This window comes from Oceanospirillum maris DSM 6286 (genome assembly GCF_000422865.1).
GTDB classification, from domain to species: Bacteria; Pseudomonadota; Gammaproteobacteria; order Pseudomonadales; family Halomonadaceae; genus Oceanospirillum; species Oceanospirillum maris.
On record NZ_KE383936.1, the window covers coordinates 1 to 115343 of the forward strand.

Below are 115343 nucleotides of genomic sequence, written 5' to 3' on the forward strand. Positions count from 1 at the left end.
GAATCTGGCCGTTTACTTCAAGTACCCAGAGCAGGTGCGCAAAGCGATTTACACGACCAATGCGGTTGAGGCAGTACACCGCCAGTTCCGCAAACTGACCAAGACCAAGGGAGGCTTCGCCAATGAAAACGCGTTGCTCAAACTGCTGTACGCCGGTATGTTAAAAGCATCAGAAAAGTGGACGCATCCGGTGCAAAACTGGAATCTGACGCTATCGCAGCTGAGCATCCACTTCGAAGGACGGATCGACGGTTACGTAGATCTGTAAGCAATGGGTGACACAGAACTATGAACACCCTCCCTATTTATCGAGAGTCGCGAAGGTACGCAGTTGAGATTTCTGACTGCCGAGAAATCTGAACACGACGCAGTCATGTCCATGAGTTCTGGTCAGGTGTCCGCTCTCAGCCTTGCCTTCTTTCTTTCACTCAACAAGGTCTATGCTAAGGTTCCTCTCATTTTGATCGATGATCCATCGCAATCTCTGGATGAAATCAACGTTGCTTCCTTGACCGACTTACTCCGTTGCGAACTTAAGCATTGTCAGCTGGTTGTCTCCTCCCACGAGGATGATATCTCTGCTTATATGCGCTATCGGTTCGACAGAGCAGGTTTGAAGACAAGTTCGCTCAACATGCAGCTCTTGGCAAAAGATGCTTCTTAAAAGATGCTCGTGGTCATGAGAAGTGTCTGTCACTAGATAGGCTTATCCGATATCTAGAACGTAAATGAGTAGAGTCCTTGTATTAACTGTGAATCTACAATTGCCCAAAAGGACGTCCCCTGCTGTGAATCGCCATACCTTCCTCGTACTCCATCGCTGGCTTGGCTTGTTGCTGATTTTCCCTGTTCTATTGTTGTCGGTTACAGGCGGTGTGCTGGTTTTTAAAGATGAGCTGGATACTTGGTTAAATCCTGACTTGATGCAGATTAAGCAGCACGATCTTTACGATGTACCTCTGTCGGTGCCTCTGCTGGAAGAGCGTATTCTGGCGGTTTATCCGCAGGCCAGAATCAGTTGGTTTGATCTGAGTTTTTATAAGGAGGCAGGTTACCAACAGCCGATGGCTGAGGTGTTGCAAACTGCAGCAGTATTCTGGTTGGCGGGTACGAATGATCCTCAGGGGAATTATCAGCCACCACCTCATAATCAGGTTTTTGTGAATCCCTACACTGGTGAGGTGTTGGGTGGTCGTCAATGGGGTGAGTTTTCCTTTGAGCAGCCGCTACAGAACCTGATGCCTTTGCTTTATAAGCTACATTATTCATTGTTGGCGGGGCAGAATGGCCGGAAAATTCTGGGCTGGCTGACATTAGCTTGGCTGTTGTTGACTCCGATCGGTGTTTATCTGAGTTGGCCGCATCATGCGAAGTCATCTTCTGGCGGCACTGGAAGCGTTAAAAGGCCTGCCTTCCGGCATGATCTGGTGCATTGGTTGAGCTTTTGGCGCTACCGGAAGGGAAAAAATCCTTTTCAGAAGGATTTCTTTAATCATCGCTGGTTGGGACTGGTGTTTGCGCCGGTGATGGTTGTTTTCCTGCTGTCCGGCATTAGCTTTAATCTGAAGCCGCTTTATTACTCGGTATTTGACCCTTTGGCTTTAAGACAACAGGCGCATGAGCAGATACCCACATCGTCGAGAGGGCAGGCGCAGCCAATGAGCCTTGAGCAGGCAGTGGCCACCGGGCAGCGTTTGACAGAGAAGTGGGCTCAGGAAGCGGGTTTTGATGTTTTTTACCCTATAGGTCTGTCGCACTCTGCCTATAAAGGCAGTTATCTTTACCGCAGTTATTCCTCGCTGGATTATTCCGTGAATAGTGCTAAGACCAGTGTCTGGTTTTATGCGAAAAACGGTGAGCTATTAGCGCGTTTTCAGTCAACGGGTAAAAATGCAGTGGATAGTTTTACGTTAGGGCTTGCGGCTCTGCATAAGGCTGAGCTCGGATGGTGGAGTAAAATACTGGGCTTGCTGACATTCACTGCAGTTATCTGGCTTGGGCTAACAGGTGTTCGGCTTTGGTGGTTTAAAAAGAGGCGTTATCGGTAAAGAGATGATGCTAAAAAGCAGAAGCCTAGGCTTCTGCTTTTTTTATTGATTTAACTTCTGGGGATTTATACTTGATCCTTTTTATCCACAGCTGTTGAGTTGGTTTTAGCCATTTCAGTTTCCGCTTCCGCTTTTACAGCGGGTGCTGTCGTTTTAGAGACAGCGGGTTCTGTCACTTTGGCTTGTGTGGTTTTTGTCGCCGGTTCTACTGCAGCTGAGTTAGTGGTTTCAGTCACCGCTTTAGCTGGCGCGGTTGTTTTTGCCGCTGCCTTGGGAGCAGAGGCTGCTGTTTTTCGTACGGCGGGCTTTCTGGTCGATGCCGTTTTAGCTGGAGCCGCAGCTGCTTTTGTGGTGGTCTTGCGAGTTGAGGCTGTAGTTTTAGCTTTAGCCACTGCGGTTTTAGCTTTAGCCACTGCGGTTTTAACTTTAGTCGCTGGGGCTTTCTTACCTTGATAAGCTGGAGGCTCATCGGCTAGGAAATCAGTAACAGCGTCTAAAAACTCATCCAGTAGTTTATGGCTAACGACAAAAATATGACCGATATTTTTTTCGATGGTGCGGTTCAGGCCGCTGCGAACCATGCGATGGTTGTTATCTCGACGTCCCCAGCGTTCACTGGTTTTGCAAGAGCCGACAGGAGCGATAGGGTCGCGCTGGCCACAGTAATCAAACAGTGCGATATCGGCGCTGTTGAGCACGTCCATATTCACAGGTTTGCCGTCCAACTCTGGCAGGTCTGATGATAAGCAATATTCACCTTCCCAGATTTGGTTGCCGATAAAGACGTTATTGATCCACTCCTTGTGTGAACGAGCAGGGAATCGAGTACCGCTGTGTAGCCATTTTAGAAAAGGTGCTGCATCTTGAACGGCGTCAGGGAAATTGGCGCGGGCGTAAAATCCTTCTAGCACACTTTGATCAACACCGGGTTGAATAGCGTGCATACCCAGCTCTAGGGTCTGTGGTGCAACATTACACTGACCGAAAAATAGGGTCATAAGGTCGGCATCGTAATCTTGGCGAATCACATCCCGCATTGGTTTATGACCGCTTTCGTCATCATCAAAAAGTATGGGCGATGTCATCAACACAACCTGACGAATACGCACATCTTTTCCTGTAATCTGAGCTTCTTCGATGCGCCGTGCCAAATAAGGCATAAACAGTGTTCCGCCCATGCAGTAAGCCATCACTTCGATATTCTGCTCTGGATGGCGCTCTAGAATAAGATCCAGATAGGTGTCGTGAATAGTTTTGCCATAGAAATCGAGGCTTAACTCGCACTGATCTGCTTCAGGGTTGCCGTAATCTACCAAATAAAGGTCGTAGCCCAGTTTAAGCATGCCTTCGATAACAGACTTTCCAGGCGCTAAATCAAATAGCTCACACCGGTTGATCATCGGGCTAGCTAAATAAAGGGTTTTTCCATTGGCTTTAACACCCTCTGGACGAGGGTAGTGGCGTAGTTTTACCGAATACAGTTCTGAGCCGGGAACCGTTTGCCATTGACTTGCGCCTAATACTGCATGGGGTGATGACAGGGCAAAACGGCGTACATCAAAAGCATCGTGTTCGAGCAACGCTAGCAGACGGTCTGCACAGGCTTGAAGGTATTCCGCATCACTATCCCGCCATTGACCATCAGGTTGAGTCTTGCGATAAGGTTGATCTTCAGGGTTGCTAAAAACCTCTGAGGTAATGACCTGAAATAGAGAGCTTAGCAGATCTTTTAGTGCGGCTAGATGGGTTTTACCTTGGCTGTGGTATTGCCATTCCAGTTGACGGAACTGTTGAAGCTGGGAAAGCAGCCAGCTCTGGCCCTGTGGCGTTTCGCAGGCCCAACGGCAGGTTTCAGGGTTAAACGCCAGTGCTGTATTTTGATCTGCTTTTTCTTGGCCTGCTTCATCTTGGCCGCTTTTGCCTAAAACGGGTTGGGTAAATTGCCGTACCAGTGCTTTCAGTTCAGCGGCATAGGTGCTGTCGATCCGCTCATCATCACGGGCAATAAGGTCTGGGTTCTGGCCTTCGGCAACGGCTTTTCGGGTTGCTTCTACTAGCGGGTGTACCCAGCCTGTGAACAAGCTACTAGGAATTCCGAAAGGGCGGAGCAATGTACTTTGGGTGTGAGACACTTTCAGCATTTGCTTCAGCCAAAAGCCATTCAGGTCGCTTTGCCAGTGACGCGCCCCTTTTAGGTGAGACGGGTTATCAGCACCGCTGACCATTAACGCTAACTTTAGTGCGTCGGCGCTAAGTGGGCTAGGGCTAAGCACTTTGGCATTAAGTGTCTCGTCGCGTTTACTTTTAGCGTTTATAAATAGTTTTGCATATTTGGTATAGGGTAATCCGTTAAATGTGGTAAACATCGTGACCTTTTCCTTGAGGTGTTATTTATAGTCGTTAAATGATTTGGCAGCATTTTCAAGTTGGTCGGCGTGGTGCTTACGAGCAACTTTGTCGGTGAGCATCTGTTGATGGAGTGTTTGTAAATATTGTTTTTTCTTTTTGTTGCCATCGGCCAAGGCGTTGATTTGGTCGTTAATGGCCCAAACCCGAATTTTTTTAATCAGGTAGATATGAAAAACGATACCGCTGATTGATACGATAAAAATAATCAGCAATTGTAACCACAGAGGCATGCTGGGATCTCCGATAATGTCGAATTGATGGTTGAGCATCAGCAAGCCGAGTGTACGGCTCATTCTTTACAGCTTCTATTCTATCCTGTCAGGGTTTTATTCCAATCCCTGCATGTAAGTTGAGTGCCTTTCCTGTTTTCTAAAGAGTGATCTGTTCAGGTGGTGGGCTGCCATAAGTTCACTTACATTTCTTTACTGTTTTTGGCCACTACCTGCCTTTCTTGACATATTTCTGACACCTTAAAACGCGAAAATCTTATCTGTTTTGGTCTATACCAGTTTGAGGGTTGGGATGTGCGTTATTCAATTAAAAATCAGCTGATTCTGGGGTTGGGGTTGTTATTACTTTTGGTGTTGGGTACTCAGCTCCTAGTAGGACTGCACTATAGTGATCGCTCCAGGCAGCTGTTGGCAGACGAAGCAGGTCAGTTGCTGAGCCATGAAGCCATGATTCGTTTGGAGCAAAGAGCTGCCTTGGAGGCAGGCCAGATTCAGCAGTTACTGGATCGGGCTTATCAGGTTACCCATGGACTGGCTGTGACCGCCGGACAGCTAAAATCGGAGGTGGCATGGGAAGATCCGGCATTACAGCTTGAACGGGAGCAGTTTATTGGTGTCCTGCGAGGCTCTCTTCTGGCCCATAAGGAGTTTTTGACGCTCTATACTGCATGGGAGGCAGATGCGTTTGATGATGCAGATGATGATAACTTATTAAATCGCCTGACGGGTTCAACTGAGGATGGCCGCTTTGCGCCTTTGCTGAGTCGCAGTGAAAGTGGCCACATTGAGATGGCACCATTAAGAGCGCATGAAAGTCAGGAACACTTTACTGACGGTACGCGGAAAGCAGAGTTTTATCTCTGTCCAAAAGAGCAGCGGGCAGCCTGCCTTCTGGAGCCTCAGCGTTTTCAGGTTCAGGGACAGGATCAGCTGTTAACCTCGGTAGTTGTGCCCATTATGCACAAAGAGCGCTTTCTGGGCATGGTGGGTGCCGATCTCTCCCTGGGCTTTATTCAGCAGCAGGCTCAGAGTATCAGTCAGAGTCTTTATCAGGGGATGGCACAGGTACGGATTTTGAGTCGAAAGGGTATCGTTTTGGGTGATAGCCATCGGCCGTATGAAGTAGGCAACCCTATGAACGCTACGTCTGGGAGTGAGCAGACGCATTCTGACTTTTTTAATGCAGATGTACCTATTAGGCTGAAAGGAGTGCCCCGTAGTGGCTGGATATTGCAGATTCGGGTACCTAAAGCGATTGTGTTGAAGCCCCTAGTGCACCTGCAGGCGCGGTTTGCTGAAGTACAAAAAGAATCCAGTCTGATGCAGCTGGTGCTTGGACCTGTGTTGGCACTGTTGACACTGTTATTGGCAGCTTGGCTCATTCACCGCCGTTTAGCACCTTTAAGCCAGGTTCAGGCGATGCTGAAAGAGGTGGCTCAGGGTGGTGGTGATCTGACTCGTCGACTTAATGTCAGTCGTGAGGATGAGGTGGGTCGCGTAGCAGGTTATTTTAATCAGTTTGTCGGTCAGCTTCAGGCTCTGGTCGATAGTGTACAGCGCTCGGGTAAACAGGTGCAGGGCTCCGCCCAGCAGGGGGCTGCTCTGTCTGAGCAGATGAATATCCAACTGGTATCTCAGCAGCAACAGGTCAGCCAGATCTCTGCTTCAGTGGAGCAACTGTCTCAATCCTCTCATCTGATCGCCGATAGCATGGAGCAGCTGACCCTTGATGCAGGGCAGGCTAATGCTGAAGTTTCTCAGGCGCAGGAGGTGATGTGTAACGTTGGACATGAACTGGAGTTAATGAATGGTGGGATTCATCAGGCTTGTACAGAGTCAGCCCAGCTGTCAGAACATGGTAACCAGATTCATCAGATCCTAGAAACGATCCGTGCTATTGCTGAGCAAACTAATCTGTTGGCATTGAATGCGGCTATTGAGGCAGCCAGAGCAGGAGAGCAGGGGCGTGGTTTTGCTGTTGTAGCGGATGAAGTCCGTATGCTGGCACAGAAAACCCAGACGGCTACCGGCGAAATCGATGGTGTCATTGAAAGACTACTTGGCAGTATTGAGTTGATTGTTGCTTCCAGTCAGCGCAGTGGTCATCGTAGTGCCTCGGTACTGAGGCAGTCACAGCACACTCAAGAGGTATTGAATAAGGTAGTGACAGGAATTACTCAGATTGATCGCCGCTGCCAGCAAGTGTTTCTCGCTGTCGATGAGCAGCAGCAGGCTGCAGATCACCTGGTGGGAGCTGTCAATCATGTGAACGAAATGGCCGCTCAGTTGCTGGATGGTGCTAACAGTAACCGGGAAGAGAGTCGTCAATTAAGAGCTTTGGCCTCAGATTTAAATGAAAAGACCTGTCGGTTTGTCGTATGAAGTAGTTTTTTGCTTGGTATGACATTGTCTGAGTTTTACCGGTTGTACTGGCAGAAAGCCCATCCATTTGAGATGGGCTTTCTTTTTTCACCTCTTCTTGTGTCTCTTGTTGAAAATGATTCTCAACAACTTGCTGCTATCGTCGTTAAAACCCTAGTTAAAAACCGGTTAATCGGCACTATCTTGCAAAACAAAGTAAAAAACTCGGGTATAAGGGTTTTGTTCAAAGTTAAATGGGACTAAAATAGTCCACTATGACGATGAAGGTAAAACCATGCTGAAATTGAGCAAGATGACCGATTACGCAGCGGTGTTGATGGCACATATTGCCCGCACGCCGGATCAGCTGTTTACCGCCACCGATATTGCGGAGCAGGTACAGATTCCTAAGCCTACGGTTAGCAAGGCATTAAAGATGCTGCAAAAGAGCGGTCTTTTGGTATCACTTCGTGGTGCGCAAGGTGGTTATGGTCTTGCTCGAGCACCACAGCAGATTACTGCCAGCGATATTATTGATGCCATTGAAGGCCCATTTGCGATGACAGAATGCAGTCAAGAAGATGCCCTTTGTGATTTGCAGGAGACCTGTGGTGTGGCGGATAACTGGCAGCGAGTCAGCCTTGCGATGCATCAACTATTAAACAGCATCACGTTGGCGCAGCTGGCCCAGAAAGAGCCGTTACAGCTGCAATGGATCTCAGGTACAGATCTGTTTTCAGTCGATGCTGAACCGAAAAAGACCGGTATCGATATCCCGCTAGTGGCTCTTTCAAGCCGTTAATTTTAGAGGTCTGTTTGAGCGGTCTATTTAAATGACCAGACCGCATGTTGAATAACTCAACAGCATGATCGAGAAAACGGCTAGCCAGAAATAAATGAACAGAAGATCGCGTCTGAAACGTTTCGACGGCAATCATCTGAACCGAATTAGCATTAACCCGACAGAACCTGTAACAGGGTGGGGAGACACACCAATGGCAAATCAAGAGATGGAGCAGCTTGTCCGTCGTGAGTACAAGCAAGGCTTTGTAACCGATATCGAGTCTGATACGGTTCTTCCGGGCCTGAATGAAGATGTGATTCGTTTTATTTCCGCTAAAAAAGAAGAGCCACAATGGATGCTGGATTGGCGTTTAGCGGCTTTTGAACAGTGGAAAGAAATGACAGAGCCTGAGTGGGCACATGTTAATTATCCTACTATCGATTTCCAAGCGATCTCTTTTTATTCTGCTCCCAAATCTTCTGATGATCGTCCAAAAAGTTTGGACGAGGTTGACCCTAAGCTGCTAGAAACCTATGAGAAATTGGGTATCCCTCTGCATGAACGCGCGGCCTTAGCTGGTGTTGCGATGGATATGGTGTTTGATTCTGTTTCAGTAACGACCACCTTCAAAAAGCAGCTGGGGGAAGCGGGTGTTATTTTCTGCTCTATCTCGGAAGCGATTCGCGAATACCCAGAGCTGATTAAACAGTACCTAGGTTCTGTTGTGCCAGTAATGGATAACTATTATGCAGCGCTGAATGCTGCGGTGTTCTCTGATGGTTCTTTCGTCTTTGTCCCTAAGGGTGTGACCTGCCCGATGGAGCTATCGACTTATTTCCGTATCAATGCTGAAAATACCGGCCAGTTTGAGCGCACGCTAATTATCTGCGAAGAAGATGCTCAGGTATCTTATTTGGAAGGTTGTACCGCACCGATGCGAGATGAAAATCAGCTGCACGCGGCGGTTGTTGAGTTAGTTGCCTTAGAAAATGCCAACATTAAATACTCCACGGTACAAAATTGGTATCCCGGCGATGAAGAAGGTAAAGGCGGTATCTACAACTTTGTTACCAAGCGTGGCGAATGTCGTGGGGATAACTCTAAAATCAGCTGGACTCAGGTTGAAACCGGCTCTGCGGTGACCTGGAAATACCCAAGCTGTGTACTGAAAGGTAAAAACTCCGTCGGTGAGTTTTACTCCGTCGCCGTAACCAACAATATGCAGCAGGCGGATACCGGCACCAAGATGATCCATATCGGTGAAGGTTCTCGTTCAACGATTATCTCTAAAGGTATCTCCGCTGGCCGCTCCGACCAGTCTTACCGTGGCTTGGTTAAGATACTGCCTGGTGCCAAAGGGGCTCGTAACTTTACCCAATGTGATTCGTTGTTAATTGGCGATCAGTGTGGCGCGCATACTTTCCCTTATCAAGAAATCTCCAACAGTACCGCGCAGGTTGAGCATGAGGCGACCACCTCGAAGATTGGCGAAGACCAGCTATTTTACTGCCGTCAGCGCGGTATCTCTGAAGAAGATGCGGTGAACATGATCGTCAATGGTTTCTGTAAAGACGTCTTTAAAGAGCTGCCGATGGAGTTTGCGGTGGAGGCGGAAGCCCTGCTGAACGTCAGCCTTGAAGGCGCGGTTGGCTAAAAGCAGATATACCGCAGCCTGCTCAGGCGACGCTGGGGTTTCCAATCAAACCCAGTCAGTCGCCGGTAAAGCTCAACAGAAAAAGAATTCAGATTTGATGGTGCAGCCGAATCAGGCCGCCATCCACAGAAAAGGTTAGAAAAACCATGTTAGAAGTTAAAGACCTGCGCGTTAGTGTTGAAGATAAAGAGATTCTAAAAGGCCTGAACCTGACCATTAATCCCGGTGAAGTTCACGCCATTATGGGGCCCAATGGTGCCGGTAAATCCACGCTGTCAGCGGTTATTGCTGGACGTGATGGCTACGAAGTAACCAGTGGCTCGATCACCTTTGAAGGTGAAGACCTGTTGGAGATGGACATTGAAGAACGTGCCCGTGCAGGCCTATTACTAGGTTTTCAGTATCCGGTTGAGATCCCTGGGGTTAAAAACGTTTATCTGCTGAAAGCTGCCCTAAATGCTAAACGCGAGCACCTAGGTCTGCCTGAACTTGAAGCGCCAGAGTTTATGAAATTAGTGCGTGAGAAGCTGCAGTTTATGAAAATGGATAGCAGCTTTCTACATCGCTCGGTGAATGAAGGTTTCTCCGGTGGTGAGAAAAAGCGTAACGAAATTCTACAGATGCTGATTCTGGAGCCTAAACTGGCCTTACTCGATGAGATCGATTCTGGTCTGGATATCGATGCCTTGAAAATCGTTTCCGAAGGCGTCAACAGTCTGCGTGATGCGGGTCGCTCCATCGTAATGGTCACTCACTATCAGCGCCTGCTGGACTATATCGTACCGGATCATATCCACGTATTGTCCGATGGTAAAATCATTAAATCCGGTGATAAGTCACTGGCCTTTGAACTGGAAAAACGCGGTTACGATTGGGTGATCGAGGAGGCTGCTCAATGAGTCTGGCCGAATTTACCGATCAATGGTTAAGTGCGATAGCCCCACAAATAAGCGAAGGGTCGGGTTGGTTAACCGACTTACGCCAAGGTGCTGTTGAACAGTTTGCTACTTTGGGCTTGCCCCATGCCCGCCTAGAAAACTGGAAATACACCGATGTTAAAGCACTGGCTAAGCGTCAGTTCTCATTGCCAAACGGGCAGGCAGATGCTGTAACCTTAATAAAAGAGAGTAGTCTGGGACTGGATGGGATTCGTCTGGTATTCGTCGACGGCATTTTCTCTGAACAAGCATCCACGCTTAATAGTTTGCCACAAGGTGTGCAGGTATTGCCTTTGGCTAAAAATGCTAATGCAGCTAAGCCGTTATTAGGGCAGGTTGCAGCGGCTAACTTTAGCGGCTTTACCGCTTTAAACCTTGCGGGCTGGCAGGACGGCGTGCTGATCGACTTAGCTGCTAACGCACGATTAGAGCAACCGGTCTATTTACAGTTTGTGGCGACCGAGCAGGAAAACCCTGTGCTGGTTCAGCCCCGGATTTTGATCAAAGCGGGTACTTATGCCGAAGCCACCGTGGTTGAGCATTATGCCGGTGCGGATGATGCCGCGAGCTTAACCAATGCGGTCACCGAAGTGGAATTAGCCGATGGCGCTAATATTACCCACTACAAACTGCAGCAGGAAAGCAGCAAGCAATACCATATCGCTAGCATGCATGTGCAGCAGCAACGTGATAGCCGCTTTACGTCCCATAATGTTTGTTTGGGTGGCAAGCTGGCCCGTCAAGATATTCAGGTTGAACTGAACGGCGAAGGCGCTGAGGTAAACCTAAACGGTTTGTACTTAGGTAATGCCCGACAGCATCTGGATAACCATACGTTGGTGAACCATAACGCGCCGCATACCAACAGTCATGAAGACTACAAAGGTATTTTAAACGACCGCTCCCGTGGTGTCTTTAATGGCCGTGCCGTTGTGCATAAAAATGCACAAAAGATTGAAGCTCATCAGTCTAATGCCAACCTGTTGCTGTCTGATAAAGCTGAAATTGATACCAAGCCAGAGCTGGAAATTTACGCCGATGATGTGAAGTGCTCCCACGGTAGCACCACCGGACAGTTGGATGAGAATGCTCTGTTTGCCCTGCGCTCCCGTGGTCTAGGTGAAGAGATGGCCCGTGGCCTGCTAACGCTGGCGTTTGCCAATGAGGTGATCGACCGTATCGAGATTCCGGCAGTACATGACCGTATCGAAGATGCTGTGGCCGGTCGTCTGCCGGAGAAATTCAACCTGAAAGGCCTTGTGTAAACGAGGCCGGTGCGATTGAGAGAATGCCTGAGATGAATGTCCCTGTGAATGCTTATACCGCTTCTGGCTCTGATAAAATGCAGGCTGAAGCGGAACTGGCCGCTTATATGCTGGAACTGCGCCAAGAGTTTCCGATTCTTCAGCGTACCGTACACGGCAAGCCGTTGGTCTATTTCGATAATGGTGCCACGGTGCAGAAACCGGAGGCGGTGATCGAAAGTATGAACCGCTATTACCGTGAGCTGAACGCTAATATTCATCGGGGCGTGCATTATCTATCCGGTGAAGCCACGGATGCCTACGAGCAGGCACGGGAGAAAGTGCGTCAGTTTATTAATGCTCGTTCTAGCAAAGAGATTATCTTTGTTCGTGGCACGACAGAAGGCATCAATCTCGTCGCTAACACCTTTGGCCGACAGTTACAGGCGGGGGATGAAGTGATCGTCTCCATGATGGAGCACCACGCTAATATCGTTCCTTGGCAGATTCTGCGTGATCAGCTGGGTATTGTGCTTAAAGTGGCACCGGTGGATGAAGATGGCGAGCTGGATATGGCGGCACTGAACGCCATGATTAGCGCAAAAACCAAGCTGATCTCGGTGACTCATGTTTCTAACGCTCTAGGCACTATCAATCCGGTGAAGCAGATTGTAAAACTAGCACACCTGCATGAGATCCCGGTATTGCTGGACGGTGCTCAGGCCGTGCCGCACCTTAAGGTGGATGTTCAGGCGCTGGACTGTGATTTCTATGCCTTCTCTGCCCATAAAATGTATGGCCCGACCGGTATCGGCGTGCTATATGGCAAAGAAGCCTTGTTAGAGTCACTGCCTGTTTGGCAGGGCGGCGGCGATATGATCGACCATGTGAGTTTTGAAAAAACCACCTACGCCGGTTTACCCCACAAGTTTGAAGCGGGAACGCCCGCCATCGCAGAAGGAATCGGTTTAGGTGTCGCCTGTGACTGGTTGCTTAATGCTGATCTAGATAAAATTGCGGCTTGGGAAGAGATTCTGCTTAAGTATGCGACGGAACAGATGCAGCAGATACCGGGAATGCGTATTCTTGGTAATGCTGAACACAAAGCGGGGGTGATCTCCTTTGTTATCGATGGTGTTCATGCTCAGGATATTGGTGTCTTAATTGATCAGCTGGGTGTTGCCATTCGCACCGGCCATCACTGTGCTATGCCGGTACTGCATCACTTTGGTGTGGATGCCACCGCAAGAGCCTCCTTTGCTTTGTACAATACCAAAGACGAGATCGATATCTTTATTGCGGCTCTGAACCGCGCGCGGGACATGTTGCTCTAAGGAACAAAGCGATGAAAAAAGGCGATAAGATCAATCTGCTAAAAGATGTTGAAGCGATTTCGATCCCTTTTGGTAAAACCGTTACTTTGCCTAAAGATGGCGAAGTGTCGATTATGCAGACAAAAGGCGGCAGTGTGAGTGTCGGTTTCGAATCTCGGCTTTACCTTATCGAAAGCTACAACCTTGATGCCCTTGGCGGTGAAGCAAAAGAGCGCCCGACGCTGCCCGAAGATGCCAGTGCTGAAGAGTTAGAAGCTTTTGTTTGGGAGCAATTGCGTACTTGCTACGATCCTGAAATCCCTGTGAACATTGTTGATCTCGGCTTAGTTTATGGCTGTCGTATCGACAAGCTGATCACCGGCGAGACTGTCGTGATTATCAAAATGACGCTGACCGCTCCGGGCTGTGGTATGGGTGATGTGATTGCCGAAGATGCCCGTCGCAAAATTCTGGGTGCGCCTCAGGTATCTAAAGTGATCACGGATATTGTGTTTAACCCACCTTGGAACCGCGACATGATGAGTGAAGATGCCAAGCTTGAAACGGGCATGTTCTGATCAGGCTGGTTCTGCATTCCCACGCGGAGCATGGGAACGAGTTTTTAGTTGTGAGACACGTTCCTGACTGGCTTCCATGCTCTGCGTGGTAGCTTTCAGCGTGAATCAGGTAAACAGAACAACTGGCTCCCATGCTCTGCGTGGTAGCTTTCAGCGTGAATCAGGTAAACAGAACAACTGGCTCCCATGCTCTGCGTGGTAGCTTTCAGCGTGAATCAGGTAAACAGAACAACTGGCTCCCATGCTCTGCGTGGTAGCTTTCAGCGTGAATCAGGTAAACAGAACAACTGGCTCCCATGCTCTGCGTGGTAGCTTTCAGCGTGAATCAGGTAAACAGAACAACTGGCTTCCATGCTCTGCGTGGTAGCTTTCAGCGTGAATCAGGTAAACAGAACAACTGGCTTCCATGCTCTGCGTGGTAGCTTTCAGCGTGAATCAAGTAAACAGAACAACTGGCTCCCACGCTCTGCGTGGTAGCCTTCCTCCTGTAGGTCGATCGTTATGACAACAGACTTGAAAGCTTTGCCCGATATTGTTGAGCACCTTTTCTCTGGCCGTATCCGGCTTGCCTATCTATTTGGCTCTTTTGCTTCCGGTCGTGCCGGTGAGCACAGTGACTTGGATCTGGCGATTCTGCCGTCTCAGCCGGTTTCTGATGAAGATATCTGGTCGTGGGGGCAAACTCTGGCGGTTGAACTGGGTCGGGATGTGGATCTTATCAACCTGATGAGCTGTTCCACTGTGCTGCGTTATCAGGTGGTGACGGAGGGCAAGTTGCTGTTAGATATTCAGGGTGAGGCTGCCGGATTTGAGACGGAAACCTACCGTATGTATCAGGATCTGCAGCTTGAGCGTCAGGATAACCTGAAGGCCTTCAAACAGCGCTGGCAACAGGATGCAACACCTTCGGGAGCGGATAATGAATGATGATGTGATTATCAACAAAGTTGTCATTATAGAGCGCTGCCTGAAACGTATCGCTGAAGAGTATCAAGGGGATGCGGAACAGCTGCGCAGCAACCTTACCCGGCAGGATTCTGTCATCCTGAATCTGCAGCGACTCTGCGAGGCGGCTATCGATATTGCCAACCGGGTGCTGCGTCTGAAAAATGGCCCAGTACCGCAAAGCAGCCGTGATTCTTTTGTTCAGGTGGAGCGTTTAGGTTACCTGCCTGCGGATCTGGCGCTTTCCATGCAAAAGATGGTTGGTCTGCGCAATATCGCCGTACATGATTACCAGAACCTGAATATCGAGATTGTGATTTCCGTTCTGGATAAACACTTAAATGACTTTACCCGGCTGGCGCAGATGGTGTTGGCTGAAGACTGAACCGGAAGGAAAAAATAACATGGCTTGGATTAAAGTTGATGCCGCTGCGGCTATTGCAGAAGGTGAATATCAGCTGGTTATCACCGAAGACGATATAGAACTGTTGGTGGCTAATGTAGATGGCGAGTTTCATGCCGTCGAAAACCTGTGCAGCCACGACGGTGGCTCTCTAGAAGGAGGCTGTATTGAAGATGGCGAAATTGTTTGCCCGCGTCACGGTGCGCGCTTTTGCTTAAGTACGGGCGAGGTGACAGCACCCCCAGCCTACGAGGATATTGATGTCTATCCGGTACGTATTATTGAAGGTGTAGTTGAAGTCAGTGACGAGCCAGAAGTCTAGTTTAATCTTAGAAGATTAACTTCGCTTTAGAAGATTAGCCTTTCCCCATCTCGTGAACAACGGTATCAGCCCAAGTTATCGCATCAAAAAAGCAGGTGTTAACTTCGGGCCTATACCAAGGGGATTGTTCCATCGCATCCCAATCACCTTGCTCATAGGCGATCGCAAGTTGCAAAATTTCTCCGGGAATGCCTTTGCCGAGTAAACCTTGGGCAATAATCGGTTCTAGTTTTAGTTGTTCGGCCATCTCTTGTGCTTCCATGCCTAAAGCAAGGTGCAGGTTTGATAAAGTGCCAACGGTAAAACAAGATTGAACTTGCTCTAGATTATGGAATTTTGCCAGCTCTTCGCAGGATTTAGCACGTACTAAAATAGAGGGCAGCTGAGAGCTGGAGCGATGAGGACTTTTACTCCATAGCAACAAACTTACCATAGAGCGTAGCCGCTCTTGCCCTAGAATAACGACCGCTTGATGCAGACTTGAGATCTCTTTCTTGAACATATAACCGGCAGAATTAATGTGTCTTAGCAGGCGGTAGGTCATGCCGGGGTCCGTTACGATAGTGTCGACTAAGAGATCGACATTCATATCTTCACGATACAACTGTTGTAAAAGTTCAAGCAGCACGACTTGGCTGCTATGGGCTTGATGGCCTTTAAATACCCGAGGGCGAGATAGGAAGAAGCCTTGGAAATAATCAAAGCCCATAGCCTCAAGATCACGAAACTCCTGCCAGCTTTCAATTTTTTCAGCCACTAATTTAACGGGATAAGCTTTTAGCTGTTGTACTCGTTCTTTTAACTCTTCTTGGCCGTAGTCATGGGTATCCAGTTTGATCCATTGAGCACATTGAATAAGAACTCGATTGGATTCCGTTAACACAAAGTCATCTAGGGCGATGATATAGCCCTTTTCGCGTAACTTTTTCAGGGACTGTATGACTTTCGGGCTTGGCTCTACCTGCTCTAGAATCTCCAGAACGACCTTGCTCGTAACTGTAGGGAATAGGTCGTCTTGCTCTAACCAGAACTGAGGTACGTTAATTGTAATAGGTAAGCCTGAGCCTAGCTGACCAACACCTAAATCAAGCAGTGCCAAGGAATAAACGCGAGCACTGGCCTGAAGGTGATCTTGAACCTCTGCGGCGGTGGCTGTTTGGTTGCGACGGTATAGCAGCTCGTAGCCGACCAGATTTAGATTTCTGTCCGTTATGGCTTGTCGGGCTAAGAAGAAGGCATCTTCAACTAAATTCAAGTCTGGCACTGAACGCTCCGCGGTATTTAGGGTATCAGGTTGGTTCTTTTCGAGTTAAAAGCGAACTATTTACTTACAAACCAGCTATTTACAAATGAACTATCCACTTAAACTGATTTTTCGGCTCAAGATTTATACATCGCCACTTCTGTTTCTACAGCCCAGTGCTGAGCTTGTTGCATCAGTTCTGGGGTTTGCTCAGGAGAAAACAGCGGGTGTTGCTCTAGTGTTTGCCAGTCAGCTTTTTCCCATAAACGCACAAAATTTAGCACCTCTGCCAAGGGGCCTTCGTTATTAATCAGTGCGGATTGCATTTCACTGGATACTGCTAGGCTTTTAATTAGAGAATTTAAAGGCTGATCCAATGCAACATCTAATAGTGACAAAAAACCTAAGGTGAAGTAGCGATCAACCGGTGTATAGCCTAATTCTTTGGCGAGTAACTCGCAGGATTTTGCACGGGTTAAAATTTGTGGAAAAACGGTATAGGCTTTGTGGTCATCCTTAGCCCAAACCAAAATAGCCGCTAATGTTCTTAGGGTTTCTGTCCCGATATAAACCACAGCCTGATGCAAGCTATCAACTTTATTGGGTAAGCGATAGGCCGCTGAATTGACGAATTTCAACAGGCGATAAAACAAGGTTGGCTCTTGTTCTATAACCAACTCTATTTTTGCAAGGCTACTGGTATCGTCAAATAATAGTGCCAACAGCCTTAATAATACAACGCGGTTTGCGCTATTTTTAGGTGTGTCTAAGAGTTCTGGCTTAGCAAGAAAAGATCCTTGATACAGGTCAAAACCGATGGGGCGTAATTTTTCAAAGGCTTGCCAGCTTTCGATACGACTGACCCGTAAGCTGACAGGGTAGTGGCGAAGTTCTGTGTACAGTTTCTTCATATCGCCAAGAATAAAGCGTTGACTGTTAAGTGTGACAATATCGACTTCGCTTAGTAGCGCCTGACGATGATCGTTAGGGCCGTAGTCGGATAATGCAACTTGGAAGCCCTTGCTACGAATTTCCTTCAGTGCGGCAAGTGTTGTTGAATTGGCCTCGATATCGGGCCCAAGTTGCAGTACTAAACAGTCTTTTATCTGTGCGACAGGGAGTGTTTTAATATTAGCAAGGCATATTTGAGAGATGGAGATAATCACCTTACCATTTTCACTTGCTTGGTCTAATCCGTAATCTAGCAGAGCAAAACTGGCGATTTTAGCGTTTACTTCAATCGAGTTTTTTTCAAGGGAGCTCGTTTTAATGGCTCTGGGTTGAGTCGCATTGGGATCAATGGTATCCGGCGCGCTATTGGTTTCATGATAAGCCAGCTCAAAGCCTTTGCGAATAAGATCACGGTCACAAAAGGTAAGCCTTGTCATACACAAGCGGTTTATTGTTTCCATTGTTGCGTCCTGCTGCAAAGTCCTGCTTGGAATGATATAGGTAGCAGGTGCTAGCCACCATAGAAATCGCCATAGATATTAATTCCACCATAAAGATGTATTTAATAACATTTTTATGGGTGACGCCATTATTGTACCTAGAATAATTATTGTACTTGGAATAATTTAATCTGGTTTAGCTGGTTTTTCAGATGCTGATGTAATACTTTCAACTGCTGTTCGATCGCCTCTGGGTAGTCGTAACTTTCGCATCGAGCAATCAAACTAATTAACTGACGTTCCTGTTCAGCTCTTTCTTGTAGCATCAATTCTTGCTCGTCTATAACTAAACTTTTTAGCTTACTCCAAAGATAGTGGAAGTCTTCGCGCTCAGTATCTGCGGCTCTAGGGCGTAGTGAGAATGCTGCTTTTGCCGTCTCTTCTAAGGCCTCTATTAGCACTGCGCGTTCGTTCATAGCGCCATTAAATTCTTGGGCAATGTCTGAATCATGTAGGCGTTGAAGATTATCTTGGTAATCATCCAGTGATTCGTGCAGCATTTCTAGCAGATCAGAAAGTACTGTTTGTGTGTCATCAAGCAACATAGTCAGCCTCAGGCTTTTAGGGGTTCACTAAGATTTAATAGGCATTATGACCTTAAAGCTAAGGGGTTTCTACGGCCTAATAAGATCTTGATCTAAGATCAGTATTGAGTTGATTTGAATGATTTAATGGCTTTGAATAGGACGTTTAAAGAAAAGAGCATTGGCTTCCAGAACTTAAGGGTCAATATAGTGCATAACAAGAAGAGTCGTGATCTGTTTAGGCATATTATTACCCCGTTTAATAGGGTAAGGCCGAGCAGTGTGCTGGTGGTACTGCTTTGTCTGTTTATACTTCAAGGGTGCGGGGCTCCTCCGCCTCCGCTTAAAGTTGGCAGTAATGTGTGGCCGGGATATGAAAGCCTTTACCTAGCCCGTAGCAAAGGTTTTTTAGATGACCGGCAAATTGCTCTGATCGAAAAGAGTAATGCAACTCAGGTCTTAAGAGATTTTAAGGCTGGGCTGTTAGATGCCGCCGCTGTGACTATGGACGAGGCTTTAACTCTGTTGGCCAATGGGCAGGATATTAAGATTGTCGCTATTATGGATTACTCCTATGGCGCTGACGCTCTGATGGTTAAGCCTGAGATTGCTCGATTAGAGGATCTAAAAGGCAAAACCATTTTGGTGGAGAAAACGGCGGTGGGGGCAATTCTGTTGCAAAGTGCGCTTGATACGGTGGATTTGAATGCCCATCAAGTGATTGTGCAAAGCCTGCCGGTTAATCAACATTTAAGTGCTTGGCTAGCAGATGACGTTTCTGCGATTGTAACGTTTGAACCTGTTAAGACATTATTGGCGCTAAAAGGTGGGCATGTTCTTTTCGACAGTAGCAAAATCCCTAGAAGAATTATGGATGTTCTCGTGGTTCGCTCAGATATTACAGAACAACGGCCTGACCAAATAAAAGAGCTTCTTAAAGCTCACTTTAAAGCATTAGCCTTTATGGCTGAGGAGCGTACCGAATCGGCACTAATTCTGTCTCAGCGATTAAATATTCAACCGGATACCGTTTGGGAAAGCTTTTCAGGCCTACACATACCAAACTTAAAAGAGAATCAGCGGTTATTGTCTTCCTCTGAAGAGCTTCAAATACAAGTCGCACAGCTAAAAAGACTTATGCTTAATCGCAATCTGTTAAGCCGAGATGTGAACACCAATATGTCTCTTTTTAGCGCAGACTTTTTACCTAAGGGGCTGTAATGCAACCATGGAAAAACTATTGGCGGATTAACCCCGGCCTGACTATTCTTATGAGCTCTGTGCTGATTATATTGGTGATGATTGATCGCTGGATTGAGTACGAGTACACCTTAATCCCTCAAGAAAAGATGCGCCAAGAAATTGCCTTCAGAGGCTCCACTACTCGAATGTGGCAAACGGTTTCGGATTTAATGCTTGCGGATAATCGTGTTGCGACAGAGACCTACCTTACCAGCTATTCCTCTGACTTTGGCTTTGAAAGCGTTGCTTTAATCTTGAACCGGCAAATTCTTTTATCGAATAAATTTGCCCAGCGCGGTGATAACGCTAAAGACATCAGTTGCTATCACAGTACTTGGGTGAATCAAGCCACAAGCGGCCTTAAGCCTATTATTGAAGCGCATCCATTGCGCAGTAATCAGATTTGCGCGGTAATCCCTATCGCTCTTAAAGAACGTACGGCGAGCCTTCGCCCAGAAAGCTTAGCGGTTCTTGTGGTGCAATATGATATGACGCCGGGAATTATGTCGCTAAAACAACAGATATGGCGACCTGAGCAATTGCTGCGTTATCTAGGTTTTGCCTTGATTGCCGCTTTTCTTATTACGCTGATCATGCGGCGGTTCGTGATAAACCCGTTACAGAATATTCGTCTGCGAATGCAAGAATATGGCAGTGGCGATATGTTGGCTCGGGTTCAGCTTGAGGGCAGTTGTGAGCTTGTGGATGTTGCCAATAATTTTAACAAGTTGGCAGAACAGGTTAATGCGTCGGACGCTAAAATACGAGAGAGTGAAGACCGTTGGGTAAAAGCACTTGATGCTGCAGGAGACGGTGTTTGGGATTGGGATCTCAAGAATGGCATCGTGTTTTTCTCTAATCAATGGAAGTTAATACTGGGTTATCAGGACGATGAAGTCGGCGATAGTATTGATGAGTGGACCAGCAGAGTTCACCCTGATGATCTTCCTCATGCGCAAGAATCTATTAAAAAGCATATTGATGGTGTCACAGATGTTTATCGAAGTACCTATCGAATGCGCTGTAAGGATGGCCGGTATAAATGGTTTTTCGATAGAGGTATGGTTTTTGAGCGTAGCCCTAGCGGTGAGGCGTTGCGCCTGACTGGGGTTCATTCTGATATTAGTGAACAGAAGCAAGTTGAAGAAGCTCTAAAGAACAGCCAGCAGCAATTTGAGTTAGCCATGTTGGGTTCCAACGACGGTCTTTGGGATTGGCGCTTGGCTGATAACTCTGTTTATTACTCGCCCCGTTGGAAAATGATGTTGGGCTACCATGACGATGAATTGGAAAATGATTTTTCTATCTGGGAAAAACTTGTTCACCCTGATGATCTGAATAAAGCCAAAGAAGAATTAGCACTTTGTATCACCGGTAAGAAAGATCTCTACGAAGTTGAGTTTAGGCTGCTGCATAAAGCTCAGCATTGGGTTTCTGTTTTGTCTCGCGCCATTGTCGTAAAAGATACGGACAATCATGTTTCTCGCATTGTCGGCACACATATGGATTTGACAGAAATTAGAGCGATGCAGAAAGAGCTTGAAGAAAGCCGGCAACAACTAAAGAAAATGGCATTCTATGATGTGCTTACAGGTCTGCCTAATAGGCGGTTACTGGAAGATTGCATGAATGATTTATTGGTTCACAATCGCCGAGCTGGCAATATCTTAGCGGTTGCGATGATGGACTTGGATGGCTTCAAGCAAGTGAACGATACCTACGGTCATGATGTGGGTGATGAACTGCTCAAGTCTGTCTCGGAGCGTTTAACGTTATCAATGCGAGCAGAAGACACCATTGCTCGCTTGGGTGGCGATGAGTTTGTGCTTTTATTTACCGGGTTGCTTAAACCAGAGTCCGTATTGGAAGGCTTAGAGCGAGTCGTTCATACCATCGGCCAGCCTTATTTTATCGATGGAAATGAGTGTCGTGTGACCGCAAGTATTGGCGTGGCTTTTTTCCCTCAAGATGGGGAAACAGGAGATACGTTACTGCGTTATGCTGACTTAGCCATGTATCGTTCTAAACAGGCTGGTCGCAATCAGTTTAGTATTTATGAAGCCTATATGAGTGACTTTGATTCAGATCACTCGGATTAGACGTTGATTGAATGTGAACCCTATACAAGCCGTTAAGGCAAAATAGCCCAGTTTTGGGCTATTTTGCTGGCGACCATCTAGGTATTCGAGCTTACGGTTGTGTTTTCGTTTTCAGCAACCTTGTTTTCAGAGACAGCCTGATAGCCATCTTCTCGAACCGCATCGAGCAATTTGTTCACTTCCTTCGCTTTTACGTCAATCATTTTCAGGGCTTCACCACCTAAGTGCAAACTGCTTTCCAATGCTTCAGGGAAGGCGTTGGTGGCTCCTGCTTCGATAAGCTCTTTGCAGGCGGCTAGATCGCGGGCGCGAGAAACAATCGGCACGTTTGGATAGTCCGTTCTAATATGTTGAATCGCCCGCAAAGCTGATGGCGTATGGTCAATGGTCATCACCACTAATGAAGCCTCATGCATGTGAGCGGCTTCTAAAAGATGGTGATCACCAACATCACCATAATAAACCGGCATACCTAACTCCTGACCTTTTGCAATATGAGTTGGGTTGGTATCAAAGGCAATATAGGGTACGCCGCGCTCTTGAAGCAATGTTGCCACGGTATAGCCTACGCGACCAAAACCGCCAATAATGACTCGGCCTGTACGGTCTTGGCTCGGAATCTCAATTTGAGGTTTTTCCACTTCTTTTTTGCCGCTAGAAAATACTTTATTTAGGGCGTCTGACGCTTTCAGAGCTAAGGGTGTTACCACCATCGAGACCGAAATAACACCAACGGCGAGCACAAAAGTATCGTCACTAATAACCTGTAGCGCCTTGGCAGAACCAAATAAGACGAAGCCAAACTCGCCACCTTGAGAGAGCAATAGGGCAATACGAATGGCTTGTTTGCGGATATAGCCGAAGGCAAGGGTTAAGCTCAACAGCACGATAAATTTTAGCACGACGATAACAGCAATATGCTGCATAAATAACAGCGGTTTTTCTGCCAATGCCGCAATATCAATCGACATACCAACAGCCACAAAGAACAGACTCATTAGAATGCCTTTATATGGTTCAATCATCGCTTGAACCTGTAACCGATATTTAGAACTGGATAGTAGCATTCCCATCAGGAAGGCACCCAGCGCCATAGAAATACCGGCATAGTGCATTGACCATGCGGAGAGAAATACCGCTAACATGACAACTAAAAAGAAGCCTTCTTTATTGCCCCGCTTAGACAGCGCATCTAATGTTCTAGGTAGAATATAGCGACCAAAAACCCCCAGCAACATCAACATACCGGCAACGGTTCCAAGCTGTTGCCACATAGGCACTTCAGCTGATAAACGACCGGTTTGCGATAGAATAGGCACAATCGCCAAAAGAGGAACAATGGCTAAATCTTGCATCAGCAAAATGGAAAAGGAGGCGGTGCCGTGTTTACTGTTGATCTCGCCACTTTCTTGCAAAATCTGCAGTACCATCGCGGTGGATGATAGGGCAAACGTTAGGCCTATCAGTAGAGCGCTCGTCCAGTGTGGTTCAAAAAATAGAAAATAAGCGCCAATCACTGCGCCGGTGACTAATATTTGCGATAAACCAAGACCAAACACCTCTCGACGCAGGGACCATAGCCGCGATGGTTTCATCTCAAGGCCGATCAAGAACAGTAGCATTACCACACCCAGTTCCGTGAAATGGCGAACATCTTCTACTTCTGTGGTAACCGTTGGGCCAAATGAGTAAGGGCCAACGGCTATTCCTGCCACTAAGAGCCCTAAAATAGAGCCTAAGCCAAAATGTTTAAAAATTGCCACAGCAATAGATGTAGCAATTAAAACTACGACGGCGGAGGTGATAAAACTGTCCAGATGCATTCGCTTGTTCCGTTATGTGCGATGAGCGTGAATTCAAGGGTGTGTGGGACTGACGTATCGTTCCTTATTTAAGCATAATCATCAGTCGTTGCTCTTTTGTTGCGAGCTGATAAAGCCTATTAGTTTATCAGTTTGCAATAGAGGGTTCTGGTATATAAAGGATTCGGCGTGCTTTATCCAGCGAGTAAGGCAAATTTTAGCATTTTGCCTTTAGGTTGAGTGGCCTTAGGCGTAATTGCGGTGTATTAAAGAGTAAAAATAAGCAGCCATACTGTAAGTAATGGCATAGACCTTGACCTTAGCCAAGATGAACCGCCACCTGAACACTGTTGCCGCAGCCTTGATATTCCAAACTGTCAAAACTGATACGGCGAGCCATTGCAATGCCTCGGCCATGAAGGTGGAAGACACGTTCAGGCTGAATATCCAAATAAGGCTGCCAATCAAAGCCTTCGCCTTCATCGGTAATGGTAAGTAAAATTCGGTTTGGCTGCTTTTGAAGATGTACCGACACATGCCGATCGCTATAGTGAGGGTCTCGTAAACGCTGCTCGATCTCTTTATGCCATGTTCGGCTCATCAATAGGTGGGTTTTCTGCTCGTAGTCGATCGCCAAATTACCATGCTCAACGGCATTGATAAGTAGCTCTAATAAGCCACTGGATACGCGTTTAGGTTCTGGGAATAACTTGCTTAAGGCATTGGTCAGTAGGCGAGCTTCTGCTAGCGTTCTGAAATTAAACTGAGCATCATGCAGCATTCCTAGCGCTTGGGATGTTTCGTCTAAACTGTTTTGAAGGATGCGGTAATTACGATATTGATTGGCAGCCTCCATCACAATGGGAAGAAGTAGTTCACGTTGGAGCGGTTTGACAAGGTAGTAATAAGCACCGGCATCAATACCCTGCTGAATACTTTCTTGGTCTGCCGCTGCCGTTTCAACAATAACGGGGATACGGTGCAGCTCTGGGTCTCGCTTTAAACGATGTAAAAACTCAATACCGTCCATGCCTGGAAGGCCTCTATCCAGAAGAATCGCATCGATTTGAGGGGACTGGTGTCGAAGGTATTCCCAAGCATGCTCGGCGTTCGACATCAAGGTGACCTGAATATCTTCCTTCGCAAGAGTATGCTCGATAAATCCTGCAATAATATCTTCGTCTTCAATTAACAGAATCTGATAGGGCTGCATGGCTGTTCCTTACAAGCTGCTCGGCAGCGAGTTTATAGTTCTTAATACCTAGTAATAGAGTCAGGCTTTTATTTTCTGCGATACTGCGTAATGGTGTCTAGTGTTTTTGCCAAAGCCAGCGATAGATGATCTAATTTGTCTGTTTTCTTAGCCATTTTTAGATCTTGTTCAATACGACTGAACTCGAATTGAAGCGCCACAAGATACAAGCTAGCCGCTGTGCCTTTGGCTTTGTGGGCTAGCTTTTCTGCCTGTTTTATTCGGTCTGTTTTAATTAAATCCTGAATCTGGGCATCGCTAGTAGAATATTGCTCTACAAACTGGGCTAGAAACCGCTGTAAGGTTGCCTTATCCCCCCAGTTTGTTAATGCCATTTCTTCGTCTAATATCGGCTTTTCTTTTTCTGAATCTGACTTCGATTGGGGTTCATTCAACTCGGCTTCATCTAATTCAGATTCATTTAGAGTATGGGTGCTGGATGAAGTATGGGCGCTGGATGAAGTATGGGCGCTGGATAGAGTATGGACACTGGACTCCAGAGTTTCCAGTAAGGGCGTGGAAATAGGCGAATCGTGAGAAGCGGGAGAGGACTCAACGGCGCTATCTTCTTTCGCTAGCAGCTTATCTTTCGCTAGTAACTCATTAAAACAAGCGACAATTTGTTCAATTGTGAAGGGCTTGGTCAAAAGCTTGATGGCTCCAGCGGCGATGGCCTCTGCTTCAGCATTTTCGGTAACTCCTGCTGTTAAGGCGACAACCGGTAGATAACGATACTTAGGAATTTGATGTAGCTTTCGGGTTGTCTCGTAACCATCAAGTACCGGCATCTGTAAGTCCATTAGGACAAGACTGATATCCGGTGGGTTTTTCTGCCGAAGAATATCCAACGCCACTTGACCATTTTTAGCAATAATCGCTTTTCCTGCCGCTCGTTCAATAATGCGTTGAGCAATATCGCGGTTAATATCGCTGTCATCAACCACCAGTAATGTTTGGCCTTTAAGAAGCCCTTTAGGAATAAATGAGACGAGTGATGGCTCCGTTGCTAGGGATTTTTCTGTTGTGGTTGGGAAGGTTAAAGTAAAGAAGAAGCAGCTACCGTGTCCTTCTCTACTGGTTAGAAGTAGCTCGCCCCCCATCCGTTGTGTTAGCTCTTGGCTGATCGCAAGACCTAAACCTGTGCCACCAAATTTACGCGTAATTGAGTTATCGGCTTGGGCAAAGGCATCAAAAATCACCGACTGTTGATCTTCTGGAATACCTCTGCCCGTATCAGATACGGAAAAGCGCAGGGTAATATGGCTTGAGGTTTGTGCTTGCTTTTGGATATGCAGACTCACCTTTCCTTGATCCGTAAATTTAATACCGTTGCTAATAAGGTTAAGCAAAACCTGTTTTAAACGGTGTAAGTCACCAAGTAAGCTTAAACGTTCAGACCCTCCGGTATTGAAGTGAAGCTTTAAGCCCTTCTGTTTAGCCGGCATTTCAGTAATGGCCTGAATTTGAGTTAACAGCATGTGTATGCTGAAAGGTGATTGTTCGATGGTTAGGCCGCCTGCTTCGATTTTCGAGAAATCAAGAACATCATTGACGATATACAGCAGATTTTGACTGGCACTATTAATGCTACGGATGAGTGAGTGAGCATTTTCCGGTAGCGCTTCGTGTTGCACAAGCTCACCAAGCACCATGATGGCGTTAAGTGGTGTCCGTATCTCGTGGCTCATATTGGCTAAAAAATGGCTTTTAAGGTGTGCAAGACGCTCGGCTTCTTCACGGGCTTTTTCGAGGTGCTTCGTTTCTCGCTCGTGAATCTCTTTTAGCTGGCGCTCGGCTTGAACCCGTGAGCCGATATCTTCAAGGGTTGCTAAAATAAAAATGACGCCTTCATGCTCGTAAGGGCTTAGGCCAATTTCAACATCAACTAGAGAACCGTCTTTGCATAGGCCTTGGAGGCTGTTGCCGTCGTTCATCATTTTACGGCGAGGGCGTAGATGGTTCAGATAACTTTGGCGTTGATTGGTATGTTCTTTTCGCATGGCGACAGGGATAAGGTGTTCTACTGGTAAACCTGTTAACTCGAAGGCGCTGTAACCAAAGAGTTTTTCTAACGCTGGGTTTACCAGTGAAATACTACCTGAGCTGTCGCAAACCAGTAACGGCGTATGGGAGGCATTAAAAATGACGCGGAACCGTTGCTCATCTTCCCGCTGCTTTTTAAGGTGATCGGCCTTTAAGCGATCACTAATCGCTTGGTTTTCTGCTAGTTGCTGCGCGCGCTGTGCTTTTAGGATGCGATAGAGAATGGCACCGCCAAGGCTAAATGTTAACAGGAGAATTAATAGACCGCCGCCCCAGTATTTTAGGCGTAATTTGTCAATGGCTTTAGGTTCTTGGTGTAGTAAGAGGAATCCAACCATTTGATTGTTGAATCGCTGGGGGTCATCGTCAGGATAAAGCGTGACCCAGCTCCATAACCCTGTGCTATCTAAGACCTGATGTTGGTTGTAGTTGAGCATTTGCTGCCAAACATCGGGGAATTGTTTGCCGAATGATTTACCGTGAGATAACTGAAAGCCCCACTCCCATTCAGGATTTGGGTGTTTAAGCCAAAAGCCATTAGGGTTAATAAGCTGGATATGCAAGCTGGCTTGATCTGAGATCTGTTGTAGATCGTTGAGGTACTTTCGGGCATCAATATTAATGACAATAACACCCTTCGGTTGCTCTTGATTCCACAGTTGAGCCGCCATACGTAACATGGGACGAAAAGGGCGCTCAATTTCACCGTGTTCAACATTTAAGTCTATAGGGGAGATATAAAGCTGCAGCGGGTTTTCAAGCGCCATCGTTTCTTGCACGTAATAACGGTTGATCTTGTTCTGTAGCGCATCATCAGGGACACGGTGATAGCCATAGCGCTCATTTGTAATAGGCTCTACCCGTAATTTCTCTTGGCCGTCTTGATCAATCCAGCGGACTTGAACATAGTTCGCGTTGCGGCTGAGTAGTGACGCGAAGCTATTTTCCATCGACTTTAAGCCGTTTATCTCTGGCGCCTTTAAATCTGAGCGAATAGGTTGCTCTTGTTGCAGACTTAACAGGTGCTCCTGCGGGACTTCTAGATTTTTTTGTAATCCGAGTAAGCTACGCTCCAGTAATGCCAGTTCATTGTTCTTCAATAGACTGATATTACTTTCGTAAAGCATCCTGACCGTGCCTCCAACAAGAAGTGTGAAGACCAAGGCGAAGGGAAGAAAGGTACGTATGAAAAGCGTACTGATGGTGGCCATTTCGTATTCCCTGCTGACTGCTAGTGGCATATGCCGTCCTTAAATGTAAACCTGCTTTAACGCTGGCCTTAAGCTTCAATGTTTATATCAATAGGGCGATGACTGTTTTAGAAAAAGGTAATGATTGCTGATTTTCTGCATTTCGCCATGCTTTTTACTGCCGTGGGATTTTTTACTGCCAAGAAATAATAATTCAAAGGAATAAATTGGTGTTTGTAGGCTATTTGTTCTTTTCCAATAAAATTAGTAGTAAAAACAGAGTACTTTTCTGTTACTACTTAGGTAGAATATTTTTCCTAAGACTGTCGTGTTTTTTATAGCACAAATTGTTACAAATCTAAAAACTATAAAGCGCCTAAGCGCTTACCTCTAACGGGAGGCATTTTTAATGCAAGCATTTGTCGATTTTATGAACGGCATAATCTGGAGCCCCGCACTTATTTATTTGTGTTTGGGTGCCGGTCTTTTCTATTCTATTCTAACGCGCTTTGTTCAGGTCAGACATTTTTTCGAAATGTGGCGTTTGCTACTTTCTGGAAAAAGCTCTGATAAAGGTATTTCTTCTTTCCAAGCACTAGCCGTTTCTCTCTCTGGTCGTGTTGGTACGGGTAACATCGCTGGTGTTGCTGCAGCTATTGGTTTTGGTGGCCCAGGTGCTGTTTTCTGGATGTGGGTCGTTGCCTTTTTAGGTGCTGCGACTGCCTATGCAGAATCTACACTGGCACAGCTGTACAAAGAAGAGCAAGACGGTCAATACCGTGGTGGCCCTGCTTACTATATCGAAAAAGCGATGGGTCAGAAGTGGTACGCATGGGTTTTTGCGATTGCGACCATTATGGCTTGTGGTTTACTGCTACCGGGCGTTCAAGCAAACAGTATCGGTAATGCCGTTGAAGCGACGTTTGGTTCTGGCGCTATGATCCAAACCGGTATGGGAGAGCTAAGCTCTGCTAAAGTATTTACCGGTGCCGCTGTTGTTATGATTTTAGGCTTTATCATCTTTGGTGGCGTTAGACGTATTGCTAACTTCACCCAAGTGGTTGTGCCTTTTATGGCTCTGAGTTACATCATTATTGCTTGCCTTGTTGTTCTTTTGAACATTGAACAGCTACCAGGCATTATTGGTATGATTCTGGGTGATGCGTTCACACCGATGGCAGGCTTTGGTGCTGCAATTGGTTGGGGTGTTAAGCGTGGTGTTTACTCTAACGAAGCCGGTCAAGGTACAGGTCCTCATGCAGCCGCTGCTGCAGAAGTGGATCACCCTGCTCAACAAGGTTTAGTTCAGGCCTTCTCTGTATACATTGATACCCTGTTTGTATGTTCTGCAACAGCCTTTATGATTCTGATCACCGGTGCTTACAACGTTTATGGCGTTGGCGATACTTTCCTTGTTCAGAATATTGCTGCAGATATTGCGGCTAACGGCCCAGTATTTACCCAGATGGCTATTGAAACGACGATGCCTGGTTTTGGTAAGCCGTTTATCGCTTTAGCGCTATTCTTCTTCTCGTTCACTACCATTCTAGCGTACTACTATATTGCTGAAACCAATGTGGCGTATCTGCGACGTACGATCAAAATGCCTGGCTTAATCTTCGCTTTGAAAGTAGCGATTATGACGTCTACTTTTTACGGTGCAGTTAAGACCGCTGATCTAGCGTGGGGTCTGGGTGATGTAGGCGTAGGCTTAATGGCTTGGTTGAACATCATTGGTATTGTCATTATCTTCTTTATGGCTAAGCCAACGATGAAGGTACTGAAAGATTACGAAGATCAGCAAAAAGCCGGTGTGACTGATTTCACTTTTGACCCTAAGAAACTGGGTATCAAAAATGCTCACTACTGGGAAAAACGCCACGCAGATAAGCAGGCGGGTAAAGAATAATATCACCCTATTAAAGGGTTGAACGACAGTCTTAAGGTGGGCTTAGAACGACTTTAAGCTTTCCTGCTAAGAACGGTGTATGTAGATTTTCTGCATACGCCGTTTTTTTTCATCTACACTTATTCTTGTTATTTCTATGCATATTTATTCATATAAAACTAATACATGAACAGCGTTGTGATATAGAATCAACTGATAAGAAAAATAATTAAGTACAAGTGCATCCAACCAAATGTCAAAGAGTATTGTTACTGTACCCCTTGCAGGAAACTCTATGAAATTAAGCAGATAAAATATCAACTATTTAGGCCGCTAATATGAAAATTAAGACCCGTATTGCTTTAGCCACTGGCGCCTGTTTAACCTTATCCTCTATAACGCTTCTAGCTGCTTTTGCTTGGAAAAATAGCGAGGTTGAAGGTAAAACAGAAGAACTTGTTATCGAAGAACTAACCCTTAAAGCCCAAGCGCAGCTAGCGGCCTCTGCCGCCGCAGAAGCTGGTAAAACTGAAATTGAATTAAGCCGCGCGTTATCTATTGCCACGGGATTGGCGGGCACAACGGGTAGCTTTGTTGCCCAGCAGGGTGCGGATACTGATCGACAGATGTTTTATCAATACTCCCGAGATGTTCTCGTACAAAATAAAGCGACTGTGATGGGGACCTTTATCGCTTGGGAGAAAAATGCAGTAAACCCTGATCACCTGTTCCGAGGGGCGATGCACACCCATGCAAACGGACAATTCGCACCCTACTGGTTTCAAAATGCTGATGGCAGTATTGGCTATCGAACCTTAGGATTGGACTCTGTTGAAAAAGCCATTGCTGCAGGTGATCATTCCGGTGATTGGTATTTATGCCCTATTAATACTCAGAAGAATTGCTTGGTTGAGCCCTACTCTTGGAAAGTTGGTAATAAGACGGTTATCGGCACTTCGCTAACATCACCGGTTGTGGTCGAGGGTAAGGTGATTGGTATGACGGGTGTTGATATCGAGCTAGGCTTTTTAGAAGAGCTGGCTAAAAGTGCGGATCAGGCGCTTTACTCAGGCTACGGTCAAGTCTTTCTGTTGAGCCATAAAGGTCTTGTTGCTGCAGATTCTGACGGTCAATTAACGCTTGGTAAACCTTATAATGGTCGTGAGAAATCATTCTTACTGAAGCAAGTGGCATCAGGTCAGGCGGTAACTCAACAAATGACTGACAGCTTCTGGTCTGTGCAGCCGATTCAACTATCCGGCGTTTCGACCCCTTGGGCGGTGATTATTCGCCAAGATACTGCCGTCGTTTTAGAGGGTGCTAAAGCGGTTGAAGATTCTATGGGGCGCCAATTCCGAGAAAGCTTAGTGACAACCGTTATTATTGGATTGTTGGTAACCGCAGGGGGGATTATTGTCCTTATGTTGATCGCTCAAGGGATTGCTGCACCGATACGTAAAGCAGCCAATATGATTAATCAATTAGCCTCCCAAGATGGCGATTTAACCCAAAGGTTGAATGTTAATCGCAGCGATGAAGTGGGTGATTTGGCTGTAGGCATTGATGCTTTTATTGAAAAAACTCACAGCATCGTCCGGGATATTGCCTCTGAAATGGGTAATGTTGAAGGATCTGCTCGCCGTGCCGCAGATATATCCAATAGCAGTACTCAAGGAATAGAAAAACAGCGGGCTGAAGTGGATCAGATTGCCACGGCTATTAATCAGATGTCGGCCTCTGCTGGAGAAGTTGCGCAAATTGCAACGACAACGGCGACAGCATCCAGTGAAGCGAAAAGCTCGATCGATAGTAGTGCGGCCAATGTTCAGCGTTCAGCAGTATCGATTAAAGCTTTGTCTGAGCAGGTTGCGAGTACGTCAGAATTAATGGATTTACTGGCCCAAGACAGCCAAAACATTAGCCTGATTGTTGAATCAATTCAGGGGATTTCAGAGCAGACCAATTTGCTGGCTTTGAACGCTGCGATTGAAGCGGCTCGGGCTGGTGAAACAGGGCGAGGCTTTGCGGTTGTTGCGGATGAAGTACGTAATCTAGCCTCAAAAACTCAGGCATCCACCGAAGAGATTCAAGCGCTGATGAATCAGTTGCAGACGCGTACCAAAGAATCACTTGCAGCCATGCGTCGAGGTAATGAACAGTCCGATGAGTGCTTGAGTATGGCTGAGGAAGCGTCTAATCATTTGCAGCAAGTTGCAGGCGCTATATCTGAAATTGATAACATGACCACGCAGATGGCAAGTGTTGTTGAAGAGCAGCGTGCGGTAACTGAAGATATCACCCGCAATATTGTGAATATCAGTGATGAAACAAGCCTTGTGGCCGATGGGGCGATTTCTGCAAATAATGAAAGCCAATCATTGCTTGAGTTGGTTAAAAAGCTGGAGAGTCAGCTAAACCGTTTTCATTATTAGCCCTTTTTATGATTAGCCCCTGAGCTTGCTTATAAGTTGAAGCCCCTGATCGTTCTATTTGACGAACAGGGGCTTCTAAGAAAGCCTTAAGCTTCAGCGTGTTCTTTTACTGGGAAAAATACTTCGCTACCGTCTGGTGCGATGCATTTTGCACGTCCTGTTTGTTTTGCTTTATAAAGTCGTTTGTCGGCAATATCGACTAAATCTTTCCAGTTAAGCGTCTTATCTTCATGTTGCTCCGCTAAACCAATACTGGCCGTTACCGGAGACCCATCAGGCAATGTGGCTAAACCACGTGCCATAATACGGGATACGACGATTTTGGCCGCTTCGGCATCAGTATGCGGTAGTAAAATCAAAAACTCTTCACCACCCCAGCGAATCGCTGCATCACCTCGACGAATAGATTCACTCAACGTTTTAGAGGCTTGGCGCAGTACCTCATCCCCAGCGTCGTGGCCGAGGCTATCATTGATTGCCTTGAATTTATCTAGATCGATAAAAAGAACAGAAAAGTTTGATTGCTGTAGTCCTGTAGCCCTAAACAGAGACTCCATAATATCCATACCGGCGCGACGGGTTAATAGCTTGGTTAAGCCATCATAGCTCGCTTTTACCATCTGAGAGATCAAATAGCGCACTTGTTGAAGAGAAGAGAACATGGATACGCCTAGAATCACTAGTAATAACCAGAGCTGCACTAAAAGCATATTAATGTCACCGCCTTCGCTGCGGTATAGGCCAAGACTGGCTAGGGCGACTAAGACAATCGAGAAGCCTGAGAACTCTTTCAGGGTCAGCGGGAACAGTGCTAGCGAGGCGATAACCACATAGGGAAGCAAGCCGTATAAATGCATTAACGTTGCGGCCATTCCTGTGAGTTCGGCTGATTCGATTAGCGGTGTGCTAAATTGAAAAAATAGCGTTGGCACCATCAACATAACCATTAAGCAAGTCAAAGCTCGCTTCATACCGATACGAACCTTCTTTGTCACATAGGCCAGCGTTAGAAATACGGCTCCAGACACAATGCGCATTGCGATAAAGGTTAGGGCGATATCCGTCGGAAAGAAAAGCAGATCCAGCACACCCCATAAAGGAACCAAAACACCGAATAACAGTGCAAAGGGAAATATACGGCTGGCAATCAGCTCGGCACGGTGCTGGCGAATGATTTCTTGGTGTTCTTTAGCGCTGATAAGATCGGCAAACTGCTCTTTCGAGTTGACACCAAACAGTTGGTAAATCGATTGCATAAGTGTTTCCACAATGGCTTTTCCTTGGCACCTTATTATTATTCCTAGTGCCATTTTATGGGTAAGAAGCAGGTAGGTTATAAATCAAGCGCCCAACTTTATACGCTCCTTGATAGAGTATCAAAGCTAAGCCGGTGCTAGATTACAATCCGTTGCGATACGTCAAAATAGTAATTTTCATACTGAATTAGAGCTCAATCGCGGTACGAAATTTCTCTCGGCGCAGGGAAATAAGTGAACGAAACTTCCGTAAATGATGATTGCTCGCCAGTTCTCTGCGAGCAAAGGCTTCATAGGTTTGCATATCAGGTACAAGTACAACTAAGACAAAATCGATCTCTCCTGTTACTTGGTAGCACTGCGTTACTTCGGGGCAGGCACTCATCTGCCGGTTGAAACTGTCATAAACATCAAGCTGATCACGGTTCATCTCAACTTCAACAATGACATTAATTAAATGGCCTACGATCTGAGGACTAACGATGGATACGTCCGCCATAATCACGCCTTTTTCTCTTAGCTTTTTCACACGCTTCAAGCATGCAGGGGCAGATAAGCCAACGGTTTCGGCCAATTTTTGATTGCTGATACGATTATCTTTTTGCAGAAGGTTAAGTATTTTTTTATCAATGCGGTCCATCGGCGTGTTTCCCAAAAACTGATATTTATATATATTCAAGATTTTATTATTTATTAGGTTTTTCAGCAATTAAGGTTAATTATTATTTGTTTCAGATAAAAATAAGAAATATAAATAGCTTTTAAGGTCTTCAAAAGAAATTTTTCATTAAACAAAGCAAGGTAAACTGGCATCCTTTCTTTCGATTCATCTATCAATATTTATCAATGTTACAGGCGTGGTGTACATGGGGCTTCATTTTAACGCGGCTATAAAGCAGCAAGGGTTATCCTTTTATCAGCAAACATTGCCATCCCTCGGGCGGGATATTTTCAATGTCAGTTGGATGCTGTTTAAGCTAATGATACCTGTACTTATCGTGGTCAAAATTTTAGAGGAGCTGGGTGCTATTCCAATTATTGCTCATTTCCTCGAACCACTAATGACACTGGTTGGCTTACCGGAGGCGATGGGATTGGTTTTAGCTACCAATCTGATCACCAATATCTATGGCGGTATGATGATTTTTTTCCAGTTAGCCCCAGACTACCCCATGACCATTGCTCAGGTTAGTGTTTTAGGCGGCATGATGCTGGTGGCTCACAGCCTACCGATTGAAGTTCGTATTGTTCAGCTAGCCGGTGTGCGGGTTGTGATTGCGTTTATGATGCGTTTTGTCTCGGCACTTATTTTTGGTATCGCTCTTTTTCATCTTTATCAGGCACTGGATTGGTTGCAGGAACCGGCCAGTTTGGCTTGGCAGCCACAGGCTGAAGAAGCCAGTCTTGGGCTGTGGGCCTGGCAGCAACTACAAAGCTTCGCCATGATTGTTGTGGTGATTGCGACATTAATGAGTTTGCTACGTTTTTTACGCTGGGTACATATTGAGCGTTTGATGGTTTTCTTGCTACAGCCGGTGTTGCGTCTGTTGGGCATTCGACCGGAAGCTGCCAGCTTAACCATTATCGGCATGACCTTAGGGCTTTCTTTTGGTGGTGGCTTATTGATTGATGAATCACGAAAAGGACATATCGGAAAACGCGATATTTTCTCTGCCATGTTATTGCTTAGCGTGTGTCATAGCCTGATTGAAGATACGTTGTTGATCATGGTGATGGGGGCGGATATCTCTGCAGTACTGTGGCTACGTTTAGTGTTTAGCTTTGCTCTGGTGGCGATAGTGACACGATTGCTGCGTTACGCCAGTGATGAATTTTGGCAGAAATATTTGATTACCGGAAAAATAGACGCGCTATCTACATCTAACAACAAAAAAGATTACTGTGGAGTAACAGAACGTGGCAAATGAAAATCAGACCTCTAATCAGAATGAGGCCAGCGATAACGGGTTACGCCAAGGCATTTATTTTGCTTTAGCGGCCTATGGGCTTTGGGGGGTTGCGCCGGTTTACTTTAAATCGGTATCCGATGTGCCTGCTTTTGAAGTGCTGATACATCGTGTTATCTGGTCAGTTGTTTTCCTACTCTTGTTTATTACGTTAACGGGTCGGCTGGGTAAAGTGGTCGCTGTCTTTAAACAGCCAAAGTTATTAGGGGGGCTGGTTGTTACCGCTTTAATTATCTCTCTAAACTGGCTGGTATTTATCTGGGCGGTGGCAGAAGGCCGTATTTTGGAAACGAGCTTGGGGTATTTCATCAACCCTTTAATCAGTGTTTTTCTGGGGATGATTTTTCTCTCCGAACGGCTAAGACCGATGCAATGGCTCGCATTAAGCTTTGCCGCTTTAGGCGTGCTTTATCAGTTGATTGAATACGGTAGCCTACCGTGGGTTGGTCTGGTACTGGCCTTTAGCTTTGGTTTTTATGGACTATTACGTAAGCAGTTAGTTGTGGAGGCTGTGCCTGGATTATTTGTTGAAACCTTGATTGTGCTGCCGATTGCCCTAAGTCTCTTAGGCTGGATGCAGTACGAAGATCGATTAGTTTTTGGTCACCAGAGCTTGCAAACTGACCTGCTCTTAGTAGCAGCCGGTCTGGTGACCACTTTTCCATTGTTGTTTTTTGCTGGGGCTGCGCGCCGATTGCCTTTGTCGATGATGGGCTTTATTCAGTACCTGGCCCCAAGTATCACCTTCGCGCTGGCGGTGTTTGTTTATCATGAGCCATTAGACAGCACCAAGATGATCACTTTTGCGATGATATGGTTTGGGCTGCTACTCTTCACTGGTGAAAGCCGGTGGTCCCACCGACAAAAACGTCTTGCCTTTGTAAAGACTGAAGCTGATGTTTAGTTCAAGCGACTTCTGCTATAGCTTATTAAAGCCAATAGCAGAATAACCGCAAGGCTGGCATGTAGCAGACTATAGGATTGATATTCTGCCATTAGCCAGCCGGATAAAGACTGCAGCAACCCAACCCCAAAAAAGCCCAGTAAGGTCAGAAAGGCAACGCCCCGGCCCATCAATTGCGGTGGGATAAAGCCACGGCAGTGGGCAACGATCAACGCATAGGTATAGCCAAAAAGCCCCATCATTAATAGGCCGAGTGTTGCCAACCAAAAGGGTGGCGTCGGTAAGCTGATGAGTCCTAGGGATATGATCACCAGCAAAGTCCCTCCCATTACGAGAGGCTTTCTTTGACCGAAGCGTCGATCTAGTAAACCGTATAAAAACATACCTGCAGTCATGGTCAAAGACATACCCAGTAACAGGTAGCCGCGATCATTGGCACCCAGTTGATAATGATCCGCTAACCAAGGCCCAGCCCAAAGGCCGCGTACGGTCATCAGGCAGGCATAGCCGGTCAACATAATCGGGAAAATTGGCCATAGAGAACGGATCATGGCAACCTGACCGATCCCTGCAACCATCTGCCGTAAGCTCTCCGGTTGACTACCCTCCGCCTGCCGGTCTCGACCAATAAAGAGGATACAAGCCAGAGCAGAGAATGACGTCATCGCCATCACAATCCAAAGTGCCCCACGCCAGCCAAGGTACTCTGCCAATAAAGCAAAAGGTGTGGTGCTGAAAATATCCCCTAAGTTGGCAAGAGTGAGCACGATAGCGGTCATATAGGCGAACCGCTCTGGACTAAAGCGTCTAGAGATCACCACCATAGAGCCGGTCACCAGCGGCGCACAGCCCGCACCGATTAACAACTGAGCGCTATAGGCGGCCCAGCGCTCGGTACTCAAAGCAAACAGTGCTGTACCGGCTATGGCAATTAACATAAAACTGACAATCGTTAAACGCGGGCCAAGCCGATCCAGAGCAATACCCACAGGGATTTGTACAGCAGCAAAGCCGATAAAAAAGAGTGATGCGAGAGTTCCCAACTGGTTCTCAGATAGATCAAGATCCAATGCCAGCTCGGGGGCGATAACGGCAATTAAGCCGCGATAAAGCATGCTGATTGCGGTGGCAAACACCAGTGCGGAGAGTTCAAACATAGAGATCTAACATGAGTAAGTAGCCGTTTAAATCCTGGAGGATAAGATGAATAAAGGCTGACGTTAGCACAGTTACAAATAACTTTGAAAGCCATGAAGATAGAGGGCAACAGCTCAAGGCTGTTATCTGACATTATTCAGAAGTAAGCCCGCAAATATCTGCTATCTTTTGGCGAAAAACAGCTAGGTCAACCGGCTTAGTCAAATAGGCCTCATATCCTTTAGTTTCAGATTTAGATCCTAGTTTAGAACGGAATGCTTGCGACGTTGCAGACAATAGAACAATAGGGATCTCCGGTGAACGCGCTTTTATAGCATCCCGTATCGCATCACCAGACAAACCAGGTAAATGATGATCCGTGATCACTAAGCTTGGAAGGTGCTCGGTGTTTCCTTCTAGCATGATAATAAATGCCTCTGCAGAGGCGAAGCTTTCGACAATAAAGCCCATGTCTTCTAATTCATGCTTTAAAAGTTCACGAATCTTTGCAGAGTCTTCTATCAGCCAAACAGGCTGCTCGTTGGCATCATAATAAGGTAATGCATCATTAGGGGCTGGGGTTATGCCTGAGATCAGCTCATTTTCGTCACCTTTATCAATAGCTAAAAGCACGGAGATAGATGTACCTTCTCCTTCAACGCTCTCTAGAATGATGCGCCCCTTTAGCTGTTTAACTAGGTCTCTAACAATGGCGAGCCCTAGACCAAATCCATCATTATTTTTGTTACCACGAACAAACGGACTAAATAGCTGCTTGCGAATTCTATTCGGAATACCACAGCCATTATCCTTTATCGTAAATTCAACATGCTGACGATTATGGGTGCTTTCGATAACATGAACGCTGAAATCAATGCGTCCGTTAGACGTATACTTCGCTGCGTTGTCGAGTAGATTAAGCAAAATTTGTCTTAGGGGGATCTCATTAATCCGAACGACAGGGAAAAGGTTAGGGCTAAAATCAGCAACTAGATGATTCTTGTTTTTTTCACACAGCATTTTTGAGTTATTGCAGATCCCGTCGAGCAGGCTATAAATATAGGCGTCACTGTATTCAGTTGCCACATCATCTGCCTTTGAATAATCAATAATGCGGTTAATCAAATTATTCATATAAATAGTACTGGTATAAATAATCTGGATTATTTCACCAGATTTTTCCGGCTGGCTTTGCAATAGCTGGGTATAGCCCATAATGGATGTTAGTGGAGAACGTAGATCATGAGAAATATGAGTTAACAGTCGTGTTTTATCATCGTTTGCTTGATGGGCCATTTTAAGTGCTTTTTCTAGCTCAGAGGTTTTCTCTTGTACCGCCGCCTCAAGGTGACCTTTTTCTTCGCGCTCTTTAGACCTTAATTGCCGCTCAATCGTTTCTTTGTGTTTCTTTACTTGCAGTGTATACACAACCAGAAGGCTTAGGATTATGCCAATTTCTACAATGATTTTTCCTTCGGCAAGGGCGGCGGTGTAGTACCAATTAGTTATATAGCCTACAAGAATAATATTGGCGACAAGCCACCATGTAGACAAAATGACCAGTAACGTGTGTTGAAAGTCATTTTTAATTCTCAGGGAGGCGGGTACTAATAAAAGCCATATCACTGAGTAGCTAATATCAATAAAAATGCCTGTTTTTCTAAGCAGTACACCGTCCAAGAAAAAGCTCATTAGCCCAAATACAGCACTTACCGAGAAAATGCCAACTAGCACATAGCGCCATAGCTTTTGTTGCTGCATCCCTAATAGAAAAATACTCACCGTTAGAAAAAGGGTTCCAGTTAAAATCCAAGTAAAAAATCGTAGCTGAAGGGAGTAGTCTGATAATGCTTGAAAAAGAAACAGGCTAAAAAATCCATTCTTTTCCGATTCGAAAGTAAACGTAACTAAAAGCCAAATACCAAGCAGAGTTAGTTTGAAATTTAGTTGCAATAGCAGAACAATAAACAAGGTGCAAATGGCTGCGAGTAGAGCTTGGTGGTGGAGCTGGCCTTGTATCTTTTGGTGAACAAAATCGATTGGATCCCAGCTGCTTATTTTCAGAAAGGGTCGACTGTCACTGGACACTCTAAGATAGAGATCAATCTCTTCACCATAAGCCATATTGATCGGTAGCAGTGGGTGAATGCTATCAGGTTGAGGACTATCCACCGCAGAGACTTGGTTATATCGGGCCAGAGGTCGCTTCTCTTTGGGAATGCTTAAACCTGTTACGTAATATTGTAATAGGGTATCTTTCTTCGTGGTTTTAGATTGAGAGCTAAAGAACCAAGCTTCTACTCGGCCTAGCCTCCAAGGCGATATCTCTAACCAACGGTGCAGGTACTGAGCAGGCGAGTGAGACAGGGAAAGGGTATTTTGAAGTTTAACTTTAAGCCATATTGTAGAGTTTTGGCGCGGTGCTGCTAAATTGCTTTGTGTGGCTACAACCCAGCCCTCTGCTTTTTTTGCTTGATCAATCGACGGTAGATCCGCATCAAGCACTAGCATTTTCAATGCTAAATTATCCGTCGGAGTCAATGAGGCAATATTCACCGTCATTGAAAATGCCCACGAACTTGGCAGTAGGCAGCAAAGAGCAATGAGGACGTATCCTAATCGATTTGGCGTATAAGTAAACGACATTAGTGATTTTTACCTTTATCTTAGTGCCGTTGGGCTTAGTCCAAAACGTTCTCTGAATGCCGTTGAAAAATTAGCGCCACTGGTGAATCCAAGTTGAAATGCAATATCCTGAACAGGTAATGTTGTTTCCTTTAAAAGGAATCGTGCTTCTTTCATTCGTTCCTCACGTAGATATTCAAAAACCGTAACGCCTGAGCAGGCCTTAAAGGCAGCATTTAATCTCTTGCTATTACAGCCTACAAGTTTTGCCAAAGAGTCTAAACTTGGTGGAGATGATAGACATTTTAATAGATGGATTCTTGCACTTTGGAACAGAATTCGATTCAAATTCGACCTCGAGCTGTGATGTTTTTCTTGTGGTTTATTAGACTCAGGTAAGTCGGTATTTGAAATAGTCGAAATATCTGAGGCTGGCGGTAAAGCACACATCTCAGGCCTTCTATTTAAGTGGATTACAAGGCGCATTCTAATCTCGCCAAAATGGAACGGCTTATTAATATAATCAACCGCACCAGATAATAGGCCTTTCACTCTTTCTTCAGGGCTATTTAAAGCAGAAAGAAACACGATTGGAATATGAGCCGTTGTTGCATCCGTTGACAGAATACGGCAGGCACGATATCCGTCACACTTAGGCATGTCGGCATCCATAAGAATAAGATCAGGCTGAATCAATATCGCCTGATGAACACCTTCTAGGCCATCTTCGGCTTGAAACACACGAGCGCCGCACTGCTGTAAGTACTCTGTTATCAACATACGCTCAGTCTCAACATCGTCAACAACTAATAATCGTGTTCCTTTCAAAGAAAATGCAGACATTTAGCGCCTCATAATGAACTAATTTAGTGCGTGTTACTAAAAAAGAATAATAACTTCGGCATAGGAGCAAAGGCTAGTGCCGCCCAGCAAACAGAATTATTTTCTCAAGTGATAACATCGGCCTAATAAAAATATATCCCAAAGGGATTTTTAACCTGTCGAGTAAGAGATGCATCACTTCCATAGCCTAAAAACCCGTCTTATATTAGCATTCGTTGGACTTCTTATACCGGTAACATTTGTGATCGTAATACTTTCGTATGTTGCTAGTGGTCGGGCTTTAACCGATATGGGGGATAACCTTTTAGTCGAAAAAGCTGAACGTATCAGCCTTGTTGTTGCCCGTCATATGTATGGCTCTGCTGCCGTTCTTGAAACTGCTTTTCCCACGGGTATTCTGGCGGAAGATGATATTTCCGACATGCTCAAAGAGTTACAGGTTAGATTTTGGGCGGCAACAACGCTGTATACCAAGCCGAATGACTATGTTTATTACGGAAATATTCAGGGACAGAATTTTGCAATTAAGCGTTTATCACCGACAAATGTTAATGTTCGCATTCGGTTGAATGAACAAGAAAATCGTAAATTGTATCAACTGTCAGATGTCAATCAGCAACCACAATATCAACTCACAGAAACAGAGACCTTTGATCCCCGTGATCGCCCTTGGTTTACGCTAGCGAAGGAAGTTGATAGTCATACTTGGACGGCGGTCTATGTTGATTTTGCCTCAAAAGACCTTGTCGTCACTCGGGCAAAGCGAGTGCTTGATAATGAACATGAATTTGCTGGTGTTGTAGCCACGGATGTTTCTTTGTCCCAACTGAATCAATTTATTTCGACACTTAGTGTTACCGACAATAGCCGCATTCTGATCCTTGAACCCAACGGTAAGATTATTGCCGCATCCTATACCGATAACCTTAAACAACAACCGCAAGGTTTGCCGTCACGAGTCTCAATTTTGGACAATACGGATCAGCTTATGGCTCCAGCGCTCCAGGCCCTAAAAAGTGAGAACTGGACTCAACTGTCAGGGCTGGGGCCTCAACGTATGCTTGGCAGCAACCAAGAGCCCATCCGTGTTATTTATAAACATATGACGGACGATGCAGGGTTGGACTGGATGGCGGTTATGGCGGTTCCAGAGAAAGATCTAACCGCACCTCTTCGCCAAACATTATCGGTGGTTATTTTCATTGGCGTGTTAGCCGTTTTGATGGCAATTATTCTCGGTATTTGGATCTTTGGTCGTATTGGCCTGCGTGTGCAGCAGCTTTCTGTCGCGATGCGTCACTTTGCTTTAGGTCAAACAGTGCAGTTGCCTAGCTGTGAGCAAGAGGATGAAATCGGCTTGTTAGTACAAGGCTTTAATATGATGCAAAAAGAGCTATTAACAGACCGACTAACGGGTATAGGAAATCGTATGGCTCTGGAGCGGGTTATGGGCCATTACTTGACTGAGGCATCATCAAAAGAGCCGCAGGGAGATATTCAGAGCCAGCAAAAGGACGGGCCATTTTCTGTTTTGTTTGTTGATTTAAACCGCTTCAAACCGCTTAATGACACCTATGGTCATGATAATGGCGATCAAGCCTTGAAAGAAATATCTCAGCGGCTAAAAAACAACCTATCCGCTCGGGATCATATCAGCCGGTTAGGCGGGGATGAGTTCGTTATCGTGATCGCAGACTGCGACTTGAAGCAGGCAGTGCGTCATAAAGAGTCGATTCTTCAACTGGTTCGTACACCTTTAACTCAACTTAAAAATATCCCACAGAATGTTAGCGTTACGTTGGATGCTGCTGTTGGTATCGCGGTATACCCTGAGGATGGAGCGGATATTTCAACGTTACTCAAAAAGTCGGATCGAAATATGTACCTAGATAAGAGTAAAGGCTCACGCTGAACGAGTTTACTTCTGCTCGTCGCTTTATGGCCGAAATAAACGCACTAGGTTTCGCCCATCTGATTTTGCTTGGTACAAAGCGGTATCGGTATTGTGGATAGCTTCAGCTAGATTATCGGTACTGCATACCACGTAAACGCCGATACTAACGGTTAATGGAATGTGGGTTAATGGGACATCGGTTAATGACTGGGTGCTGTTAATGGTTAAGCGGCCATGGACAGCCGTATAGTCATGGCTAGGATTAGTTTGTGCAATTTCAAGGCGAATACTTTCAGCCAGAGCCAATAGCGGCGGGGCTTGATCCAAAGAGACGCAGGCTAATAGTTCATCGCCACCCCAGCGAGCGGATGTGCCAATACCGCTCATATCAACGTGTTTCTTTAGAATACGGGCGACGGTTGTTAATACATTGTCGCCATGACAATGACCGTACTGGTCGTTAATTTCCTTAAAAAAATCAAGATCCAGCAAAATCAGACTAAAGCCTTGCCAAGGAGGGTTCATTCTTTCTTCTAAGATTTCCATCATACCGCGACGGTTTAATAGGTGTGTCAACGGATCGGTACGTGTTGCTATCTCAAGCTCTTGTGTTCGTTCTTTAACCTGCTGTTCAAGGTGTGACTGGGATGCCGTCACCTTGGCGGCCATCTCTTTAAAATGTTGTATTAATAGACCTATTTCACCGTGGCCTTTTAGATTATCGCTAACAGCCTGCCCTTGTTTTAATTGATCTATCGCCTTATTTAGCTGTCCTAGTGGGCGCATAATAATCACTCTTAGGGCGACATTAATCAGTACCATAAAGATAATAAGCGTTACACCGTAGATGATAAATATGCTGGAGAAGCGACTGATGGGAAGCAGCTTTTCAAGGTCAATTAAGGTGATGGCATACCAGTCAATCTCTGGTAAATAGGCCACGGCAAGCAAGTTGCGCTTGCCTCCAACTTGAATATATTGGCTAATAACCGAGTCAGCATTTTTGTTCGCATCCTGCATAGACTGCTTCAGTATGGCTCTGTCAGTATCGGTATCGATTAGATCATCAACGCGATGTAGGTCTTTTGTCGGTTGGGTAAAACTAGAAAAGTTAATCAAATTACTATCATGATAGAGCTGGATTGCACCAATATGATCAACAAAAATATTGGTGACACCGGGCTCTACTCGCTGAACCATTTTGTCCAGCACCTCTTTCAAGTTAAGCCCTGTGCCAACAATACCTAAAACATCTTCGCCATCTTTGAGTAAAACATTGGTCCAAAGCTTTGTGGCATCCAGTTTGTCATCCCAGTTGATATTCACATGTATATTGCGGCTCTGTTTTATCTGTTGATAAAACCAAGCATCTGCAGGATCTTTTTGATTCAGCACATAGCGTAGCTGACGACCTTGAAAGCGGTTATTGGTATCGTTATGAAAATATTCGCCTGTTTTGTAAAGCGCGACAAAATAGTTCATCTCTAAGAAATGGAAGCGGAAACTTTCCATCTCTTGCAGCGCGTTTTTACGTAAGGATGAATCATAGGGCTGGCGGGCAAACCGAATCAGAACGGCGGACTGAGCAAATTGGCGGGCTAATTCTAGCTCTCGAATAACCGGTTGCAACGTTCTCTGTCGATCATAGAGAACCTGTTTTTCGGCATAGCGAACGGCCCAATCTTCAATAATCCCTTCTGCTAGAGCACTGACAGACGGCCACGTAGCCGCAAAGGAAGCAAAGATAAGGCATAACGATGCGAGAAAAAAACGGAAATTCAGACTCATATGAAGCTCTACTTACTTTTTAAGGGCTTATTTTGGCGACAATTCGATAGAGCACTTCGTTATCCGTTCTCTACAGTATTTAGGCTGCGTTCTAGTTGATCTTGGTACTTTTTATTTGCTTTATTAAAGCCATCACAGGCTTTTTGATAGTCATTTTCGCAAGCTGTTTTGTACCATTTAAGAGAGGCTGCTAAATTGGGGTTCCGGCGAGGGTAATCCATATATAATACGGCCAGATTATACTGTGCTACGGCGATACCGGCATCTGCTGCTTTTTGTAGCCAGAAGGATGCTTGACCGAGATCTTCTTCTGTACCTAAGCCATAATAATAGAGATAAGCCAGTGCTAAAGAGGCTTCTGGATGATTTTGGTTGGCCGCTAAAGTATGCCAGTACAGCGCTTGTGAATAATTTTGATGTGCGCCAGCGCCATCTTCCGCAAGTAGACCTAGTTGGTATTGAGCATTGGCATAACCCTTTTCAGCGGCCTTTCTTAGCCAAGCATCTGCATTTTTGAAGCAAGTCTCTGTTCTTTTAAGACAATTTCCTGTCCCTAGCCCTTTCTTGTACATTAGGCCAAGTTGGTACTCTGCTTCCGTTAAACCCTGGTTTGCCGAAAGCTTAATCCATTTAATTGCACGGGTATGATGGCGGGGAAGGTTATCCTGGGCGATGTAATACATTCCCAGTAAATATTGGCCCTCCGCTAAACCTTGATTCGCTGCTTTTTGATACCACACATAAGCTTGCTCTGAATCATAATTACCACCACGCCCATCTTCATAAAGGCGTGCAGCCATGAGCTGTGCTCTGGCATCACCTTGTTTTGCCGCTTTAAGGAAGCTATTAAGGGCATAGGTGTAGCGTTCCTGTTGATAAAAGCGCATACCTTTATCAAAGGATGCGTGGGCCTTAAAAGCGGCACCTGAAAGCCCAAGAAACAGCATGATGTAGAGGGGAGCCCAATGAGAGAGCCATAGGGAATGATACCCTGTAAAACGTGTAAATAGTGGGCGGTGCAAGCGGGACATGAAAAGCCTCAGAAAGTATGGGTTGAGTCACAGTCTATTGTAATCTCATGTCGTCGCTTAGGGTATTAGTGATAACCCTGCTTTTTTTATAGATTTGGTCAGATTTCAGCCGTTATCTACCAACAGATCTGCCATTAGCTATCCAAGAGATGAGATTCAATATCCTTCACACTCTCCATGACTGCATAAGTGCTTGTTTGTAGTACATAGGGCAGGGTTGAGATCTGCTCTCCCAGCACTTTACGGTAATCTTCCATCCCCGTTGTACGTACCTTTAATAGATAGTCAAAACCGGCGGCAATCATATGGCACTGTTCAACTTCAGGTATCTGTCTGACGGCATCATTAAACGCATCTAACGCTTTGGTTTTGGTATCGCTCAGCTTGACCTGCACAAAAGCCACATGGTTTACCCCTAGTCTCGTCTGATTGACCAAAGCAACGTAGCCTAAGATATAGCCTTGTTCTTCCAGTTTCTTCATTCGTAACTGGCAGGGTGTTTTAGACAGACCTACTCTTGAAGCAAGCTCTGTAACCGTAAGGCGGGCATTCTTTTGCAGTTCACGCAAAATTCCATGGTCGATACGGTCAAGATCATCATTTCGTTTCATATAAGTGCACTCACAGGGTTGCTAAAAATGATGGTTAAAATGATAGCGATTGGCATCAATTGATGCCAATAACTTGGATAAGTTGGTACGTGATATAGGGTTATTTTATTTTATAGGCTTTATCGCTATAAAATCAGCTTATTTTTAATAATAAGCCTGATATACAGGGGGTAAAATAAATAATAGTTTCAAAACTATAAAAAAAATAGTGAAAAAGGCTATTCGGCTAAAGCTAGAATGATTCCCCAAGTTTCCATAATAACGAAAGGTGTCGATATGACTCAGGCAATGAACACTACAACAAATGCCGCAGTACACACGACGACTGCTATCCGTGAGGCGATTCGTGATCGCTATTTGGCAGACGAAACGCGTTCGGTTCATGCATTGGTTGAGATGGCAGCTCTGTCTGTTGAAACACGACAGCAGATTTCTGATGAAGCGGCAAAGTTAATTACCCGCGTTCGTACCTCTGCCAAACCTTCTATGATGGAAAACTTTCTAGCAGAATACGGCTTAACAACCAAAGAGGGTGTTGCGCTGATGTGTCTGGCTGAAGCGTTATTGCGTGTGCCGGATGCAGAAACGATCGACGAATTGATTGAAGATAAAATTGTGCCAGGAAAATGGCAGGAACACCTAGGTCGTTCAGAATCCGCTTTAATTAACACCTCGACTTGGGGGTTGATGGTTACTGGAAAACTGATTGCTCCGACGGATGAAAAAGGCTTATCAAGCACATTGCGCGCTATGGTTAAGCGTATGGGTGAGCCTGTGGTACGCACGGCGGTTAAGCAGTCGATGAAAGAGCTGGGTCGCCAGTTCGTTTTAGGTCGTACCATTGAAGAAGCCACTAAAAATGGCAAAAAACAGCAAGCCCGAGGTTATACCTATTCTTACGATATGCTGGGTGAAGCGGCTCGTACGGATGCTGATGCGCTGCGTTACCATCGCGCCTATTCTGATGCCATCACTAAGATTTCATCCGCTTGTACACATGATGATATTCGGAAAAATCCAGGTATTTCGGTAAAACTATCAGCACTGCATCCTCGCTATGAATTCGCTAAGCGCGAAAGTGTTATGGATGTGCTTGTCGAGCGTACGTTCCAGCTGGCGCTGATGGCAAAAAATGCCAATATGGGTTTCAACATTGATGCGGAAGAAGCGGATCGTTTGGATCTGTCCTTAGATGTTATTGAAGCCGTGCTAGCGCACCCTGAACTGGCAGGTTGGGATGGTTTTGGTATTGTTGTTCAAGCCTTTGGCCCACGGGCACCTTTTGTTCTGGACTGGCTGTATGCGACAGCTGAAAAACTCGATCGTAAGATCATGGTTCGATTGGTTAAAGGTGCCTATTGGGATGCTGAGATCAAACGAGCCCAAGTGATGGGGCTTGATGGTTTCCCTGTCTACACCCGTAAAGTGAACACCGATGTTTCTTATGTGGCCTGTGCGACCAAGCTGCTAAAAATGACGGATCGTATCTATCCTCAGTTTGCGACCCATAATGCGCACTCTGTCGCAGCGATTATGAATCTGGCCGATGATCTGGGTAAGTTTGAATTTCAGCGCCTGCACGGCATGGGTGAGTCTCTGCATGATGTTGTTGTGCAGGAAAACAAAGTACGTTGCCGTATCTATGCTCCTGTTGGTGCTCACCAGGACTTATTGGCTTACTTGGTGCGTCGCTTGCTGGAAAATGGTGCGAACAGTTCCTTTGTTAACCAGATTGTGGACACCTCTATTGCGCCGGAACAGATCGCCCGTGACCCCTTTGATGCAGTAAAGGCATTGGAAAGCATTCCTAATCCTGTAATCACTCGCTCTGCGGAGCTATTTGCGGATAAAGATAAAGGTGAGGCCCGCCGCAATTCGATCGGCTGGGATATTACCGATGCCCGCACCGTTGAAAAGCTGAATGCAGAACGTGGCGAATACCTGAATCATCAGTGGCAAGCAGGCCCTATGATTGCCGGTGACGTGGAAGGCTCAAACCGTAAAGCGGTACTTAACCCGGCAAATCATCAGGATACGGTAGGCGAAGTGCTTGAAGCCTCTGTAAACGATATCGAAACCGCTATTGTTGCTGCACAATCTGGTCAAAAGATTTGGGCAGCACTACCGGTTACGGATCGTGCCGCTCGCATCCGCAAGTTTGCTGATTTAATGGAGACCAATGCGCCGGAGCTGTTCGCACTGGCAACCCGTGAAGCCGGTAAGTCTCTGCTGGATGGCATCGCTGAGATCCGTGAAGCGGTGGATTTTGCCCTTTACTACCCAGATGAAGCAGAACTGCATAACGAAGACGGCACCGCCCGTGGTTTGATTACCTGTATTTCTCCGTGGAATTTCCCTCTGGCGATCTTTGCTGGTCAGATCTGTGCCGCACTGGCAGCCGGTAATGCTGTGCTGGCTAAGCCTGCGGAGCAAACCGTACTGATGGCCAGTCGTGCGGTTGAATTGATGCACGAAGCGGGTATTCCAAAAGATGTAATTCAACTATTGCCAGGTGCCGGTGCCGTTGTGGGGGCGGCCTTGACCTCTGATGCCCGCATTAACGGTGTCTGTTTCACAGGCTCTACACCAACCGCACAACATATTAATCGCTCTATGGCGGCGAATATGTCGGCTGATGCGCCCTTGATCGCAGAAACCGGCGGCATGAATGCTATGATCGTTGATTCCACGGCGCTGCCTGAGCAGGTTATTCGTGACGTACTGGCATCCTCTTTCCAAAGTGCCGGTCAGCGCTGTTCGGCGTTGCGTGTACTGTATGTACAGAAAGATATCGCCGATCACCTGTTAGAAATGCTTTATGGCGCAATGGAAGAATTAACCCTTGGTAATCCTTGGCTGTTGAGTACTGATGTTGGGCCGGTGATCGATAAGCTGGCACAAGATAAAATCATAGCGCACATCAACATCTTTAAAGAGAAAGGTCGTTGCTTAAAAACCTTTGAAGTGCCAAATGACTTAGGTGATCAAGGTACCTTTGTGCCACCAACGGTGATTAAGCTCGATAGTATTAAAGAGATGGAAGAAGAGATCTTTGGCCCGGTGCTACACGTCTGCACGTATGATGCGAGCGAGCTGGACCAAGTGATCGCTGACATTAATGGTCGCGGTTACGGCCTAACATTTGGCTTACACTCACGCATGGATTCTCGCATTGATTACGTGACCGAGCGCATTCATGTGGGGAACGCCTATGTTAACCGCAACCAAATTGGTGCCATTGTTGGTTCACAGCCCTTTGGTGGTGAAGGCTTATCGGGTACTGGCCCAAAAGCTGGGGGCCCACTTTATGTCCGCCGCTTTATGCGGATTGCCGATCAAAATGGTAATGATGCATCACAGGGTGATCAAGTAACAGAAAAACAGGGTGATCCGGTAACAGATAGCCAAGGAATAGATCGCAAGGTAACAGAAGGCTCATTGCAAGAAGCCATTAATCTGGCGTTAAAAATGGCGGTTCGTTCGGCTGAAATCTCCACTAACTTAGTTGAACAGCAGCTAGGTGTTCTTGCGAGCCATGTTAAATCCCCTCTATTAGTAACCCGCGAAATGCCAGGGCCAACCGGTGAGTTGAACCGATTAAGCTTCCATGCCCGTGGTTTAGTGTTATGCACAGGCCCAGATCTGGAAAGTGCGACCCAGCAAGCGGCAGTTGCCTTGGCTCAGGGAAACCGTGTGGTTGCGGTTGCCTCAGGTATTAAAGCGCTGGCAGAGCAACTGGCACAGGCGGGTTTACCGATAGTCGGCCTAGACGGTGCAGTTGAAGCCACAGCCTTGGCTCATTTGACGGGGATTGATGGTATCGCGAGCAACGCAACCTCTGGGGTGCTTTCAGCCTATCGTACTGTTTTAGCGGCTCGAGATGGTGTTTTGCTGCCATTGTTAACGGAATCACATCTGCCAGAACGCTTTGTTCACGAGCGCCATCTCTGTGTGGATACAACCGCTGCCGGTGGTAACGCTAGCTTGATCGCCTCGACGAACTAGCTCCTAGCGAGAAGAAAAAAGCGTTGAGTAGAAACAAATAAGCCCTGGATGTTTTTTATCCGGGGCTTATTTTTTTTGCGGCAATTAGGTGCCGATTACTAATATTTTGATGCTTATGCTGAACCTCTAGGTTCTGCTTAGGCTACATGCTCAATACCTAGCAGTTGCCCCAGTTTATTAACACTACTGGAGATACTTTGGCTTTTTTTTCTGAACTCTTGCTGCAGCTGCAACATGGCCATTTCAAGCTTAAGGGATTGCTCTAACTCGTTGTTCAGACAGGTCTTTATTTTTTTCTTTGTAGGCTGTCCTTTTGGCACAGAGCTGAGAGTCGTCCATCCTGTATTTAATCGCGTATTGTTCATTCCATTACCCTATCGATTAGTTGGCAGCGCTGATGAGATCGTCACTGACCTTTATGAGCGTTGGCTTGTGTCATTAAAACATAAGCATATTACATACCAATTACCCTTTTATTTTGTAATGTTATACCGGTTGGTATCTACGTTGGCTCTTGCAGGTGAAATATCTTGCGGCTTACCATAGATAAAATCTTATAAAAAACCGGCATCCAAAAAGGAAGCAGCTATGGTAAAGCTACGTGATTTAGAATATCTGGATGCGATTGATCGCTTTAAACACTTTGGTAAAGCGGCAGAGGCTTGTTTTGTCAGTCAGCCGACGTTAAGTGGGCAAATCATGAAGCTAGAAGAGCAGCTTAATTTACAGCTTGTCGAACGACATCGCAGAAATGTTATGTTGACGCCAGCCGGTGAACAGTTAGTAAAAGAAGCGCGTAATGTTTTAAAGGCGGCTCAGGTCTTTGAAGAGACCGCTCGAACATTATTAGATCCTTTAGCCGGTGATCTGCATATGGGGATGATCCCGACGCTGGCGCCATACCTTTTACCTCATATTATGGAGCCACTAAATAAACGCTTACCCAACGTGAATTTTTATCTGCACGAGAAGCAAACCAAAGTGCTGATGAAGGAGTTAAATGAAGGCAAACTGGATTTACTGATACTGCCTTGGCTGGATGATATGCAGGGTGTTGAGCGTTATGACCTATTTGATGAACCTCTGGATCTTGCTGTGTCGCCGGAGCATCCATTGGCGGATAAAAACAGCGTTACCTTTGATGATTTAAATAATCAGCAATTACTCACGCTGGAAGATGGCCACTGCCTGAGAGACCAAGCGTTAGGCTATTGCTTTACCGCAGGAGCGAAAGAAGACCATCGCTTTCAGGCCACCAGCCTGGAAACATTGCGCTATATGGTGGCCAGCGGTATAGGAATGACCATGCTGCCCCGCTTAGCCACCCGTAATTTGGAAGACAGCCATCGCATCCGCTATATCCCGTTTAGGTCACCCCAGCCAACACGGAAAATATCCCTGTTAATTAGGCCTCATTACTCACGGATGACCTGCGTACGGGAAGTTGTCGCCAGTGTACGGAAGGTGATGCAAGGGCTGTTCTAAAGGCTGTGCAACAAGGCAGCGCTTCACAAAATTGAACGGTTATTAATGGTTATGCAAACGCGTGTCTAGGGCACCTCGGGTCATATCGCCAAAAACATGCAGACGATCAACACTCAGATCGCGCTCTTTGGCGGATAAGAGATTAAGCTGACGTACCATATTCAGTGTATCTTGATTTAATGGTGGGGTTTCATACTCGCCATTTTTGGGTGGCCAGATATCCGAGTCCAGTTTGCGCTGCCCCAGCCAAGCATTGGCGACCAGTACCTCCGCTGTTTCTGCCATATCTTTATAGGGATCAGCTCCTTTTTCTTTCTGGAAGTACATGGCATCACTTGTTTTTCCGGCTGGCCGAGAGAGATCGCCCATTCGGGACATAAATACCAGATCCCGGGCTTCAGCGTTGTTTCTTACCGCATCGATAGCGGCCAAAGCATCGCTGTGTTCTGTCAGATCAAGCGGTTCGAGGTAATCGCTGCCAAACAAGTGCTCCATGCCCTGCACGGTAATTTCCAGATAGGCGCGCTGGTTACTGCGGTCCAGATTGTTTAGCGTGCTGGTCATATTCAACAGCTGCTCATCGCTGAACTCATAGTTATCCAGCAGGTCCAGCGTATCTTTAACCATATCTCGTCCAATGGAGTAGCTGTCATTATCCAGCCAAGCCACGTTGGCTGCTGAGCCGTCATTCAGGTTGCTGTTGTTATCGGCTTTTATTTTTAGGTCAAGCATGTGCCTGGTTTTATCAGCGGTCTCGGCAATAAATTGCAGCAAACCCTCTTTTGCTTCCGGTGAGAACGCTTTGTTTTTCAGCATTTCGTAGCTGCGTACCCCTAACTCTTCATCCAGAATATAAACCTGCATTAAGGGGATTTTTTGCGTCTCATCAACACTGTCCAGATTGTTCATCAGGCTTTGATGGTCTTTGGTGTTGTGCAGGGCATTCAGAAATGTGCTCAGGTTATCTATTGAGCTGTTTTTGTTTTGGGGTAGGCGAAACAGTTCTTTTCGGCTGTAGGTGTCCGGTTTTTCTCTTGCTTGAACCTGTTCTGTGTAGGGCTGCACCTGCTCAGCATAGGCATGAGCCTGATCGAGTATCTGTTGGCGTAGTGCTGGCTCGCTGTCAGCCAGAGTCTGCATTACATCCCGAATGTGGATAAGGTTCTGAAGATCATAGCTTTTTGGATAGAGATAACCATAGTGACCCTCCGATTGCATGGCAATCATAATATCGGTGAACTGGGACAGCTCTTCGTCGCTGAGATTTTCCGCCAATTGGAAAATATCATCCCCTTTCAGTAGGTTCTTGTAATCACTGATATTGCTGATAATGGTGTCCCGTTGTTCCGGTGACATGCGCTCCAGTAAGGCATCGGCTTTGACTTTCTGTTCGCCATGAAAAAGGTCGTCATAGGTCGCCTTGTCAATAGGCACTAACTTGGCACCATCTTCAATACCGAGTTCCCGGGCTTGTGCTTTGGTGTTTTCTCGGGCGCTCTGCACTGCCTGACGGACAGATTCAGCAGGTAATGAGGTGTTTTGTGTTCCGGTCGTGGCGGTGTTTGAGGGGCTCAAAAAACGGCCGAAATAATGGCTGGTATTCAACATGGTCTAACATCCCTGTGGTTGGTACTAAACATCGAGTACTTTTTAAAAAGCTAAGTGATCTTTAAAAACTGAGTGGCCATTAACAGTGGCTTGTTAATGGCCCGCTTAAGCAAGATGATCCTATTACCGTCACCGTTAAAGAAGCCCAGATGATCCGGCCTCATTGAAAATATGCTAAAGGGCTGCTCAAGCTGCCCTTTTTTATACTTCTTGTTTTTAGCGCTGATTTTCAGCTGATTCCGTCAGACGGGGATCTAGCATTTCCTGACTTAGAGCACTGAAAGTGTGTAGCCGGTCGATGCTTAGGTCGCGCTCTTTCGCTGAGAGTTCATGTAACTGGCGCAGTATCTTGATAGTATCGAAGTTCATCATGGGGGCTTGATAACTATCATCAGCCGTCTCTATAGGTGGCTCTACACCGTATCTGTGCTGACTGAGCCAGGCATGGGATACCAACGCTTCTGCGGTTTGGCTCATATCTTTGGCTGAGTCCTCGTTTTGCTTCGCGAAATATTGGCCGGCCTTCAGATACTCGTCATATTCTTTGTATTCCCCCAGTCGGGACAGCATAACCAGATTGCGGGCATCGCTATTACCTCGCACTGAGGCAATGGCTGACAATGCTGCTTTATGGTCAGCCATATCCACAGGTTCCTCGTTGTGATCTTTACCAAACAGGTGCCCCATGCCCTGAACGGTAATTTCGATATAAGCCCTTTGATTACTGCGATCCAGCCTATTAAGTTCGCCGGTCATGTTTAGTAACTGATCGTCGGTAAATCGATAATTATCCAGCAGATCTAAAGTGTCTTCGATCATCCCAGTGCCTACGCCGTAATAGTGGTCATCTTGGTCCAGCTTTAAGGAGGTGTTTTCCAGATCTTTGGAGCTATTGACTAATTGCCAGCCTTTGGTGTACAGCAAGGTTTTTTCGGCGGTCTCGGCAATAAATTGCAGCAATCCCTCTTTTGCTTCCGGTGAGAAAGCTTTGTTTTTCAGCATCTGGTGGCTGCGTACCGCTAACTCTTCATCCAGGATATAAACCTGCATTAAGGGGATTTTTTGCGTCTCATCAACACTGTCCAGATTGTTCATCAGGCTCTGATGATCTTTGACGTTGTGCAGGGTATTCAGAAATGTTTTCAGGTTATCCATTGAGCTGTTTTTGGGCGGGTTGAGTAGCTCTTTCCGGCTGTAGGTATCGGGTTTTTCCGTTAGTTGTACCTGTTCCGCGTAGATGTGGGCCTGGTCGAGAATCTGTTGGCGCAGTGATGGCTTACTGTCAGCCAGAGTCTGCATCACATCCCGAATGTGGATAGGGCCCTGAAAATCAGAGCTTTTTGGATAGATATAACCATAGTGACCCTCCGATTGCATGGCAATCATAATATCGGTGAACTGGGACACTTCTTCGTCGCTGAGGTTTTCAGCCAATTGGAAAATATCATCGTCTTTCAGGAGGCTTACGTAATCACCGATATTGCTGATGATAAAGTCCTGTTGTTCCGGTGACATGCGCTCCAGTAAGGCATCGGCTTTGACTTTCTGTTCGCCGCGAAACAGGTCGTTATAACCGGGTTTATAAGTTGTCCAGTCAATAGCCTCTAACTTGGCACCGTCTTCAATGCCTGGCTGCTGGGGTTGTGCTATTTTACCTTCACTGGCTTGTTGTGCCGCCTGCTGGATCTTGCTTTGGACATTATTATGGTCAGTGCTTTGCGGGCTGACTGGTGTGGCGCTGGTTGACGTGTTAATAAAACGATTAAAATAATGAGTGGTATTAAACATGATCGACCTTCCCTGCTGTGATCTCTGGTAAGCAGTGCTTCCTGATAAAGTGACACCGTCCTTGTCACATGATTTTTTGTCATTTAGCCTGTTTTACCCAAGCTTTACCTTCTGTCTGTGGACGGTAGGTTTTTGCATGACAAAGAATCCTATCGGCAGTAGCTAAAAAAGCTTTAGTGCAGATACTCAGGATGACTCAGCAAAAAAAGCCGGAGCATCTCAACAGAGATATTCCGGCTAACCAATCGGCTGCTTTTACTGATTAGGCGCAGCGGGGTCGTGTCGATTGGGTTTGCGATTGTTTGCGTTACTCGGCGATAAAACAGAGGGTCACAGAGCTTCTGGCTCCGGTGTGCGAATCAGGTAATCGAAGGCTCCCAGTGCGGCATTGGCTCCATCGCCCATGGCGATAATGATTTGCTTGTAAGGCGAGTCGGTAACATCTCCGGCGGCGAAAACACCGGGTAAATTGGTTTCTCCACGACGACCGACGACAATCTCACCTCTTGAGGTTAGATCAATAGTATGGCTTTCGTGTCCTTCCAGAGATTTTAGAAACTCGGTATTAGGGACTAAACCAATTTGTACAAAGATACCTGCTAGCTCTATCTGTTTAGTTTCACCAGAAACACGGTCAATATAGTTCAAGCCGGTTACTCTCTGACCATCGCCAATGACCTCTGTTGTTTGAGCCTGCATAATAATGTCGATATTACCCATAGAACGAGCTTTTTTCTGCAGAACATCGTCGGCCCGTAGCACGTCACTAAACTCTAAAACGGTAACATGCTCTACGATACCCGCCAGATCAATGGCGGCTTCTATACCGGAATTACCACCGCCTATTACGGCAACACGCTTGCCTTTGAACAGTGGGCCGTCACAGTGTGGGCAATAGGCAACGCCTTTATTACGATATTCCTGCTCACCGGGTACATTCATCTCACGCCAGCGTGCTCCGGTTGCTAGTAATATACTGCGACTTTTTAGCGTTGCGCCATTTTCAAGGGTTACCTCAATCAGGCCGCCGATCTGTTTTGCACCAATAACATCGGTAACCGATTGATTGGACATAATATCAACATCGTACTCACGTACATGCTCTTCCAATTGGGCAACCAGTTTTGGGCCTTCGGTTTCTTTAACCGAGATAAAATTCTCAATGGCTAAGGTATCACCGACCTGGCCACCAAAACGGGTGGTCACTAAACCTGTGCGTAGACCCTTGCGGGCAGTATAAATTGCAGCGGCAGAACCGGCAGGGCCAGCACCAACGACAAGCATATCGTAGGCTTCTTTAGCGTTTAGGCTTTCAGCTTGGCGCTCTGCTGCGCCGGTATCCAGCTTGGCCAGAATCTCTGCCAAAGTAGTGCGACCTTGGCTGAAATTTTCACCATTTAGGTAAACCGAAGGCACCGCCATAATATTACGCTGGGTGACCTCTTCCTGGTTTAAGCCGCCGTCGATCATAACGTGATGAATATTCGGGTTGATCACCGCCATCATATTAAGTGCCTGCACTACGTCTGGGCAGTTTTGACAGCTTAGGGAAATATAGGTCTCAAAGTTGTACTCGCCTTTTAGATGTCTAATTTGCTCAATAACGTCTTCATCCAATTTCATTGGATGGCCGCCGCTGTGTAGAAGGGCTAGTACCAGAGAGGTAAATTCATGGCCCATAGGGATACCGGCAAAGCGCAGCTCACGGCCTGTTTCTGCTGAACGCACGATTAAAGTTGGGCGGCGTTCATGGGCGTGGTGTTCACTTGCTGCAACAATACGAACCTTGTCAGACAAGGCGGCGATCTCTTGCGCTAATGTTGTTAATTCGATTGATTTTGCACTGTCGTCGGATACGGTGATCAGCTCAACAGGGCTTTTTAGATGTTGCAGATAACCTTGCAGTTGTTGCTTTAGCGTTGCGTCTAACATGGTCGCTCTCCTGTTTTGGCCGTATCCAAAGATGTGTTAATAAACGGATAAATAATGGATAAATGTTGAGAAAAAGGAGTCGAGAAGCTCACCTAACGATGAGTCGGTGAGCTTCTTTTATCGGGCTTTCTCGTATGACGCTAGATCGGTATGACAAGGTTTAGATTTTGCCAACTAGATCCAGAGATGGTGCTAAAGTGGCTTCGCCTTCTTTCCATTTTGCTGGGCAAACTTCACCAGGGTGAGCAGCAACATACTGAGCTGCTTTCACTTTACGCATCAGGTCAGACGCATCACGGCCAATACCTTCAGCGGTAACTTCCATTGCTTGAATTACACCTTCTGGATCCATCAGGAAGGTTGCACGGTCTGCTAGGCCTTGGCCTTCACGCATTACGCCAAAGTTGTTAGAGATATTGCCGGACTGGTCACCAACCATGTAGTAGTTGATTTTGCCGATGGTGTCAGAGCTGTCATGCCAAGCTTTGTGAGTGAAGTGAGTGTCAGTCGATACGGAGAAGACTTCTACACCCATTTTTTGCAGCTCTGCATAATGGTCTGCCAAGTCACCCAGCTCTGTTGGGCAAACAAAAGTGAAATCTGCTGGGTAGAAGAAGAATACAGACCACTTACCTTTAACGTCTGCTTCAGTAATATTCACAAACTCGCCTTGTTTAAAAGCGGTGGCTGCAAATGGCTTAATTTCAGTGTTGATTGCTTGTGGCATTTTACTCTTCCTGTTCCATCATTAATGAACCATTGGGCTGATACTGAATTAGCGCTTTGGCTAAGCCCTTTCGTTGAAGTCAGAATAATTCTAAGGGGAATAGGCTGAGAGGAATAATTGATTGGGCAAATAGGTATAATAGGTTTTAACTATCAGTTTGCTTGGTTTTTGATAGCTTTTTTGTGCGTTTTTGATAGCTTGCTTGTAAATTATTGATGGTTTTCTTGTGAATTGTGGTTAACAGGGGCGTTTATGGGGCTAGAACAGTGACAATAGTGTCGCTTTTGCGGTGCGGTTACGACCGTATCCTTTGGCCTTATAAAGTGCGTTGTCCGCCTGTTGGATTAAGCGATCTAAGGTTTTCTCATTGCTAGGAATGGTGCTGGAGACCCCTAAACTTAAGGTTACAACTTGATATTCTGAGCCTTCATGTTTCAGCTGCATATCAATAATGGCAAGTCTAAGCTTTTCTGCGATACCTGCTGCCTGCTCTTCCGTGCTATCAGGGGTTAAGATAATAAACTTTTCACCACCGTAGCGGCCCAAAAGGGAGTCGGGTACATCTTTAACCACTTGGGTGAGTGTTTTTGCTATTTGTTTTAAACAGATATCCCCTGCTTGATGACCGTAGTGATCGTTATAGGATTTGAACTGATCAATATCGCACATAATAAGCGCCAGGGGCTGTTGAAGGTTCAACGCTATTTGCCAGTTATCCTGTAGCCTTTGATCAAAATAGCGGCGATTGGCAGTCTCCGTCAGTGGGTCTGTTTCACTTAATATTAAGAGTTGGCGGTTGAGGCGGCGTAGCTGGTTATTGGCTTGCTGGGTATCGGTTTGAGCTTGATTGAGTCGCTGTTCGGCATGGTTTCTGGCGTCAACGAAGACCTCAAAGGCTTGACCTATCACCGATATCTCATCATCGCCTTGAGTTGGAATAGCTTTAGGGTCACCGGCAACATGGGCGCTCATAATATCGCTAAGGTGGTCAAGACGGTCGACAAGCCGACGGCGAATAAACATCACCGTTAGAAAAATACTGATTAGAAAAAGAATGCTAAAAAAGGCTACTAAAATTAATGCGTGCTGTACCGCTTGCTCGTAGTTTCTGGCGGCCTTATGGGCGGTTGACTTTAAGCTTTGAAAGTAATTATAGCTACTGGTGGTTAACCGTTGGGCGTAAAGCCTAGCTTCTCGGGCGGAGGATAAGGTTGCACGGTGGCTTAGGGTAAGAGGCTTGCGTAAATCAAAGGTTTCTTGCACCAAAAGGCTTAGTTTGCGTTGTAGCTTTGGTTGGCCCATCAGTTGATTTGACAGTATTTGATTGGCCTGTTGCTGCAGTTGATGTAACTGTCCGTTCTTCTCTGATTTTAAGGCGATAAGGCAGGTGTTGATAATATTCTGGGCGGCTAAGAGATCTTGAGTGTCTATGGTATAGCTAAGTGATTCTTGTTGATGGCTAAGTGAGGTCTGTATCTGTTTATTGGTTTGAATGAGCTTGAGTAATAGTGCCTGTTCCTGCTCTGCAAAGCGGCGCTCTTCTTCCATTCGTAATGCTAGCTTATCGAGGCTTTTGAAGTAGGGCTTTTGCCAACGGTCAATTTCATCAATATAACCCTGTTCAATCTCATTAGTGGCTGTTAGCTGATTGCGAACATAGTGGTAAAGATCAACAAGGTCTTGGTTTAATGCACCTTCTTGAGTGACGCTTCGGTTTGTGCTTAAGATATTTTCAAAGGTTTGTGCCGCAATAACCTCGGCATCACGGGATAGTTCTGCGGCGGTCAATGCGCGTTCATAATGTAACCCGCTAAGTTCTTTCAGCCCCTGCTTTTGCTGCAACAATGCTGAGATGCTAAAGCCTGCAACGATCAGGTATAGCGCCAGTCCTCCCGCTAAAAGAAGTGTTAGCCGAAAGCCGATACTGCTAACAATATGCTTGGTTAAATATTCGAAGCGGCTCATAGCTTGACTCATTGGGGCGTTACTTAAAGGGAGGGGCAAAGAGTACGCCGCCTTGATTCCATAATCGATTTAATCCACGATCCATATTGATAGGTGTGCTGAGGCCAAAATAACGATTATAGATTTCACCATAATTGCCTACTGCCTTGATAACGCGGTAAGCCCACTGGCTGTCTAGGCCAAGTTGCGTGCCTATATCTCCGGTCTTGCCTAGAAGGTTGAGTACTTCAAGATCCTCGCTGGTTTTTAAAATCTGATCAATATTCTTTGACGTAATGCCTTTCTCTTCCGCCAGAATAACCGCATGTACAATTGAGCGAATAATACGCGACCATTCTGGATCATCATTACGAACCATCGGGCCGATGGGCTCTCTGGAAGCCATTTCTGACAGAATAGTATAATCATTGGGGTTGTCGGCTCGGTTCGCACGATTGGTTGCTAAGTTTATACGGTCTGCGGTGTAGGCATCACAGCTACCTCGAAAGAAGCTATCGCCATTAGCAAAGATAATATCAGCCTTGTAACCCCGTGCTTTAAAGGTATCCACGAGATTTGTATGAGAGGTGGTATTGGCCGTGACACAGATGCGCTTGCCCTGTAAGTCTGATATTCGATGAATACCCGAGCTTTTACGCACCATAAAACCTTGGCCATCAAGAAGATAGACAACTGGAAATTCGACGTGGTATTTATTCTCTCGCCCTATCGTCCATGTTGAGCTGTACATGACGACATCTGTTTTTTTATTTATTAAACTGGTAAAGCGTGATGTTGCTCCCACTTCAATAAAGTTCACAAATTCCGTATTGCCTAAAACAGCGGCAGCCGTTGCGCGACAAAAATCGACATAGAAGCCTTCCCAGTGGCCTTCATCATTAATAGCACTGCGGCCAGGGTCATCGGGGAAAACACCGCAATCTAAATCGCCTTTTTGAATGATCCTATCTTTAGTTTCTGCGTAGGATGGATTGGCATAAAACATGCCACCCATAAATACGAGAATTACGCTTAAGGATAGCGTCAAAATACAGCCAGTAAGGTTTTGAATTGGCGTTAGCATCATGCCGTCTCTGTTTTCGTTCTTATTTATGATGTTGCCATGTGTTGTTAATAACTTGTTATAAATTACATTATTTTGTGTTTTTTTGTTTGCTTTGAAGCTTGTTTTTGTTAAAAAAAGCCTTTTTTATTAATCGTTTTAAGCTTTATTGATAATTAATTGTTGTGCTAGATTCTAAGTTGCTCAACTAGGTAATCTACGAGCAAACGTACCTTAGGTGATAATAGTCTGTTTTGTGGATAGAGCGCCCATATTCCCTCATCAGCCCCCTGAAAAGGACTGAGTAACGATACTAATTTGCCACTTTTTAGCGCCTCATCAACGTAGTAATCCGGTAGCTGAACAATTCCCAGGCTTTTTAATGCAGCGTCTAATAATGCATGGCCGCTATTACAACGGATACGACCATGAATTCTTAAATTCCGCTCTTGGCCTTGAGATTTAAAGCGCCAGTAATCTAACGTACCTTGAAGACAGCTGTGATGGTTTAGTTCCGATAGCGTATGGGGTTCACCATGACGAGCAAGGTACTCCGGCGTTGCGCAAACATATAAGCGCCGAGACGATAAACGACGAGCGATCATACTGGAGTCGCTGAGTCGACCGAGTCGAATCGCAAGGTCAAAGCCTTCATCCACTAGATCAATGGTTTGGTTGGTAAGCTGGCAGTTCAACTCTAAATCAGGGTGACGCTGCATAAAATTATTGAGTAAGGGCGTAATATGGCTTTCGCCATAGGCCACGGGCGCAGTGATTTTTAATTTGCCCCGGGGACTCGTTTGCAGGTCGGTGAGTGCACGTTCAGCCTCTTGTAAGGCATCTAGGATTTGTCGACAGTGCTGGTAATAGATCTGTCCTGCCTCTGTAGCGGAGACCTTACGGGTGGTGCGATAGAACAACTTGCTACCTAAACGGTTTTCAAGAGCACTGACCTGACGGCTAATCTGTGCAGTAGAGCAATCAAGTTGTTTGGCCGCAGGCGTAAAGCCTCCGGTTTCATATACGGCAACAAATTCATTAACGCCTTCCCAGTTCATGGCACTTACCCTATCTTGGCCTGTGTTGTCTTATTATTACATAGAGGTAAAAGTGATTTTATATTTTTAGTGATTATGCTTTTTTCTGTAACAGCTAAACTTAGCGCAATGCTTTATTTTATTTTTACCGGAGAACACGATGAGCCAACCTATGATTAAATCCCGTGCCGCAATCGCTTGGGGGCCTAACCAGCCGCTATCAGTTGAAGAAATTGATGTGATGCCACCGAAGGCCGGTGAGGTGTTAGTGAAAATTATTGCGACAGGCGTGTGCCATACGGATGCGTTTACACTGTCTGGTGATGATCCTGAAGGTATCTTTCCAGCGGTTCTAGGCCATGAAGGTGGTGGTATTGTTGAGGCGGTGGGTGAGGGTGTCACCAGTGTTGTTGTCGGCGACCATGTGATTCCGCTGTACACCGCTGAGTGTGGCGAGTGTAAGTTCTGCAAGTCCGGTAAAACCAATTTATGTCAGGCGGTGCGTGAAACTCAGGGTAAAGGCCTGATGCCCGACGGTACGACCCGTTTTTACAAAGATGGCCAGCCGATTTTCCATTACATGGGCTGCTCGACCTTCTCAGAGTACACTGTATTGCCGGAAATCTCGCTAGCCAAAGTGAGTAAAGATGCGCCGTTGGAAGAGATCTGTTTGTTGGGTTGCGGTGTCACCACGGGTATGGGCGCGGTGATGAATACCGCCAAGGTGGAAGAGGGTGCAACCGTTGCTATCTTTGGTTTGGGTGGCATTGGTCTATCGGCGATTATCGGTGCCACTATGGCTAAGGCCAGTCGCATTATCTGTATTGATATCAATGAATCCAAGTTTGAACTGGCGAAGAAACTGGGTGCTACCGATTGCATTAACCCAAAAGATTATGACAAGCCAATTCAAGATGTGATTGTTGAGTTAACCGATGGTGGTGTGGACTACTCGTTCGAATGTATTGGTAATGTTGATGTGATGCGCTCTGCCCTAGAGTGCTGCCACAAAGGCTGGGGAGAGTCTGTGATTATTGGTGTTGCCGGTGCAGGACAAGAGATCTCTACTCGCCCATTTCAGCTAGTGACCGGTCGTGTATGGCGCGGATCTGCTTTTGGTGGCGTAAAAGGTCGCTCTGAATTACCGGGTATTGTGGAGGATTATCTAGCGGGTAAATTTGCCCTAAATGACTTTATTACTCACACCTTGCCATTGGAAAAAATCAATGAAGCCTTTGATCTGATGCATGAAGGCAAGTCGATTCGTAGCGTGATCCATTACTAAGTGGTTTTACCGAGCATGTAGTAGCGTACGGGCTATTTAGGAGATAGATCATGGACCGTTTAGAAAATATCAGCCGTAACCGGTGTTTTGGTGGTTGGCATAAGCAGTATCGCCACCGCTCTGATGTTTTAGATTGTGAGATGCGTTTTGCTATCTATTTACCACCCCAGGCAGCAACGAAGGCGGTGCCGGTTTTATATTGGTTGTCGGGTTTGACCTGTACCGATGAAAATTTTATGCAAAAAGCAGGCGCTCAACGTATTGCGGCAGAACTGGGCATCGCTATTGTGGCAATGGATACGAGCCCTAGGGGAGAAGGCGTTGCCGATGATGATGGCTATGATTTGGGCCAAGGGGCAGGCTTTTATCTGAATGCTACTCAGGAACCTTGGGCGCAGCATTACCGTATGGAAGACTACGTACTAAAAGAGTTGCCCGAGTTGATTGAATCGGTTTTTCCTGTGACGAACAAACGCTCTATTTCCGGGCATTCGATGGGTGGGCATGGTGCTTTGACACTGGCGCTGAAAAACCCTGAACGTTTTTGTTCGGTTTCAGCATTTAGCCCTATCGTTAATCCTGTCAATGTGCCGTGGGGAGAGAAAGCCTTTACCGCGTATTTAGGGGATAATCGAGAGGCTTGGAAAGCTTATGATAGTTGCGAGCTGATTCGGCAGGCGAAGGAGCATCTGCCGATATTGATTGATCAAGGCGATGGGGATGATTTTCTACAGAACCAGTTAAAGCCTGAGAATCTTGTTGCGACAGCAAAAGCGTCAGGTTATCCATTGCAGCTGCGTATGCAGGAAGGCTATGACCATAGCTATTACTTTATCGCTAGCTTTATTGAAGAGCACTTAAGATTCCATCACGCTTATCTAAGCGCGTCGTCTTAAAAAGAAAAGTCGCTAGCATGTTGCTCGCGACTTTTTAGCAAAAACCGCGTAAATCATCGCCCAGTCGGGCGGTGATATAAGCGGATTGCTGCGAAGTCGTCACAGTCTGCGGGTATCTGACAGCAAGCGATCAAGACAGCGAATTACTTCTAGGCTGGCATCTTCCATACACTGTAGGTCTTTCAGCATTGCTGCGGTGTTACCCTCAGCTCCAGCCTTTAATGCTGAGCGACCACACTCATGCACCTGTTTGTGCGGGCGATCTAAGTCTTTAAAGCTTTGTAGATGAGCATAGTGTTTACCACCATAGCCGTTAAAGTACCAATGGCCTAAACGGCATTCTGTATGGGCGTTAACGACTTGATTGAAGTTTTGCTTATCAATCAGGCTATAAACATTGTTTTTCCAAACCGCGTGATCTAATTTAACCGTGTTTAGAAAAGCGGCGGTAGTTGATTCGCTGATAACGCCCTGCATATGAACGGAGCGTTCTAATACCTGCTCAACTACATGATCAATTTGTGATGATGATGCTGAGATTTCCTCGGTGCTCTGTTGATTCTCTTCCACCATAACCTTGATATCATTGGTTTGTGAGATCACTTTTGAGATAAGAGACTCAATCTGGCTACTGGCTTCATGAGCTTTTGCTGCTAATTGGCGAACTTCATCCGCTACAACCGCAAAACCTCGACCGGCCTCACCGGCACGAGCCGCTTCAATGGCGGCATTTAGCGCCAGTAAGTTCGTCTGATCTGAAATTTCCTGAATAGATGCCACCAGCTTACTAATCGCCGTGGCGGTTTCATCTAGAATGGTCACTGCGCCAATACTTTTACTGGCATGATTGTTAATAAAGCTGGCGCGACTTTCTAGGCGAACTAACGCATCACGAGTTTCTGAGAAGACATCATTCATCAATTTTTGCGCTTTACGCTCTTCAATCAGCGTTTCTGCGTTATTGGCTAATCCTTCACGGATGGTATTGAGCATATCGCCACCTTGAAGAATACAAGGCATGATGTTGGAAAAATCTTCAGAGGTTCGCTGAACTTTGCGAATATGACTCTCTTTTTCCTCAATAACTTCCTGTAACTGTTGAATTTCTTGTTGATGCTGTTGCTTGAGCTGGGCAAGCTCTTGCTTTAGGGCTGCGTTCTCATCTTTTAATGCACGGTTGAACCACATAGCGTCCGAGTGCCTCTGTAGGTTGTGAAAATAATAAAGAATGAAAATAGTAGATAGCTTGGGGTCAGGTTCTTTTTAGAATAGATATATTTTACATGATGTTTCTGTTGGTTACATTAGGATTCACTGCCAATGCCAATAAATCCCCTGTTTTTAAAGGGATAAAACGAGGGATTCTAACTGGAAATACGCTCTGATGCTAAACAAGCGAATCTAAAGAGTTTTATAGCGGCTGGCTTAGGGGTAAAATTCAGGTTTTAAACATTTAAAACGGGATAGTGTAATGGGCAGAGCCTTTCAAAACCGAAAAGAGTCCATGGCTAAAACGTCGGACGCCAAAGCCAAGCTTTATAGTAAATATGGCCGCGAGATTTATGTATGTGCAAAATCCGGTGGTGTTGAGCCCGACGGCAATTTGTCTCTGCGTAGTCTGATTGATCGTGCGAAAAAAGATCAGGTACCAGGGCATGTGATCGATAAGGCACTTGATAAAGCGAAAGGTGCTGGTGGTGAAGATTTTGCCACAGCACGTTACGAAGGTTTTGGCCCTGGTGGAACCATGGTCATTGTTGATTGCCTGACTGATAACCCGAACCGTACCTTTGGTGATGTGCGTACTTGCTTTAACAAAGCCAAATGTAAAATTGGTGGTCAAGGCAGTGTGAGTCATATGTTTGACCACAGTGCGATCTTTGTTTTTGTTTATGAGGACGAAGAGGCTGTATTAGAAGCTTTGATGGAAGCTGATGTTGATGTGACTGATATCGAAAATGAGAATGAAAAACTCACGGTATTTGCGCCACACACCGATTATGCTAAAGCGAAAACAGCGATCACTGAACTGGTCGGTGACGCCGTAGAGCTTGAAGTGGATGAGATTCAATTTGTGCCCCACAATATGACCCCTATTGCGGGTGAGGATGTGGAGGTGATGGATCGCTTCTTAGAAATGCTTAACTTCTTAGATGACGTTCAAAACGTTTATCACAATGCCGAGTACTAATACCTAGCGGCTAATGCTAAGTGACTAATTGTAAGTGACTGAGCTTGCCCTTTGCCTGTTAATTTTGGTGCTGGTTTTTCAGTATTGAAGTTAAGAGGCAAAAGAAAAATCCCCTGTTTTGATCAATCAACAAAACGGGGGATTTTTACGTTAGAGGTTCAAAATAGAATAAAAGAAGGCTTAACGTTGGTCGAAGTCCAGTACCACTTCATCGGAAATAGGATGAGCCTGACAGCTTAGCACATAGCCAGCTTCAACTTCGTGCTGCTCAAGGCCGTGGGAGATATCCATCTCTACTTCACCTTTGGTCAGCTTACATTTACAGGTTGAACAGACACCACCCTTACAGGAATAGGGCAGATCCATACCCGCATCTAAGCCTGCATCTAGAATGTTCTGACCTACAGCGGCCAGATCAAACATCACCGAGCGGCCATCTGCGACAACGGTTACTTTACTGGTTTTATCTTCACCGTATTGCGCTACACGGGCGTGGGCTTTCTCTAATGTAGCTTGAGCATCAGCTGAAGAGCTGGCGAATAACTCATAATGAATTTGATCGTCGGTTAAGCCTTCCATACGGAAGCCTCGGGAGACCTCTGTCATCATAGCTTCAGGGCCACAGATAAAAGCTTCATCGGTGTTTTTAATATCAATCAGGCCTGCTTTTTGTAGCTGGTAGCCTTTTTTGTTATCGATACGGCCATTAAGCAGGTCGGCACCTTGATCTTCGTAATCCATGACGTTGATCCACTGGAGGCGATCCATATAACGGTTTTTAACAAAGTTCAATTCATCTTTGAACATAACCGTATTACTACGTTGGTTACCGTAGATCAGCGTTACATTACTGTTTGGTTCAATGGCAAGGACTGATTTCAGGATAGAAATCATAGGAGTAATACCAGAGCCCGCTGCGATACACATATAATTCTTGGCGTTATCGGCATTCAGCTCAGAGTAAAAACTACCTTGAGGTGGCATAACCTCAATATCCATACCGGATTTTAACGTATCATTGGCGTAGTTGGAGAACTTGCCACCCTCGACGCGTTTGATACCCACACGCATGTGCCCATCGGTTACACCAGAACAGATTGAGTATGAGCGACGTACGTCTTCTCCATTGATCATGGCGCGTAAGGTTAAAAACTGGCCCTGAATAAAGTTAAATTTCTCTTTTAATTCAGCAGGCACGTCAAAGGTTACACTGATTGCGGTATCGGTTTCGGGCTGTACATCCGCAACTTTCAAGGTGTAAAACTGGGTGTCAGACATGGTGTCACCTATAGCTTTTTTATTTTTTGAAGTGGTAGGTTTTACTACGGCCTAAATCTTCTTAAAGTAATCAAACGGCTCGTTGCAGTCATTACACTGAAATAAAGCTTTGCAAGCGGTTGAGCCGAACTCACTGATGCGACGGGTGTTGCGTGAGTGACAGTGTGGGCATTGGGCGTGAGCATCTGGCGTTAGACCGTCTTCATCGAGCTCAGCGTCTTCCGGTGGTGCAATACCGTAATTACGCAGTTTCCGACGACCTTCCTGAGTCATCCACTCAGAACTCCATGCTGGCGCAAGCTTGGTTTTGATCTGTACATCGTCAAAACCCGCTTGCTTAAGCGCAAGAGTAATATCATCCGCCATGGTATTCATGGCGGGACAACCAGAATAGGTGGGCGTTATGGTAACGACCACTTGTTCACCGTTACGCTCAATATCACGTAGTACACCCAGATCCCAAAGCGTGAGTACAGGAACTTCGGGATCGGTTACTGCATCAAGAAGATCCCAAAGCGCCTTTTCATCAGCATTGTTACGTAGCTGAAGACGCTCGTATTGCTCTATGGGCATTAAAGGGATTTCTGTCATCGCCGCGTTACCACTTACAGCCGGGGAAAGAGCGATGCACAATCTGCATCTCAGTTAGCATATGGCCTAGGTTTTCAGTGTGATAACCAATACGACCACCGCGAACCGCCCATTCATCTTCTGGAATCGTTAGAGTGGCTTCGGTTAGAATCTCACTCACCTTAGCCAGCCAAGCATCATGCAGTTTGGACACATCAACGCCAATGCCTGCATCGGCTAATAGCTGCTCGGTTTCATCCATATCGAATAGTTCGTGGGTGTACCCCCAAAGTGCATCAACGGCTTTCTGTGCCCGCTGATGACTTTCTTCCGTGCCATCACCCAGACGCAGAACCCAGTCACGGCTACGACGCAGATGGTACTTGGTTTCTTTAATCGCCTTTGCCGCGATGGCCGAGAGGGTTTCATCTTTGGATTGCAATAGCTCTGGCAGCAGATAGGTATAGTACACATCCGCAAATAGCTGGCGCACCTGTGAATAGGCGAAGTCACCTTTTGGCATCTCCATCAACAGCAGGTTGCGGTATTCTCGGTCGTTGCGCATGTAGGCGAAGTCATCTTCATCACGACCGTCATTTGCCAATTCTGCCGCATAGGTATAGAACATGCGCGCTCGACCAATATAATCCAATGACACGTTGCCATAGGCGATATCTTCTTCTAAGAATGGGCCATAGCTGATCCATTCCGAAATGCGGTGACCTAGTACCACGGAGTCATCACCCAGACGGGTGGCGTATTCTAGCGTTGCCGCTTTGATTGCTTCACTCATTATCTTTTTCTCCTCACCTTTTACCCGGTTATGTTCACGTACTGGTACGTAGACGTGATTACATATTGTTCACGGGTTCAGGCAGAACGTAATAAGTAGCGTGGCGATATGGCTTATCATCGCTTGGATCGTAGAAGCAATCCGCATCATCTTCTTGGGAAGCACAGATATCGGATGATTTAACAACCCAAATACTCACGCCTTCGCTACGGCGAGTGTAGCAATCACGGGCGTATTCAAGCGCCTGGGCGTGATCTTCCGCATGTAGGCTGCCTACGTGTTTATGATCAAGGCCGCGCTTGGAGCGGATAAATACTTCAAAAAGTTCTAGTTTTTCAATAGCCATTTCAGTTTCTCCCTACGCCACTTGTTTTGTTTGGTTGGCGTTTTTCTTGTTGTTTTTCTTACTGTTATAGGCTGTGATCGCGTCACGAACCCACTCACCTTCATCGTGAGCGGCAACATGGTGCTCAACACGTTGGCGGTTACAGTGGCCGTTACCGTTGATCACGCTCCAGAATTCATCCCAGTTCAAATCTGAGCTGTCATAGTGGCCACGTTCTTCATTCCATTTGATCCCTTTATCGGGATGATCCAGGCCTAATACTTCAATTTGCTCAACGGTTTGATCGATAAATTTTTGGCGTAGATCATCGTTAGTTTCACGTTTGATCTTCCACTCCATCGATTTTTGCGAATGGGCGGACTCAGAATCATGAGGGCCAAACATCATTAATGCCGGCCAGTAAAAGCGATTCAGCGCATCTTGTGCCATCGCTTTTTGTCCCGCTGAACCTTTAGCGAGAGAGAGCATCGCTTCATAACCTTGGCGCTGATGGAACGATTCCTCTTTACAGATACGAATCATGCCTCTTGAATATGGGCCATAAGAGGTACGTTGCAGGGATACCTGGTTCACAATGGCAGCTCCATCAACCAGCCAGCCAATGGCGGCAATATCTGCCCATGTCAGCACTGGGTAGTTAAAGATGGAGGAATATTTCGCCTTACCGCTTTGCAGTTGCTCAATCATTTCGGCACGAGAAATACCCAGTGTTTCTGCAGCGCTGTATAGATACAGGCCATGACCAGCTTCATCCTGAACCTTAGAGATCAGAACGGCCTTACGGCGTAGTGACGGCGCGCGGGTAATGTAGTTACCCTCTGGTTGCATACCGATAACTTCAGAGTGTGCGTGCTGAGATATTTGTCGGATTAGGTTTTTACGGTATTGATCTGGCATCCAGTCTTTTGGCTCGATTTTCTCTTCAGCTTCAATCTTACGCATGAAGTTCTGCTCTTCGGATATCATATCGATCCTCCCCCTATCTTATTGTTATTTTGGTAGATAGGTTTCATCTATTTGATTTTCTACGATATTTTTGTATCGCAATTAATGTTGTAAAACCCTTTGGCAGGGCATGCTCGTAATCGCTAATTAGTCAGACTTGTTTTTTTCAGGATAAAAGTCATTTTTCACGACATTAGCTAGCGGATAAAGCGGCAATTCACCACGGCGTGATTACGCTATGCAATTTATTATATGATACGATTTATCAAATTGAAAACAATAAAAGTGTATCGCTTTTGGTTTTTGTGTTGGCTGGCAATGAATTTTTAGGGTCGACTGTGGTTCTCTAGCATCAATGTCGCTAGATTCCGAAAGGCTTATGTCGGCATTTTCTAGTGTTTGTCTGAGGTGTTTTTTGACGATCTTACGGCTGGGCCTATGGGTGTTTTCTCTTGGAAGAGGAGGTGTTTTTTCAGAAAAAGAAGGTATTCAGGTAAGAAAGATATCGAAGGAAAAAAATATTAAAGGAAAAAAGGAGGGTAGGAAAAGTATTGATAAAAAATAAGTGCAGGGGCTCAGCCTTTTATTGTTAACAAAACTAAGCCCAAGGAAAAAAGACTAAGAGTGATGTGCTCGGCCCTGAATCCGTAGACTTTTTTCCATACGCTTCATATTGTCACGCATACGAGTGCGCCGACATTCTAGCCGACTCTGGATATCAGACATAACTGCAGCCAACTCATCGCACAGGCTTGAAGTGCGAGCTAGTCTTTCTTGAACATTGCTGTGATTCATTGCCATAGTTAGTTTCCCTATCTCTGAATAACGCTAGAACATGTTTAGAGCATGCTTTCTAACTTCTCGTTAATATTAGGCGATTGTGGGATTTTATGATCCATTTTTACTGTATGTTTTCCTTATTAAATGTAAGTCGATCAACTATAAATTGATCTATGTCGTATAAGGTGGAATTAACTCCCAGAATGAGGCATAAATACGTCTGCTAAGAGAGCAAGGGCCAAATGTCAGAAAGTGTTTAATTTACGCACTGGATAACTTAAAATTTAAATATTACTCTTGATATATCATAGGATGAGAACTGGGGTTATGAAGGATCAAAAAAGAGATAATGACTGTGTACAAAAGAGCGTTTCTGATAAAAGTGCTCGGGAAAAGATGGTCTGTGATGTGTGTATTTCCCAAGGCGCTCCTTGCGCTGCGATGACTCAGATGTTGTTTACTGGCAAATCTGAACAAATTGAATGTGACTTGATGAAACATTGCTTCTGAGTGTTGGTGTCTAAATCGTGAGTTTTTAGTTTTTATCGGTAAAACCTAGTTTTTATCGGTAAAACCTAGCGGTTAGCGGCGGTAAAACTTAGCGGCTATAGCCTCCGGTCGAGGGTTATAAACCGGAGGCTGATTTGAAAAATACTTAGGCGATATTAAGCTGTTGCATGTGGGTGTCGGTCATTTGATCGATATGGAACATAACCGCACTGCTGGCCTCTTCAGAACGTTCCATCGCTTTAACGATCTCGTCGCGAATATCAACATGGGTATACCAATCTTGCTCGATGAGTGCGAGCGCTTCATGGATATTGCTATGAACGGCTTTATGAGGTGCTTCAAGGGATCTATAGGCTTGGCTGCTGGCAAATGACAGTTGAGTAGATTCTGTGTAATACCATTGCCCTAGCTGGCATTCGGTATGGTCCACTTGAGCCGCAGAGTAGTCTAGATCTTCATCCCGATTGCCAAGAATGACATAAGCATTTTGTTTATAAATAATGTGATCGAGCTTTAATAACGCGTGGTAAATCACTGTGGCAACGCCTTGTACTTGATTGGCTGATTGCTCTGACGAATTAGCCAGTCGAGTGAAGCGTCCTTCAAATTGTTGCACCAAGGCTTCGATCTCCGATGTAACGCTCTGTGAGCGTGATGACATCTGACTCACCTCGTCTACGCGTTGGCTAAAGCCTGACAGGATGGTATCGACATTTTCAGCCGCATCTTTAGTGCGTTGAGATAGCGCTTTGACCTCATCCGCTACCACGGCAAAACCACGACCTTGTTCACCGGCTCGTGCGGCTTCGATAGAGGCGTTAAGTGCCAATAAGTTTGTTTGATCCGCAATCTCTTTAATGGTCATCAGAGAGTCGGCGACTTTGGCGCTATCATGGCTTAGTACTTGGACCACCTCTGTTGCTTGGTTAACCGTGTTTGCAATATCTTTAATGGCATTGCTGATCGTTTCAACATCGTTGAGGGAGGCTTTTGCATCGGAGGCATTTTGACTGGCGTTGTCACCAACGTGTCGAATTTCTTGGTCGATACGACTTAAATCATGCTGGGTTTGCTGAAGGTTTCTAATCAGGTTGCCGGTGTTTAAACCGTGCAGCTGAGAGGCAAGGCTATTGCTATTAAGCAACCTTTCATTTTCTTTCATCGCTTCAATCGATTGTGTAATCGAGCGTAATGAATCACCCATGCGCCCCGGTAACCCTGCACTAAGCGGTGGTCGATTGAAATTGCCTTGGGCAACTTGCTGAAAAGCAGTATCAACCTCTTTAAAGTAGCTCTCCGCTAGATCAAGCAGATCATTTAAGGCCCAAGCAACCTGACCCAATTCACCCAAACCTTTTGTATTGTGCACTCGGTGATGCAGTTCACCATCAATGCTGCTTGATAGTGTCGTTTGCAGTCGTTTGAGTGTTTCTATCATCCGAAAAGATTGAACAATATTCAGCGCTAAAATAATAGTGACGATCATACCGCCAGCAACATGCCAAAGATCCAGCCCGTACTGCCACGTTGAGTAGATAAACGTAGCCGTAATCACTGAATAAGAAATTAAGCCGCCCCAAATAAATTGTGTCTTTAAAAAGGGGACTCCTCGGCTTGTCTCATTACGCACGTTGGCCATGGATAGTATCCTTTTGTTGGTTTGTGCTAGAGCCTTTAATTTGGCCATGCTGATAGAGGGTGATCATGGCTTGGTTGTAATCAACACCTTCCTGTTCAAGCCAATGACTTATCAATTGTACTGAACGCTCTAATGCCTCTGGGCCTTGATATTGAGCCTCAACATCCAACATGCGTTGGTATAACGGCTCAATAACATTGTGAATGACCTTTGGTAAAGGTTTTCGGCGAACAGAGTAATAACCTTGAACGGTGCCATTTGAGTCAACATCTTGGGTAATATTGGCGAAAACCCAATAAAAGGAACCATCAGTACAAAGATTCTTCACAAAGCCGAAGAACTCTTCCCCTTGCTGTAAGGTCTTCCACATTAAGCGAAACACCCCTTTTGGCATATCAGGGTGACGAATGATGTTATGGGGTTTACCACGTAACTCTTGTTCTGAAAAACCTGAAATAGCCATAAAAGCACGATTAGCGTATCGAATATTTCCTTTTAAGCAGGTTTTACTAATAATCAGGTCATTTTCTTCGAAAAAAAGCTCACTATTATTTGGAATTATTGAGGCCATGAAAAAGATTCTTATATTAAGTCGGTTCCCAGTATTATTGAACGAATGTATCGAAGTGTAAATAACCGTATTTTTTAAGGGTTTTTTGTCTCAATATTGGCATGGCTTGAGTTGCTGGAATAGCTTGAATCTTTTGAGTAACAGTAGACTGACACCTAGTACCAGTAATTCGCTGATTAGAGGGATAAACCAGATACTTTCTGTGCCCCACAATGAAGGGGCAATCATAAGTAGAATACCGACAAGGACGCCACCCCGCAGTATTGAAATTCCTCCAGCGAACATCGGCTGTTCCAATGCGGTAAAAAATCCAGCGATGACGACATTTAACCCCATCAGAATAAAGCTAAGACAGAATAGGGTCATTAACTGGTGCGACAGTAAAATTAAATGAGCATCATCAAGGAATAGCCCAGCTACTGACGCACCAAAGAAATATATTAAACCATAAGCAAATAACCCTAGGCCTAAAGCCCCAAACAGCGTTAAGCGTAGTAGCTGTTGTAGTGCTATTTGTGTGGCGCGAGCAGAATGTTTACTTTGGCCGTTCAGAAAGCTTACTAAAGGTTGCATACCTTGAGTTAAGCCCAAAAAGGTTTGTAGCATCATAATGCTGATATAACCAATCACGCTAAATGCTGCTAATGCCGGTACGCCCATATAAATAGCAATAGCATTATTAAAGGCGAGTAAAATTAACCCCATGGACATTTCCGTAATACCATCGGGTAACCCGATACGAACAAAGCCTTTTAGTTGTAACCATGACGGCTTTACGGCAATCAGCCTTAAAGTGCCTCGACTGCGCATAAAGCCCAGAAAATGTAGCAGTAAAAAAGAGAGGCTGACCGATTGTGCAATGCCTGTGGCTAATGCTGCGCCGGTTAAACCCATATCCCATTCGATAATAAACAGGTAATCCAACAGGATATTTGTCATTGCCGCCATGCAGATCGCCAGTAACTCACGGCCAGGAAAGCCATCGGCCTTACAAAAAACTTCTAAGGCGTAGGAAACCAGATACGCGGTGTTAAAAAATAGCAGCACGCAGAGGTATTCACTAACATGGTCGATCATCGCTCCCCGTGCGCCCAATAGCCATGCGATATCTTCCAAGAAAATAAAGCTTAGAGAGCAAGCAACAAGCCCAAAGCCGAACAAACTATATACAGCGGTAGAGAAAATTCGATTGCCCTTCTCATATTGACCGGCCCCTCGTTGAACTCCAGCCGCTGTTGCTGCGCCAATACTGACAATTATCGAGACGGCGAACAGAATCCCTACAAAGGGTAAGCTCAGGTTAACTGCGGCCAATGCTTCTGCCCCAACCACTTGACCGACAAAGATACCATCAATAATACCGTACAGACTGAATACCCATACTGATGCAATGGAAGGTAGCGCAAAACGGATTAAGGTTTTCCCCACATGATGGTTGATGGGGTGGGTATTAGGGGCGGCACTCGAATCAGTGCTAGGACGAGCACTAGGGTGAGCACGAGATTGTGAATGTGACAGCATGATGCCTCTCCTTGCTTTAGCATAGCGTTGCAGTCTAAAGTCTCAGTCTATTACAGAGTCAACCATTGCTAAGCATTCGAGTAGGAAAAAAAGATGAAGCTATATCGCATTGGGCAGGTCAGTAAGCTCTATGGCATTAGTGTTGAAACCCTAAGGCACTACGAAAAGCTCGGCTTATTGCTGCCGTCTAAAGTCACTGACAGTGGTTATCGTTATTATGACAGCCGTCAGATTTGGAAGCTGAACCTGATTCGTACCTTGCGCAAATTAGACCTAGGCTTATCTGATATTGCCCATTTTATTCAAGATCGGACTCTTGATAGCAGCGCTGCGCTGTTAAATCTTCAGCTAGAGACCATCGCTAAGAAAAAGAGTGAGCTAGAACAGCTAGAGCAAGAACTCAAGCATCGCCAGGCTTATTTAGAAAAGGCCCGAGCTATTAATGAAGCGTCAGAAATCCGGCGGCAAGTTCTGCCTGAACGTAAGGCCAGAATCCTACCGGCTAAAACCTCTAACCTCTGGGAGGTTGATCGGATTCATAAAGAGATAGAGAGCCAGATGACCGACCAAAAAATAGCTTACTTTGCCTGGGGTAAAGCTGGGGTGTTGGTTGGGCAGGCGGCACTAGAGCAGGGCGAATATCATACCTATAAACAGGTCTTTATTTTCGATGAAGAGGGTGACGACCAACTAACAGGGGGGGATTATCTTTGTCTGTATTACCGAGGTGAAAGCCCTGAGGTTATCGCCCAGCAGTATCAGCGCTTACGGGACTATATGAACAGGTATCAGCTTGAGGCCGCAGGCCCCGCCCTAGAAATTTACAAACTGGATATCCATGAAACAGATCGGCAAGAAGAGTACCTTACCGAGATTCAAATCCCATATCGAACATCGCCGGATAAATGACCATAGAGACACACTAAAGGTGGCCCTTATGCCCTCGCAAACTTATTTAAAAGGTTACTCAGAGACAATACAGCAACAGGTACAGCAGCTGATTGAGCAAGGTAAACTAAAGTCATATCTGTTACAGCGCTATCCACAGACCCATGATATTGCCAGTAATGAGCGCCTGTATGAGTTCACCATCGGATTAAAGCAGCGCTATATGAAGAAAGCGCCGCCGCTGAAAAAAGTCTGCTTTGATCCTAAGGTTAGCGTTATTCATCATGCCCTTGGCTTAAATGCCCATATTACACGGGCCCACGGCGGCAAGTTAAAAGCCAGCCACGAAATCCGTATCGATCCTTGTTTTAAAAAGTGCCCCGAAGATTTTTTACAGATGATCCTTGTTCACGAACTGGCCCATTTAAAGGAACGGGATCACAACAAAGGTTTTTACCAGCTGTGTCAGCATATGCTGCCAGATTACTTTCAGTTAGAGTTAGATCTTCGGCTGATGCTGACATGGCAAAAGTTGGAGCAAAAAGCGTTGTACTCATAGCTTGTTTTTTTCTCGCCATTGAAAGGGTTTTGCCATGAAACGATCAATTTTAGCCTATTTAATACGTTGCTTATTAATCCCTGTTTTTATCTTTATCAGCCCAAATGTTAGCGCAGAGGGGGGGAACCGTAACGTCGTAGGAAATATTGATGGCCTCCAAGGAAAGCCGCACCTTATACGAGGTGATCGACGCATCACCGTCGATCACAATACCCTTGTGCAAACGGGTGATCGCCTTGTGACACCGAAAGGTAGCCGGTTAAGTCTGAGGTTTAATGATAACACCCGAGTCAATTTGGGTGAGACGACTCAGTTTGAGATTAAGCGTTATCAATTTGATCAAAAAGCAGGTACGTCAGATGCTCAGTTTAAGTTGCTCAAAGGCGCATTTAGGGCAATAACTGGAGCGATAGGTAAGCAAAAGAATCCTAAGTTTGAGGTTGAAACATCCGTCGCTACAATTGGGATACGGGGCACCGATTTTTTAGCGGGTTTTATCTTTTCTGAAAATCTTGATGTGGCTATGATCTCGGGAAAAGGCGTTTATATCCTAAATACTCAAGGGCAGGTTGAGATCGATCAGGCAGGGCAAGGTACTACGGTAAAAGCAGATCAAATACCGGCAAGCGTTAAAATATGGCCTAAGGAAAAATTAGAAAAAGCATTGGCAGCAACGGCGTTGAAGTAAATCGTTAACGCAGTAAGTACAGCGACTTTCCATTGATTCTAACGCCTGATTGGCAGGTATATGCATGGTATGCATGACGTGATTCGTCATGCATCCACACAGATTCTGACTAGGCATAAGCGTGGTCGATGATCAGATCTCAACTAAGCGCATAGAAAGATCAACCGCTTTACAGTCTTTAGTTAGTGCGCCAATAGAGATGTAATCAACGCCGGTTAGAGCGATATCCCGTAGCGTTTCGTCGGTGACACCGCCTGATGCTTCTAGCTTAGCTTGGCCATCTGCAATGCGTACTGCTTCTCGCATCATTTCTAATGAGAAATTGTCGATCATAATAATGTCGGCACCAGCCTCTAGAGCTTGGTTTAACTCTTCTAAGTTTTCTACTTCCACTTCTACGGGCTTACCCGGAGCGATTTCATGGGCCCGTTCGATAGAGGCCGCAATCGAGCCACAGGCTGATATATGATTTTCTTTAATCAAAAACGCATCATATAAACCGATGCGGTGATTAAAGCATCCGCCACAGGTGACTGCGTACTTCTGTGCAAGACGTAAGCCCGGTAATGTTTTTCGGGTATCGAGTAACTGTACTTTGGTGTCTGATACAAGGTCGGCATACTGCTGGCAGCGAGTCGCTGTGCCGGAAAGTGTTTGCACAAAGTTAAGCGCACAACGCTCTCCTGTTAGTAGAGAGCGAGCGGATCCTTCAAGATAAAACAGCACTTGATTTCGAGTAACACGTTCACCATCTTTTGTTTGCCAGATGACTTTTACTTCGGGGTCAATTTGACGAAACACTTCGTTTACCCAAGCCGTGCCGCACAAAATAGCATCATCACGGGTGATGACTCGTGCCCGTGCTTGTCGCTCTGCCGGTATTAGCATGGCAGTAATATCGCCGCCGCCTACATCCTCGGCAATGGCCCCAGCAACTTGGGTGGGGATATCTTTTTCTAGCAGGGGATGCGTGGACATAAACAACCTCGATCACTCATTAGGATAAAAAACTGCAAACATTATAAAGATAAATGACAATAAAAGCAGCGACTAGGACATAGCATACTGCCTGCGTAAAAGAACAGGATCAGGTAGACTGTAGCCCATTATTTATTGCGGCTAGAAATAGAGTAAAAAATGTCCCAAGATATCTGGTTACCTGATGGGATCCGTAGGCCTTCGCCTAATTTTAATCTTCGTCCAGATCCACTTATGGTCGATCTGCTGGTGATTCATAATATCAGTTTACCGCCAGGGCAATTTGGCGGAGATGACATCGAACGATTTTTTACGAATTGCCTCGATCACTCGCGCCATCCTTTTTTTAAGGAGATCGAAGGCCTTGAGGTATCTGCCCACGCCTTAATTCACCGTGATGGGCGTGTTACTCAATTTGTCCCGCTCAACAAAAGAGCGTGGCACGCAGGGCGATCAGTGTTTCAAGGGCGGGAAAACTGTAACGATTTTTCCATCGGTATCGAGCTAGAAGGTTCAGATAATTGCCCATATAGCCCGCAACAGTACCAAAGCTTGGCTCAGGTCACTTGTGAGATTTGTGACTATTACCCTAAGATTACAACGGATAGAATAGTGGGGCACAGTGATATAGCGCCAGGACGGAAGACTGACCCTGGCCCAGCATTTGACTGGGTGCGCTATCGGAATAGTGTTGCTAGCTCATAGATAGGCATAGCAAAAAGAAAGTAGAGGAAGGCATGGACTTCATCGTTTTAATTACTACATTAATATTGAGAGCTATTTTTGGCTTGGTACCTAGTGGACACGCGGACTCTTGGGTGCATAGTCTAAAAATGAAGTTCTGCAAGAAAGATGTAAAACGTGCTCGCCATCTTTATGAAGCTGAATATGGAGATACTGATGGTTGCTCAGGCTATTCTCGGCAGATGCCTGATGCATTAATATTTTTCCTCACGGTGATTTTTCCCGTATTAGCGCTTTATGTTTTTATCAATAGCCTGGATGGCATTGCCTTAGGCTTACCTGTTTTTATCATTTCTGTAGCAATACTTCTTTACAGCCTAGGTCGAAAAGACAGTATCGACTGGTTTCGAAAGTTTAATGAATCATGCAACAGAGGCGATACACAAGGTGCCTTTATATATGTATCTAAGGCTCTGAAAGAGGAAGGAAATGGTAGTGATGACACCTATTTCAATGCTCTTGTCCATATGATAAAAACGGTCGTACAAGATTTTTTTGTAATAATATTTTTGTTTTTCTTAATTGGAATAGAAGGTGCTTTTTTTTCAAGGCTTTTATTCTTATTCAGTAAGAACCATCGATTTTTTGTTAAAGATTTTTGCATATCAGAGTTTCTTAAAAATATTTTAGAATGGGTTCCTATAAGAATTTTATTTGTCTGTATGTTGCTTTCAGATGGTATTAAATATTTTTATAATAATTTAATTTTATCTAAATTTTCCATTTTGAATAGTAATGATTTTATCAGTGGGATGCTAAAAGGATCTTTTGATAAGGATTGCTCAAATTTGAACGACCATTCAAATGAAAGTGTGGATAAATTATTTTTCCAAATCGAAAAAAGTAAAGTTATATTTATCATTATACTTTCTTTGTTTGTTGTTCTAGGATTTTTATAGGTTTATATATGAATGTTTTGATTGTTGGTTCTACAGGGCAAGTGGGCTCAGAGCTTATAAAGCTAGCACCCGATTATTTTAATGTTATAGCGCCTACTTCATCTGAATTAGATGTGACAGATAAAGGATCAGTTGATGATTACTTTGTTGAATTTAACCCATTTATAGTTATTAACGCATCTGCCTATACTGCAGTTGATAAGGCTGAAACAGAAGCTGATAAAGCGTTTAGCATTAATGATAACGGTGTTAAAAATATAGCAATAGCTGCAGGAGCACGTGGAATCCCAGTATTCCATATCTCTACCGACTATGTTTTTTGTGGTAAAAAAGAGACGCCTTATACTGAGAGTGATGCCACGAACCCTATTGGTGTTTATGGTGCATCAAAATTGGCAGGAGAAAAAGCCTTAACGGAATTTTGCGATAAGCATATTATCCTGCGCACTAGTTGGGTATTCAGTTCTAGTGGCAACAATTTTGTTAAAACGATGCTGCGCCTTGGTAGAGATAGGTCTGAAATAAGTGTTGTGTCTGATCAGTTTGGCTGCCCAACGAGTGCAGCGAGCATAGCAAAAGCTTTGTGGGCCTTTGGCTGTCTTCTTTATAAATATGATAGTACGAGTACTAAAGAAGATTTCCCATGGGGGCTTTATCACTATAGTAATAAACCTTCATGTAGTTGGTACGACTTTGCTCAAGAGATATTCAAACAATCGAAACAATTAGGTTTGTTGGAACATGAACCAGGTTTAAAAGGCATTTCAACGAGTGAGTATCCTACACTAGCCAAAAGACCTAATTTCTCTATTCTAGACTGTGAGAAAATAAAGAATCTAGGGTTTGTAGATATACCTGAGTGGCAAAGTGAATTGAATGATGTTCTTTCTGATCTTATTTAATACGTTGATGACAGGTTTAGCACTTAGCTTTTTCGGGGTTTAATTTAATGAATGCTAACCACAGTCATTATAAACCAAAAATAGCAGTATTATTGGCTGCATATAATGGTAGAAAATGGATTAAAGAACAGATTGATAGCATATTAAATCAAGATAAAGTTAATGTTAATCTTTATATTAGTGTTGACTTCTCTAGTGATGGTACACACGAGTTTGTTTTGTCTGAATACGGGGCAAATAAAAAAATCATTGTTTTACCATATGGCGAAAAGTTTGGTAGTGCGGGGGCGAATTTTATTAGGCTTTTTCGTGATGTTGACTTTTCTTCTTATGATTTTATTGCACTATCGGATCAAGATGATATTTGGATGCCTTATAAGCTGAACAGAGCATATGAGAAGATGATCAATAAAATGATCGGAGCTGTATCGAGTAATGTCATCGCTTTTTGGCCGAATGGAAGAGAATCAGTTATAAAAAAATCATATCCGCAAAGAGCACTTGATTACTTGTTTGAGTCGGCAGGCCCTGGCTGTACCTTTGTGCTTAGAAATGAAGTTGCAAATAAAGTTAAAGCGTTTTTTTTAGATAATGAAGAAAAAATAAAGAATGTATATCTTCATGATTGGTTGATTTATGCTTTTTGCAGACAGAATAATATAAACTGGCTGATCGATGAAGAAGCTTCAATGTATTATCGACAACATGAGTGTAACTCAGTCGGTGCAAATATTGGTTTTTCGGCTTATATTAGCCGATTAAAAAAAATAAACGATGGTTGGTATTCGAAGCAAGTTAATAATGTTGCCAACGCTATTTTATTTCCAGACAGAAATAAATTAAATTCTCGACTTTATTTGATTAAGAATTTTAATAAAATACGTAGAAGACGTCGAGATCAAATTATTTTACTACTAGCAGTAATGTTAGGTTTGTTTCATATTAGAACCAATTGATTGGAGCCAAGTCATGAGGCTGACTTTTAATCGACGTCACTCAAAGTGGTATGAATTACTAATATTTAGTAGTGCTTTTCATGCTATATTAGGGTTGTTTTTAGTTGTTTTTGCACCTTTTTTTATTTTTCTTTCTCTACATGAGATGGAAAATGTTTTTCCTACATTGCTTTATAATTGCTCTTCATTTTTTGTCGTTTTTTATCTTTGTTATAAGGTGCAACATTTTCCTGGGGCAAGAAGTTTACCAGTATTTGTAGCGATTCCATGTATCGTTTGGGGATTGTTTGGACTGATATTTTATATTATTCACTCTTATGTTGTTTGGGAGTTAATAGCTTCTAGTTATTTTATATCTATTATTTGGAATAGTGCTAATTATTTCTTAAGTCAACGGTTTGGGCGATTAAAAATTGCAATTGTTCCCTATGGTCGGGCTCTTCAGCTGATTGGTAATATTCATGTTAATAGCCACGTGTTAGAAAAATGTGACCTTGAAGACCGACGGTTTGATGCTGTTGTTGCGGATCTTCATGCCAAGGAACTCTCTCCTGAGTGGGAGAGATTTCTTGCACGTTGTACACTTGCTCATATTCCTGTGCTTCATTTTAAACAAGTAGAAGAGGCTCTAACAGGAAAAGTTAGGATAGAGCACTTAGCAGAAAACCATTTTGGTAATTTATTGCCTTCGGGTTTTTACCTAGGTTTCAAAAGATTTTATGATACGCTAGCTGTTATACTGTTATCACCTATTCTTTTACCCTTTGTTATTGTTATTGGTATCCTAATAAAGATGGATTCAAATGGCCCTGTTTTTTTTGTTCAAAATAGAATGGGGTATCGTGGTGAAGTGTTTAAGGTCTTTAAGTTTAGAAGTATGATACACCTATCAACCGGACGTGATTTTACTGAGTTAGGCGAGGATCCAAGAATTACCAAATTCGGAAAATTTATAAGGAAATATAGAATAGATGAAATACCACAACTGATAAATATAGTTAAAGGTGATATGAGTTTTATTGGTCCAAGACCAGAATCATTGAAACTATCTGAATGGTATGAGCGAGATATCCCTTTCTTTAGTTATAGGCATGTCGTTAGACCTGGTATTTCTGGGTGGGCTCAAGTCAATCAAGGCTATGCGGCTGAATTAACAGGTATGACAAATAAATTGCAATATGACTTTTATTATATAAAGAATTTTTCAATTTGGCTTGATGTGCTTATAGCGTTAAAAACAGTCAGAACCATAGCTACAGGCTATGGTGCTAGATAACATGAAACGGATTAGTAAGGAGTCCACCTTGTTGAAAAAAGCGATTATTCCTGTCGCTGGCCTAGGTACACGATTGTTACCAATCAGTAAATCGATACCTAACTAGTCCCTGTGGTAGATAGGCCATTAATTCAGCATATTGTAGAAGAAGTTTTATCATCAGGTATAACTGAAATAATTTTAGTTACAAGATCTGGTAAGTCTGCAATTGAAAATCATTTTAATCGACTGGATGAAGTGGAATCTTTACTTAAAGAGAAAGGCAAAAATGAGCTGTTGGAGCGGCTGAACTCTAGCATATATGATGAGCTTAATATTGTAAGTATAAGACAAGATAGGGCATTAGGACTTGGGCATGCGATCTATTGTGCACAGCATCTTATTAGCCCTGATGAAAATTTTGCAGTGATTCTTCCTGATGTACTAATAAAAAACAGAACAGAATGTCAGTCAATATCGACAGATCTTGCGAAAATGGTTGAAGCATCTAATGTAACTCAATCAGCGCAAATCATGGTTCATGAAGTTGCTCCAACTGAAGTGGAGCAGTATGGCATAGTCGACTGTAAGGGTGTGGCGCTATCTCCAGGTGAGTCAACGCCAATATACAATCTGGTAGAAAAACCTACTCAGGATAAAGCGCCAAGTTGTTTATCTGTTGTCGGAAGGTATATCTTACCGGGCCGTATTATGGCAACACTTGGTAAAACAACGGCAGGTGTTGGTGGTGAGATACAATTGACAGATGCTATCTCTAGCTTAATAGCCTCAGGTTACCCTGTTGATGCCTATAGCATGACAAGTAGAGTCTTTGATTGCGGTAATATTAAAGGCTGGGCTAATGCAAATTATATTTTGGCTAAAGAAGCAGGACTAATTGATTAGTCTTTTAAAAATTTAAGATATATAGCCTTGATGTGTGGAGTTTATGGCAAAAAATAATTTGCTAACTGAAAGAAAAGCATTTCAGTTTTTAAAGGAAAATGCTGAAAATATACCTCATATAGCAGAGATATTTGATAAGCAACCTGCAAGAGGTAAAGATTATATTATCCAGACAGAGGGTATTACGCTTGATATAAGCAAGCAAAGAGTAAATGATGATTCAATAAAATTATTATGTGATCTTTATTATGAGTCAAATGTTCCAGAACATATTAAAATGTTATTCAATGGTAGCTTAGTCAATAAGAGTGAAGACCGTGCTGCATTACATACCCAGCTACGGGTACCAAAAGAGAAGCAAAAAGAAAGCTATAATATAGTTAATGATCAATTAGACCATATGGAGCTAATTGTTAATCAAATACACAATGGCACTTGGCGTGGTTTTTCAGGAAAACGAATAACAGATGTTGTTAATTTGGGTGTGGGTGGTAGTGATTTAGGGCCATTAATGGTCTGCCATGCTCTGAGAGAGTACTCTTTACCATCAGTTGGTTCTTTAAATGTACATTTTGCATCGACTATTGATGGCAGCCAATTATTTGGCTTATTAAAGGATTTAAAACCTGAAACCACAGTATTCCTTATAGCATCAAAATCGTTCACAACTATAGATACATTATCCAATGCAAATACAGCACGGTCATGGCTTCTTAGCGTATGTCCTAATAAAGAGTTGATGCTACGCTGTCATTTTATTGGTATATCTTCTTCTGCAGAAAAGATGAGCGAGTGGGGCATTGTAGAGAAGAATCAGCTATCAATATGGGACTGGGTCGGCGGGCGTTACTCGCTGTGGTCTTCCGTTGGCTTATCTATTGCTCTTGCTTTAGGTATGCCTTTGTTTCGGGAGCTTTTGAAGGGTGCCCATAGTTTAGATGAGCACTACCGAACGAGTCCCCCAGAGAAAAATATACCGGTGATGATGGCTCTTATTGGTATTTGGAATGTTAATATACTCAATATTAAAGCTCAGGCGATTCTTCCTTATGATGGTCGTCTTAAATACTTTCCTTCTTACCTCACTCAACTAGAAATGGAAAGTAATGGTAAGTCGGTTACACAAGATGGCGAGCCTATCGATTACTCAACATGCCCTATTTTATGGGGAGAAGTTGGTGCTAATGCACAGCATGCGTTTTATCAATTACTACACCAAGGTACGCAATCTGTAGCGGCTGACTTTATTCTGGCAGCCAAGCGATATGATACGAATCAAGATGACTCACATAAAAATTCTTTAGTTGCGCAGCATGAACTGAATATATCAAACTGCTTAGCTCAATCAAGAGTTCTTGCTTTTGGTAACTACGCAATAGGAAATAATTCAAACCCATTTAGAAATTATCCAGGTAATCAGCCTTCTTCAACGTTAGTATTGCCAAAACTAGATGCATTTACCTTAGGTAGTTTGATCGCTTGTTATGAACATAAAGTATTTACTCAGGCTGTTATTTGGGGCATTAACCCGTTTGATCAATGGGGTGTTGAGCTTGGTAAGCAAGTTGCATCACAGTTGAAATGTCTGTTCTCTGAAGACAATGAGCCTAATAAAGCTGGAGCGCTTGATAGCTCCACTTTAGCCCTAGCGAGTATGATTCAAGACTTCAGGAAAGAATAGAATAATGAAAATTCGTATTTTAGGCGACGGCCTTGAGGCTTGGACGATCGCTGCAGTATTTGCCTCAACGGGCTGCCATGTTGAATTAGCTTCTAATATGAAATTAGCGGTTAATATGACAAGTGCGAGCTTTTTATCCGATATAGAAAAACAAAATAATAGTTTAAAAAATGAACTGGTAGAACCTGATTTAATACGATTGATTGTAGAGCAAAAAGATAGATTGACCGTTATTCCACAAGATAATGAATACCGTGATCATATTGATATATTGCTAGATGCTAGGCTAGATGCCGCTGAAGAAAAGCATTTAATAGCCTTAGAAAGGTATGCAAATTCTTGTTCGGAAAATAATAATTTAGGTGTTTATGTTTTAACGCAGCCTGTAAAAGTTGGAGCAACAGATGCTCTAGAAGAAAGATTAAAGAATACAGGTTTAACGTGTATTGATTGTGTTTACTGGCCTCTATTTATAGAGTCTGGGCGTGCTGTCGAGAGCTATGTCACCGCTGAGCGATACATTATTGGCGGAGGTTGTGAAGAGTCTCAAAACAAAATAAAGCAGCTGATACACCCTTTTAACAGAAATAACTCTAGTATCATGCTTATGCCTGCTAAAGCAGCAGAGATGACAAAGCTCGCGATTAACGGCATGTTAGCCACACGGGTTAGCTTTATGAATGAGCTAGCGGCCCTGGCAAGTGAACATGAAGTGGATATTGATTTTGTTAGACAAGGCCTAGGATCCGATCCCCGAATAGGCAGCCAGTATCTTTATCCTGGATGTGGCTTTGGTGGCGACGCTTTTTTAAATACGCTTAATCACCTGAGTGAAGAATTTGAACGAGGCAAAGAAAGTAAGAAATATAATCTGTTATCGAGCGTGTGGGAAATAAACCAACAGCAAAAAGACCTGCTTTTCCAAAAATTCTGGCGCTACTTTAATGCCGATATAAAAGGGTGTTCCGTCGCTATTTGGGGGTGTGCTTTTAAGCCAGAAACGGCAAGCATTATTGGCAGTGCTGCACTTGAGCTAATTCCATCATTACTGGCACATGATGTCTTTATCAAAATATATGATCCGATCGCCGCCAATAGTGTGCAGAGCTGGTTAGGCGAACACCCTCTGGTGGAGTACAGCTCAAGTCCGGAGGAATCGGCGCAGGATGTTAACGCGATTATGCTGCTCACGGATTGGAAGATTTTTTGGAATTTGGACTTAAGGTCAATCGCTAAGTTGATGCGAACGCCTCTGCTGTTAGATGGTAGAAATATCTATGATCCTGAACAAGCAAGGACTAGCGGCCTAATCTATTCAGGCATTGGCCGTGGCGAGACTATTTGAAATATGTGTCACCCCCTAGAGGGTTAGCTATTTTCCCCTTCTCATGTCATTTAATGATTTCAGAGAATAGATTTTGATATGCCGGTTTACTGAGCATCTTAATGGTTATTATGGGCCTACTACACGCAGGCATCCGGCGGGTTTGGGGGGATGGCACGAATCTTGTCATTGGTGAAACGAAACCGTTTTTCCATAATCCTCCTCCGAAAGAATGGATATCAGAGAAATAATTTATGTTTGAAAAACGGTTTGTTACGGCTTAGGACGTTAATAGATGTCGCGGTACTAGGTCTGGATTCCAAACCCATGTAGATTTAACCACCGATATTACATCAAACCTTGTCGACTTATAGAATAATAACGTTGCGGTTCCGCGCCCTACCTGACAAGTTCGTACATGGTTCTTCTCGAAGGGGGTTAATTAAGAGGTATCTAATGCATGTATGTACAACTTGAAACGGCTTTTATCATCATAGGCCTCAGCGATGTATAGCCGCACCTCCACATTTAATATGGCCGAATACCATACCGGTAACATATAGAACGTCGAGGGGTCTAGGAATGTCAGTTAAGGGGCGAGCTAAGATTTCTTCTAGTGCGCGTTTTTCATCTTCCAGACATTCCGCCCGTTCCTTCGCCTGATTAAACAGTTGTTTTTCCCAGCAGGGATATATCTCCCAAGTAGGCTCAACTTGATCCGCAAGAAAGCATCCTGAATAGGTTGTATTCCGTACGAAATAGACCTCCTGGCCACAGTCAAAACAGTGAGTAAGGAACAGGTTCTGTGTTTCACTTACATCATTACCCATATCTGATGAGTTGCATCCTGCGCTGTGCAGAATTAAAATGAACTCAACATAACCGCCACGCCTATCGAAGAAGCGCAACCTTGGCGGTTTTTTTATGCCTATCTGGAGCTGAATGACTCATGGTTGAGGATTATAAGAAGCCAGCGCTAACATTTTCTGAGCAACTGGATCACCTGAAGCACAGGGGACTGGTTATTGATAATGAAGATGAGGCGTTGCGCCAGTTATCCTCTATCAGCTACTACCGTCTTAGCGGTTATTGGTATCCATTCCGAGAAAGGGATGCTCAAGGGCTGATTGGCAGTCGTTTCATTAAGGGGGCTCGGTTCGATCAGGCTATTGAGTTATATGTGTTTGATAGGAAGCTTCGCTCACTGACTCTCGATGCCTTAGAGCGGATTGAAGTTGCAGTACGTACTCAGATTACCTACCACATGGGGCATAAGTACGGAGCCTTTGGCCACACTGATGCAAGTAACTTTCACGCCAAATTTGATCATGCCAGGTGGTTAGCAAAGCTGGAGGAGGAAACCCGTCGATCATCAGATGAGTTCATCCGCCACTATAAAGGCAAATATAATGGCTTCCCCCATGTTCCTGTATGGATGCTGACAGAAGTCATGAGCTTTGGTGCCTTGTCTTTTTTCTACAAAGGTCTGAGAAATGACCATAAAGCAGGCATTGAAGACAAGAAAGCGGTTGCCCAGCACTTTGGTCTGCATCACAAGCGGTTAGGTGACTGGTTGCATACGTTTACTTATGTGCGAAATGTTTGTGCCCATCATAGCCGATTGTGGAACCGCAAATTGGCTATTCTACCTGATAAAGCAAAGCTTCCAGAATGGTCTCCACCGATTACTCCCCGAAATGACCGTGTCTTCTATGTATTACTGATGCTTAGGCACTTACTACGGCATATTGGTAATGATCAAGATTGGGTTGATGACGCTACCGCATTAATTGAGCCGATAACGAGTATTCCGGCTTATCGTATGGCAATGGGGGTTCCAGATGGGTGGCGAGAGCATCCTCTTTGGGAATAAAGAATAGTTGGCTATTCTTTTCAGCTGTATTTTATATTGGGTTAAAAAAAGCTTTGGGTTAGCATTGACTGATTGCTCAGTTTATTAAGTGTCTTATGTTAGTTTTTAGGAATCGTTATGTTTGGGCTAGTTAGGAAAGCACTGTTAGTTAAGGCTGAAGAAAAAAACTCATCCTTAGAGGAAGAGCTAATTGCTGCTCGATGGGAATTATCAGCAATAAAAGACGTTGTTGAATCTCCGAAATATAAAAAGATAGTTGATTTAGCAGAGCTCGAGAGTGAGCTTGAATCCCTACAAGCATCCTATTCTGATATTCAGTTTCACTGCAAGGCTGAAAAGGAAAATGCCGATCAGTATTTATCAGATATAAAAGTGCAGTGTGAAAATGAATTAGATGCTCATAGAAAAAATATTGAACTCGATCTCTCTGAATTAGCTTCTCAAGTTGAGGAGGCAAATCAGAAGAAAGAATTGATGCTTTCTCAAGCAGAAGCCAGTCGGGATAAAATAATAAAGAATGCTCATTTAGAAGCTGATTCTATATCAGAAGAAAAACTAGCAAAATTAAATAGTGACCTAGAATTTTTGAAAATAAAAAAACAGGCATTAGATCAAACAATAAGTAAGTTGGAGGAAGACATCCTAGACTTGGAAATGACTAAAGAAAATCACGACGTCATATCAACAGTATCAACATTTGACCAGTTGATCGATGGATCTCCAAGCGAAGATATAAAGGAAAAATTAGAGCTGGTAAAGGAAAAGAAAAAGACACTTATTAAGAACGGAAAAGCATTTATTATAAAGAGCGATATTCTTTGGAATAATAATCTTTCCAAAGGACGGGCACGACAAAAGAGACAGGCTAAGTTTTTATTAACTGCATTTAATGCCGAAGTTGATAATATTATAGCAAAAACAAGTTATCGAAATTTTTCTGCTAGTACAAAAAAAATTGAAAAATGGTTTCATAAGGTCAATAAGAGTGGAAGTGACAGCTTCTTAGAAATAACTCGTGAGCTATTGTTTCTTCGCTTAGAAGAGCAGCGCCATGTTTTTGAATATAATTATAGGAAGCAAGCTGAGATTGAAGAGCAGCGCTTCATGAGGGAGTCTATACGGGAAGAAGAAAAAGTTAAGAGGGAAATTGAATCTTTCATTACGGCTAGGGAAAAAGAAGAAAAAGCCTATCAATCAGATTTAGACAAAGCGATATCGGAAGCCAATAGCGCTAATGATGAAGAGGTAAAAAAATTAAATGCTCATATAGCTGAACTTAGATTGAAGCTTGAAAGAGCTACATCTGAGAAAGAGCGTGCTCTTAGTATGGCTCAGCTTACAAGGTCTGGTTATGTCTACATTATATCCAATAAAGGATCATTTGGAGAGGATGTGTATAAGATCGGTATGACTAGGCGTTTAGAGCCAATGGATAGGGTTAAGGAGTTAGGAGGTGCATCTGTTCCTTACTATTTTGATGTTCATGCGCTAATACCTTCTGATGATGCCCCTGCTTTGGAAAATAAGCTTCATTCTCGGTTTTCTCAACAACGTGTAAATAAGATTAATCATCGACGTGAGTTCTTTAAGCTTACATTTAAAGAGATTCAAGATGCTCTTGATGATTATGTGGATGAAGATTTTAATTTAGTAAAAGATGTTCTTTCTGAGCAGTATGAAGAGTCAATTATTTTGGAAGGTATGGAGGAAGCTAATGGCTAGCATTGTTAATGATTTGAAAAAAATACAGAGAGTATCTTCGGTTGTAATTAGGGCTATTGAACGCTGTTTTCAAAATTTCGACATATCACTCGTATCATCTGAATATAGTTATGGGGAGTTCACTATTAAGTTAGATGTTCGAGTTTTTGATGGTTATGAAATTGACGCAGATTTATGTAACAAAAATGCAAAAGATTGTGCCCGCCTTTTTATAAATAGGGTGATAAAGTGCTCCGATGATATGATCAATGGTCTTGATAAAGAAGAAAAAAGGTATAGAAGAGAGGTTGATGAATATAGGGATTCTTATACAGATGCATCACCTATCAGTTTATCTTCTGCTTTAATGTTTAAGCAAATTATTGAAAATATAAAAGTCTAATTCATTGTAAGTAAAAGCTTTGGGCAATTAAGAGGGAGCTTTCAGAGGTAGTGTTCATAGTTCTGTATCACGTTTTAGTTTTTCATAATAGTATACTTTTTAACTATTGATAGTAATCAAGGGCACCCAGCCATGTAGCCACATTTGTGTGCACTCGTATTTCTTCTTCTGGGTGAAATTATTGATGATGACTACGAAAGTCTTACCAGACGGTAGGCCCGGAAATAGACAGGGGCAGGAAGCCCAGAAACAAAAAAAGCCCACATTTCTGTGAGCTTTTTTCGAGATATTCAGTGGTACCGGTGGGCGGACTCGAACCGCCACGCCGCGAGGCAAGGGATTTTGAATCCCTCGTGTCTACCAATTTCACCACACCGGCACTTTTGCACGACACTTAAACCTAACCTAAGTATATGTAAGCTTATTGATCACTCTTCGGAAAACAGCGATCTGTGCAAACGTGTGGCGTATTATAAAAGAATCTGGCGCGTCGTCAATGACTTCGTTGCAAGTTTCCGATAATATTCTGTTCTTCTTTTTTCCCTCGCAGGCAACTGCAGACAACAACAGACTCTTAAATGCTACGAACTGACTTCTCTTTCGATCTGCCTGACGCTTTAATTGCCCGCTATCCAACCACAGAACGTACCGCTAGTCGTTTGCTGTGTGTGAACGGTGAAACCAGCGATATAAGCCATGGGCACTTTACCGATATTTTAGATTTGGTACGCCCCGGTGATCTTATGGTGTTTAACGACACCCGTGTCATTCCTGCCCGTTTATTTGGTCAGAAAGAAAGCGGTGGCAAAATTGAAATTCTGTTAGAGCGTCTTCAGGACAATAATCGTGCTCTAGCGCATATTCGTTCGAGTCGCTCGCCTAAAGCGGGAGCCAAGCTTATTTTGGTGGACGGTTCTCAGGTTGAAGTCTTGGGTCGTCAGGATGCGTTATTTGAGTTGCAGTTTGATCCTGCGGTCGATCTGTTGGCACTGCTTGAGCAGATCGGTCATATGCCGCTGCCACCTTATATCGACCGCGAAGATGAGCTGGACGATCGTGAGCGCTATCAAACGGTTTATGGCAAAAATGCTGGAGCCGTTGCCGCACCAACTGCGGGTCTGCACTTTGATGAACCCTTATTGCAAGCGTTAACTAATAAAGGTGTTGAAACCGCCTTTGTCACCTTGCATGTGGGGGCGGGTACGTTCCAGCCGGTCAAGGCGGATAATATTTTCGAACACCACATGCATTCAGAGTTTGTACAGGTAAGCGCTGAGGTCTGTGAGCAGATAAAAACAACTAAAGCCCGTGGTAATCGTGTGATTGCGGTAGGTACAACGAGTGTGCGCTGCCTAGAAACAGCGGCTAAGTTAAGCGCCGCAGAAAGTGAGATTGAGCCGGTACAGACGGATACTAATATTTTTATCTATCCCGGTTATCGCTTTCAGGTGGTGGATGCGTTGGTGACAAACTTTCACCTGCCAGAATCAACACTCCTAATGCTGGTGAGTGCTTTGGCGGGCTACAGCACCATGATGCAGGCCTATAAAGAAGCGGTTGAAGAAAAATACCGTTTCTTTAGTTATGGCGATGCCATGTTTATCACTCAGAACCCTAAGCCTGATTTGCCCCCTAGCGCTTAAGCGCTTTGGTGGTGGATTGCTGCTGAGTTTTCAGAATAGTTAAAAGCCCCGACCTTTTTTCTCGCGAGGTGACATAGCGGAGAAAAAACGTCGTTTTCCGATATCAGACACACTTACTGACAGGCTTAATGGCCATTGGATTTTGATATGTCTCGTGAATGTTTTATGAAGTATGAGCTAAAAGCCACTGACGGTAAGGCCCGTCGTGGAGAGATGACCTTTCCTCGAGGCAAGGTGCAGACTCCCGCGTTTATGCCTGTGGGTACCTATGGCACGGTAAAAGGTATGTTGCCCCGTGATATTGAAGAAATTGGTGCCGAAATTATTTTGGGCAACACTTTCCATCTGATGCTGCGCCCCGGCACGGAGGTCGTGAAGAAACACGGCGATCTGCACGACTTTATTCAATGGAAAGGCCCGATTCTGACCGATTCGGGCGGTTTTCAGGTGTTTAGCTTAGGGGCTATGCGCAAAATCTCTGAGAAGGGTGTTGAATTTCGCTCTCCGGTCAATGGTGAAAAAGTCTTTATCGATCCTGAGCGTTCTATGCAGGTACAGCGAGATTTAGGCTCTGATATCGTTATGATTTTTGATGAGTGCACGCCTTACCCTGCAACCCATAAAGAAGCGAAAGACTCTATGGAGATGTCTTTGCGCTGGGCTAAACGCTCGAAAGAGGCCCATGGTGATAACCCTTCTGCGTTATTCGGTATTATTCAAGGCGGAATGTATAAGGATCTGCGTGAAGTCTCGTTAGAAGGCCTCACCAATATCGATTTTGATGGTTACGCCATTGGCGGCCTGTCGGTCGGTGAGCCAAAAGATGAGATGATTAAGGTGCTCGATTACCTGCCAGCGATGATGCCAGAGAATCGTCCACGTTATTTAATGGGTGTGGGTAAGCCAGAAGATTTAGTAGAAGGTGTGCGCCGTGGCATTGATATGTTCGACTGTGTCATGCCAACACGTAATGCTCGTAACGGTCACTTGTTTACCGCTGATGGTGTGGTTAAGATCCGCAATGCGGTACATCGTCATGATGATGGCTCGTTAGAAGAAGACTGTGATTGCTACACATGCCAGAATTTTAGCCGCAGCTATTTGCATCATTTAGACAAGTGTAAAGAGATGTTGGGCGCACAGTTAAATACCATCCATAACCTGCGTTATTACCAGCGTTTAATGGCTGGTTTGCGTGAGGCGATTGAACAGGGTAAATTGGATAACTTTGTTAGTGCCTTCTACGCTCGTATTGGACGGGAAGTGCCTGAATTAGCAGACTAAAATTAAAGATTTTAGAGAGTCGGACTAAGATATCTTATGGTAGGAACTTGTCTGCTATTTTGATGTCAATGCCGGTTCGGCTGGTTTTAAAGAAGGGTTGAAACGGTTTTAAAAGGGCTAAAAGACATGGGGCTTATCCCGAACCTAGCCCTTGTATTTAAGCTAAATAGACCGCATCTAGTTGTCATAACGAGAATGCTGCTATTGCTTTTCTTAATAACGGAATTGGCTTAATACGGTTTGAATGTTCGATCAATAAAAAATCCTAACACTTTGTATACTCTATAGAGGACTCATCAATGAGCTTTTTTATCTCTCCAGCATTTGCTGAAGGTGCATCAGTCAGTGAGCCAGGCGCAATGGGCCAGATCTTTCTACTGGTTGGCTTCGTGGTTATTTTTTACTTTATGCTGTGGCGTCCACAAAGCAAACGTGCCAAAGAGCACCGTGAGCTAGTTTCGGGTATCAGCAAAGGTGATGAAGTTGTGATCGGTGGCGGCTTAGTGGGTCGTATCGTTAAAGTATCTGAAGAATTTATTGTATTGGAAGTGTCAGAGGGTACAGAAGTGAATGTACAAAAAGCCTCTGTAGTCGCTGTTCTGCCTAAAGGCACGATAAAGTCCATCTAAGTGCATCCAGATACTGCCGGCGCCCGCCGGCAGTATCGGTTTTACGGGCGGGTGTTTTAAGGAACGTAACAGCTCATGATCAATAAATATCCTCTCTGGAAATATCTGCTGATTCTTATGGTTGTGGCAATGGGTGTTATCTATGCCCTGCCAAACCTGTATCCAGATGATCCTGCCGTACAGCTTGCGCCTCAGCGTGGCTCGGTTCAAATTACAGAACGACATCTTAGCCAAGTCACTCGCGCGTTAGACAATGCGAATATTGAATACTTTGGCCAAGATATTGAGAACAATAACGGCATCATCCGCTTTAAGAGTGATGATGACCAGTTAAAAGCTAAGACTCTGATTCAAGAAGCGCTGGGTGAAGATTTTGTTGTTGCGTTGAATCTTGCACCAACAACCCCTCAATGGCTGATGGATCTGGGCGCAGGCCCAATGAAGTTAGGCCTTGATTTACGTGGTGGTGTGCACTTCCTGATGGAAGTGGATATGAAAGAAGCACTGTCTCAGCGTAATGAAGTCTATATTAGCGAGATGAAAACACTGCTGCGAAGTGAGCGTTTACGTTATCGCCGTATCAGTCGCGAGGAAGGTACTATTCGTGTTCTTTTCACTAATGAAGAGTACTTGAGTAAGGCCAAAACGGTCATTCGTAGCGAATTCCCAGATTTTGTTCAGACAGAGAAAGTTGAAGGTGAAAACCTTTATCTTGATTTAAAATTATCTGACAAAGCCGCTCGTGATATTGAAGACTATGCTGTAAAGCAAAACTTAACGACGCTGCGTAACCGTGTGAATGAACTGGGTGTTTCTGAGCCTTTAGTTCAGCGACAAGGTCGTAACCGAATCGTTATTGAATTACCTGGTGTACAGGATACGGCTGCGGCAAAACGTATTTTGGGGGCTACGGCTAACCTAGAGTTCCGCTTAGAGGCGGCGTCTGATGCCGGTACATTAGATACAGAAGAGTATCCGTTCCGAGACAGTGCGTCCCGTCGTGCAACCCTTGAGCGCGACATTATTATCACCGGTAACAGTGTTTCTAATGCGCAATCATCCTTTGATGAGAATAGTCAACCGCAGGTTAATATCGACTTGGATACCCAAGGCGGTAAGTTGATGAACCGTGCAACCCGTAACAATATTCGTCGACGTATGGCGGTGCTGTTTGTCGAACATAAAGTTAAAACGCGGGTTATTGAAACCGAAGGTGAAAAGATTGAGCAGCGTATTCCTTACGTTGAGAAGCATATTATCTCTTTGGCGACCATTCAGAGTGCTTTGGGTAACAGCTTCCGTATTACCGGTTTAGACTCGCCGAGTGAATCGTCGGAGCTGGCGCTATTGCTGCGAGCAGGTTCTTTGGCGGCACCGATCTACTTTGTAGAGGAGCGCACCATTGGCCCAAGCCTTGGTAAGGAAAATATTGAGCTGGGCATAAACTCTGTACAGATCGGTATGGCATTTGTAGTGCTCTTTATGTTGGCTTATTACCGTTTATTCGGTTTGATTGCCAACGTGGCTCTTAGTGCAAACCTGATCTTATTGGCAGCGTTAATGTCGATGATGTCCGCCACGCTAACCTTGCCGGGTATTGCGGGTATCGTATTGACCTTGGGTATGGCGGTGGATGCTAACGTGTTGATCTTCTCTCGTATCAAAGAGGAGATGCAAAACGGTGCATCACCACAAATGGCGATTCATGCCGGTTTTGAACGGGCCTTTGTCACTATTTTTGATGCCAACTTGACCACCTTATTGGTGGCTGTGATTCTATTCGCCGTGGGCACTGGCCCCGTGAAAGGTTTCGCGGTAACTCTGTCGTTGGGTATTATCACTTCCATGTTTACCGCCATTATGGTGACGCGTGCGTTAGTGAATGTTACTCATGGTGGCCGTCAGCTGAAAAAGCTGTCGATCTGAGTGTCTTTTTGATCACATCAGGTGGGCTTTTGTCCGCCTGATAAGTGAGAAACCCGATAAAGTGGGAAAACGTATGTCACGGATCAATCGCTCCATCGATTTTATGGCCAAGCGCAAAATCGCTGGATATATCTCTGCTATTCTAGTGGTGTTATCACTAGTCTCTTTGGCAGTTAATCAATTAAAGCTAGGTCTGGATTTCACGGGTGGTACGCTGGTAGAAGTTAGTTTTCAGCAAGCGCCGGAATTGAATGATCTACGCAAAGAGCTTGAAATTGCTGGCTTTGACGATGTAACGGTACAGAATTTTGGTAGTGATCGAGATGTCTTGGTACGCCTAGGGCAAGGTTTTTCTCCAACGGTGGGTGATAGTGTTTTATCTGCAATTAAGCAGAACGCATCTTATAACGTTGAATTAAAACGTGCAGAGTTTGTCGGCGCTCAGGTTGGTGAAGAACTGAGAGATCAAGGCGGCCTGGGCATGTTGCTAGCCCTTGGTTTAGTCATGGCTTATGTTGCGTTTCGCTTCCAGCTTAAGTTCTCGGTAGCGGCGGTATCCGCTTTAGCTCATGATGTGATTATTATGCTGGGGCTGTTTTCCGTTTTACAGTTGGACTTCGACCTAACCGTGCTGGCAGCGGTACTGGCGGTGATTGGTTATTCATTGAACGATACAATCGTTGTGGCTGACCGTATCCGTGAAAACTTCCGTCGCCTACGTACCGGCACGCCTACTGATATTGTGAATGTATCCCTGAATCAGACTTTGGGTCGCACTCTGATCACCTCTTTAACAACCTTGCTTGTGCTGCTGGCATTGTTTTTCTTTGGTGGCGAGCTGATACACAACTTTGCAGTGGCTTTGTTGGTTGGTGTTGTCGTGGGTACTTACTCCTCAATCTATGTGGCGGCCAATGTACTCTTGGCGTTGAAAGTTGATCGCGATGACTTGATCGTGCCGGAGAAAGAAGGGTTGGAAGAAGATGATCGTCCTTAAGTGTTATCGGGATCAATTTCATGGAAATATGATTGTTTGATAGCACTAGATAGGTAAGAAAGGCCGGTATTTTTTACCGGCCTTTTTTGTGCTTTTGTTTTATACACACTGATATAAAAAACGCCCCAACCCTTTTGAGGTTGGGGCGTCGGCTTTCGTAGAGAAAGAAAGCAAAACACTAACACTTATTAAAACTAATGCTTATTAAATAAGTGTTTATCGATAATTTTTACTTACAAATGGCTTTTTACCATCTGCAATAGAACCTTGTACATCTTAGGATTGGCTAAGATAAGGTTACCATCCTGCGGTAAGTTTGGGCTGCCGTCAATGGCTCCGATAAGAGAACCTGTTTCTTTCGAGAAAAGAGCAGCGATACGCATCTCTTGGTCTTTGGCGCCAAAAACAATACTCGCATCCGTATGGCCTACCGCTGTGCTCAGTAGGTCTAGTAGTGTACAGCCACTACTGTGGAAGCTTTCTGCCACTTGTCCTAACTGTTGGGTCATGCCCAAGTAAGTTGGGAAATTACGGGCGCGAGAATTTAGGTTTGGTAACGGAAGCGCATATTTACCGGCTTCAATCGAACGCAGTTTACTAGAGCGCATACGGCGACCGTTCATTTGTGCGCCGCGACCACGTGATGCATAAAACTCATCACCGGTGAACGGGTTGATCACAATAACGTGCTCTAATTTTTCTTTGATTTCGATACTAATGGAAACCGCGCTCATAGGAATAGAGCGGGCAAGGTTGTTCCACCCATGAGTAGGCTGCACGTTCCAAAGAATATCTTTACCTTCGCCCGTACCTAGAGCGAGACGCTCGTACTGACCTTTGAAGCTATGATCTGGGTGAGCACGACGTAGTTGGTTGATGATATAGCTTTCGACAGAGCGAGCTGTATCATCAAGAAGCTGGTCGATTTTGTTATCTTCACGAGCAAACTCAAGACGCTCGTTAATACGCTGAAAATTTTGCACAGCACTACGCGCAGTGCGCAGCGCCAATTGAACCATTGGATGCATGCGATTACCGTTAGGTGAAACATTGTTAAAGAACGAAGGCGCGCATCATACCAGAAAAAGAGTGGAAAACGAGGATGTATCTTCGAGTAAGGTGTACATTTTTTCGGCCATATCACAGCTTTAAGTGGGTTGTTTTAAAATAATTTGTCACAGTGTCCCATACTATAACGCTGTTAGTTTCTTAAGGTAACGGCGCTAGCGTGTTGAGATTGCAGTAAAATTTTGAATTTTTACACATATATTAAGTATGCAAAAAATCTATAGACTAGATCTGTTATGGGCCTTTTATGGGGCTATGACGAGCGACAATAAATTTCAGAATTAATTTTTCAGGTGAGATTGATGACCACAGAGATAGACGATGAAAATAGAGTTGCAGATAAAAAGTTAGCGTCTTCGTTACTGGAACGGGTGCGTATCGTATTGGTTAATACGACGCATACTGGAAATATTGGTGCGGCGGCCCGTGCGATGAAAAATATGGGGTTGTCGCAGCTAACCTTGGTTGCCCCTAAAAACGAGCCAGACGCTGAGTCCTATGCCCGTAGCTCACGAGCAGATGAAATATTGGATCAGGCTGTCATCGCCAAAGACCTAGAAGCAGCCGTAGGTGATTGTCAGTTAGTGATCGGCACTAGCGCTCGGCAGAGAAACTTATGCTGGCCGTTGATTACCCCAAGGCAGATGGCTGATGAAGTAGCAAAAGCTGCTCAAAGTTATCCTCAGGCCAATATCGCCCTTGTTTTTGGGCGAGAAGATCGTGGACTGACAAATGAAGAGCTAGCGCTATGTCATTTTCATGTGAATATTCCTACGGAAGAGAGCTTTAGTTCACTTAATGTCGCCGCTGCCGTTCAGGTGCTGGTTTATGAGCTTCGGGTTAAGTGGCTAGAGCTGCAGGACGCAGGTTTGCCTGACTGGCAGGATGAGTGGGATGTTGACTGGGCTGACTCCGCCGGTGTTGAGCGTTTTTATCAGCATTTGGAGCAGGTTTTGGTTGGTTTGGATTTTTATGACCCTGAAAACCCTAGAAACCTTATGCAGCGATTACGTCGGCTGTATCAGCGGGCGCGACTGGATCAAACAGAGCTGAATATCCTTCGAGGTATATTGACCGCTACGGAAAAAGCATCCGGTTTGAAAAAATAGCAACGTTGGGGCTAGCGGTTGATAGTGGACTTGAGGATTGTTGATGGTGGATTTGAGCGTTATAAGGGAAGCGATCAATTTTCGAACAATACTTGACCAAAACAGTAGGTGTTATCATAATGCTAAATTATAAAGGGTAAACTAAAGTCTTTAATGTGGCTCGGCCTCTAAAATGATATAGGCTGAAAATATGAGAAGGTTCTTTAACCTTTTACCGCTGAAAGACAGGTTGACAGCACGATAGTCGGCTTTAGTTGCTGAAGCTTTAGTAGATATTATTTGGGGATAACACAATGCGGCTGACGACCAAAGGGCGTTATGCAGTAACGGCGATGCTCGATTTGGCGCTACATGCGACCGATGGGCCGGTAAGTTTGGCGGACATTTCAAAGCGACAAGAGATCTCTTTGTCTTACCTTGAGCAATTGTTTGCCAAGTTGCGTCGTAATGAGCTAGTAAGCAGTGTTCGAGGCCCAGGTGGCGGCTATCAGTTAAGCCGTGAAGGTGATGATATCTTTGTTGCCCAAGTTGTGGATGCAGTGAATGAATCTGTTGATGCGACCCGGTGTGGTGGACAGGGTGACTGTAAGGATGGACGTGAATGCTTGACGCACCATTTGTGGTGTCAGTTGAGCGATCAAATTCACGATTTTCTTAACAGTATCAGCTTAGGCCAGTTAGTTCGTCAGCATGAAGCGTCGGCTCGAGAGGCATGCGGCGTTAAAAATGTTGAGCAGAATAATAAAATACAGGTCGCTATAATGTAGTTGCTGGCGGGATGTGTTGTTTTCTAAGCCAGACCTAGGTCTGGCTTTGTTGTCTCAGCCTGACTGTCATTATTTAATTATCCCGCAGTATTTAACGACTGGATATTAATGACTTGCTTGATATTAACGACTTAATAGTTGAGTGATCATTTCTATAGTTGAAAGGTCGTTTTTACTGCGTGGCCTGATTTTGGTGCTAATAACGATGCAAACCCTTTACATGGATTACGCCGCAACGACTCCTGTTGATCCTGCCGTTGCAGAAAAGATGATGCAATACCTAACCTCAGACGGTTGCTTTGCTAACCCCGCGTCCCGCGCTCATATGTTGGGTTGGTTTGCGGAGCAGGCGGTGGAAGAGGCGCGTTTAACCGTAGCAAAGAGCATCGGCTGTGATCTGCGTGAAATCGTTTGGACTTCTGGTGCAACGGAATCGAACAACCTAGCTCTAAAAGGCATTGCGGAAACCCGTAAAGCTCAAGGCCGACATATTGTTACCTCGGCTATTGAGCATAAAGCGGTTTTAGATACCTGTAGTTGGCTAGAAACTCAAGGCTTTGAGGTGAGTTATTTGAAGCCGAACGCTCAGGGTCTGATCTCTGTTGAACAAGTAAAAGCAGCGCTGCGTGATGACACCATTTTAGCTTCTTTTATGTGGATCAATAACGAGTTGGGTAGTATTAACCCCATTGCTGAAATAGGCGCTGTGCTGCAAGAACAGGGCGTTGTATTCCATGTGGATGCGGCTCAAGCCGGTGGCAAAGTTGCGATGGATCTCACGGCTCTGCCCGTTGATCTTGTTTCATTTAGCGCCCATAAATTTTACGGGCCTAAGGGCATAGGCGCGCTTTATGTTCGCCGTGATCCAGCGCTTAAAGTCGCGGCTCAAATGCACGGTGGTGGCCATGAGCGTGGTATGCGTTCCGGCACATTACCAACACATCAAATTGTCGGTATGGCAGAAGCGTTGCGTATTGCTACCGATCGGCTTGATGACGATTTTCAGCATTTAACCCAGATACGTCGACAGTTTTGGCAAGGTGTCTCTACCCTTGATCAGATCGCTGTAAACGGTGATTTAGAACGGGGTTATCCAGGGATTCTTAACCTCTGCTTTGCCGGGGTTGATGGTGAATCCCTGCTAATGGCATTAAAGAATGTAGCGGTATCAACAGGATCGGCATGTAACTCTGCCAGTGTTGACCCTTCCTATGTTTTGAGTGGTATTGGTTTAAGCCGTGATAAAGCACTGGGTTCTCTGCGCTTTAGTTGGGGCCGCTTTACCACAGAAAATGAAATTGAACAGGCCGTTGCCAGTGTTAAACATGCGGTGGCGGCACTACGTGGCTAGCAGCACGAGTGATTAAGATGGTTGCCGGTTATAGCCGGTTATAAATAAAGGAATCCGTTATGGCAGTAACTATTACAGAAACAGCGGCGGGTCATATTCGTAAGTGCCTGTCTGATCGTGGCAAAGGTGAAGGGTTGCGGGTGAAAGTGAAGCCGAGCGGCTGTTCAGGTTTCTCTTACGTTTTAGATTTTGCCGATGAAGTTGCCTCTGGTGATCATGTGTTTGAACAACATGATGTTAAGGTGATTATTGATGCTGAAGCCCTTGATGTTTTAGATGGCAGTGAAGTCGATTATGTCACCCAAGGCCTGAACAGCTTTTTCCGTTTTAATAACCCTAATGTTAAAGACGAATGTGGTTGTGGGGAAAGTTTTAATGTCTGATCTGTAGGCGGAATGTCGCGAGGGATTTTTACGGTTTTTTTAGTATAAAGTCGCAGCGTGACATACTAATTTGCCCTTAACCTGCGTATACTTCGCGGGTTTTTATGGCTGAACATGGAAAACGTCTTACGCTTTAATGTTGGCTCTTTTCACTGTTCTTTAATTTCACTGAATATATACGTTGGAGAATTATCCGATGGCAGTAGAACGCACTCTTTCTATTATCAAACCTGATGCAGTTGCTAAAAATGTTGTTGGTCAGATCATTGCGCGTTTTGAAAACGCTGGCCTGCAAGTTGTTGCCGCTAAAATGATTCAACTAACTCAAGAGCAAGCTGAAGGTTTTTACGCTGAACACAAAGAGCGCCCTTTCTTCGGTGATCTAGTGTCTTTCATGACTTCAGGCCCTGTTGTTGTACAGGCTCTGGAAGGTGAAAATGCAATTCTTACTAACCGTGATCTGATGGGCGCAACTAACCCGAAAGAAGCAGCTGAAGGCACAATTCGTTGTGATTTCGCTGAGTCTATCGATGCGAACGCCGTACATGGTTCTGACTCTGCAGCTTCTGCAGAGCGCGAAGTGGCTTACTTCTTCAGTGCTGAAGAAATTTGCCCGCGCGGTTAATACCTTGGCTGGCTTGCGAGCTTGTTTGTACAAGCAAGCACGATGCAGGCCACCCAACCCTTGCAGCCACCTTGTGTGGCTGCTTGTGGTTTTGAAAAGCCCATTTTAATTGGCTTTTTAATTAAATTTTTATCCAAACTTTAATTTCTTTCAGGTTGATCTGCGGCTTTTCTGCTGTTTTAAGCGCTTACCGTAGCCAGCCAGCTCTCACTTTTTACCGGTGAACCGACATGAACGCTGATACAAAAACTAACCTACTTGGTTTAACCACTCAACAGATGGAAACATTTTTTGATTCTATCGGAGAGAAGCGTTTTCGCACCGCTCAAGTGATGAAGTGGATCCACCACTATGGTGTGGATAACTTTGATGATATGACCAATCTAAGTAAACCGCTGCGGGCCAAGCTGAAAGAGATTGCTGAGGTACGAGGCCCAGAAATCGTTTATCAGGATTTTTCTGATGACGGTACTCGTAAATGGGTGCTTAAAGTCGATGGCGGTAGCTGTATCGAAACCGTTTTGATCCCTATGGATGAAAAACGTCGCACGCTATGTGTTTCATCCCAAGTGGGTTGCTCGTTGGATTGCAGTTTCTGCTCAACAGGTAAGCAAGGTTTTCAACGTAACCTAACCGCCGCTGAAATTATCGGACAGGTTTGGGTAGCCCAGCGCTCTTTTGGCCCTCGCACGGACACCGCGAAGCGACCTGTTACCAATGTTGTGATGATGGGCATGGGCGAGCCGCTGATGAACTTTGAGCCGGTGATGGCCTCTATGCGTCTGATGCTTGATGATATGGGGTATGGTCTGTCTAAGCGACGTGTCACGCTGAGTACCTCTGGTGTTGTTCCTCAAATTGAAAAGATGATTGGTCAGATTGATGTTGCTCTGGCGATTTCACTCCATGCGCCTAATGATGAGCTACGTAGCGAGCTGGTGCCAATTAATCAGAAATACCCGATTCAGCAATTACTTGATGTTTGTCAGCGTTATCTTGATACGTTGGGCGATAATCGTTCTATTACGATTGAGTACACGCTTATTGCCGGTGTTAACGACCAGCCACAACATGCGGCACAGCTGGCTAAGGTGTTGCGTCAGTTGGATTGTAAAATCAATTTAATACCGTTTAACCCCTTCCCAAATAGCGATTATCAGCGCCCAAGCCGTAACGCTATTATGCGCTTCCAAAGTGCAATGGTTGATGCCGGTTACTTGGTTACCGTACGCAGTACCCGTGGCGACGATATTGATGCGGCCTGTGGTCAGTTGGTAGGGCAGGTGATGGATCGTACCCGCCGTAGTGCTAAATATATTGATGCGGTTCAGATTGATGCAGGCTCTGATGTAGGATAGGTCATCGGATGAAAAGGAGGTGTTATGGCACGAAAAAGGATCTTGTTAGTCGCGGCCATAACCCATATATTCTTACTAGGATGTACGGCCCAGCCGGAACAACTTTTGCAAAGTGAACCTGCCATCGAAAAGAGTGTCAGTTCATACGCTACCTTGGGCTTCGCTTATCTTGAGCGGGGCAATAATGAGCGGGCAAAGCGTGCTTTTTTAAAGGCTTTAAACCTTGATAGTGATGCCGTTGATGCGTTACATGGTATGGCTCTGATTTATCAGCAAGAAGGTGAGCTTGAGTTAGCGGAGCATTATTTTACCCAAGCGCTTGATGAGCGTGACTCGTTTTCGGTCGCACGAAACAACTTTGCAGCATTTCTCTATCAAGAAGGGCGGTATGAGGATGCATGCGAGCAGTTAAAAATAACTGTCCGTGATACTCTATATGCCAATCGCCAATTAGCTTTCGAGAATTTAGGGCTGTGTCAATTAAAGCTTAATCAGCAGTCTGAAGCGGAAGAATCTTTTAAGCGTGCGTTACAATTAGATAGAAGCTCTTACCACAATTCTAGCCGAGCATTGTTAGAGTTAGCGGATCTTAAGCAAGAGCAAAACCGCCCGCTAGATGCATGGGGTTACCTTCAGCAACACTTGGAAGTTGCTAAAACCTCTAAGCGGAGTTTAATGTTAGGCATCCAGCTAGCAGAACAGTTGGGGAAAAAAGCCGAGCGCAGCCGTTATTTATCTGAATTTTCCCGGCTGAACCCATAAAGCTAAAATGACAAAAGAACCGAGACCGCAAGGATTAATCTGATCATGACCGATACCGTTGCTACTCAGGATAATGCTGAAACATTGCTACCGGAAGATATGCCCGGAGCACAGCTAAAGAAAGCCCGCGAGCGTAAGCAGCTAAGCACTCAAGAAGTAGCTGATGTACTGAATTTGAAGCACTCTTTTGTGCTAATGATGGAGGCGGATCAATACGATTCCTTACCGGGGGCAACTTTTGTTCGAGGTTACCTTCGCGCCTATTCAAAGCTGGTTGGCGTTGATCCTGAAAAGCTATTGGATGTTTACAATCTTGCGTTCAAAGAAGATGCCAAGCTTGAGCAGCGTTATAAGCCTATTGAGACGATTAAGCCGCAGCGTAGTTTCTCTGACCCTCTTATTAAATATACGACGCTGGTGGTTATTGCGGCACTTATTGCCCTCTCCATCATTTGGTGGCAAAGCCGAAATGGGTCTGAATCGCTGAGTTTAAGTGCTAGCGATACGGTGACGGTTGAAACCTCAGAAGGCGAAACCATTGTTGCTTCGATGGATATAACGAAACCTGATGAGGCCTCTGTCGAAGGTGATTCGGCAGTAGATGATAATGGCGATGTTGATGCTACCGGTGATGATACTGATCATTCAGCTGATACTGCTACAGATGAGATCGCAGATAGCGATAGCACAACTGTAGCAGGCAGTGGTGTTGATGCGGCTAAGCCTGATGAAAAAGTGGTTGAAGCACCGCCTGTACGGGAAGAGGCCCGTGTAAGTCCTGCGAAAGTGGAGACTGCTGAATCCATTGATATGGATGCGATTAACCAGCATACCTTTACCATCAATTTTGATGAAGAATGCTGGGTTGAAGTAACAGATGCCCGTGGCATCAAGGTTGTTTCAAACTTAAAAAAGCCCGGAGAGGAATCATTAGTGAAAGGTTTACCGCCGTTTAAACTAATGATTGGCAATGCAGGTGGTGCAAGAGTGACGTATCAAGGCAAAAATGTTGATTTGAAAGCACACACGAACAAAAACAACATTGCGCGATTTACTTTAGGGAAATAACATCCCAACAGAATATGTAAACAGGGCTAGAGGCCCTGTTTTTGACTATAGCTCTGGTTCAATTTGGCCGGAGCTTTGCTGTTTACAGCGGGTTAATTTTTCAGTACTTGGTTTTAATTATTCGTCTAAGCCGTTTTGCTTGTACGTTTGCTTCAGAGAGAGACATCCTCGTGCATTTTGAGTCCCCGATCAAACGCCGTAAATCTCGCCAAATCATGGTGGGTAATGTAGCTGTAGGTGGTGATGCCCCTATCTCCGTTCAAAGTATGACTAATACCGAAACCTGTGATGTCAGTGCAACGGTCGGTCAGATTATGCGCCTGGAAGATGCTGGGGCAGATATTGTTCGTGTTTCTGTGCCGTCCATGGAAGCCGCTGAAGCTTTTGGTAAAATACGCCAACAGGTGAATGTGCCTTTAGTGGCGGATATTCATTTTGATTATCGCATCGCTTTGAAAGTTGCTGAATTAGGTGTTGATTGTTTGCGGATTAATCCCGGCAATATCGGCAGTGATGACCGTGTTCGCCAAGTGGTTGATGCCGCACGGTACCACGGTATTCCTATTCGGATTGGCGTTAATGCGGGATCTTTGGAAAAAGAGCTGCAGAAAAAATACGGTGAACCAACGCCCGACGCCTTGGTGGAATCCGCCATGCGCCATATCGATATTTTAGATCGTTTGGATTTTCAGGACTTTAAACTCAGTCTTAAAGCATCAGATGTCTTTATGACCGTGGCGGCATACCGTAAAATTGCTAGCCAAATTGAACAGCCGCTGCACTTAGGTATTACAGAGGCCGGTGGCCTACGGTCGGGAACCGTTAAGTCATCTGTCGGTCTGGGTATGCTATTGATGGATGGTATTGGCGATACCATTCGAGTTTCTTTGGCGGCTGATCCCGTTGAAGAGATTAAAGTTGGCTTTGATATTCTAAAAAGCCTAAAACTGCGTAGCAACGGTATTAACTTTATTGCTTGCCCAAGCTGCTCCCGTCAGAACTTTGATGTTATCAGCGTGATGAATGAGCTGGAAACCCGCTTAGAAGATATTCGTACACCGCTGGATGTTGCGGTAATCGGTTGTGTGGTTAACGGCCCCGGTGAGGCAAAAGAAGTTGCATTAGGTTTGACCGGTGGTTCACCTAATTTGGTGTATATCGACGGTAAACCTGCTCAAAAATTGAGTAATGAGAATTTAGCCGCCGAATTAGAAGTGATGATTCGAGAGCGTGCTCGATTGAAAGACGAGGCAGATGCTCAGCTGATAGCGAAGAGCTAATCCAAGATTAAGTTTCAGGACTTATCTGTAGCCTATCGCTTCTATTTCAATGGGCACGTCAGTTTTAACCGGCAGAATAATACATATACCGTACATATATTGAGTAAATATAGAATTTAGGAAACCATTTTGTCTAAGAAAATTCAAGCGATTCGGGGTATGAACGATATTCTGCCCGAGCAAAGTGCAGTGTGGCAGTATCTTGAGTCGACAGTAGCAAATCTACTAAAACGCTACAGCTATCAAGAGATTCGTATGCCGATTGTTGAACAAACGGCACTGTTTAAGCGTTCTATTGGTGAAGTCACCGATATTGTCGAAAAAGAGATGTACACCTTTGAGGATCGTAACGGCGACAGCCTTACTTTACGTCCTGAAGGCACCGCTGGCTGTGTTCGCGCAGCAGAAGAACACAGCTTACTGTACAACCAGATTCAACGTCTGTGGTACAAAGGGCAAATGTTCCGTCATGAACGTCCGCAGAAAGGTCGTTATCGCCAGTTCCATCAAATTGGTGTGGAAACGTTTGGAATGCAAGGCCCAGATATTGATGCAGAACTTATTATTTTAAGTGCTCGTCTTTGGAAAGAGCTAGGGCTTTATGATTCCGTAACACTAGAGTTAAACTCTCTGGGTTCCTCTGACGCTCGCGCAGAATACCGTACAGCTTTGGTTGAGTTTTTATCCGCTCGTAAAGATGAGTTGGACGAAGACAGCCAGCGTCGCCTTGGAAGTAATCCAATGCGGATTCTTGATAGTAAAAGCCCAGAAACTCAAGCGTTACTCGATGGTGCACCAGTATTTGAAGATTATATTGATGAAGAGTCTAAAGCTCACTTCGAGCAGCTCTGTGCCATGCTGGATGCTGCCGGTATTGCGTACCAACTTAATCCTCGGCTTGTACGTGGCTTAGATTACTACTGCAAAACCGTATTTGAGTGGACGACAACGGAGCTTGGCTCTCAAGGTACTGTCTGTGCTGGCGGTCGTTATGATGGTCTAGTTGAACAGTTAGGTGGTCGTGCAACCCCTGCCGTTGGCTTTGCGATGGGTGTTGAGCGCCTCATCTTAATGCTACAAACCTTAGATGCTATTCCCGCCCATGTGAGCCATCAGCCACAGATTTTTATTGCAGCGGTTGGCGAAGGTATGGCGACTCAAGGTTTGTTATTGGGTGAAATGTTGCGTGAAAAAACAGATTACCGTACTCAGATGCACTGCGGTGGTGGCAGCTTTAAAAGCCAAATCAAAAAAGCCGATAAAAGCGGTGCAGAGATCGCTCTAATTTTAGGTGAAAGCGAAGTTGCTAATGGTGAAGTGGCCGTTAAGTTCCTGCGTGAAGCACGAGAGCAGGAAACCGTTAGTTTGTCTGCTTTGATTGAATTTTTGCAGCAAACTGGCCTCTAGATAAATCCATTGAACTAGATAATTCTGTCAGAATAGCACTTTATTTTTAAATAGCATTTTTGTAAAAGCTTGATGCACAGGCTTTTTTCAGGAACAGATTGCCACAGGAGATATCCGGTGACTGAGTTACGTACCGAAGAAGAACAGATTGAATTAATCAAACATTGGTGGAGAGATAATGGTAAAGCGATCATTATTGCTTTGATTTTATCCGTAGGTTCTATCGGTGGTTGGAAATGGTGGCAAGCTGATCAAGCGGCGAGTGCGCAAGCGGCCTCTTCCGCCTATGAACAGCTAATGAATGTAATGAACAAACCTGAACTAACGGATGAAGAGCGAGCTACGGCTCAGCATCTTGCGGTCACATTGCAAGAAGAGCACAAAGAAACGCTATACGCGAGTTATGCGGCCCTGTTTGAAGCAAAATTACTGGTAGATGATCAACAGCTTGATGCTGCATTAACCGTATTAAAGAAAGCGCAAGCTGAAGCGGTAACGCCATTGATTAAAGAGATCGCCTCCGTGCGTGAAGCTCAAATTCTATGGCAGCAAGACAAGTCTCAGCAAGCGCTAGATCTACTTAATGGCTTGGTAACAAGTGCTTATACTGGCAATGCTGAAGAGTTAAAGGGTGATATTCTGGCTGAAATGGGGCGTAACGATGATGCTCGTAACGCCTATGAAAAAGCGAAGACCGCTTTTAATACATCTGGTGTTGCTCGACCTGTAATCGAAATGAAACTGGCAGATCTAGGAGCCTGATATGTTGCGCTGGCTGACTCCGGTTTTATGTTTGCTTTTGGCTGGCTGTGGTAGCTTGCCAGAGCCGCAGTACCCACCTAAATTGCTAACGGATATTAATGTGAGCGCGGAAGATCGCGTTGAGTTGGATATCGTTTGGCAGGATTTTGCGGCAAAAGGAGCTGGGGAGTTAGGCTATCTATTGCCTCCTGTTGTTGCTGATGAACGGATTTTTGCCATTGATCGTGATGGTCATTTAACCGCATGGCAGCGCGACAAAGGTACTTTTCTATGGGAAGCAAAGCTTGATAGTGGTGCCAGCTCAGGTCTTAGCTATAATCAGGAGCAGCTCTATGTGGGAACCCAGAATGGTGAAGTGATGGCTTTATCGGCCACGGGTGGACAAATTCTTTGGCGCACACGCTTAAGTACAGAAGTCCTATCACCACCTCAGGTTAATAATTCCTCCCACCAGCTCGTGGTGCAAACGGCAGATGGCAAGGTTGCAGCGCTGGATGAGCGTACAGGTCGTATTCTGTGGAATTATGAAAGTACCGAGCCATTGTTAACATTGCACGGAACGGCAACACCGTTAGTTGTGCCTTCTGCAACGTTTACTGGCTTTGCTAATGGTCGCGTGGTGGCTATTGATAACCGTAATGGTCAGTTAGCTTGGGATATACGGGCAGCTGTGCCCACGGGTAGAACTGATATTGAACGCTTGGTTGATGTGGACGGCCAACCTTTGCTGACGAGTAAAGGAATGCTGGTTGTTACCAGTTATCAAGGACGTTTAATTGCTTTAGACCCTTCAAGTGGGCGTGGTATCTGGGAGCGTAAAGACTCTAGTTATTACCCTGCGGTGGAAGGTTTTGGCAATATTTTATATGTGGATGAAGCCAGTAATATCGTTGCGTTGGATGCCCGTTCTGGAGGCGTACTCTGGAACCAAAATGCACTAAGTGGTCGTCGGTTAACGGCTCCTGTTGTGTGGGGTGACACGCTAGTCGTAGCGGATTATGAGGGTTTTATCCATCTTGTCTCTTTAACGGATGGCCACATTGTGGGCCGTATTGAGGCAGATGCCAGTGGTATTGAGCAGCCGCTTATTGCCACTGACACTATTTTATACGCTGTAGCGGTGAATGGCCGCCTGATTGCAATTGGCCGTCAGTAGGTAGCAGCAGCGTGACATTTTTCTGCGTGCGCAGACCTTTTGAAGAACTGAAGATATCTGAATGAATCCTGTTATTGCTTTAGTTGGCCGCCCAAATGTGGGCAAATCAACACTTTTTAATCGTCTTACCCGTAGCCGGGATGCCTTAGTGGCTGATTTTTCTGGTCTAACTCGCGACCGGAAATACGGTGAAGGTAAGGTCGGTGGTAAGCCTTATATCGTAATTGATACGGGCGGTATCAGCGGCGATGAAGATGGTATTGACTCCGCAATGGCGGGACAGTCTTTATTAGCGATTGAAGAAGCAGACATCGTTCTCTTTATGGTGGATGGTCGTGCGGGCCTCAATGTGGCGGATCAAATGATCGCCCAACACTTGCGTGAGAAAGGTAAAGAGGCTTGGCTGATCGTTAATAAAACGGATGGTTCTGATCCCGATGTGGTTGTGGCTGAGTTTTTTGCATTGGGTATGGAACGTTACCCAATCGCCATTGCAGCGGCCCACGGTCGTAATGTAACGGCGATGATTCAACATGTTTTGGAGCCGTATCCAGAGCTTGATGAAGAAGAGGAGGCGCTTCACGCGCAACTGAAACACAAAGGCGTTCGTATTGGTGTTATTGGTCGTCCTAATGTGGGTAAATCCACACTGGTGAACCGAATCTTGGGTGAAGACCGAGTAGTTGTTTTTGATCAGCCAGGTACTACCCGTGATGCTATTTCTATTCCGTTTGAACGGGATGGTCAGGAATATACCCTGATTGATACTGCTGGTATTCGTCGTCGTAAAAACGTCACCGAAATTGCAGAAAAATTCTCGATTATTAAAACACTAGAAGCGGTACGTGAATGTAACGTTGCAGTGATGGTTATTGATGCCCAAACCGGTATTGTTGAGCAAGACCTACACTTACTGGACTTTGTTCTGGAAAGTGGCCGAGCCTTGGTGATTGCGGTTAACAAATGGGATGGCCTGGATGTAAACATCAAAGACAAAATTAAAGAAGATGTGGATCGTCGTCTTGGTTTTGTTAATTATGCTGATATCCACTTTATCTCTGCCTTACACGGTACGGGTGTTGGGCATTTATATAAATCGGTCAATAATGCCTTCGAATCGGCCATGAGCCATTGGCAGACTAACCGATTGACTACCATCTTGGAAGACGTGGTAAAAGAGCACCAACCACCGGTTGTTCGTGGTCGCCGTATTAAGCTACGTTATGCACACCAAGGCGGTAAAAATCCACCGATTATTGTGGTACATGGCAGCCAAACCGATGCGATCCCAGAGAGCTACAGACGTTACCTGACCAATACCTTCCGTAAGGTATTGAGAGTTAAAGGTACACCGATTCGGTTTGAATTCCGCTCTGGTCATAACCCGTATGACAATACGGATAAAGATGATCGCCAGAAGGCTAAAGATCGTCAGTTGAATATGACAAAAGAAGCCCGTGACGAGCGTAAGAAACGCCGTTAAGTTGCTTTAAAGGATTTTGGGATTTAGACCTGTGTTATTAAAAAGACCTTGAAGCAAATGCTTCAAGGTCTTTTTTTTGAAGTCACAAAGAAAGAATTAAAGTAAGGCATTAGGGCTTCAAACTTCACAAAGACTCTATCTTTGACCCTATCTTCAACCCTGCCTCTAATCTACATGAATCAAGCCGCGGCTTAGTAATACTCTCCGTGGGGGTCAATTAAAGTGATTTGCTCTTCATCAACAAGACGCTCAACGAGGGCAAAGAAGTCAGTATAGGCCCGCAGGGCTTCCATCGGTTTAATGGGCTGATTGTAAAGTACATCGGATTGAATCGCTTGGCAGTTACGCTTGGTGGTGTGGGTCATTAACCGATTTTCGAGCTTAGTGCCTCTTACCGTTCGCATGACATGGACTAATTGATCACGGGTGGCGGTATGCATTAGATGCTGCATACTTCTATTGTCCATGTGAGTGAGAGTGGTTAACAGCTTACGACACAGGAGAATAAAATTGGGTTCGCCTTGAGATTGTGGCGGGTTTAAGCCCAATTGTTCATCCAGCTTTGATACCAGCTCTAGGGCATTTATAAGCTCTAGCTGCACAGAAAAAAAGTCTTGGCTAACACGGTAATGGTGTTCGCCGAGGGTAAGGACTTCAAAGGCCATAGTGGCTAACTCCGTATTTGCTTAAGTAAGAACTGGGCCGGTATTCTTTTTGGCTTCATCCGAAGGGGCTTTTTTCTTCTGCAGGCCTTTAACAACCTCAATCACCATCTGGGCTGTTTTACGGGCATCAGTCGGCGCAATCTGGCTTGGTTTAGCAGGCTTTAGTTTTTCTTGCATAGGCTTAGGTATCAGCTTGAGAAATTTATTCAGTAAGCTTGTTTCTGACATCTCTTCGCAAATAAACCATAACTTAGCCAATTGGCGCGGTGGTACTTGTTTGAATACAGCAAATAAAGCCTTTTCAGGAAAGCCGTCAAGTTTCGTTAAAAGCTGACGAATAAACGCTGCGTCATTGCTCATCGGTAAAGCGATATTATCCGGTGTGGCATTGTCTTTAGCGGCCATGCGAGGAGGGCGAATTTCACCTTCGTCCGTCATGCGCTCTATGGTGCGAATCAAGCCTTGAAGGCGTTCGTTTACTTCCCAAAGCGGTTTTAGGGGTAGTTTTTCGGCCCCTTGGATAAGCCGGTCTATCTCACGGCGGCCTAAGGCGGTTTCGATCTTTTCAATCAAGCTACTCATTTGTTTGCTTTGGGCAAGGCGATACAGCAAGGTGAAATCAAACTCTCTTAATAACAGTGATAGTTCATTATCATTAAACTGCTCTAAGTGGGTGAGTGCTGGCAGTAATTGCTGAAATTGTTCTCTTGCCTCTTCCCAGCGTGATTTCGGGTGCAGGGCAAACTGTTCAAGCTGTCCTACCAGCGCATCGCGCATTTCTTTACAGGCTTGTTCAGGGAGTAATAACTGACTTTGCGCCAGTTGGATCTCTAACCGCTGACCGCTGACCGGCTTGACCTTGATCTGCATGTGTTTTTTCCTAACGCTGAATCGGTAAGACATATTCTGCCATGGCGACGGTATGCATTGCATCCGCGAATCTGTTCATTTTAAGGGCATCTTCTAACTTGTGCATCTTATTCGATAACTTGTGCGCTGTATTCGGTGACCTGTGGTGCCGATTCAGTTATGCCAACCCGCGCTGTATTGCTGGTAGGTCGTGGGGGGATTCGTTAGAATTACTCTCTTGTTTTTCGGATGCACTTTCTCAGCTCTGGTTTTTTTAACTTTTAACGGTTTTTTTAACCTTTAACCTAGGCTTAGCCGAAGTGTCGTTTTCGAAACGATCTTTTTTTGATCCCTACTTTTTGTGAGTTTTTGGCACCATGTTAGAAATCAACCCGATTAATAATCTCATTAAGGACCTGTCTGAGCGGACAGATGTTCTTAGGGGGTATCTTTGACTACGCTGAAAAGAAAGACCGCCTAGAAGAAGTCAACCGCGAACTGGAACAACCAGAAGTCTGGAATGAACCAGAACGAGCCCAAGCTTTAGGCAAAGAGCGCTCTGGCCTTGAATTAGTGGTAGAAACCATCGACAACCTTGATACCGGTTTGGTGGATGCACGAGACCTACTGGATTTAGCCGTTGAAGAAGACGATGAAGGTACGGTCACAGAGGTTGAATCTGAACTAGCTAATCTTAAAGCTCAGCTTGAAAAGCTAGAGTTTCGCCGGATGTTCTCCGGTGAAATGGATGAGAGCAACGCGTACTTAGATATTCAATCTGGCTCTGGCGGTACAGAAGCTCAGGATTGGGCCAACATGATGTTGCGTATGTTTCTGCGCTGGGGTGATGCCCACGGTTTTAAAACCGAATTGATTGAAGTGACCGCAGGGGATGTAGCGGGTATTAAAGGTGCAACCATTCGTTTCGAAGGTGAGTACGCCTATGGTTGGCTACGTACTGAAACTGGCGTTCACCGCCTAGTACGCAAATCGCCCTTTGATTCCGGTGGCCGTCGCCATACGTCGTTTGCTTCTGTGTTTGTTTCGCCAGAAGTGGATGACAGCTTTGAAGTGGATATCAACCCTGCGGATCTTCGCACGGATACCTATCGCTCATCAGGTGCGGGTGGTCAGCACGTTAACACCACCGACTCTGCGGTACGTATTACCCACGAGCCGACCGGTGTCGTAGCATCCTGCCAAACAGAGCGTTCTCAACATGCTAACCGTGATCGTGCGATGAAGCAGTTGAAGGCCAAAATCTATGAATTAGAGATGCAAAAGCGCAACGCTGAGAAGCAGGCGCTGGAAGATACTAAGTCTGATATTGGCTGGGGTAGCCAGATCCGTTCTTACGTACTGGACGACTCCCGCATTAAAGACTTACGCACCGGTGTTGAAAACCGCAATACTCAGGCGGTTCTTGATGGCGATCTGGATCGCTTTATTGAAGCGAGCCTGAAGCAGGGGCTGTAATTAGTTACGCCTCTGCAGATAAGCGCGCGAACTCAGGTTCGCGCTGAATAATCCGATTTTACATTTGTTTTGGATGATAAAGACCCATGGCTACAGAACAGCAGCAAGATACTCCCCTTGATAGCGCCGCAGCGGCAGCAGAAGAGAACAAACTGATTGCCGAGCGCCGTGCC

Annotated in this window: 98 protein-coding genes and 1 tRNA gene (1 of these 99 running past the window's edge); 60 read left to right on the forward strand and 39 right to left on the reverse strand. The window is 45.0% G+C overall.

The window, feature by feature from the left end; all coding sequences use genetic code 11:
• From G517_RS18960 to G517_RS0112005, 3 genes are all read left to right on the forward strand, one after another.
• Positions 1-268, forward strand: a 268-nt coding sequence (locus tag G517_RS18960) for a transposase (protein ID WP_036591436.1), incomplete at its 5' end; no start/stop codon positions are given.
• A 63-nt stretch (positions 269-331) separates the two neighbouring features.
• Positions 332-664: a P-loop NTPase family protein gene (locus tag G517_RS18965; RefSeq protein ID WP_245543245.1), complete on the forward strand. Its 333-nt coding sequence runs from the start codon at positions 332-334 to the stop codon at positions 662-664.
• A 124-nt stretch (positions 665-788) separates the two neighbouring features.
• Positions 789-2048, forward strand: a complete 1260-nt coding sequence (locus G517_RS0112005; protein WP_028304608.1) for a PepSY-associated TM helix domain-containing protein — start codon at positions 789-791, stop codon at positions 2046-2048.
• 65 nt (positions 2049-2113) lie between these two features.
• On the opposite strand, the gene G517_RS20220 is transcribed toward G517_RS0112005, so the two are convergent.
• Both G517_RS20220 and G517_RS0112015 read right to left on the reverse strand, forming a co-directional pair.
• Positions 2114-4414 (reverse strand): alpha/beta hydrolase, encoded by a 2301-nt coding sequence (locus G517_RS20220; protein ID WP_028304609.1) that lies wholly within the window; start codon positions 4412-4414, stop codon positions 2114-2116.
• Between the two features lie 21 nt (positions 4415-4435).
• The gene (locus G517_RS0112015) at positions 4436-4750 is read right to left on the reverse strand and encodes a hypothetical protein (protein ID WP_028304610.1); all 315 of its coding nucleotides are present in this window, start codon (positions 4748-4750) and stop codon (positions 4436-4438) included.
• Between the two features lie 231 nt (positions 4751-4981).
• Between G517_RS0112015 and G517_RS0112020 the strand changes: the two genes are divergently transcribed.
• The 10 genes from G517_RS0112020 to G517_RS0112075 all read left to right on the forward strand — a co-directional run bounded on the left by G517_RS0112020 (position 4982) and on the right by G517_RS0112075 (position 15229).
• Complete coding sequence (locus G517_RS0112020; protein ID WP_028304611.1) at positions 4982-7069, forward strand: methyl-accepting chemotaxis protein; 2088 nt, start codon at positions 4982-4984, stop codon at positions 7067-7069.
• 274 nt (positions 7070-7343) lie between these two features.
• Positions 7344-7850: an SUF system Fe-S cluster assembly regulator gene (locus G517_RS18975; RefSeq protein WP_084632191.1), complete on the forward strand. Its 507-nt coding sequence runs from the start codon at positions 7344-7346 to the stop codon at positions 7848-7850.
• A 193-nt stretch (positions 7851-8043) separates the two neighbouring features.
• Entirely contained in the window at positions 8044-9486 is a 1443-nt protein-coding gene (sufB, locus tag G517_RS0112035; protein ID WP_028304613.1) for a Fe-S cluster assembly protein SufB, read from the forward strand.
• A 146-nt stretch (positions 9487-9632) separates the two neighbouring features.
• Positions 9633-10385 carry a Fe-S cluster assembly ATPase SufC gene (gene sufC, locus G517_RS0112045; RefSeq protein WP_028304614.1) on the forward strand — a complete coding sequence of 251 codons (753 nt, stop codon included), beginning with the start codon at positions 9633-9635 and terminating at the stop codon, positions 10383-10385.
• On the forward strand, positions 10382-11689 hold the full coding sequence (gene sufD, locus G517_RS0112050; RefSeq protein ID WP_028304615.1) for a Fe-S cluster assembly protein SufD: 1308 nt from the start codon (positions 10382-10384) through the stop codon (positions 11687-11689). The genes sufC and sufD overlap by 4 nt, the downstream gene beginning before the upstream one ends.
• Before the next feature lie 23 nt (positions 11690-11712).
• Positions 11713-13002 (forward strand): SufS family cysteine desulfurase, encoded by a 1290-nt coding sequence (locus G517_RS0112055; RefSeq protein ID WP_102043369.1) that lies wholly within the window; start codon positions 11713-11715, stop codon positions 13000-13002.
• A gap of 11 nt (positions 13003-13013) precedes the next feature.
• On the forward strand, positions 13014-13559 hold the full coding sequence (gene sufT, locus G517_RS0112060) for a putative Fe-S cluster assembly protein SufT (protein ID WP_028304617.1): 546 nt from the start codon (positions 13014-13016) through the stop codon (positions 13557-13559).
• A 501-nt stretch (positions 13560-14060) separates the two neighbouring features.
• Positions 14061-14486 carry a type VII toxin-antitoxin system MntA family adenylyltransferase antitoxin gene (gene mntA, locus G517_RS18980; RefSeq protein WP_051206360.1) on the forward strand — a complete coding sequence of 142 codons (426 nt, stop codon included), beginning with the start codon at positions 14061-14063 and terminating at the stop codon, positions 14484-14486.
• A complete protein-coding gene (gene hepT / locus G517_RS0112070; RefSeq protein ID WP_028304618.1) occupies positions 14479-14889 on the forward strand; it encodes a type VII toxin-antitoxin system HepT family RNase toxin in 411 nt (136 codons plus the stop codon). Before mntA ends, hepT begins: the two co-directional genes overlap by 8 nt.
• A gap of 19 nt (positions 14890-14908) precedes the next feature.
• Positions 14909-15229, forward strand: a complete 321-nt coding sequence (locus tag G517_RS0112075) for a Rieske (2Fe-2S) protein (RefSeq protein ID WP_028304619.1) — start codon at positions 14909-14911, stop codon at positions 15227-15229.
• Between the two features lie 34 nt (positions 15230-15263).
• On the opposite strand, the gene G517_RS0112080 is transcribed toward G517_RS0112075, so the two are convergent.
• From G517_RS0112080 to G517_RS0112090, 3 genes are all read right to left on the reverse strand, one after another.
• Positions 15264-16493: an EAL and HDOD domain-containing protein gene (locus G517_RS0112080; protein WP_028304620.1), complete on the reverse strand. Its 1230-nt coding sequence runs from the start codon at positions 16491-16493 to the stop codon at positions 15264-15266.
• Between the two features lie 116 nt (positions 16494-16609).
• Entirely contained in the window at positions 16610-17884 is a 1275-nt protein-coding gene (locus tag G517_RS0112085; RefSeq protein ID WP_028304621.1) for an EAL and HDOD domain-containing protein, read from the reverse strand.
• A gap of 146 nt (positions 17885-18030) precedes the next feature.
• Positions 18031-18468 carry a DUF2383 domain-containing protein gene (locus G517_RS0112090; protein WP_028304622.1) on the reverse strand — a complete coding sequence of 146 codons (438 nt, stop codon included), beginning with the start codon at positions 18466-18468 and terminating at the stop codon, positions 18031-18033.
• 126 nt (positions 18469-18594) lie between these two features.
• Here G517_RS0112090 and G517_RS18985 point away from each other — a divergent pair, with 126 nt between their 5' ends.
• Positions 18595-19668 (forward strand): ABC transporter substrate-binding protein, encoded by a 1074-nt coding sequence (locus G517_RS18985; RefSeq protein WP_084632192.1) that lies wholly within the window; start codon positions 18595-18597, stop codon positions 19666-19668.
• Positions 19668-21788, forward strand: a complete 2121-nt coding sequence (locus tag G517_RS0112100; RefSeq protein WP_028304623.1) for a PAS domain-containing protein — start codon at positions 19668-19670, stop codon at positions 21786-21788. Before G517_RS18985 ends, G517_RS0112100 begins: the two co-directional genes overlap by 1 nt.
• 77 nt (positions 21789-21865) lie before the next feature.
• Here G517_RS0112100 and G517_RS18990 read toward each other — a convergent pair whose 3' ends face one another.
• The 3 genes from G517_RS18990 to G517_RS0112115 form a co-directional block, all read right to left on the reverse strand.
• Positions 21866-23611 (reverse strand): cation:proton antiporter domain-containing protein, encoded by a 1746-nt coding sequence (locus tag G517_RS18990; protein WP_051206362.1) that lies wholly within the window; start codon positions 23609-23611, stop codon positions 21866-21868.
• Between the two features lie 298 nt (positions 23612-23909).
• Positions 23910-24803: a response regulator gene (locus tag G517_RS0112110; RefSeq protein WP_028304624.1), complete on the reverse strand. Its 894-nt coding sequence runs from the start codon at positions 24801-24803 to the stop codon at positions 23910-23912.
• Between the two features lie 68 nt (positions 24804-24871).
• Positions 24872-28096: an ATP-binding protein gene (locus G517_RS0112115; protein ID WP_169447912.1), complete on the reverse strand. Its 3225-nt coding sequence runs from the start codon at positions 28094-28096 to the stop codon at positions 24872-24874.
• 388 nt (positions 28097-28484) lie between these two features.
• Between G517_RS0112115 and G517_RS0112120 the strand changes: the two genes are divergently transcribed.
• Complete coding sequence (locus G517_RS0112120; RefSeq protein ID WP_028304626.1) at positions 28485-29984, forward strand: alanine/glycine:cation symporter family protein; 1500 nt, start codon at positions 28485-28487, stop codon at positions 29982-29984.
• Positions 29985-30301: 317 nt separating this feature from the next.
• Positions 30302-32395, forward strand: coding sequence for a methyl-accepting chemotaxis protein (locus G517_RS0112125; protein ID WP_028304627.1), 2094 nt, complete (start codon positions 30302-30304; stop codon positions 32393-32395).
• 86 nt (positions 32396-32481) lie between these two features.
• Here G517_RS0112125 and G517_RS0112130 read toward each other — a convergent pair whose 3' ends face one another.
• Positions 32482-33663, reverse strand: coding sequence for a GGDEF domain-containing protein (locus G517_RS0112130; protein WP_028304628.1), 1182 nt, complete (start codon positions 33661-33663; stop codon positions 32482-32484).
• Positions 33664-33838: 175 nt separating this feature from the next.
• Complete coding sequence (locus tag G517_RS0112135) at positions 33839-34291, reverse strand: Lrp/AsnC family transcriptional regulator (protein WP_036591441.1); 453 nt, start codon at positions 34289-34291, stop codon at positions 33839-33841.
• A gap of 226 nt (positions 34292-34517) precedes the next feature.
• On the opposite strand from G517_RS0112135, the gene G517_RS18995 reads away from it, so the two are divergent.
• Together G517_RS18995 and rarD are read left to right on the forward strand one after the other, a co-directional pair.
• Positions 34518-35579 carry a hypothetical protein gene (locus tag G517_RS18995; protein WP_102043370.1) on the forward strand — a complete coding sequence of 354 codons (1062 nt, stop codon included), beginning with the start codon at positions 34518-34520 and terminating at the stop codon, positions 35577-35579.
• On the forward strand, positions 35569-36522 hold the full coding sequence (rarD, locus tag G517_RS0112145) for an EamA family transporter RarD (RefSeq protein WP_028304630.1): 954 nt from the start codon (positions 35569-35571) through the stop codon (positions 36520-36522). The genes G517_RS18995 and rarD overlap by 11 nt, the downstream gene beginning before the upstream one ends.
• On the opposite strand, the gene G517_RS0112150 is transcribed toward rarD, so the two are convergent.
• From G517_RS0112150 to G517_RS0112160, 3 genes are all read right to left on the reverse strand, one after another.
• Positions 36519-37679 (reverse strand): MFS transporter, encoded by a 1161-nt coding sequence (locus G517_RS0112150; RefSeq protein ID WP_028304631.1) that lies wholly within the window; start codon positions 37677-37679, stop codon positions 36519-36521. The two genes, rarD and G517_RS0112150, sit on opposite strands and share 4 nt — an antisense overlap.
• Before the next feature lie 133 nt (positions 37680-37812).
• Positions 37813-40221, reverse strand: a complete 2409-nt coding sequence (locus G517_RS0112155) for an ATP-binding protein (protein WP_028304632.1) — start codon at positions 40219-40221, stop codon at positions 37813-37815.
• A 99-nt stretch (positions 40222-40320) separates the two neighbouring features.
• Positions 40321-41127 (reverse strand): response regulator transcription factor, encoded by an 807-nt coding sequence (locus tag G517_RS0112160; protein ID WP_028304633.1) that lies wholly within the window; start codon positions 41125-41127, stop codon positions 40321-40323.
• A gap of 241 nt (positions 41128-41368) precedes the next feature.
• Here G517_RS0112160 and G517_RS0112165 point away from each other — a divergent pair, with 241 nt between their 5' ends.
• Positions 41369-43039 carry a sensor domain-containing diguanylate cyclase gene (locus G517_RS0112165; protein ID WP_169447913.1) on the forward strand — a complete coding sequence of 557 codons (1671 nt, stop codon included), beginning with the start codon at positions 41369-41371 and terminating at the stop codon, positions 43037-43039.
• A gap of 24 nt (positions 43040-43063) precedes the next feature.
• Here G517_RS0112165 and G517_RS0112170 read toward each other — a convergent pair whose 3' ends face one another.
• The 3 genes from G517_RS0112170 to G517_RS0112180 form a co-directional block, all read right to left on the reverse strand.
• The gene (locus G517_RS0112170) at positions 43064-44809 is read right to left on the reverse strand and encodes a GGDEF domain-containing protein (protein ID WP_028304635.1); all 1746 of its coding nucleotides are present in this window, start codon (positions 44807-44809) and stop codon (positions 43064-43066) included.
• 59 nt (positions 44810-44868) lie between these two features.
• On the reverse strand, positions 44869-45840 hold the full coding sequence (locus tag G517_RS19000; RefSeq protein ID WP_084632199.1) for a tetratricopeptide repeat protein: 972 nt from the start codon (positions 45838-45840) through the stop codon (positions 44869-44871).
• 134 nt (positions 45841-45974) lie between these two features.
• Entirely contained in the window at positions 45975-46451 is a 477-nt protein-coding gene (locus tag G517_RS0112180) for an Lrp/AsnC family transcriptional regulator (protein WP_028304636.1), read from the reverse strand.
• Positions 46452-46727: 276 nt separating this feature from the next.
• Between G517_RS0112180 and putA the strand changes: the two genes are divergently transcribed.
• Entirely contained in the window at positions 46728-50456 is a 3729-nt protein-coding gene (putA, locus tag G517_RS0112185; RefSeq protein WP_245543246.1) for a bifunctional proline dehydrogenase/L-glutamate gamma-semialdehyde dehydrogenase PutA, read from the forward strand.
• Positions 50457-50593: 137 nt separating this feature from the next.
• On the opposite strand, the gene G517_RS0112190 is transcribed toward putA, so the two are convergent.
• A complete protein-coding gene (locus tag G517_RS0112190) occupies positions 50594-50821 on the reverse strand; it encodes a hypothetical protein (protein ID WP_157833196.1) in 228 nt (75 codons plus the stop codon).
• 223 nt (positions 50822-51044) lie between these two features.
• On the opposite strand from G517_RS0112190, the gene oxyR reads away from it, so the two are divergent.
• Positions 51045-51941 (forward strand): DNA-binding transcriptional regulator OxyR, encoded by an 897-nt coding sequence (gene oxyR, locus G517_RS0112195; protein WP_028304639.1) that lies wholly within the window; start codon positions 51045-51047, stop codon positions 51939-51941.
• Between the two features lie 42 nt (positions 51942-51983).
• On the opposite strand, the gene G517_RS0112200 is transcribed toward oxyR, so the two are convergent.
• The 7 genes from G517_RS0112200 to G517_RS0112230 all read right to left on the reverse strand — a co-directional run bounded on the left by G517_RS0112200 (position 51984) and on the right by G517_RS0112230 (position 62061).
• Positions 51984-53549 (reverse strand): hypothetical protein, encoded by a 1566-nt coding sequence (locus G517_RS0112200; protein ID WP_028304640.1) that lies wholly within the window; start codon positions 53547-53549, stop codon positions 51984-51986.
• Between the two features lie 216 nt (positions 53550-53765).
• On the reverse strand, positions 53766-55337 hold the full coding sequence (locus G517_RS0112205) for a hypothetical protein (protein ID WP_028304641.1): 1572 nt from the start codon (positions 55335-55337) through the stop codon (positions 53766-53768).
• Positions 55338-55667: 330 nt separating this feature from the next.
• Entirely contained in the window at positions 55668-57269 is a 1602-nt protein-coding gene (ahpF, locus tag G517_RS0112210; RefSeq protein ID WP_028304642.1) for an alkyl hydroperoxide reductase subunit F, read from the reverse strand.
• 160 nt (positions 57270-57429) lie between these two features.
• Entirely contained in the window at positions 57430-57996 is a 567-nt protein-coding gene (ahpC, locus tag G517_RS0112215; RefSeq protein ID WP_028304643.1) for an alkyl hydroperoxide reductase subunit C, read from the reverse strand.
• A 258-nt stretch (positions 57997-58254) separates the two neighbouring features.
• A complete protein-coding gene (locus G517_RS20225; RefSeq protein WP_051206365.1) occupies positions 58255-59961 on the reverse strand; it encodes a diguanylate cyclase domain-containing protein in 1707 nt (568 codons plus the stop codon).
• A 19-nt stretch (positions 59962-59980) separates the two neighbouring features.
• Positions 59981-61027 carry an amino acid ABC transporter substrate-binding protein gene (locus G517_RS0112225; RefSeq protein WP_245543247.1) on the reverse strand — a complete coding sequence of 349 codons (1047 nt, stop codon included), beginning with the start codon at positions 61025-61027 and terminating at the stop codon, positions 59981-59983.
• Between the two features lie 164 nt (positions 61028-61191).
• The gene (locus G517_RS0112230; protein WP_028304645.1) at positions 61192-62061 is read right to left on the reverse strand and encodes a LysR substrate-binding domain-containing protein; all 870 of its coding nucleotides are present in this window, start codon (positions 62059-62061) and stop codon (positions 61192-61194) included.
• A gap of 139 nt (positions 62062-62200) precedes the next feature.
• Between G517_RS0112230 and G517_RS0112235 the strand changes: the two genes are divergently transcribed.
• Together G517_RS0112235 and fghA are read left to right on the forward strand one after the other, a co-directional pair.
• Positions 62201-63325, forward strand: a complete 1125-nt coding sequence (locus tag G517_RS0112235; protein WP_028304646.1) for an S-(hydroxymethyl)glutathione dehydrogenase/class III alcohol dehydrogenase — start codon at positions 62201-62203, stop codon at positions 63323-63325.
• 50 nt (positions 63326-63375) lie between these two features.
• On the forward strand, positions 63376-64221 hold the full coding sequence (fghA, locus tag G517_RS0112240; protein ID WP_036591449.1) for an S-formylglutathione hydrolase: 846 nt from the start codon (positions 63376-63378) through the stop codon (positions 64219-64221).
• 99 nt (positions 64222-64320) lie between these two features.
• On the opposite strand, the gene G517_RS0112245 is transcribed toward fghA, so the two are convergent.
• Positions 64321-65409 (reverse strand): methyl-accepting chemotaxis protein, encoded by a 1089-nt coding sequence (locus tag G517_RS0112245; protein WP_028304648.1) that lies wholly within the window; start codon positions 65407-65409, stop codon positions 64321-64323.
• A 283-nt stretch (positions 65410-65692) separates the two neighbouring features.
• Between G517_RS0112245 and G517_RS0112250 the strand changes: the two genes are divergently transcribed.
• Entirely contained in the window at positions 65693-66412 is a 720-nt protein-coding gene (locus G517_RS0112250) for a YebC/PmpR family DNA-binding transcriptional regulator (protein WP_028304649.1), read from the forward strand.
• A 180-nt stretch (positions 66413-66592) separates the two neighbouring features.
• On the opposite strand, the gene paaE is transcribed toward G517_RS0112250, so the two are convergent.
• The 6 genes from paaE to G517_RS20765 form a co-directional block, all read right to left on the reverse strand.
• Positions 66593-67690 carry a 1,2-phenylacetyl-CoA epoxidase subunit PaaE gene (gene paaE, locus G517_RS0112255; RefSeq protein WP_028304650.1) on the reverse strand — a complete coding sequence of 366 codons (1098 nt, stop codon included), beginning with the start codon at positions 67688-67690 and terminating at the stop codon, positions 66593-66595.
• Between the two features lie 51 nt (positions 67691-67741).
• Positions 67742-68281, reverse strand: a complete 540-nt coding sequence (gene paaD / locus G517_RS0112260; RefSeq protein ID WP_028304651.1) for a 1,2-phenylacetyl-CoA epoxidase subunit PaaD — start codon at positions 68279-68281, stop codon at positions 67742-67744.
• 7 nt (positions 68282-68288) lie between these two features.
• Positions 68289-69119 carry a 1,2-phenylacetyl-CoA epoxidase subunit PaaC gene (gene paaC / locus G517_RS0112265; RefSeq protein WP_342662515.1) on the reverse strand — a complete coding sequence of 277 codons (831 nt, stop codon included), beginning with the start codon at positions 69117-69119 and terminating at the stop codon, positions 68289-68291.
• Entirely contained in the window at positions 69112-69399 is a 288-nt protein-coding gene (gene paaB, locus G517_RS0112270; RefSeq protein WP_028304653.1) for a 1,2-phenylacetyl-CoA epoxidase subunit PaaB, read from the reverse strand. Before paaB ends, paaC begins: the two co-directional genes overlap by 8 nt.
• Before the next feature lie 12 nt (positions 69400-69411).
• Positions 69412-70365 (reverse strand): 1,2-phenylacetyl-CoA epoxidase subunit PaaA, encoded by a 954-nt coding sequence (gene paaA, locus G517_RS0112275; RefSeq protein ID WP_028304654.1) that lies wholly within the window; start codon positions 70363-70365, stop codon positions 69412-69414.
• A gap of 597 nt (positions 70366-70962) precedes the next feature.
• Positions 70963-71145, reverse strand: coding sequence for a hypothetical protein (locus tag G517_RS20765; protein ID WP_157833197.1), 183 nt, complete (start codon positions 71143-71145; stop codon positions 70963-70965).
• 306 nt (positions 71146-71451) lie between these two features.
• On the opposite strand from G517_RS20765, the gene G517_RS0112285 reads away from it, so the two are divergent.
• Positions 71452-71634, forward strand: coding sequence for a hypothetical protein (locus G517_RS0112285; protein WP_028304655.1), 183 nt, complete (start codon positions 71452-71454; stop codon positions 71632-71634).
• A gap of 145 nt (positions 71635-71779) precedes the next feature.
• Here G517_RS0112285 and G517_RS19010 read toward each other — a convergent pair whose 3' ends face one another.
• The 3 genes from G517_RS19010 to G517_RS0112300 all read right to left on the reverse strand — a co-directional run bounded on the left by G517_RS19010 (position 71780) and on the right by G517_RS0112300 (position 75365).
• Complete coding sequence (locus tag G517_RS19010) at positions 71780-73273, reverse strand: methyl-accepting chemotaxis protein (protein ID WP_036591451.1); 1494 nt, start codon at positions 73271-73273, stop codon at positions 71780-71782.
• Complete coding sequence (locus tag G517_RS19015) at positions 73257-73844, reverse strand: PAS domain-containing protein (RefSeq protein ID WP_051206366.1); 588 nt, start codon at positions 73842-73844, stop codon at positions 73257-73259. The genes G517_RS19010 and G517_RS19015 overlap by 17 nt, the downstream gene beginning before the upstream one ends.
• Before the next feature lie 90 nt (positions 73845-73934).
• Positions 73935-75365, reverse strand: a complete 1431-nt coding sequence (locus tag G517_RS0112300) for an MATE family efflux transporter (protein WP_051206367.1) — start codon at positions 75363-75365, stop codon at positions 73935-73937.
• Between the two features lie 93 nt (positions 75366-75458).
• Here G517_RS0112300 and G517_RS0112305 point away from each other — a divergent pair, with 93 nt between their 5' ends.
• Genes G517_RS0112305 through G517_RS20230 form a run of 3 tightly spaced genes read left to right on the forward strand, consistent with a single transcriptional unit; the run spans position 75459 to position 77500 of the window.
• A complete protein-coding gene (locus tag G517_RS0112305; protein WP_028304657.1) occupies positions 75459-76274 on the forward strand; it encodes a MerR family transcriptional regulator in 816 nt (271 codons plus the stop codon).
• Positions 76275-76302: 28 nt separating this feature from the next.
• Positions 76303-76812, forward strand: coding sequence for a YgjP-like metallopeptidase domain-containing protein (locus G517_RS0112310; RefSeq protein WP_028304658.1), 510 nt, complete (start codon positions 76303-76305; stop codon positions 76810-76812).
• A 34-nt stretch (positions 76813-76846) separates the two neighbouring features.
• The gene (locus G517_RS20230) at positions 76847-77500 is read left to right on the forward strand and encodes a FecR family protein (protein WP_051206368.1); all 654 of its coding nucleotides are present in this window, start codon (positions 76847-76849) and stop codon (positions 77498-77500) included.
• Between the two features lie 132 nt (positions 77501-77632).
• Here the strand turns inward: G517_RS20230 and nadC are convergent, their stop codons facing one another.
• The gene (nadC, locus tag G517_RS0112320; RefSeq protein WP_028304659.1) at positions 77633-78478 is read right to left on the reverse strand and encodes a carboxylating nicotinate-nucleotide diphosphorylase; all 846 of its coding nucleotides are present in this window, start codon (positions 78476-78478) and stop codon (positions 77633-77635) included.
• 159 nt (positions 78479-78637) lie between these two features.
• Here nadC and ampD point away from each other — a divergent pair, with 159 nt between their 5' ends.
• The 11 genes from ampD to G517_RS0112380 all read left to right on the forward strand — a co-directional run bounded on the left by ampD (position 78638) and on the right by G517_RS0112380 (position 91122).
• Entirely contained in the window at positions 78638-79183 is a 546-nt protein-coding gene (ampD, locus tag G517_RS0112325; RefSeq protein WP_028304660.1) for a 1,6-anhydro-N-acetylmuramyl-L-alanine amidase AmpD, read from the forward strand.
• 32 nt (positions 79184-79215) lie between these two features.
• Positions 79216-80121, forward strand: coding sequence for a hypothetical protein (locus G517_RS0112330; protein ID WP_028304661.1), 906 nt, complete (start codon positions 79216-79218; stop codon positions 80119-80121).
• 8 nt (positions 80122-80129) lie between these two features.
• Positions 80130-81023, forward strand: coding sequence for a dTDP-4-dehydrorhamnose reductase (gene rfbD / locus G517_RS0112335; protein WP_028304662.1), 894 nt, complete (start codon positions 80130-80132; stop codon positions 81021-81023).
• Between the two features lie 47 nt (positions 81024-81070).
• On the forward strand, positions 81071-81979 hold the full coding sequence (locus tag G517_RS0112340; protein WP_028304663.1) for a glycosyltransferase: 909 nt from the start codon (positions 81071-81073) through the stop codon (positions 81977-81979).
• Positions 81980-81992: 13 nt separating this feature from the next.
• Positions 81993-83255, forward strand: coding sequence for a sugar transferase (locus G517_RS21125; protein WP_036591455.1), 1263 nt, complete (start codon positions 81993-81995; stop codon positions 83253-83255).
• A 111-nt stretch (positions 83256-83366) separates the two neighbouring features.
• Entirely contained in the window at positions 83367-84140 is a 774-nt protein-coding gene (locus G517_RS19025; protein WP_245543248.1) for a UTP--glucose-1-phosphate uridylyltransferase, read from the forward strand.
• Between the two features lie 43 nt (positions 84141-84183).
• Complete coding sequence (gene pgi / locus G517_RS0112355; protein WP_028304665.1) at positions 84184-85821, forward strand: glucose-6-phosphate isomerase; 1638 nt, start codon at positions 84184-84186, stop codon at positions 85819-85821.
• A gap of 97 nt (positions 85822-85918) precedes the next feature.
• Positions 85919-87166 carry a UDP binding domain-containing protein gene (locus tag G517_RS19030; protein ID WP_169447914.1) on the forward strand — a complete coding sequence of 416 codons (1248 nt, stop codon included), beginning with the start codon at positions 85919-85921 and terminating at the stop codon, positions 87164-87166.
• A 928-nt stretch (positions 87167-88094) separates the two neighbouring features.
• The gene (locus tag G517_RS0112370; protein WP_028304667.1) at positions 88095-89018 is read left to right on the forward strand and encodes an Abi family protein; all 924 of its coding nucleotides are present in this window, start codon (positions 88095-88097) and stop codon (positions 89016-89018) included.
• 117 nt (positions 89019-89135) lie between these two features.
• Positions 89136-90740: an SNIPE associated domain-containing protein gene (locus tag G517_RS20235; protein ID WP_051206370.1), complete on the forward strand. Its 1605-nt coding sequence runs from the start codon at positions 89136-89138 to the stop codon at positions 90738-90740.
• Positions 90733-91122, forward strand: a complete 390-nt coding sequence (locus G517_RS0112380; protein WP_028304668.1) for a hypothetical protein — start codon at positions 90733-90735, stop codon at positions 91120-91122. Before G517_RS20235 ends, G517_RS0112380 begins: the two co-directional genes overlap by 8 nt.
• Before the next feature lie 294 nt (positions 91123-91416).
• On the opposite strand, the gene G517_RS0112385 is transcribed toward G517_RS0112380, so the two are convergent.
• A tRNA-Leu gene (locus tag G517_RS0112385) sits at positions 91417-91501 on the reverse strand.
• A gap of 199 nt (positions 91502-91700) precedes the next feature.
• On the opposite strand from G517_RS0112385, the gene queA reads away from it, so the two are divergent.
• The 5 genes from queA (at position 91701) to secF (ending at position 97601) form a co-directional block, all read left to right on the forward strand.
• Positions 91701-92765: a tRNA preQ1(34) S-adenosylmethionine ribosyltransferase-isomerase QueA gene (gene queA / locus G517_RS0112390; protein ID WP_028304669.1), complete on the forward strand. Its 1065-nt coding sequence runs from the start codon at positions 91701-91703 to the stop codon at positions 92763-92765.
• Positions 92766-92930: 165 nt separating this feature from the next.
• The gene (tgt, locus tag G517_RS0112395) at positions 92931-94049 is read left to right on the forward strand and encodes a tRNA guanosine(34) transglycosylase Tgt (RefSeq protein WP_425413779.1); all 1119 of its coding nucleotides are present in this window, start codon (positions 92931-92933) and stop codon (positions 94047-94049) included.
• A gap of 299 nt (positions 94050-94348) precedes the next feature.
• A complete protein-coding gene (gene yajC / locus G517_RS0112400) occupies positions 94349-94678 on the forward strand; it encodes a preprotein translocase subunit YajC (protein ID WP_028304671.1) in 330 nt (109 codons plus the stop codon).
• Positions 94679-94753: 75 nt separating this feature from the next.
• Entirely contained in the window at positions 94754-96604 is a 1851-nt protein-coding gene (secD, locus tag G517_RS0112405) for a protein translocase subunit SecD (RefSeq protein WP_028304672.1), read from the forward strand.
• A gap of 73 nt (positions 96605-96677) precedes the next feature.
• Entirely contained in the window at positions 96678-97601 is a 924-nt protein-coding gene (secF, locus tag G517_RS0112410; protein WP_028304673.1) for a protein translocase subunit SecF, read from the forward strand.
• A 233-nt stretch (positions 97602-97834) separates the two neighbouring features.
• Here secF and G517_RS0112415 read toward each other — a convergent pair whose 3' ends face one another.
• On the reverse strand, positions 97835-98629 hold the full coding sequence (locus G517_RS0112415) for an inositol monophosphatase family protein (protein WP_028304674.1): 795 nt from the start codon (positions 98627-98629) through the stop codon (positions 97835-97837).
• A gap of 342 nt (positions 98630-98971) precedes the next feature.
• Here G517_RS0112415 and G517_RS0112420 point away from each other — a divergent pair, with 342 nt between their 5' ends.
• The 13 genes from G517_RS0112420 to der all read left to right on the forward strand — a co-directional run bounded on the left by G517_RS0112420 (position 98972) and on the right by der (position 112180).
• Positions 98972-99778, forward strand: a complete 807-nt coding sequence (locus tag G517_RS0112420; RefSeq protein WP_051206371.1) for an RNA methyltransferase — start codon at positions 98972-98974, stop codon at positions 99776-99778.
• 293 nt (positions 99779-100071) lie between these two features.
• Positions 100072-100545: a Fe-S cluster assembly transcriptional regulator IscR gene (iscR, locus tag G517_RS0112425; RefSeq protein ID WP_028304676.1), complete on the forward strand. Its 474-nt coding sequence runs from the start codon at positions 100072-100074 to the stop codon at positions 100543-100545.
• Between the two features lie 205 nt (positions 100546-100750).
• Positions 100751-101896: an IscS subfamily cysteine desulfurase gene (locus G517_RS0112430; RefSeq protein ID WP_028304677.1), complete on the forward strand. Its 1146-nt coding sequence runs from the start codon at positions 100751-100753 to the stop codon at positions 101894-101896.
• 59 nt (positions 101897-101955) lie between these two features.
• Positions 101956-102279 carry a HesB/IscA family protein gene (locus G517_RS0112435; protein ID WP_028304678.1) on the forward strand — a complete coding sequence of 108 codons (324 nt, stop codon included), beginning with the start codon at positions 101956-101958 and terminating at the stop codon, positions 102277-102279.
• A 196-nt stretch (positions 102280-102475) separates the two neighbouring features.
• Positions 102476-102904, forward strand: coding sequence for a nucleoside-diphosphate kinase (gene ndk / locus G517_RS0112440; protein WP_028304679.1), 429 nt, complete (start codon positions 102476-102478; stop codon positions 102902-102904).
• Positions 102905-103134: 230 nt separating this feature from the next.
• Positions 103135-104262 (forward strand): dual-specificity RNA methyltransferase RlmN, encoded by a 1128-nt coding sequence (gene rlmN / locus G517_RS0112450; RefSeq protein WP_028304680.1) that lies wholly within the window; start codon positions 103135-103137, stop codon positions 104260-104262.
• A 24-nt stretch (positions 104263-104286) separates the two neighbouring features.
• Positions 104287-105024 carry a type IV pilus biogenesis/stability protein PilW gene (pilW, locus tag G517_RS19040; protein WP_051206372.1) on the forward strand — a complete coding sequence of 246 codons (738 nt, stop codon included), beginning with the start codon at positions 104287-104289 and terminating at the stop codon, positions 105022-105024.
• Positions 105025-105069: 45 nt separating this feature from the next.
• Positions 105070-106092, forward strand: a complete 1023-nt coding sequence (locus tag G517_RS0112460) for a RodZ domain-containing protein (RefSeq protein WP_028304681.1) — start codon at positions 105070-105072, stop codon at positions 106090-106092.
• Between the two features lie 170 nt (positions 106093-106262).
• The gene (gene ispG, locus G517_RS0112465) at positions 106263-107372 is read left to right on the forward strand and encodes a flavodoxin-dependent (E)-4-hydroxy-3-methylbut-2-enyl-diphosphate synthase (RefSeq protein ID WP_028304682.1); all 1110 of its coding nucleotides are present in this window, start codon (positions 106263-106265) and stop codon (positions 107370-107372) included.
• Between the two features lie 129 nt (positions 107373-107501).
• Positions 107502-108779 (forward strand): histidine--tRNA ligase, encoded by a 1278-nt coding sequence (gene hisS, locus G517_RS0112470; RefSeq protein WP_028304683.1) that lies wholly within the window; start codon positions 107502-107504, stop codon positions 108777-108779.
• Positions 108780-108896: 117 nt separating this feature from the next.
• The gene (locus G517_RS0112475; protein WP_028304684.1) at positions 108897-109541 is read left to right on the forward strand and encodes a YfgM family protein; all 645 of its coding nucleotides are present in this window, start codon (positions 108897-108899) and stop codon (positions 109539-109541) included.
• A 1-nt stretch (position 109542) separates the two neighbouring features.
• The gene (gene bamB / locus G517_RS19045) at positions 109543-110697 is read left to right on the forward strand and encodes an outer membrane protein assembly factor BamB (RefSeq protein ID WP_036591461.1); all 1155 of its coding nucleotides are present in this window, start codon (positions 109543-109545) and stop codon (positions 110695-110697) included.
• A gap of 61 nt (positions 110698-110758) precedes the next feature.
• Positions 110759-112180, forward strand: a complete 1422-nt coding sequence (der, locus tag G517_RS0112485) for a ribosome biogenesis GTPase Der (RefSeq protein WP_028304685.1) — start codon at positions 110759-110761, stop codon at positions 112178-112180.
• Between the two features lie 191 nt (positions 112181-112371).
• Here the strand turns inward: der and G517_RS0112490 are convergent, their stop codons facing one another.
• Both G517_RS0112490 and G517_RS0112495 read right to left on the reverse strand, forming a co-directional pair.
• Positions 112372-112845 (reverse strand): FliG C-terminal domain-containing protein, encoded by a 474-nt coding sequence (locus tag G517_RS0112490; RefSeq protein WP_028304686.1) that lies wholly within the window; start codon positions 112843-112845, stop codon positions 112372-112374.
• A 21-nt stretch (positions 112846-112866) separates the two neighbouring features.
• Positions 112867-113715: a hypothetical protein gene (locus G517_RS0112495; RefSeq protein WP_028304687.1), complete on the reverse strand. Its 849-nt coding sequence runs from the start codon at positions 113713-113715 to the stop codon at positions 112867-112869.
• A gap of 356 nt (positions 113716-114071) precedes the next feature.
• On the opposite strand from G517_RS0112495, the gene prfB reads away from it, so the two are divergent.
• Positions 114072-115170, forward strand: a protein-coding gene (gene prfB / locus G517_RS19050; RefSeq protein ID WP_102043371.1) for a peptide chain release factor 2 whose coding sequence is annotated in 2 segments (ribosomal slippage) — positions 114072-114146 and positions 114148-115170 — 1098 coding nt in all. Because the reading frame shifts where the segments join, the coding sequence is not laid out codon by codon here.
• A gap of 86 nt (positions 115171-115256) precedes the next feature.
• Positions 115257-115343, forward strand: the 5' portion of a protein-coding gene (lysS, locus tag G517_RS0112505; RefSeq protein WP_028304688.1) for a lysine--tRNA ligase. It continues 1440 nt past the right edge of the window; the window shows 87 of its 1527 coding nt (coding positions 1-87); the start codon lies at positions 115257-115259; its stop codon lies beyond the right edge, outside the window.

Coding starts and splice junctions, on each gene's coding strand:
- sufB (WP_028304613.1), top strand. CDS start 8,044: ATGGCAAATCAAGAGATGGAGCAGCTTGTCCGTCGTGAGTACAAGCAA.
- G517_RS20765 (WP_157833197.1), bottom strand. CDS start 71,145: ATGGCAATGAATCACAGCAATGTTCAAGAAAGACTAGCTCGCACTTCA.
- paaE (WP_028304650.1), bottom strand. CDS start 67,690: ATGTCTGACACCCAGTTTTACACCTTGAAAGTTGCGGATGTACAGCCC.
- oxyR (WP_028304639.1), top strand. CDS start 51,045: ATGGTAAAGCTACGTGATTTAGAATATCTGGATGCGATTGATCGCTTT.
- ahpF (WP_028304642.1), bottom strand. CDS start 57,269: ATGTTAGACGCAACGCTAAAGCAACAACTGCAAGGTTATCTGCAACAT.
- ahpC (WP_028304643.1), bottom strand. CDS start 57,996: ATGCCACAAGCAATCAACACTGAAATTAAGCCATTTGCAGCCACCGCT.
- G517_RS0112015 (WP_028304610.1), bottom strand. CDS start 4,750: ATGAGCCGTACACTCGGCTTGCTGATGCTCAACCATCAATTCGACATT.
- G517_RS0112125 (WP_028304627.1), top strand. CDS start 30,302: ATGAAAATTAAGACCCGTATTGCTTTAGCCACTGGCGCCTGTTTAACC.
- G517_RS0112230 (WP_028304645.1), bottom strand. CDS start 62,061: ATGAACTGGGAAGGCGTTAATGAATTTGTTGCCGTATATGAAACCGGA.
- ndk (WP_028304679.1), top strand. CDS start 102,476: ATGGCAGTAGAACGCACTCTTTCTATTATCAAACCTGATGCAGTTGCT.
- G517_RS0112490 (WP_028304686.1), bottom strand. CDS start 112,845: ATGGCCTTTGAAGTCCTTACCCTCGGCGAACACCATTACCGTGTTAGC.
- G517_RS18975 (WP_084632191.1), top strand. CDS start 7,344: ATGCTGAAATTGAGCAAGATGACCGATTACGCAGCGGTGTTGATGGCA.
- G517_RS0112380 (WP_028304668.1), top strand. CDS start 90,733: ATGGCTAGCATTGTTAATGATTTGAAAAAAATACAGAGAGTATCTTCG.
- G517_RS0112110 (WP_028304624.1), bottom strand. CDS start 24,803: ATGCAGCCCTATCAGATTCTGTTAATTGAAGACGAAGATATTATTGCA.
- G517_RS0112115 (WP_169447912.1), bottom strand. CDS start 28,096: ATGGCCACCATCAGTACGCTTTTCATACGTACCTTTCTTCCCTTCGCC.
- secF (WP_028304673.1), top strand. CDS start 96,678: ATGTCACGGATCAATCGCTCCATCGATTTTATGGCCAAGCGCAAAATC.
- sufT (WP_028304617.1), top strand. CDS start 13,014: ATGAAAAAAGGCGATAAGATCAATCTGCTAAAAGATGTTGAAGCGATT.
- G517_RS0112205 (WP_028304641.1), bottom strand. CDS start 55,337: ATGTTTAATACCACTCATTATTTTAATCGTTTTATTAACACGTCAACC.
- G517_RS0112085 (WP_028304621.1), bottom strand. CDS start 17,884: ATGGAAACAATAAACCGCTTGTGTATGACAAGGCTTACCTTTTGTGAC.
- G517_RS0112460 (WP_028304681.1), top strand. CDS start 105,070: ATGACCGATACCGTTGCTACTCAGGATAATGCTGAAACATTGCTACCG.
- hepT (WP_028304618.1), top strand. CDS start 14,479: ATGAATGATGATGTGATTATCAACAAAGTTGTCATTATAGAGCGCTGC.
- G517_RS0112310 (WP_028304658.1), top strand. CDS start 76,303: ATGCCCTCGCAAACTTATTTAAAAGGTTACTCAGAGACAATACAGCAA.
- G517_RS0112370 (WP_028304667.1), top strand. CDS start 88,095: ATGGTTGAGGATTATAAGAAGCCAGCGCTAACATTTTCTGAGCAACTG.
- pgi (WP_028304665.1), top strand. CDS start 84,184: ATGGCAAAAAATAATTTGCTAACTGAAAGAAAAGCATTTCAGTTTTTA.
- G517_RS0112135 (WP_036591441.1), bottom strand. CDS start 34,291: ATGGACCGCATTGATAAAAAAATACTTAACCTTCTGCAAAAAGATAAT.
- der (WP_028304685.1), top strand. CDS start 110,759: ATGAATCCTGTTATTGCTTTAGTTGGCCGCCCAAATGTGGGCAAATCA.
- G517_RS19015 (WP_051206366.1), bottom strand. CDS start 73,844: ATGGCCTCAATAATTCCAAATAATAGTGAGCTTTTTTTCGAAGAAAAT.
- G517_RS0112160 (WP_028304633.1), bottom strand. CDS start 41,127: ATGTCTGCATTTTCTTTGAAAGGAACACGATTATTAGTTGTTGACGAT.
- G517_RS19010 (WP_036591451.1), bottom strand. CDS start 73,273: ATGGCCAACGTGCGTAATGAGACAAGCCGAGGAGTCCCCTTTTTAAAG.
- G517_RS0112075 (WP_028304619.1), top strand. CDS start 14,909: ATGGCTTGGATTAAAGTTGATGCCGCTGCGGCTATTGCAGAAGGTGAA.
- G517_RS18985 (WP_084632192.1), top strand. CDS start 18,595: ATGGCTTTGAATAGGACGTTTAAAGAAAAGAGCATTGGCTTCCAGAAC.
- G517_RS0112300 (WP_051206367.1), bottom strand. CDS start 75,365: ATGCTGTCACATTCACAATCTCGTGCTCACCCTAGTGCTCGTCCTAGC.
- sufD (WP_028304615.1), top strand. CDS start 10,382: ATGAGTCTGGCCGAATTTACCGATCAATGGTTAAGTGCGATAGCCCCA.
- G517_RS0112495 (WP_028304687.1), bottom strand. CDS start 113,715: ATGCAGATCAAGGTCAAGCCGGTCAGCGGTCAGCGGTTAGAGATCCAA.
- G517_RS0112430 (WP_028304677.1), top strand. CDS start 100,751: ATGCAAACCCTTTACATGGATTACGCCGCAACGACTCCTGTTGATCCT.
- rfbD (WP_028304662.1), top strand. CDS start 80,130: ATGAATGTTTTGATTGTTGGTTCTACAGGGCAAGTGGGCTCAGAGCTT.
- G517_RS0112245 (WP_028304648.1), bottom strand. CDS start 65,409: ATGTGGTTCAACCGTGCATTAAAAGATGAGAACGCAGCCCTAAAGCAA.
- G517_RS0112180 (WP_028304636.1), bottom strand. CDS start 46,451: ATGAAACGAAATGATGATCTTGACCGTATCGACCATGGAATTTTGCGT.
- iscR (WP_028304676.1), top strand. CDS start 100,072: ATGCGGCTGACGACCAAAGGGCGTTATGCAGTAACGGCGATGCTCGAT.
- G517_RS19030 (WP_169447914.1), top strand. CDS start 85,919: ATGAAATTAGCGGTTAATATGACAAGTGCGAGCTTTTTATCCGATATA.
- G517_RS0112155 (WP_028304632.1), bottom strand. CDS start 40,221: ATGACGGTGAATATTGCCTCATTGACTCCGACGGATAATTTAGCATTG.
- G517_RS19000 (WP_084632199.1), bottom strand. CDS start 45,840: ATGTCCCGCTTGCACCGCCCACTATTTACACGTTTTACAGGGTATCAT.
- G517_RS20230 (WP_051206368.1), top strand. CDS start 76,847: ATGAAACGATCAATTTTAGCCTATTTAATACGTTGCTTATTAATCCCT.
- G517_RS20235 (WP_051206370.1), top strand. CDS start 89,136: ATGTTTGGGCTAGTTAGGAAAGCACTGTTAGTTAAGGCTGAAGAAAAA.
- G517_RS0112190 (WP_157833196.1), bottom strand. CDS start 50,821: ATGAACAATACGCGATTAAATACAGGATGGACGACTCTCAGCTCTGTG.
- pilW (WP_051206372.1), top strand. CDS start 104,287: ATGGCACGAAAAAGGATCTTGTTAGTCGCGGCCATAACCCATATATTC.
- putA (WP_245543246.1), top strand. CDS start 46,728: ATGACTCAGGCAATGAACACTACAACAAATGCCGCAGTACACACGACG.
- ampD (WP_028304660.1), top strand. CDS start 78,638: ATGTCCCAAGATATCTGGTTACCTGATGGGATCCGTAGGCCTTCGCCT.
- G517_RS20225 (WP_051206365.1), bottom strand. CDS start 59,961: ATGAGCCGCTTCGAATATTTAACCAAGCATATTGTTAGCAGTATCGGC.
- paaB (WP_028304653.1), bottom strand. CDS start 69,399: ATGGCTATTGAAAAACTAGAACTTTTTGAAGTATTTATCCGCTCCAAG.
- secD (WP_028304672.1), top strand. CDS start 94,754: ATGATCAATAAATATCCTCTCTGGAAATATCTGCTGATTCTTATGGTT.
- bamB (WP_036591461.1), top strand. CDS start 109,543: ATGTTGCGCTGGCTGACTCCGGTTTTATGTTTGCTTTTGGCTGGCTGT.
- G517_RS0112415 (WP_028304674.1), bottom strand. CDS start 98,629: ATGCATCCAATGGTTCAATTGGCGCTGCGCACTGCGCGTAGTGCTGTG.
- nadC (WP_028304659.1), bottom strand. CDS start 78,478: ATGTCCACGCATCCCCTGCTAGAAAAAGATATCCCCACCCAAGTTGCT.
- G517_RS0112120 (WP_028304626.1), top strand. CDS start 28,485: ATGCAAGCATTTGTCGATTTTATGAACGGCATAATCTGGAGCCCCGCA.
- G517_RS0112250 (WP_028304649.1), top strand. CDS start 65,693: ATGGGCAGAGCCTTTCAAAACCGAAAAGAGTCCATGGCTAAAACGTCG.
- G517_RS0112100 (WP_028304623.1), top strand. CDS start 19,668: ATGCAACCATGGAAAAACTATTGGCGGATTAACCCCGGCCTGACTATT.
- G517_RS0112285 (WP_028304655.1), top strand. CDS start 71,452: ATGAAGGATCAAAAAAGAGATAATGACTGTGTACAAAAGAGCGTTTCT.
- rlmN (WP_028304680.1), top strand. CDS start 103,135: ATGAACGCTGATACAAAAACTAACCTACTTGGTTTAACCACTCAACAG.
- G517_RS0112225 (WP_245543247.1), bottom strand. CDS start 61,027: ATGATGCTAACGCCAATTCAAAACCTTACTGGCTGTATTTTGACGCTA.
- G517_RS0112150 (WP_028304631.1), bottom strand. CDS start 37,679: ATGTTTGAACTCTCCGCACTGGTGTTTGCCACCGCAATCAGCATGCTT.
- G517_RS0112330 (WP_028304661.1), top strand. CDS start 79,216: ATGGACTTCATCGTTTTAATTACTACATTAATATTGAGAGCTATTTTT.
- paaD (WP_028304651.1), bottom strand. CDS start 68,281: ATGACAGAAATCCCTTTAATGCCCATAGAGCAATACGAGCGTCTTCAG.
- queA (WP_028304669.1), top strand. CDS start 91,701: ATGCTACGAACTGACTTCTCTTTCGATCTGCCTGACGCTTTAATTGCC.
- yajC (WP_028304671.1), top strand. CDS start 94,349: ATGAGCTTTTTTATCTCTCCAGCATTTGCTGAAGGTGCATCAGTCAGT.
- G517_RS0112170 (WP_028304635.1), bottom strand. CDS start 44,809: ATGAGTCTGAATTTCCGTTTTTTTCTCGCATCGTTATGCCTTATCTTT.
- G517_RS0112235 (WP_028304646.1), top strand. CDS start 62,201: ATGAGCCAACCTATGATTAAATCCCGTGCCGCAATCGCTTGGGGGCCT.
- tgt (WP_425413779.1), top strand. CDS start 92,931: ATGAAGTATGAGCTAAAAGCCACTGACGGTAAGGCCCGTCGTGGAGAG.
- sufC (WP_028304614.1), top strand. CDS start 9,633: ATGTTAGAAGTTAAAGACCTGCGCGTTAGTGTTGAAGATAAAGAGATT.
- mntA (WP_051206360.1), top strand. CDS start 14,061: ATGACAACAGACTTGAAAGCTTTGCCCGATATTGTTGAGCACCTTTTC.
- G517_RS0112305 (WP_028304657.1), top strand. CDS start 75,459: ATGAAGCTATATCGCATTGGGCAGGTCAGTAAGCTCTATGGCATTAGT.
- G517_RS0112340 (WP_028304663.1), top strand. CDS start 81,071: ATGAATGCTAACCACAGTCATTATAAACCAAAAATAGCAGTATTATTG.
- G517_RS18990 (WP_051206362.1), bottom strand. CDS start 23,611: ATGCATCTGGACAGTTTTATCACCTCCGCCGTCGTAGTTTTAATTGCT.
- G517_RS0112055 (WP_102043369.1), top strand. CDS start 11,713: ATGCCTGAGATGAATGTCCCTGTGAATGCTTATACCGCTTCTGGCTCT.
- fghA (WP_036591449.1), top strand. CDS start 63,376: ATGGACCGTTTAGAAAATATCAGCCGTAACCGGTGTTTTGGTGGTTGG.
- G517_RS0112200 (WP_028304640.1), bottom strand. CDS start 53,549: ATGTTGAATACCAGCCATTATTTCGGCCGTTTTTTGAGCCCCTCAAAC.
- G517_RS21125 (WP_036591455.1), top strand. CDS start 81,993: ATGAGGCTGACTTTTAATCGACGTCACTCAAAGTGGTATGAATTACTA.
- paaA (WP_028304654.1), bottom strand. CDS start 70,365: ATGATATCCGAAGAGCAGAACTTCATGCGTAAGATTGAAGCTGAAGAG.
- G517_RS0112435 (WP_028304678.1), top strand. CDS start 101,956: ATGGCAGTAACTATTACAGAAACAGCGGCGGGTCATATTCGTAAGTGC.
- G517_RS0112420 (WP_051206371.1), top strand. CDS start 98,972: ATGACCACAGAGATAGACGATGAAAATAGAGTTGCAGATAAAAAGTTA.
- G517_RS18995 (WP_102043370.1), top strand. CDS start 34,518: ATGGGGCTTCATTTTAACGCGGCTATAAAGCAGCAAGGGTTATCCTTT.
- G517_RS20220 (WP_028304609.1), bottom strand. CDS start 4,414: ATGTTTACCACATTTAACGGATTACCCTATACCAAATATGCAAAACTA.
- G517_RS0112090 (WP_028304622.1), bottom strand. CDS start 18,468: ATGTTGCTTGATGACACACAAACAGTACTTTCTGATCTGCTAGAAATG.